This window comes from Pseudomonas sp. JC1203 (assembly GCF_056175065.1).
On sequence record NZ_JBWCAM010000004.1, the window covers coordinates 107404 to 220411 of the forward strand.

The following is a 113008-nucleotide window of genomic DNA, read 5'->3' on the forward strand; positions in this document are numbered from 1 at the left end:
GGATCGACGGATCTACGCTGTTATTCACGGTGAAACACTGGACGACGGCACCGAAATCGATATCCGGGCCAGGATCGCACGCAATGGTGCGACCGAAATGTTCCTGAGTGTCTATGAGGGTGGCGGACGGATGCTGGCCGAGGAAAGCTATGCCGACCTACCTGGTGCTTCTGTCGGCAAAGCACTCGCCATGGGGGCTCAACGTGCACGTGAGATCGCCGTGAACTCAGCGCCACAAACCTGCATTACTGACTTGGAGTAAAAGGCGCCCCATGACAGCAATCGAAATGCTTCAAAAACTGATGGTCGCTCAGGTCAAAGCCCACCATGCCCTTGGAGCAGCAATCGAGGAGCTGGCGATTTGGGCAGAAGCAAACGGCGGTAACGAAGCAGCGTCGAATGTACGTGACGCGCTTGAGGGGCTTGATGAGTCTTCCGCTCTCATCGGATCATGCCTTGAGATCCTCGGAAAAGAACCCCAGAAGTAAACTGGTAGAGCAGGGTACTAAACTGTAGTTGCCCCTTACTTGCAGTAAACCGTCCAGAGCTCATTCAGACGCGTTGTATAGCTCTGGCTCATCATCTCTCGCTTCATTGCCCACGCAGGATCTACAGGGACGCATGCCAGGCGCATTGTGCCCCTGCCCCACCGACCATTCACGGCATCAAGCACGCCCATCAACTTCTCACTTGTCGCAGGTTGTGAGGTGGCAAATAGATCGCCGGTGGTCTCCCCCCTCTGGCTTAGATCAAGCAGCAGCACTTCGGCTTTGCTGTATCTGAAGCCTTCCCGGTATACACGTTCCACGCCTTCCAGTGCTGCTTTCGTTAAGAGGCGAGTGTCGTCTGTAGGATATGGCAGTTTCACCAAAACGCCTTGGGCGTACTTCGCCTCACCCGGATTGAACATGCCCGTTCGAACGCTGACCCGCAGCCTTTTGCAGAGGGAGCTTTGAGCCCGGAGCTTCTCCGCAGCGCGAGCCACGTATGTTGCGACTGCTTCCCTGATCGGAGCAAGCTCGGTGAGACGAGCCCCGAACATCCGACTGCAGCAAATCTCTTTTTTTGGTGATTCAAGCTCATCGAGATCAAGGCAAGCGGTGCCGGCAAGCTCACGAGCAGTTTTCTCCACGACGACGCTGAACTTCTTCCTGAGCATCCAGGCGTCTGCCTGAGAAAGCTCCCAGGCCGTCTTGATACCCATAACATCAAGGTGTGCTGAGAGGCGCCTGCCGATACCCCATACGTCTCCGGCCTCGCATTTTTTCAAAACCCAATCGCGCTTTACTTGATCGCGGAGGTCGACGACCCCACCAGTCTGACTCTGCCATCTCTTGGCGGCATAGTTGCCAAGCTTTGCCAGAGTCTTCGTCGATGCGATCCCCACCCCAACGGGTATGCCTGTCCGGCGATAGACTTCTGCTCGAATCTGCCGGCCAAGTATCTCAAGGTCACCGGGCATCCCGGTGAGATCCACGAACGCCTCATCAATGCTGTACACCTCTGCATCTGGCACCATCGACTCAATGACCGTCATGACGCGCTCGCTCATGTCGCCGTACAACTCGTAATTTGACGAGCATGCAACAATGCCATGTTTACGAAGCTTGTCCTTGATCAGAAAATACGGCTCACCCATTTTGATAAAAGCCTTCGCATCCGCGCTCCTGGCGATGACGCACCCATCATTGTTGCTGAGAACAACCACAGGCTTGTTGCGCAGATCGAGGCGGAAGACTCGTTCGCAGCTCGCGTAAAAGCTATTGCAGTCGATCAGGGCAAATACCCGCTCAGGCTTTGTCATGACTTCGCACGCTGTAGGTAACGACGCCCCAGACCTGTAGCTCTTCCCCTTCCAGCAGATAGCGCGACGGGTACCGAGGATTCTCTGACTTCAAGACGACCTGAGTGCCATCGCGCGCCAAGCGTTTGCATAGTGGCTCGCAATTCACAGCTGCAATCACGATGTGACCAGGTTCCGCTTCTATGGAGCGATCCACGATCACGAGGTCTCCCGGGAAGATGCCGGCGCCAATCATGCTGTCCCCCTCCACACGCACCAGATAGATGTGAGGAGCTCGAACATCGAGCAGTTCGTCCAAGGAGATGCGTTTTTCCATATGGTCTGCGGCGGGCGATGGAAAACCTGCAGGTACTTGAAAGGAAAAAAGGGGTAGCTGAACACCGCCTTGCGCTAGCGGGCCGAGGATCGTAAACATGACGATAACGCCTAATACTGTATATCCAAACAGTTAAGCCTTTTAGTCACCTCAGGTCAACGGCGCTGTATGTGCTCAGGACGACCGGCTCCTGCGATACCTCAACGTACAAAAACTTACTTTGCCGTAATTGTCCCCAAATTAGAATCAGTCATTCCATGATCTGCCAGATTGTCCCACATATCCACCTTCCGTAAAGTAGCCCCCATACCGCAGCCACTCACCACAACGAGCAGGCCGGAAGCGAAATCACACACCCTCATCTCTCGATTCAAACGGACTGAACCATGACTACTTCCTACAAGCGCCTGGACAAGAACGACGCCGTACTGCTGCTGATCGACCACCAGGCCGGCTTGATCTCCCTGGTGCAGGATTTCTCGCCCAACGAGTTCAAGAACAACGTGCTGGCCCTGGCCGACTGCGGCAAGTTCTTCGACCTGCCGACCATCCTCACCACCAGCTTCGAACAAGGCCCCAACGGCCCGCTGGTGCCGGAACTCAAAGAGATGTTCCCCGAGGCCCCGTACATCGCCCGCCCTGGCCAGATCAACGCTTGGGACAACGAAGACTTCGTCAAGGCGATCAAGGCCACCGGCCGCAAGCAACTGATCATCGCCGGCGTGGTCACCGACGTGTGCGTGACTTTCCCGACCCTGAGCGCACTGGCCGAAGGCTTTGATGTGTTCGTGGTAACCGACGCCTCCGGCACCTTCAACACCACCGTGCAGCAAGCCGCCTGGGCGCGCATGAGCGCCGCCGGTGCACAACTGATGAATTGGTTCTCGGTAGCCTGTGAACTGCACCGCGACTGGCGCAACGACATTGAAGGCCTGGGCAACCTGCTGTCCCAGCGCATTCCCAACTACCGCAACCTGATGAACAGCTACGCCGCCGCAGCCAAGTAATCCACGCGTTCGACCTACCCACAGCCGATGCCCCGGGAGGGGCATCGCTACCCCAGACAGAAGAGAGACTCATCATGCAAAAGGTTACCCCCCTGTATATCGCCGAAGCCACGTCCACTGGCGGCCGTGACGGTCGCTCGCGTACCAGCGATGGCAAACTGGAACTTAAACTCAGCACGCCCAAGGAACTGGGCGGCGCAGGCGGAGAAGGTACAAACCCCGAGCAACTGTTCGCGTCGGGCTACTCGGCCTGCTTTATCGGCGCGTTGAAGTTCGTGGCGGGACAGGAGAAGAAGGCGCTGCCAGCCGACACCTCGATAACAGCCAACGTCGGCATTGGCCAAATACCGGGTGGCTTCGGGCTGGACATTGATCTGCACATCAACCTGCCGGGGCTTGGCCAGGCTGAGGCAGAAGCCTTGGTCGAAAAGGCACACCAGGTGTGCCCGTATTCCAACGCGACCCGTGGCAATGTAGACGTTCGACTGCACGTTGCCGTCTAGCTCCAAAGTTACTGCAGTTCTCGGTGACGTTGTGGGCAGTCAAGGCTCCCCTAATCCGAGGCAAGGGCAGAGGGTAGTGAACACAGTGGAGGTCGCTCTGCCCTCGGCAGCTTCGATACTGATTACTGAAATACCAGCCCGGTTGATACACGATCAAGCCATCACGGCTTACCAGTGCCCTTGGCCAGAGCGCTAGGTGGGCACGGCCCACATCACCAGCCCACTCCCACCTGCAGTTAACGAGTGAACCCGAGCTCTGTCTAAGACTACGATCCGTCCGGGGTCTAGATGCTCTGGCTGCAGTGCTTTCCTCTGAGAGAGTCAGAATGCCTTGGCGAATTCGGAGATCAGATTTTTCATTTGGGCAGAGGTTTCAGGCCAACGCCGAAATCGATCCAACCATCCGTCCTATCCTGAGTAGGCCTCACTGGTTCATCCGGCAGCCTGAGATTCTGATCACTCAGCGCTCTTGAAAGCGCTTGGGCGGCAGCATGCACGCCAGGAGGATCATTTGGGGCCACTTCAAGTTGTATCCCCCGAGGCTCAACATCGTATTCGATGAACGCTACGCCTGTGCTTGTGCTGGACTCCACGACTACCCACCCTGCACGTCGGAATACTTCGATGAAGTCGATGGCGTATTCATTCCCTTCTGTGTTGTGAGGCGAGAGAACTCGAATTTTTTGACCGTGGAAGGGCGCTAGGTCTACAGCTAGCTTGGTCTTTTGATCAGATGTGAGACGACGTGGTGAGAGACGCTCCTCAATCAAAAGCCGAGCAGCACGCTCCTCTTCCACTCGGGCCTGCAATTTGAGGTTTTCAGTTTCTATACTCGCCGTCAGCGCCCTAGCGTCTGCAGCATCTGACTTTGCTTTCGCAGTCATCAACTCATTTGCAGAGATCCTTTCGTCAGCGTATCTCTCTCGGACACCTGTCGCCCATATGGCCGTCACGGTCGCCGTTACCGTCATCAGACCACCGAGGACGAGGAACACATTGGCCCAGTTGAGGATGGCGTCGGCAATCGGCAGAGAGATGTGAAACAAGCCTTTCAAAGGTGATGAATCACTCATCACTGCTCCTCGTTTTGTGGGTCGCGTCCGCTATCTGTTCTAGTCGTGTATTCCAGTACCTGCAAGGACGAAGTGGGCTCGGGCCGCGCGTGGTAGCCCACCTGCAGAGGCCCAATGATAGCGACCGAGATATTTGCCTCATTGGCCGACTCCGCAAAGAGCACAAATGTACTCCCATGCAATTTAGCCCTATCCTCAAAACTCCAAAGGGCGTGTCCGCAGCCACAGTCTTTAACGCTTCTACGATGTGATGAGTCAGCTCGACAAAGCCCTACGCGTAATCGAACTCAAACAGTTTCGAGCCCGTGGCCCTCGGATGTCCGCTGTTCCTACAGTCAATGACGCTGCTGCCCCCGGCTGGGTTAAGCCCTTGCGGTTTTCGATATCAGCAAATGCGCTGGAACCATCCTTCGCTGGCACTTCTCTCATCAATACACTCGCCTCGTGAAGGATCGGCTCTATGCGCGCCAAGACCTCTTTCATCTTTGACCTCGATGGCACTTTGACCGACAGCGTTTACCAAAACGTCGCCGCCTGGAAGGAGGCTGTCGATGCCGAGGGTATCCCCCTAGCCATGTGGCGCATTCACCGCAAAATTGGGATGAGCGGCGGCCTAATGCTCCAGGCCTTATGCCGTGAAACTGGTATGAAACTGAGTGAAGAGCAGGCGGACAGACTAAGCAAGCTGCACGGTGAAGCGTACGAAAGATTGCAGGGCCAAATCATTGCATTACCTGGCGCTACAGATCTGCTACGAAAATTGGATGAGGAAAACTTGTCTTGGTGTATCGCTACCAGCGGCGAAATGGCCACAGCTGAAATCAACCTCAAGGTGCTCGGTCTCGATAGCAGTAGGATTAATCTCGTCACGCGAGACGATGTTAAGCAGGGGAAACCCGACCCCAGCCTTTTCCTGGCTGCTGCCGATAAATTAGGGGTACCTATCGAGGAATGCCTGGTCGTCGGTGACGCCATTTGGGACATGCTTGCGGCTCGGCGAGCCAAGGCTACCGGTATCGGCCTGCTCTCCGGGGGATACGATGTCAGTGAGCTCGAGCGTGCCGGCGCACTACGTGTGTATGACGACCCCCTAGATCTTCTAAACCACCTGGATGAGGTAGCAACATTTGGCTAAGCGAGGCAGTAGGTGGCTTGAACACTCAACAGCTTGGAATCGGGCCTCTCGGCTGGGTCGCCAGCGTTATCGATGGCATGGCAATCGCCATTTCACTTTGTCGCAAAACAGGTGAGCACAAGACAGATCAATAATGATTAGAGCGCGCTGCTGCATCTCGGCGCCGTCTACCTAGCCCCGGCACTCCTCGGAGTGAAGCAGTGCCCCCCATTATTATCCAACCACCCGCCACGTCCCATCTGGTTCAGTGCAACGTTTGAGGCTGCAATTGCAGAGCGGCCTCGCTTACGAGCATTGCCTTATCCTTGGAAATATTCGAGTCCGCCTTCCCTAAACTTTGTGCAAGGCGGAGCACGCTCTGCATCAACATCTGCAGCTCGTCATCGGAGATAATATCCAGTGCATCGCGGAGATCGGGGTGCTGCGCAATCAGCAGGCTGCGGTACTCCCTGATCGAGTCATCCATGGCGGCATCCTCCTTTGCATTACGAAGAATTTTAGTCTGCTCTTTTGGAGTAAGTAGTCCGCTCATCGGCAGCATGAGCCAACCTGAGGATGTCATTGCGCCCTCCCCAGCCGTCCGGCTTCGGAGAATCGAGGCTTGCACTCACTGGCTTGAAGACTCACCCCCCCGCAGATGCAAGCGGAGCGCAGACGTGAGGGTGGAAGCCCGTGAGGGCCAAAACGCATCGCGGCTTGGTTCACGACAACCGTCCGCGCAGCGGCACGCATTAGATTAACGCTGCGCAGCGGTACGTACCCTCCTACACCCCCGCCGCTTTCTTCAAAACCTCGAAAGCAAGCTTTGGCCCCATGCTCTTCGCCAAACGAAAAACCTTCACCAACCAGGGCATATCATCCTCGAGATAAGGCAAATGCAGATTCGCGCCCGTCTTAACCTCGAAGTGCTGGTAGAGGTGCGCCAAGAGGCCCATGGAATGATCAGCGTCCTTCCCCAGACTATGGAAAGCGACGTAATCAACGACTGCAGTAGTCGCCATGACAGACCCCAGCACCTCAGTGGCTCTGTTCGGATCACCCTGCCACCAGACGATCAACATCGCATCCTCTGCCTCCCTGTCGTCCTCAGGATGAGGGAGGATCAAAGTCCCGTCCCGAAGCGATCTGGCTGCACGGAAGCCGAGCATTTCCTCGGACTGATAAAGCGGACTGAGACTTGCGATGAAACTAACGATTGGCTGTCCTGGATATGGCATGTGTGTGGCCTCCTTAGGCCTGGCTAAACGGCGAACCAAGCTCGGTGGGACGGGGGATGAGCTACTCCTACCAAAACTTTTGCCGCCTTGAGGGCAACATTTTGGTCTGCCTAGCCGGCTTCTCGTGAGCAAGACCCTCAACCGTGCGGAGCGTCGGCCAACCCATACTTGCACCTGCACAACCCGCTTCTATGATGATTCGGTGTATTGCCTAACAGGACGTCATACACCGCATGAATCTCCGGGCCCTTGGCGACAAGCTTCAACGCTATCGTATTCAGCTTCAGCGCTCCGTTGACGAAGTCGCAGCTTTCACCGCGATCAACGTTGAACGCCTGAGTAGTATTGAGAAAGGCGAGTTGGAGCCTACTGGAGACGAGGTACTCATCCTCGCTGACTACTATCGATGCGATTTCAAGTTTTTCATCTCAAACGAGCAGGTCGCCCCGTTTGAGCAAACCGAGACGCTATACCGGGCGCATGGCCGTGAGTTCTCGAAGGAGGATCGCTCTGCCATTCAAGAATTTCTATACCTCTGCGAGACCGAAGAGTTTTTAACCCAAGAGCTCCGTGGTGCTCCCAGCACCTTTGCATACACTCCGCAAGGCAGCTATTTCATTGGTCACGCAGAAGGCGCGGCAAGGGCGTTTCGCCAGCAGATGGGTCATACAGACAGAGAGGTTCCCCGCGACATCTACTCCGAGTTTCGCTCAGTAGGCGTGCATGTTTTCAGACGAAAGCTGGCAAACTCCAAAATCTCAGGCCTCTTCGTGATGCACCCTGTCGCGGGTAAATGCATTTTGGTCAACTACACCGAGGATGTTTACCGGCAGCGGTTCAGTGCAGCACACGAGATGGCCCACTGTATTTTTGATAGTGACCAAGGGGCTAGCGTGACTATGCCGGGGGACAAGGATATGAGGGAGGTACGGGCAAACAAGTTTGCCTCCTGCTACCTGATGCCTCCCGAAACGATTCGCTTGCTTCCCGCCCCAGCTACCTGGTCTGAAGGAGATGCCCAAGATTGGGCAAACAAGTTCCGAGTGAGTTGTGACGCATTGGGAATCGCTTTGAAGGCTGCAATGCGCGCTGATCTTGAAACCAGTCGGCGTATCCGGGGATACCGGGTAACTCGGCAAGCCAAGATAGACCCTGAACTTCCAGAGAGCCTCACCGCCCAACAGCGATCCAGGAAAGAGGCGTTACTCGAGCGAGGATTGTCCGATCACTACGTGAGGCTGTGCCTGGATGCGCACAGCCAAGGCATCATAAGCCTGGGCAGGCTAGCCGAAGCTCTCCTTTGCAGCTACGGCGAACTGACGGCACTTGCTTTTCTATATGGAAGGACAATACATGGCTATTGATCCATCGAAATTCCACAAGATCAATGTTGCCGACACCTGTTCGGTTTGGAACATTTTGTCTTCGCGCCGACTGTATGCTGCGACTCAGGAGGCAAGCTGTGAGTTTTGCATGACGGGGTTTGTCCTATACGAATGCTTGGTCAAGCCTCGCACCTCCCCTACTGCAGCCGACCTAGAATTGAGGGAGCGTCTCAAGCAAGAGCAATCCAGGGGTAAATTTGCGTCGCACTCCTGCAGCATTGACGATCTTCAGGCCATTGCAAACCTTGAAAGCCGAAAAAAACTGGGTAAAGGCGAGCTGTCGTCAATCGCATTCGCAAGCAGAATTCGTCAAGCATTCATCACCGATGATCGCAAAGCCAGAGCACTCTCAGAAAGCGTTGCTCAAGCGATAACACAGACAACTCCTCACATGCATTCTTGGCTCATTTTCAACAATGTCCTGACAGATGCAGATCACGATGTGGTTCTATCTCAACACATAGAGATGGGCGGTTCGCTCGCTACCCATCTAGTGACAGCCTATGGCATGGCGCTACAGTGTCGGCTGAATCTACATGCCGCCAACAGGATTACTGATGCTGACGCGGGGCATTGAAAAGGCATGTAGGCCGCAGTGATGGACGCACTGCCAACGCTCGTCTTGGACTCGCCCCCATGTCGATATTGACCTCAAGTGCGTCTCGTACGAGCAATACATAACAGGAAAGGCTGCCATCAACTGCCCCATCCTGGACATCCCCGGAGAACGTTTGATGGGGCGATTAGGCCTCTTTAGCCAAGGCATCCCCCAGCTCCATCCAATACTGCTTAAGCGCGCCAACGTATTCACGGATGTGTGCGGCATTAACAAAGATGTCCTCTCCAAGCAAAGGCGTGTAGACACGTCCAGATATAGGCCATCCGTTGGCCCGCCCGCCTATTTCGAACAGATGAGGAGCTATTTGCAATAATTCTTCGCTGCTTTTGCCTTCTCCATGCTTGATCGAGTTCGCCAAGTGCCGGACTCTTCAAGCTTCGGCCAACAGGCAAATTTCCTGATGTCCACATTGACGAGCCCGAGCCGTTTGCGTACTTCATCGTGCGTATAGAGTTTCCTGTTGTCTTTCTCTCGCCATCCCAGCAGCTCTTGGCGCAGAAACAGCATCACCTGCTGTTCATACAAGTGGTACAGGAAGAGCGCGCAACAATTCAAAAGCCCTTGCTCCATGCCCTTGAGCCCCATGTAGTGGGACACAGACGCGTCTCTGACGGCCTCGGCTATGTCACCTTCATCCTGGTAGTCGCTGTCGTACGGCTGGCTCATAGCGTCCTCCCACAGATCGTTCTCAAGCTTTTCGCTTTCCGCCTCGATTGAGAGAAACGTTGGCTGAAGTCTCAGCAGGAACACGTCTTCAACCCTTTGAATCGCTGGGATGAAGTCGTCGCGAAAGCGCTGAAACCAGAGGTGGGAGTTGTGCATAGGTGCCATTTATCCTTCAAAACCAAGGGGTAGGTCGCGGGTATCATTTGGGATATTCAAAATGACCCGCGCCGGCGAAATCGCCACCGTGATAACGAGCGGCAGGCTGATTCATAGCTGGAGCGCTCCTCTTCGAACCAGCCATCTCCATTCGAGTTTGACGATGACATTCACCAGCTCAGCGCCGGATCATCAACGGGCACGAAGCTGCAAAGCGCTGAGAGACTCAAGCGTCTTTACGACCAATTCGACTACACCCACGTCGAAGTCCTCACGGTTGGCTTCCTCGTGAGTCCCCTTGTTCAGATACACCCAAACCAACGACTGCTCTGGTATTCCTAGGATGTGATCGAAAGCTTGGATAATGGGCGCCTTGTCAGCATGCTCGAAATTCGGCGCCCCCCTCAGCTTCGCTCTGATGCCCTCACATAGATGACGGAGCGCTGGTTCAGCTCCAGAGCCTGCGATCTTCAAAGTCAGCAGCCCTTGATCACAACGCCCAAGCCATCCCCAAATTTTTCCGCTCAACATCTCAAGTGCCTGACGTGAGGCACCTAAGGCAGATCTGTCATCCCCCCGCTCAACTGCTGCGCGAGCGTTGAGGAGATAGGATTGAGTCGTCGCATTTCCCAAAACGCGAGGATGGTAGTTTCCACTGTGATGCCGGAATGCATAAGCGGCCCAGTGCTCCGACGCGACGTGGTTCTGGATGTCCTTGATGAATTCGTTGCTGTGGCACGTCACGATGATCTGCGTACCCCCAAAACGGTCGCTTTCAAATATCGCCTCTCGTATGCCTTGCCGGTGTTCATGATCGATAGCGTTAATGGCATCGTCGAAAACGATCACGGGGGCTCTGATACTCAAGCTTTTTGCTAACAGAATAGAAAGCCCTAAGCATCTGACGTGACCCTCACTGAGAATCTGCAGCGCGTCGACGCGGGCAGCAGGTGTGCCACGAAAGCTCAATTCGATACGCCCCTCCCCTGTCACTGGGAGGTACAGGGCTGACAACTTGTCTGCGTCCAAATCTCGAACGTTGAACTCGTTGTAAAGCTCTAGCGTGAGGGCATTTAGGCCGGCCATCAGAGTGCCGGGCAGTTCGGTACGGTAACGACGCAACAGATTCAAAAACTGATCGTAGGCGTTGCGTATGCGTGTATCACGGGCAATTGCTTCCGCCTCCTCGGCAACCTGCTGAATAAGCGGTGCGTTGTCAGCAGCAAACGCCGCGATCCTACCCCTGGCATCAGCGATAGCTTGCAAGGTTTGCTGACGGTTGGAGGCTAGTGTCGTGACACCAATGCGAGCCTGATTAAGCCTGTCGCGTTCGTTGATTAGGCCTTGGCGATCATTAAGGATCACTTGAGATGCGACATCACGCGCCTCGAGTTCAGTTGCCCAATCAACTGCTCTCTGGGCTAACGACTTTCCTGTTTCATCAGGATGAAAACCATCCACCCACCATGCTCGCTGAACATCGACACCAGGATCCGCAAGATAGCGTTGCACAGGTAAAGGGCTTTGAACGGTTGCTCCTACACGTTGTGCGAAGGTAGCCAGAAGCATCCGCAATGCTTCCGACGCAGCGCTCCGCGTAGCAATTGCAGTTCGCTGACGAGCTTGCAGCTCAGCGAGCTCCCTCAAACCTGCTAGGCCGTCGTTGGCCTTTTGATAGGGATTGTGGAGGGCGCGATAGTCGCCGGTAATCGGGGTATCACAGGCAGGACAGTGATCGCCAACGACCTGTTGAAGACCTAGGACAGCTGTATATAGATCCTGAAATGAGATGTCGTTACTGCGCTGTGCCAACTGAACGTCAAGATCATTCAGAGCCCTTTGCGCTGTTTCCGCTGCGCTATAGGCATCAATGAGAGCAGCAGCACTCACTCCGAAAATTGTAGGGGCTGGCTGGTTGATCGCCTGCTCAAGCTCCTGCAACCGTCCTGGAACCTGCGCGCTACCTATAGCAGCCAGAAGCTGAGGGTAACTCATTCCAGGACTATAGGCATTGGCGTAATTTTGCTCTGCCTGAGCATGTCGGATTAACGCAGCGCCCTCGTCCGCAACAGTTGCGCTGTCTTGATTCAACGTAGCTTGCTTGGCCAAAAGCTCTTGGTTTTTGACAGCCACCAACGTTAGTTGGCTCTCCATAGAATCATTGAAGTGCCCAACGAAATCATTGAACTGATCCATACCGAAGAGAGCAGCTATCAGCTCGGTTTTCTGCCCTGCAGGCTTTGCAGCTATGCGAGAGAATGCGTCTATTCGATTCTTCTCGACGAAGCAGAAGCGGTACGCGTCTGCATCCGCCACCACAGGTACCTGCCGGCCATCAAAATCGGTGGCGAGTAATACTGGCCGTGCAAAACGGCCCTCGTGCGAGTTGGAAAGATAACGGTCAGCTGCAATCCGTTTGATGCCTCCCTCATCCACTGCACCGAGCAAGGCAAACTCCAGCGCTTCACACAGGCTGGTTTTCCCACTGCCATTCGGGCCATAAAACATGACAATCCGTTTTTGCAGCTCGAATGGCTCAGGTTGTCTGAACCCTCGAAATGGCCCCACTGTAAGATGATGCAGCTTACGAAAAGCCCATCCTGCTCTGGCCTCGGCGGCCTGGGGCACAGGCTCATCCGGGGACGTTACAGTGAGGGATAAGCGTGCTAATTCGCTCAACACAGAGGATCGTTGGCTGTGCTGCCTAGAGCTAGCTGCGACGACAGGGAAATTCTCGGACACCAAATTGGCGAATCGACGAGCGTCTTCGGAAGCTCCGCTGTCTGGGTGGTGAAGCCAATGAACGAACTGCTGGAAATCCTGCAATGCCGACGTCATCCATTCCTCCCGGCGCTGCACCTGAGCGCGATGGTTCACAGTACATCGAGTCGCGACGGAAACCTATGTTAAGGGAACACATCAGCGTCATATTTTTCAACGACGCATCCAGCAAACTCATCCGCGATCTACAACTGCTGGAATATCGCCGCCCAGTTCGACGGTGATCCAATCATCAATGGGGCTGGCGAGGAAATGTTTGATAGCGTGCTTGGCGACGGAAGCTGCAAAGTCTAAGGTTCGCCTCACCTCATCGATACGCTTTTCCACTAAACGCCCCCTATGAACCGCTTTAGACCCATATTCATAAGCCTTTTTAATCATCCTGTACGTTTCTAACCTACGCTGAATCGACCCTCCCATGATTATAGCGGCGCGAATTGAAAGCCTGTGTGACAACTCCCCACTATCATTATCAAGGAACAAACTTTCCAAGAATGTACGCAGATATACAGCCGAATCTGAAAGATCGCTACAGCTATAATATTCATTCAACTTTTTTATAGGCAAACGAATATGCTCACGGTGTTTTTCACTGAGCCGACCGAGATTCTCCAACTGCTCAAGTAAAACCACAATCGCGGAAGCTGTCAGTTGAATTGACTCCCTGCGAACATGAAAAGAATGATGTATCCATTCAGCTGGCCCAAAGGAAGGAACAGCGTCAGCTGGAATGATCGATGACGCTACTTTCTGCACAGCCAAGAAATTTTCACTGCACAGCATAAGACAGTTTATCACATCATCGAGATCCTTCATGACATCTGAAACAGCTACAGGAAGTTCACCCTGCGAAGGTTGACCAATTAAAACCGGGTGAGACATTGGTATAACTAATGCAGCCGAATACTGTGGAAATAAGGCGTGTTCATCCGTTGAGTCAGTCAATGCCAACTGAAGTTTTTTATTAGGAAGTTGATAGATATTTGTCAGCCGACCGAATCTCCCAAGTTCTATCGGCTCATCCACCTCCAAGCCTGCTAGAAGCACCACCCCGTAGGCTGAAAATCTATCATTTTCGATGTACTCCGCTAGCTCCCGCTCGAAGTCACATCTATCGATACCTTTTTTGTAAATCCATGACGCGAACAGCTCAGGTGTCACCCTGTGACGAGACAGACCGATCACTTGCCATCCCGAGAGAATGGCTGCTAGAGAGGGATCATTTTTGATAAGGGTAATAATCCCTGGCTTTTCTGCACTTTCGCTAAGGGCTGCCCGAGCGAAAAACTCTTCAATATTTGTACCCGTTGTTCTCCAGCCGCTATTCCACTCAATAATATCTACAATTCTCTGATCCACTATAACCTCTACTTGTGCTTGGCGATCAAACTTCAACTCTAGCAATTAGTTCACGGCGGCTCTTACATCGTAAAGATAAGCTTTTTAGCATAGCCAAACCAGAATTTCTGCCTCGCCGCTGCGCAGCCCTTTGCCATATGGGCATTTTTTACTCACCCTACTCGCCTCCCCCAGTGCACTACTATACCTCTTCGGCCATCTCTATCACTATGCAAAGTGAGGACTCGATGGACTCACTGGGAGGGGCCACCATTTTCGTATCCGGCGCTAGGTTTATTCGGAAAAACTAAACGATTTTTTCTTCCCAGTCACAGTATCAACCCAACGCCTAAAATGAGCTACTCTACCCTCACCGGAAGATTCAATAACTCCCCGAAGTCAAGGAGATGTACATGCCACAGGCAGAGCCCTATCTAGATTTCGCTGCATTATCCATCGACAGTAACATTTTTCGTGGCCAGCGCTACAACTTCGACGGAGGCATCCTAAAGCAACTTGAACAATTTCAAGGCAGCCCCGTCCAGATAGTTCAGCCAGATGTTATTCATTCCGAGGGAGTACAACATCTTTCTGCAGAAATTACTGAGGCACTGAAAGCAGCCAGAAGCAATTTGCGGATACTTTCCAAATATAGCGAAGACAGCACGATATCAGAATTCGGGGATTCGCACTTATGTGAAGTAAACCCTAATTTGATGGCAGAAGAAAAGCTAAAGAAATTCTACAAACGGATTAATGGTCGTGTCATTACGAGCTCCCGCGTAAGCATCAGTGACTTAATGCACATGTATTTTTCCACCGAACCCCCATTTGAGACCGCAAATGAAAAGAAGCATGAGTTTCCGGACGCCATCGCCTTGCTCACTATCGAATCCTGGGCAGTAGGAAATGATAAAAGAACGGTATTAGTTAGCAAAGATAAAGGTTGGCACGCGTTTGCGAAAAATTCTTCATACCTACACGTTGTTCAGGATCTGCCGGATGCGCTTGCGTTATTCCAACCTCATACAAAAGTGAAGAGTCTGATTGAAATGCTCCAAGCGGATGGATTACTCGACCGCGATGGCGAGCTATTCCAGGGCATAAGAAATGCAATATCCGAGCGAGTTAGTGAACAAACGCCCGATATCGAAGCGAACTCATTATTCTACTTTGAGAGCGACGACATTCAAATTGAATATCTTGGTCACAAATTCGCACAGGGGGAAGATAACAAGCCGAAAATCAGAATCGTGTTAATTGAGGATAACCTTGTAGTGCTCAGCTTGACAGCGCTAGTTAATACAAAAGTAATGACTACTTTCTCATTTTCCCAGTACGACTCAATTGATAAAGATTATGTACCATTAGGCGGCTCGGTAGAAGAAAGAAACGAAAGCTTCGAGACAGAAGTCCTCATCCACTTCAAGGGTGATTGGAAAGAGCTAGGCAATGCTCTCGTCCCGAATGAGATTGAGGTGGAGGGCGAAATGGATATAGTTCAATTTGGCGATATTGCGCCAGACTATTCTAATGATCGAGATGAGCAACTCCGCTGGGAGTGGGAATGGGAACAAGAGAAAGAAAGGAGGCGTGACGAGGCTTGGGCTTCCAAGCGTTAAACCTTGATGTGAGCTTGATCGGGTGCCGAATGCGGTCATCCATAGTGTCCGCATTTGGCACCTCTCCACCAAGGTTGATCTACCGCTTAGAATAACGCCACACGCTCACTGCAGTACGCGCGGCGACAGATGATGATGACCGCTAGACAACCGCAGAAACTGGCGAAGGCTGGCACGCCCGTTGTCACGCTGAAACGTAGCGAGCACGTACCTAGAATTCTCGGTCGTCATTACCCAGAATCGCCCCTCACGTTCGACCTTCAACACGTCAGAAGTTCTGATCAGGTGGCCGTCGCCAAACCGCCCATACTGGTCTTTTCGCTTGTGGCCAAAAACCACACCGATACCTGCGCGCGCCCTGATGGATACTCCGCAAAGGTACGCAGTGACCGGTATATCGAAGCCCTGCTCCTGAGCTTTTATAATTCGCTTGAGATCAAAATCTGTATGGCGTTTGCCATGAAAATTCACGTCTATCGTGTCCAGCATCGTTGGGCTCCGGTTGCGGTCTGTAGGTAGTTATCAAGAATTGCGCACGTAACCAGGAGCGCTGGTATCGTGGGGGATTACTGATAATTTTCAGGCTGATCGAATCATGCTTGAGAGAAAGACGGGCCTTACGTTCGCAAGCGCTTCGATCTGAAAATCTGGTTGGTGCGAGGTGTGGTAAACCTCGCCCTCACCCACCTCTAGGACGCAAACCTCAGAGCCAACTCTGTCCTCACCTACGCTTAATCTGGTCAACCGCTGCATCTGCCAACTTCCAGTCTTATTCATCCAGGACGGCGTCACAGCCATGATGTCGGCGATACCTAAATCAGAGCCTTGGCTCATCAGAATTTCTTGAAGCTGGCGCGTGTCATCAATCATCACCGCGCACTCGCTGTGCCTTCCATCGTTTTCGACGCTGAGGGTGACGTGATACCACGGCGTCCGGAGCAGCCTTGATACTCCGCGCCAATGGGACACGCCCTCACCGAACAATCCTGGTACGCCTATGAGGTCGCTATTAATGGTTCTGAACATGTGTCGCCTCACCTGCTGGAGCACGTCAATTGGCCAGCAGAACGGTTGGTAATCAGAAAAGGGAAAATATCGCTTCGATGGAGGAAGACTTACGATGGCCCGGCCCGAGCAAGATGTATACCGAGTTACGTGTAGCGAACAGGAACCCCTCCTTGAAGGCGGTACCCATACTGGAGCGCACCCAATGACCAGGCTCGAAACGGCGCTGCTCGTCATGCACAACTTTGTGAGCAAACAGGAACATTGGCTGGCAGCCGGCGGCGATTACTTTGGCGCGCTCGGCGTCGGTGACGATGGCATCAAGGATGATCCACTCCTCCACTACGCAGAGCGGAAGGTACTTGTAGTGCTTCCTGGCTGCGAGGATCACACGCTCAAGGTCTAATTTGGATCCGTCCAGATCAGTCACCTCCCCCAGCAGCCCGCCGTTCAGTGGGCTTCCCATCGCACAACCTCGCATTAATTTCCCATAAATTGCAGGCACAAAGTCCTTACCGCCACATTGAGGAATATATTCGTTTGTTTGGCGATAGGCAAACGCGGCATACATCTTTGTTTTTGGGGACTTGTCATGTCGCTCCGCCAATCCTTTGCGGAAGTGCTCCAAACGCTGCGCCAAAGCAAAGGGAATACGCAGCGTTCCATGGCTTCCAGCCTGGATCAAACGACCATCAGCAAGGTGGAGAGCGGTAAGCACTCGGTGACCTTGGATATGAGCCAAAAATTGGCTTCGGCGCTTGATCTTGAACTGACTGCGCTGATTGCTCTGACCGTTTCTCGCGAGAGCAATCGCACACCTCGAGCAATCCTGCTGGCTGCCCTGGCCGATATCGAAGCCCTCGGCTTGGCTGATATCGATCATCCCTCTGTACCTGAAAACAAGGTTCCGCCCAACGTCACCTCGGCGCGGAGGAAATGGCAGGCCGTACAGGAACTGAAGGGAAAAGGGCTTACGCAAGGTGAAGCTGCCAAACAGCTAAAAATGCCTGAATCTACATTGCGTAGGTTCTGGCATCAGGTGTCGAGAGACTGATCATCAGCGCCGCATCGGACGACACGTTATCGCTGGTATCCAGGACAACATTCAGGTGTGCAGATGCAATTTTTCGAGGAGTTACGAGGAGGCATGAAGGCCATGATTAAAGGCACGTAGGCCTGTCTTGCCTCAATGATTTGCTCAGTCTCCCGGGCTCCAATGGCAGCCATTGCTGAGAGGATGATACGCACCGGACATGCTACGCTTCACCAGCATCGGTGGCTGTCCATTTCCACCTACAAAAATCCAGACAGCTCCATTTTCACCCTAAGTCCGGTTTTACTGGGCTGAATGCTGTCCATATTCCTAAAAGCTCACTATTAATCGGGTTCGACAAGACCATCGTCAGCATCCCCACCTGGCGCCTGATGTCCGAGTCGTTCAAGAACTGGCGCGGCATGCAGCAGTCCGGCGGCCGACGCATCAAGCGCAGCCTCAACATCGACGCCAGCGGCGTGCGTTTCCTCACTGACGCAGAACAGCAGCACCTGGCCCGGGTGCACCTGCTGACCGACTACGTGGGCCGCAAGCAGGCCGAAGTCGCCAGCTGGAACCAGGCCCAGGGCGAAGTCGCCGACCTGCCCGCCAACCGCCGCCGCCTGACCAACCTGGGCACCTTCCGCGCCTTCGCCCTGGCCTACCTGAAAAGCCACCCCGACATCCAGCCGAACATGACCTGCATGGTGCGCCAGATGCAGACCGACGCCCAGGGCGTGCCACTGGAAATCTACTGCTTCACCCGCACCACGGTGTGGGCCGAGTACGAGCGTATCCAGGGGGATGTGTTTGATTATCTGTTGGCGGTGTTGCCGGAGTTTGGCTTGAGCTTGTATCAGCAGCCTAGCGGGGCGGATATGCGGGTGGGCCTGGCGGGCAATGTGAAGTCTTTGGCCAACGGGGCGCTTTAGTAAATTTCACTACGCAAATGTTTTTTTTCAAACTGCCCAGCGCCCGCCTCCACTTATAGCATTCACCTCCCTGTTGCCTGGCAGCGCCGTCCTGCTCCGCAGGCGCTGCCTGCACAGCGCGCCGCCAGCGCGGCCAAGTAGGAGGCCTGCACTCATGAGCCATATCGTCATCGTCGACCCGTTTTCCACCGGTAAGCTTTATGCCCCGCTGTTCAACGCCCTCGGCCTGAGCTGCATCGCCGTCATTTCCCGGCCCGACCTGCCGGCTCACTTCACCCAGGACCTGACGCCCGAGCATTTCACCCACCTGCTGGACTGCAACCCCGACATAGCGGACACCCTCGACACCCTGGGCGTGCTGGCGGTGATCGCGGGCTGCGAGACCGCCATCCACCTCACCGACCGCCTCGCCAAGCACCTGGGCCTGAGGGGCAACAGCCCCGTCACCAGTGGTGCGCGGCGCAACAAATACATCATGCAGCAGGCGCTGGAACAACGCGGCGTGGCCCACATTCCAACCCGCCTGGTAACCCGCCCGCGACAGATCGCGCAGGTGCTTGAAGGCGTGGATGAGGGGCGCCAGTACGTGGTCAAGCCGATCAATTCCGCCGCTGACCAGGAAGTGGTATTTGCCACCGGCCGCCAAGCGGTCGCGCAGGCCTTGAACAGTGCCGGGTGGGCGCAGAAGAACGACCTGGGGGAAACCAACCTTGGTTTCGTGCTGCAGCCCTTCATCAGTGGCCCGGAGTACGCGGTCGACCTGGTGGCATTCGACGGCCACTACCACATTGCCTCGGTGTGCAGGTACACCAAGATCCAGCGTAATGGCAGCCCCTTCGTCTATGACCGCCTCGACACCCTGAACCCGGCGGACGAGGCGCTGGCGCCGCTACTCGCCTACGCGCGCAGGGCCGCCGCCGCACTGCACGTGAAGGTTGGTCCGCTGCACATGGAAATCATCTGGTCAACCACGGGGCCGGTGATGATCGAGGCCGGCGCGCGCCTGCCCGGCGGCATCACGCCACTGCTGTTCCAGCAGGTTTACCAGCCCGACCTGTTGTCGCTGGCCGTCGACAGCTACCTGGGCCGCCCTGCGCCCGCTGGGCCCGGCTGCTCGCGGCAGGCCCGGCATGGCCGCATCGGCTTCTTCTGGACCGACCAGCCGGGCACCTTCCAAGGCCCCGGCAACGAACGCGCGGCGGCCGCGCTGCCCGGCTACGGCGGCCACCGCTACTTCGTCAGCCCAGGCAGCGCGCTGCCCGCCACCCTCGACTTCGCCACCTGCCCGGGGCTGTTCTGGCTGAGCCACGACGACCCGGACCAACTGGACCGCAGCGCCGAACAGCTGCGCGCCTTGCTATGGGGCCACTGAGGCCTCAGCGCCAGGCGGTGAGTACCGGGTTGATGACCACTTCCCGCACCTGCTCCAGGGCCAGGATCTGGTTCTTCAACACCATCAGTTCTTCGAAGGTGTGGTAGCTCACCTGCAGCAGCATATCGGTGTCACCGAACAGCGAGTAGGCATGGATGATCTGCGCGTGCGCCTGGAGCTGCGGGTACACCAGGTGGCAGGTATTGCCCTCCAGTTGCAGCATCAGGAAGGCGGCCTGATCACCCTTGTCGTCTTCGGCGACGTTGATGGTGAAGCCGAGGATGACGCCGCTGTCGACCAGCTTCTGTACCCTTGCCTCAACCGCCGTGCGCGACTTGTGCACCTGCCGCGCCAGCTGCGCCAGGCTGACCCTGGCGTCTTCCTTCAACGCAGCGATGATCTGCTTGTCGACCTTGTCCATTGTCACGTTCCTGCAGGCTCACCCGCGCCGCGCCGGCTGATCCACAGCGACGCCAGTATCACCACTCCGCCCAGCGCCAGGCGCCCCAACGGCTCGTTCTGGTTCCAGATCAGCAGGTTCATCAGCAGCCCCGTGGGAATGTGCAGGTTGTTCATCACCGCCAGGGTGCCGGCGCTGACCTGGCTGGCGCCCTTGTTCCAGGCGTACATGCCCAGCGCCGTGGCCACCAGCCCGAGGAATACCAGCACGCCCCATTGAACGGGCGTTTCAGGCAGGTGCTGGGGATTGCCGAACGCCAGGAACGCCGGCAAGGCCACCAGCAACGCACCGACGAAGAAGTAGCCGAAGCGGCGGTACTGCGGCTCGTCGCTGTGGTAGCGCGCCACCAGGCGCTTGTACAGCACCTGGCCGGCGGCGTAGGTGAAGTTGGCCAGTTGCAGCAGCAGGAAGCCGATGAAGAAGTCCGGGGCGATGCTGTCGAAGCGAATGATCGCCGCGCCAGCCACTGCCACCAGTGCCGCCAGCAGCGCCCAGGCGTTGAAACGGCGGTTGAGCGCATCTTCGATCAGCGTCACGTGCAGCGGCGTCAGAATGGTGAACAGCAGCACTTCAGGCACCGTCAGCACACGGAAGCTCAGGTACAGGCACACGTAGGTGACGCCGAATTGCAATGCGCCAATCAGCAGCATCGAGCGCACGAACCCCGGCGCCATGCCGCGCCAGCGGCTCAACGGGATGAACACCAGGCCGGCGATGATGACGCGAGCCAGCACGGCGAAATAACTGTCGACGTGGCCGGCCAGGTAAACGCCGATGAGGTTGAAGGAAAATGCCTGAATCAGTGTGACGAGAAGTAGATAGCCCATGGGTGCCCCTTGCGTGAGGCGGCGACCTTAGCCAATTGGCCGGGTGCGGGCAATAAAAAAACCCGGCACGCGTGGGGGACGCGGCCGGGTTGAAGCACCAAGGAGCGGGAAGTGCAGAAAAAGGAGCGTTGATGCGATGAATCAAGCCACCTGGGCCACCAGCGCCTTGGCCTGGTTCAGGCCCTTCTCGCTGAAGTCGCCACCCAGGTTCATGCCCTCGGCATGAATGAATTGCACGTCGTGGATGCCGATGAAGGCCAGCACCTGGCGCAGGTACGGTTCCTGATGGTCGGCGCTGCTGCCGGCGTAGATGCCGCCGCGGGCCGTCAGCACAATGGCGCGCTTGCCGGTGAGCAGGCCCTGGGGGCCGGTCTCGGTGTACTTGAACGTGACGCCGGCGCGCAGCACATGGTCAAGCCAGGCCTTCAGCGTGCTGGGAATGGCAAAGTTGTACATGGGCGCGGCCAGTACCAGCACGTCGGCGGCCAGCACTTCCTCGGTCAGTTCGTTGGAACGGGCCAGGGCCTGCAGTTCAGCCGCGCTGCGCTGGGCTTCGGGTTTCATCCAGCCGCCCAGCAGGTCGGCGTCCAGGTGCGGCACCGGGTTCACGGCCAGGTCGCGGACGCTGATGAGGTCAGCTGGGTGGGCTGCCCGCCACTGATCAATGAACTGCGCAGTGAGCTGGCGCGAGATTGAACCTTCTGTGCGGGCGCTGCTTTCGATGATCTGTACGCGGGACATGGCCATGGCCTCCATCAGTGTGTTGAGTTGATGGAGGCCATGGTAGAGAGTGAATAGTTGATAAAAAAGCGCAAAAAACCGCTACAACCTATCAATTAAGTTGATTTACCAAGCCGTTCCTCTACTCTATTTCCAAAGCGCTCAAGCTGGCTTGCAAGTGACCGTCAGGCGCAATTTGAGAATATCGCGGTTGAAGCGCTGCAAGGCGCTCGCGGTCTGCCCCGGCTCCACCCGCACCTTGCGCGTGCGCGGGGCTTCGGGGCCGTTGCGAAACACCACGGTGCACTCTGCCGCCTCCGACCCATCGTTGCGCAGGTCGATCGAACCCATGTCGCCAGCGGTGTCATAAGTGGTGTAGGAGATTTCGGTACCGGCCAGATGCTTTTCCACCTCGATGGGATAGGCAAAGGCAGTCAATGGCAACAGCGTCAGCACGAGCGCACAGCAACTTTTCATTCGGCAGTCTCCAGAAGGGTATTGCCAGCTTAGGACATCAGGAGCCGTTGATGAAAGCGCCCCGCGTTACCCTGGATCAGTGGCGAACCCTGCAGGCGGTGGTCGACCATGGCGGTTTCGCCCAGGCCGCCGAAGCCCTGCACCGTTCCCAGTCGTCGGTCAGCTACACCGTGGCGCGCATGCAGGACCAACTGGGCGTGCCGCTGCTGCGCATCGATGGCCGCAAGGCGGTGCTCACCGAGGCCGGCGGCGTGCTGCTGCGGCGCTCGCGCCAGCTGGTGAAGAACGCCAGCCAACTGGAAGACCTGGCCCACCACATGGAACAGGGCTGGGAAGCCGAGGTGCGCCTGGTAGTGGACGCCGCCTACCCCAGCGCCCGCCTGGTGCGCGCACTCACCGCCTTCATGCCGCAGAGCCGCGGCTGCCGGGTACGCCTGCGCGAAGAGGTGCTGTCGGGCGTGGACGAGGTGCTGACCGAAGGCGTGGCCGACCTGGCCATCAGCAGCTATAGCATCCCCGGTTACCTGGGCACGGAACTGAGCGCCGTGGAATTCGTCGCCGTCGCCCACCCCGACCACGCGTTGCACCGGCTGAACCGCGAACTCAGCTTCCAGGACCTGGAAAGCCAGCTGCAAGTGGTGATTCGCGACAGCGGCCGGCACCAACCGCGCGATGTCGGCTGGCTGGGCGCCGAGCAGCGCTGGACCGTGGGCAGCCTGGGCACCGCCGCCACCTTCGTCGGCAGTGGCCTGGGCTTTGCCTGGCTACCGCGCCACCTGATCGAGCGCGAGCTGCGCGAAGGCCTGCTCAAGCCGCTGAAAATGGAACAGGGCGGTAGCCGCCACCCCACTTTCTATCTTTACTCCAACAAGGACAAACCCCTGGGCCCGGCCACGCAGATCCTGGTGGAGCTGTTGCGCCAGTTCGACACCGCGCCCCTGGATGCGCCTTTCGCCGCCCCCCAACAAGCCTGACAGGAGTCGCCCATGGCCTTTTTCGAACACGACGGTTGCGCACTGCACTACGAAGAATACGGCCAGGGCGACCCCCTGCTGCTGGTCCATGGCCTGGGCTCCAGCGCCCCGGACTGGGAATACCAGGTACCGGACCTGGCCCCTCACTACCGCGTCATCGTCGTGGACCTGCGCGGCCACGGCCGCTCCGACAAGCCCCGCGAGCGCTACAGCATCGAAGGCTTTGCCGCCGACCTGGCGGCGCTGCTGGAGCGCCTGGGCACAGGCCCCGTGCATTACGTGGGCCTGTCCATGGGCGGCATGACCGGCTTCCAGATGGCCGTCGACTACCCCGGCCTGCTCAAGAGCCTGACCATCGTCAACGCCGCACCCGAGGTCAAGCTGCGCAAACCCGATGACTACTGGCAATGGTTCAAGCGCTGGGGGCTGATGCACCTGGTCAGCATGGGCGCCATCGGCAAGGGCTTGGGTGGAAAACTGTTTCCGCTCCCCGAACAGGCCGAGCTGCGGCGCAAAATCAGCGAACGCTGGGCACGCAATGACAAGCACGCCTACATCGCCAGCTTCAACGCCATCGTCGGCTGGGGCGTGCAGGAACGCATCGGGCAGATCCGCTGTCCCACCTTGATCATCAGCGCCGACCGCGACTACACCCCGGTGGCCCTCAAGGAGCAGTACATCAAGCTGATGCCCAACGCAAAACTGGCAGTCATCGCCAATTCGCGGCACGCTACGCCCCTGGACCAACCCGAACTCTTCAACCGGACACTCAAGGACTTCCTCGCCACAGTGTCCTCCACCCCCAAGGATCAACGAGTCCCATGCTGAAAAAAATCGCCCTCGCCGCCTGCTCCCTGATGTTCGCCAGCCAGCTGATGGCCGCCGACGCCCAGCACCCCCATGTGCTGATGGACACCAGCTTCGGCAAGGTGGAAATCGAACTGGACATGGTCAAGGCCCCCATCAGCAGCAAGAACTTCCTGGCCTACGTGGACAGCGGCTTCTACAACAACACCATCTTCCACCGCGTGATCCCCGGCTTCATGGTCCAGGGCGGCGGCTTTACCGCACAGATGAACGAGAAAGAAACCCGTGACCCGATCAAGAACGAAGCGGACAACGGCCTGAAGAACGTGCGCGGCACCCTGTCGATGGCACGTACCAGCAACGTCAACTCGGCCACCAGCCAGTTCTTCATCAACGTCAACGACAACGAGATTCTCGACCACGGCAACCGCGACTTCGGCTACGCCGTGTTCGGCAAGGTCGTCAGCGGCATGGACGTGGTCGACCAGATCGTCCACTCCCCTACCACCACCAAGGGCGGCATGCAGGACGTGCCTTCCGACCCGGTCTTCATCAAGTCGGCCAAGCGCGTCGACTGACGGCCTGAAGGCCAGGCCCAACACAGGAGTTTTCGCCCCCATGCTTTACCGCCGTTTTGAAAAGTGGATCGATATCTTCCGTGAGGCGCCCACCGAGTCGCCGCCCACCCGGGTGCTGGCCTTCTATGTGTACTACCTGCGCCAGGTCTGGCCCAGCTTCGCCACCCTGTTGGTGGTGGGGCTGGTAGGCGCGCTAATCGAGGTGGCGCTGTTCAGCTACCTCAGCCGCATCATCGACCTGGCCCAGGGCACGCCCAACGTGCATTTCTTCAGCGAACACGCCTGGGAGCTGGCCTGGATGGCAGTGGTGGCGCTGGTGCTGCGGCCGATCTTCGTGGGCCTGCACGACCTGCTGGTGCACCAGACCATCAGCCCCGGCATGACCAGCATGATCCGCTGGCAGAACCACAACTACGTACTCAAGCAGAGCCTGAATTTTTTCCAGAACGATTTCGCCGGGCGCATCGCCCAGCGCATCATGCAGACCGGCAACGCCCTGCGTGACTCGGCCGTGCAGGCGGTGGACGCGCTCTGGCACGTGCTGATCTACGCGATCAGCTCGCTGATCCTGTTCGCCGAGGCAGACTGGCGGCTGATGATTCCGCTGATCAGCTGGATCTTCGCCTACATCATCGCCCTGTACTACTTCGTGCCCCGGGTGAAGGAACGCTCGGTGATTTCCTCCGACGCCGGCTCCAAGCTGATGGGCCGCATCGTCGACGGCTACACCAACATCGCCACCCTGAAGCTGTTCGCCCACACCAACATGGAACAGCGCTACGCCCGCGAGGCCATCAGCGAGCAGACAGAGAAGTCGCAGCTGGCCAGCCGCGTCATCACCAGCATGGACATCGCCATCACCACCCTCAATGGCCTGCTGATCGTAGGCACCACGGGCCTGGCCCTGTGGCTGTGGACCCAGTCACTGATTTCGGTCGGCGCCATCGCCCTGGCCACGGGCCTGGTGATTCGCATCGTCAACATGTCCGGCTGGATCATGTGGGTAGTCAACGGCATCTTCGAGAACATCGGCATGGTCCAGGATGGCCTGCAGACCATCGCCCAGCCGGTCAGCGTCACCGACGCCAAGAACGCTCCCAAACTGAAGGTGGACCGCGGCGCGGTGCGCTTCGACAACGTCGACTTCCACTACGGCAAGGGCAGCAAGATCATCGAAAGCCTGACCCTGGACATCCGTCCCGGCGAGAAGATCGGCTTGATCGGCCCCTCCGGCGCCGGTAAGTCGACCCTGGTCAACCTGCTGCTGCGCCTCTACGACCTGCCCGGCGGGCGCATCCTCATCGACGGTCAGGACATCGCCCACGTCAGCCAGGAAAGCCTGCGCGCACAGATCGGCATGATCACCCAGGACACCTCGTTGCTGCACCGCTCCATTCGCGACAACCTGCTGTACGGTCGCCCCGGCGCCAGCGAGGCGCAACTGTGGGATGCCGTGGTCAAGGCGCGCGCCGACGAGTTTATCCCGCACCTGTCCGACGCCCAGGGCCGCACTGGCCTGGACGCCCACGTGGGCGAGCGCGGCGTGAAACTGTCCGGCGGCCAGCGCCAGCGCATCGCCATTGCCCGCGTGCTACTGAAGAACGCACCGATTCTGATCATGGACGAAGCCACCTCGGCGCTGGACTCGGAGGTTGAAGCGGCGATCCAGGAAAGCCTGGAAACCCTGATGCAGGGCAAGACCGTGATCGCCATCGCCCACCGCCTGTCCACGATCGCCAAGATGGACCGGCTGGTGGTGCTGGAAAAAGGCCGTATTGTCGAGCTGGGCAGCCACAAGGAACTGCTGGCGCACCAGGGGTTGTATGCGCGCTTGTGGCACCACCAGACGGGTGGGTTCGTGGGGATTGATTGAGGCGGGACGCCGCCTCCGGCAGCTGCTACGGGGTGTCTGCCTGGCGATAAGGCAGCGCCGCCCTCGCCTCCTCGGCATAGGCCCGCACCCCCGCACGCTCCTCGTGCAGGAATTCGGCCACCGCGTTCTTCAAGCCAGGGTGACTGAGGTAATGCCACGACCGGGTGATCACCGGCTCGAACCCGCGAATCAATTTGTGTTCCCCCTGCGCCCCGGCATCAAAACGCTGGAAACCCTGGGCGATGGCGTAGTCCATGCCTTGGTAGAAGCAGGTCTCGAAGTGCAGGCGGTCGAACTCTGCCAGGCAGCCCCAGTAGCGGCCGTAAAGGGTGTCGCCGCCCACCAGACTGAAGGCCATGGCCACCGCCCGGCCGCCCTGCCTGGCGAAGACCACGCGTATGGCCTCGGGCATGCGTTCGGCCAGCAGGCTGAAGAAGTTGCGGGTCAGGTAGGGTGCCTGACGGCGCACCGCGTAGGTGTTGGCGTAGCAGGCGTAGACGAAGTCCCACTCGGCTTCGCTCAAACTGTGGCCCTCGCGCCAGTCGAACTCGAAGCCCTGCCCCACCACCTGCTCACGCTCCTTGCGCATTTGTTTGCGCTTGCGCGAGGCCAGGCCGTCGAGGAAATCCTGGAAGTCGCGGTAACCGCGGTTGTGCCAGTGGTACTGGCAGCCCAGGCGCTCCAGCCAGCCGGGCTGTTCGGCGATCAGCGCATCCAGCGCCGGGTCGGTGAAGTTGATGTGCGCCCCAGACAGTTCCTCGACTTCCACGTAGCCCGGCAGCGCCTGCAGCAACGCCTGGCCGCTGCCCAGCAGCCGTGGCCCGGCCACCGGGCTGAAGGGCACGGCGCACAGCAGCTTGGGGTAGTAGTCGATACCGGCGCGGCGGCAAGCGTCGGCCCAGCCGTGGTCAAACACGTATTCACCGTAGGAGTGCCACTTGCGGTAAGCGGGCATGGCCGCGATCAGCGTGCCGTCCTCGATGTGCAGCAGGTGCTCGGGACGCCAGCCGGACTGCTTGCCCAGGCTGCCGCTGTCCTCCAGGGCGCTGAGGAAGGCGTGGCGCAGGAATGGCTGGTCGATGGGCAGCAGGGCGTCCCAGTCGCTGGCGGCGACTTCGCCCAGGCTGTGCGCGACGTGCAATGGCATGGCAATCCCCTCATTGGAAGGACCAAGGATGCCATATCCGCCATCTAACCTGTAGCAGCGGCCGCAGGCCGCGTCGATGACCGCGGTGCCTGGGCGTGGGCAAAAAAAAAGCCCCGCACGAGGCGGGGCAAGAGAGAGCTTTAACGGATGAGGAAAAAGCGGTTTACAGCAGTGGCAGCGTGTAGCTGACGATTACACGGTTTTCGTCCTGGTCGCGCTGGCCTGGAATGTCGTTGCGCCACATGGCGTTTTTCCAGGTGAAGCCCAGGCCCTTGAGCTTGCCGTCCGGCACCACGTAGGCCAGGGTCAGGTCGCGTTCCCATTCCGAGCGGCCGGAACCGGCAACGCTGCCGTTGGTGGCCACGGTGTCGATGTTGTCGCCACGCAGGTAGACCAGGCCAACGGTTGCGCCTGGCAGGCCCAGTGCGGCGAAGTCATACGAGTAGCGTGCTTGCCAGGTGCGCTCGCCGGCACGGCCGAACTTCTGGATCTGCATGTCGGTGATGGTGTAGTTCGACGAACCGTCGCCCTGGTTCAGCCACGGGAAGTCCGAGCTGCCGTTGCTGACCTGGTAGCCGCCGCCGAAGGTGTGGCCAGCCACGGTGTACAGGAACAGGCCGCTGTAAAGGTTGTTGTCGACCGGGCCCTTGCCGCTGGCAACACCGCTGTAGTTGCCGGTGGTGTAGTAGGCCGCGTCGTTGCCGTTGGCGCCGTCGTCGGTGCTGTGGAACGCACGCAGGTCAGACTTCAACACGCCCGGGCCGATAGCCCAGTTGTGTACCAGGCCCAGGAAGTGCTGCTTGTAGAACTCGTTCAGCTCACCGTAGTAGTACTGGACCAGCAGGTCCTTGGTGATCTTGTAGTCCACGCCGCCGTAGTAGAACTTGTTGCTGCGCTCGCCGATGTTGCTGTTGCCGCTGCCGTTGGCGCCGCTGATCGACAGGTTTTCGTAGTTGCTGGAGTTACGGCCTTTGGCCTGGTCGATCTGACCGGCGATCAGGGTCACGTCCTTGATGTCGTTCGAGGTGATCTGGCCACCTTCAAAGGTCTGCGGCAGCAGGCGACCGTCGTTGTACTGGATGACCGGCAGCTTGGGCATCAGGGTGCCCAGCTTCAATTCGGTCTTGGAGATCTTGGCCTTGGCGGTCAGGCCCAGGCTGCTCATGGAGTCGGCGGCCTCATTGCCATCGCTCGGGAACACGGTACCGCCGTCCAGGGTACCGGTAGGGTTGCCGTGCTTGCCCTGGCTGGAATCGAGCTTCACGCCCAGCAGGCCGATGGCATCCAGGCCGAAGCCAACGGTGCCGGCGGTGTAGCCCGACTGGAATTCCAGCTGGAAGCCTTGGCCCCACTCAGCGGTGTAGTTGGCGTTCTTGGCGGTGCCAGAGTCGCGGTTGTCGGTGTTGATGTAGTAGTTGCGCAGCTTCAGGGTCGCCTTGCTGTCTTCAAGAAAGCCTTCGGCCATAGCCTGCTGCGCCATGATACCCAGAGCCATGGTCAGGGCCACGGTGGACTTGTTCATTGATTTACTCCTTTGAGTACTGCTTTTTTAAGTTTTTCAGCGACGCTGCCTGGTATGCGAACGCAAGTCCGGCAAGCTTTATGGGAGGGCATCTTGACCAGCGGATATTTCAGCGAGGTGGCTCGAATATTAAGATTTGATGACAGCGGAACTTTTTGAAATGAAGATTAGTTAATGTTGAGACGTAAACCCGGGGCTTCCACGCGACGCATGTGTCTCTAAATATGAAAACCCTTTCATGATCTGTGGGAGCGGGCTTGCCAGCGAGAATATGAAAACCCTTTCATGATCTGTGGGAGCTGGCTTGCCAGCGAGTTTTTGATTTGCCCAAAAAACTCGCTGGCAAGCCAGCTCCCACAGAAATGAAAACGCCACCGTTGCGGTGGCGTTTGGGGCAACTGGCAGGGCTTACAGCTTGCGCAGGATCACGCTGCCAATGGAATAGCCGGCGCCGAACGAGCTGAGTACCGCCAGCGCGCCCTTGCCCAGGTCGTCCTGGTACGTGTGGAAGGCGATCACCGAGCCCGCCGAGCTGGTGTTGGCGTAGGTGTCCAGAATCACCGGCGCCTCTTCCACCGCAGCCTCGCGGCCCAGCAGTTTCTTGACGATCAGGTGGTTCATGCTCAGGTTGGCCTGGTGCAGCCAGAAACGCTTCACGTCGTTGACGTCGATGCGGTTCTCGCCCAAGTGCTGGCCGATCAGCTCGGCCACCATCGGGCACACCTCGCGGAACACCTTGCGGCCTTCCTGCACGAACAGCTTGTCCGGGGCACCGATGCCCTCTTCCGCCGCGCGGTTGAGGAAGCCGAAGTTGTTGCGGATGTTGTTGGAGAACTGAGTCAGCAGCTTGGTGCTGACCACCTCGAACTGGTGCGGCGAGGTTGCCAGGTCTGCACGCTCGACCACCACTGCGGTGGCGGCGTCACCAAAGATGAAGTGGCTGTCGCGGTCACGGAAGTTCAGGTGCCCGGTGCAGATCTCGGGGCTGACCACCAGCACCGCGCGGGCCTGGCCCAGGGCGACGCTGTTGTAGGCGGCCTGAATGCCGAACGTGGCCGACGAGCAGGCCACATTCATGTCGAAGCCGAAGCCCTGTACACCCAGCGCCTGCTGCACTTCGATGGCCACGGCCGGGTAGGCGCGCTGCAGGTTGGAGCAGGCGACGATCACCGCATCGATGTCGGCGGCCGTCTTGCCGGCCCGTTGCAACGCCTGTTCGGCGGCGGCAACGCCCATCTGGCAGAGAATCGACTGTTCCTCGTTGGAGCGCTCCGGCAGGCGCGGCTTCATGCGCTGCGGGTCGAGGATGCCGGCCTTGTCCATGACGAAGCGGCTCTTGATGCCCGAGGCTTTCTCGATGAAGGCAGCGCTGGATTCGGTCTGCGCGGCCAACTCGCCACGCTCGATGGCAGCGGCGTTGTCGGCGTTGAACTGGTGCGCCCAGGCGTTGAAGGACTGCACCAGTTCTTCGTTGGAGATGCTCTCGGCCGGGGTGTACAGGCCGGTGCCGCTGATGACGACGTTATGCACGCTCGTTCCTCTATTATTGGTGGCCGGTGCGGGGCAGCGGCAGAGTGAGTCGCAGCAAAATGGCACTAACGTACCATTTTGCGAAAAGCACTGTCACGGGCGCGATGCGGGCCCAGGCAACCCCGGCGTCGCGGTGAATCGGTGGCCAATTGTGCCAGATTTGCCGAAAAAGTGCCCTTTTCACGATAAAGGGCACACGGCAGTTCACGCCTCTACCTGGCTCCATTGCTTGCTCAGGCGCTTGTCCGAGATCGGCACCTTGGTGCCCAGCTGCTGGGCGAACAGCGACACCCGGTATTCCTCGATCAGCCAGCGGTACAGCTCCAATTCCGGGTCACGCTTGCCTTCCTGGGCATGCTTGGCCTGCCGTGCCTGGTACTGGGCCCAGACATTGCCCAGCTCGCCGCTCCACACCCGGTCCTTCTGCACCTGGCTGCCCAGTTTCTCCAGGCGCATTTCGATGGCCTTGAGGTAGCGTGGCAGCTCCTTGAGCCAGGCCGACGGGGTCTGGCGCACGAAACCTGGGTACACCAGCTGGCCCAGTTGCTGCTTGATGTCGTTGAGGGCCACGGCCTGGGCCAGGTCGATCTTGCCCTTGAAGCGCTTCTGCAGGCCGTGCCACAGCTTGAGGATATCCAGCGTCTGGCGCGCCAGGCGCTCGGCGTGCTCGGCCCAGGCCCCGCGCTTGCGCTCGGCCAGCGCCGCCAGCCCGGCGCCATCGCGCGGCAGGCTGGCTTCGCCTTCGAGAATGCAGGTGTCGAGGCTGGCCAGCAGAATGTCTTCCACCAACGCCTCGATGCGCCCCAGTTCGCGGTACAGCAGGCCCAGCTCGGTCTGCCCGGGCAACTTGCCGCGCAGGAACTTCGCCGGTTCCGCCAGTTGCTGCAAAAGCAGGCGCTGCAGCGCGCGGCGGTGCTGGAACTCGGCTTCGGCGGCGGTGGAGAAACGCCCTTCCTTGACGGTGCCGTTCTCTTCCACCAGCGCCGGGTACACGGTCATCGACAGCCCGGCGATCTTCTGCTGGGTGGTCTCGGCCACGGCGGCGAAGGCCTTGGCCTCCACTGGCTGCTGGCTCTTGGCCGACTGCGGCGCCGCCAGGGCGGCCTGGCTGGCCTGCACGAAGCGCGCGGTCAGCTCGGCCAGGTCGCGGCCTTCGCCGAGGAACTTGCCGTCACCGTCCAGCACCTCGATGTTCATGCGCAGGTGGCTGTCCACCTGCTGCTCGGCCTCGGCCCAGGCCTCGTCGCTGACCCGCGCACCAGTCATGCGCAGCAGCTCACGGCCCAGCGCCTGGGGCAGCGAGCCGTCGCCGAAGGTGATGCGCGCCAGGGCGGCGCGGACAAAGTCCGGCACCGGCACGAAGTTCTTGCGGATGGCCTTGGGCAGGTTGCGCACCAGGGCGATGCACTTGGCCTCCAGCAGGCCCGGCACCAGCCACTCCAGGCGCTCGTTGGGCAGCGCCGGCAACAACGGCGCCGGCACGCTGACGGTCACGCCATCGCGTGGGTGGTTCGGCTCGAAGTGGTAGCTCAGGGCCAGGGTCAGGTCGCCCAGGCGCAGGGTGTCCGGGTACTGGCCGGCGGTGACTTCGCTGGCTTCGCGGGCCAGCACGTCCTCCTCGCGCATGATCAGCAGCTTGGGGTTCTTCTGGCTTTCAGTCTTGTACCAGTGGTCGAAGGTCGCCGTCTGGTGGATCTCGGCCGGCACGCCAGCGTCGTAGAACGCGTACAGGGTTTCTTCGTCAGCGAGAATGTCACGGCGGCGCGCCTTGGCTTCCAGCGCGTCCAGCTGCTCCAGCAGTTCGCGGTTGGCGGTCAGGCACTTGGCCCGCGACTGTATCTCGCCGCGCACCAGCGCCTCGCGGATGAACAGCTCGCGCGACACCACCGGGTCCACCGGGCCGTAGTGCACGGGGCGGCGGCCAACCACGATGAGGCCGAACAGGGTGATTTGTTCGTAGGCCACCACCTGGCCGCGCTTCTTCTCCCAATGGGGCTCGAAGTGGTTTTTCTTGATCAGGTGGCCGGCCAGCGGCTCGATCCAGTCGGCGTCGATCTTGGCCACCATGCGCGCGTACAGCTTGGTGGTTTCCATCAGCTCGGCAGTCATCAGCCACTGCGGGCGCTTCTTGCCGATGCCCGACGAGGGGTGAATCCAGAAACGCCGCTGGCGGGCGCCCAGGTAGTCGCCTTCCTCGGTCTTCTGGCCGATCTGGCTGAGCAGGCCGGACAGAATCGCCTTGTGGAATTTCGGGTAGTCGGCCGGTTCCTTGTTAATGGTCAACTGCAGGTCGCGGCAGATCAGACTCAACTGCCGGTGCGCATCGCGCCACTCGCGCAGGCGCAGGTAGTTGAGGAAGTTCTTGCGGCACCAATTGCGCAGCGGGCTGGCGGTCAGGGCCTGGCGCTGCTCTTCGAAGCCGCGCCACAGGTTTACCAGCGCGGCGAAGTCGGAATCGGCGTCTTTCCACTGGGCGTGCGCCTGGTCGGCGGCCTGCTGGCGCTCGGGCGGGCGCTCGCGCACATCCTGCACCGACAGCGCACTGGCAATGATCAGCACTTCCTGCAGGCTGCCCTGCTTCGCGGCCTCCAGCAGCATGCGGCCCATGCGCGGGTCCACCGGCAGGCGCGCCAGCTGGCGGCCTATTGGCGTGAGCTGGTTCTCGCGGTTGACCGCCGACAGTTCCTGCAACAGGTTGAAGCCGTCGGTGATGGCCTTGCCATCCGGCGGCTCGATAAACGGGAACTGGTCGATCTCACCCAGGCGCAGGTGCAGCATCTGCAGGATAACCGCGGCAAGGTTGGTGCGCAGGATCTCGGGGTCGGTGAATTCCGGCCGGCCAAGGAAGTCCTCTTCGCTGTACAAGCGAATGCAAATGCCCGGCTCTACCCGGCCGCAACGGCCCTTGCGCTGGTTGGCGCTGGCCTGGGATACGGCCTCGATGGGCAGGCGCTGGACCTTGGCGCGGTAGCTGTAGCGGCTGATGCGCGCGGTGCCGCTGTCGATCACGTAGCGAATGCCCGGCACCGTCAGCGAGGTCTCGGCGACGTTGGTCGCCAGTACCACGCGGCGGCCGGGGTGGCTCTGGAAAATCTTCTGCTGCTCGGCTGGCGACAGGCGCGCGTACAGCGGCAGAATCTCGGTGTGCTTGAGCTGGGCCTTGCGCAGCATTTCGGCGGCGTCGCGAATCTCGCGCTCGCCAGGCAGGAACACCAGCACGTCGCCTGGGCGCTTGCCTTCGCTGCGCTCGAACGCGGCAATTTCATCCAGGGTGGCAATGATCGCCTGGTCGACGGTGAGGTCGTCCTCGACGCTGTTGCCCTCCTCGTCCTGCTCGCTGGTGAGCGGGCGGTACCAGGTGTCCACCGGGTAAGTACGACCCGACACCTCGATGATCGGCGCGTCGTCGAAGTGTTTGGAAAAACGCTCCAGGTCGATGGTCGCCGAGGTGATGATCACCTTCAGGTCCGGGCGGCGCGGCAGCAGGGTCTTCAGGTAGCCCAGCAGGAAGTCGATGTTCAGGCTGCGTTCGTGGGCTTCGTCGACGATGATGGTGTCGTAGCGTTCCAGGAAGCGGTCGTGCTGGGTCTCGGCCAGCAGGATGCCGTCGGTCATCAATTTGACCAGGGTGTTGGCGTCGCTCTGGTCCTCGAACCGCACCTGGTAACCCACCAGCGCGCCCAGCGGCGTCGCCAGTTCTTCGGCAACGCGGGTGGCCACGCTGCGCGCGGCGATACGCCGGGGCTGGGTGTGGGCGATCAGGCCGTGCTGGCCGCGCCCCAATTCCAGGCAGATCTTGGGCAGCTGGGTGGTTTTGCCCGAGCCGGTTTCGCCGGCGATGATCAGCACCTGGTGCTCGGCGAGGATCTTCTTGATCTCGTCGCGCTTGGCCGCAATCGGCAGGCTGTCGTCGTAGCGAATGGCCGGCACGCTCTGCTTGCGCGCGGTGACCTGCGCCATGGACGCCTGCGCCCGTTCGACCCACTGCCCCAGCTTGACCTCGTCGGGCTTCTTGCGCAGCTCGTGCAATTGCCGACGCAGGCGATGGCGATCGCCGATCATGGCCTGGTCGAGGTTCTTGAACAGTGTGTCGATAACGGGATTGTGGTCGGTCATCAGGTACGCAAATGGCTACGCGGCAAAAAGAATGGGCGGGATTGTCGCAGATTTGCGGGGGTTTATCATATTGGCCATGTGCAGGGGGCTTCTGTAGCAGCTGCCGAAGGCGGCGTCGCAGGCGGCGCAGTGGATCAGACGGTGCGCGGCGCCTGTGACGCGACCTGACGGCCGCTGCTACAGAGGGGCAGAATGTTTAGCCGAAGGTAGACTGAAGGTACGACAATCCCGATTTAACCACCCCCGAGTGCCATGCAACCATCCAGGCACCATGAACGCCACCCCGCTTCCCCCCGCCAGCACCGAACCGCGCGCCCCGCGCCGTAGCGTGTGCCTGCGCCCCGGGGAGAACCCGCTGTTCAATGTGATCCTGGCCTTCTGGGCGCTGTGGCACTGCCGCCACGCGCGCCCGCCGGACACCGCCCTCGCTGCCTGACCAACCTTGTACTCCCGTCATGACGACGGGCCGTTCACGTGTGCGCAAGCGAGAGCCACCCCATGCATTTTGCCCCCCTGCATCAGGCCCAGGCGTTCCTGGACCAACACCCGCATATTGAAATGTTCGAACTGTTCATCCTCGACGCCAACGGCGTGCCACGCGGCAAGCTGCTGCACCGCGATGAACTGCTGGCCGTGTACCAGAGCGGCCGGCCACTGCCCAGCACCATCCTGGGCCTGACCCTGAACGGCGACGACGTGGAAAACTCCGGCTTGGTGTGGGACGTCGGTGACATCGACTGCCGCGCCTACCCGCTGGAAGGCAGCCTGGTGCCGCTGCCGTGGCGCAAGATCCCCACCGCGGCGGTGCAAGTCAGCATGCACCCCACCGAGGGCCTGCCCGCCACGGTAGCCGACCCGCGGCATGTGTTGGTCAAGGTAATCGATGCCTTGAAGGCCGACGGTTTCCACCCGGTGATGGCCTGCGAGCTGGAGTTCTACCTGCTTGATGCCAAACGCGACGCCAACGGCCGCCCGCAACCGGCGCTGGACGCCGACGGCACCCGCCCGCGCAGCACCCAGGTGTACGGCCTGCGCGAACTGGAGCAGATAGAGCCGTTCCTCGCCGACCTGTATGCCGCCTGCAAGCAACAGGGCATTCCCGCACGCACGGCGATTTCCGAATACGCCCCCGGCCAGGTGGAAATCACCCTGGAGCACGGCGATGCGCTATTGGCCATGGACCAGGCGGTGCGCTACAAACGCATCGTCAAGGGCGTGGCGCACCAGCACGGCATGCAGGCCTGCTTCATGGCCAAGCCTTTCGATGACCTGGCCGGCACCGGCATGCACATGCACGTTAGCCTGGCCGACGCCGAGGGCCAAAACCTGTACGCCAGCGAGGACAAGGCCGGCACGCCACTGCTGCGCCAGTCGGTGGGCGGCATGCTTGCCCACCTGCTGGACAGCCTGCTGCTGTTCTGCCCCAACGCCAACTCCTACCGGCGCTTCCAGGCCAACAGCTACGCGCCGCTGGCGCCCACCTGGGGCGTCGACAACCGCACCGTCAGCCTGCGCGTGCCGGGCGGGCCGGCCAATACCCGCCATATCGAGCACCGTATCTGCGGCGCCGATGCCAACCCGTATTTGGCCGCAGCAGCCATCCTGGCGGCCATCCACGACGGCATCCGCCAGCAGCGCGACCCTGGCGCGCCGGTGCAGGGCAACGGCTATGCCCAGGCTACGCACTTCCTGCCCACTGACTGGCTGACGTCGCTGACCGCGCTGGAGCGCTCCGAATGGGCCCGCGAGGCCCTGGGCGAAGGGTTTCTGAAGGTGTACCTGGCGGTAAAGCGTGCCGAGTACCGGCAGTTCATGGCCGAGGTAGGCGAACAGGATTGGCGCTGGTACCTGACCAACGCGTAACCCCCACCTTATTCCAGGAACCGCCATGAGCACTCGCATCAACTCCTATTACACCGCCACCCTCAACCAGGAAACCGACTTCCCGGTGCTGCAGGGCACCCACAGCGTCGACGTGGCCATTATCGGCGGCGGCTTCACCGGCGTTGCCACCGCTGTGGAGCTGGCCGAAAAAGGCCTGAAAGTGGCCCTGCTCGACACCCACAAGATCGGCTGGGGCGCCAGCGGCCGCAACGGTGGCCAGGTGACCGGCAGCCTTTCGGGCGACGCCGCCATGCGCAAGCAGATGCGCCGCAAGCTGGGCGCCGAGGTGGACGATTTCATCTGGCACCTGCGCTGGCGTGGGCACGAGATCATCCAGCAGCGGGTGGCGAAATACGGCATTCAATGCGACCTCAAGCATGGCCACCTGCACGCGGCCATGAAGCCGTCGCACCTCACTGAACTGCGCGCCTCGCTGGAAGAAGCCCAGGCCCGTGGCATGGGCGACCAGGTCACGCTGCTGGACCAGGCAGGCGTGCGCCAGCACCTGGACAGCCCGTTGTACCTGGGCGCGCTGAAGAACACCCGCAACATGCACCTGCACCCACTCAACCTGTGCCTGGGCGAGGCGCGCGCGGCGCAGTCGCTGGGGGCCCTGCTGTTCGAGCACAGCGAGGTGCTGGACATCGTCCATGGCCCGCGCCCCGCCGTGGTTACCGCCAACGGCCGCATCGAGGCGAAACAGGTGCTGTTGGCCGGTGACGTCTACCACAAGCTGGAACCGGGCCAGCTCAAGGGCAAGATCTTCCCGGCCATGGGCGGCATCGTCACCACCCGCCCGTTGGGCGAACTGGCGCGCCAGCTCAACCCCCAGGACCTGGCGGTGTACGACTGCCGCTTCGTGCTGGACTACTACCGCATGACCGCCGACGGCCGCCTGCTGTTCGGTGGCGGCGCCAACTATTCCGGCAAGGACTCGCGCGACATTGCCGCCGAGCTGCGGCCGTGCATCGAGCGCACCTTCCCGCGCCTGCAGGGCGTGGACATCGAATTCGAGTGGAGTTGCGCCATGGGCATCGTGGTCAACCGCATCCCGCAACTGGGCAAGCTGTCGGACAACGTCTGGTACTGCCAGGGCTATTCGGGGCACGGCATCGCCACCAGCCACATCATGGGCGAGATCATGGCCAACGCCATGACCGGCACCCTGGGGCAGTTCGACACCTTCGCCAGCTGCAGCCACATCAAGGTGCCCATGGGCGATGTGCTGGGCAACCCGTTGCTGGCGGTGGGGATGTGGTATTACGGCATGCTGGAAAAACTGCGCTGAAGCGCTGTTTCATGTGGGAGCTGGGGTTGCCACCAGCATATTGGGGCCCCAAAACCAAGCAGGGAAGCCCCCACCCCGAACACCGGCGCTGAGGCGCTGTTTCCGGGGGGTGCGGGGTGGCCCGCGAGCTTCTGGGGCCCAGAACAGCTCGCTGGCAAGCCAGCTCCCACACGATCAGGCTATCTTCTTCAGGCCCAGCTTCTTCAGTTCCTCGTCACGCAGTTCACGGCGCAGGATCTTGCCGACGTTGGTGGTCGGCAGCCCGTCGCGGAATTCCACCGAACGCGGCACCTTGTACCCGGTGACGTTGGCGCGCATGTGCTCCATCACCTGGTCCTTGGTCAGCGTCACACCCGGCTTGGCGACGATGAACATCTTGATGGCCTCGCCGGACTTCTCGTCCGGCACGCCGATGGCCGCGCACTGCAACACGCCCGGCAGGGTCACCAGCACGTCTTCCAGTTCGTTGGGGTAGACGTTGAAGCCGGACACCAGAATCATGTCCTTCTTGCGGTCGACGATGCGCATGTAGCCGTCGTCCTGAATCACGGCGATATCGCCGGTCTTCAGCCAGCCGTCGGCGTCGAGGATCTCGTCGGTGGCGTCCTGGCGCTGCCAGTAGCCCTTCATCACTTGCGGGCCCTTCACGCACAGCTCGCCCACTTCGCCCAGGGCCAGTTCGCGGCCGCTGTCATCGGTGACCTTGCAGCGGGTGGACGGCACCGGAATGCCGATGGTGCCCACCTGGATGTTCTGGATCGGGTTCACCGACGCCACCGGGCTGGTCTCGGTCATGCCGTAGCCTTCGCAGATGGCGCAACCGGTCACGCTTTTCCAGCGGTCGGCGGCAGCCAGTTGCAATGCCATGCCGCCCGACAGGGTGACTTTCAGCGCCGAGAAGTCGAGGTTGCGGAAATCGGCGTTATTGCACAGCGCCACGAACAGCGTGTTCAGGCCGACGAAGCCGCTGAACTTCCACTTCGACAGCTCCTTGACCATCGCCGGCAGGTCGCGCGGGTTGCTGATCAGAATGTTGTGGTTGCCGATCAGCATCATCGCCATGCAGTGAAAGGTGAAGGCGTAGATGTGGTAGAGCGGCAGCGGGGTGATGAGGATCTCGCACCCTTCATTGAGGTTGGAGGCCATCAGCGCCTTGCACTGCATCATGTTGGCGATCAGGTTGCGGTGGGTGAGCATCGCGCCCTTGGCAACGCCGGTAGTGCCACCGGTGTACTGCAGCACGGCGACTTCTTCGGCGCTGGGGTTGGCCTCGCGCACGGGCTGGCCGTGGCCCTTGGCGAGCACGTCGTTGAACTTGACGGCGGTGGGCAGGTGATAGGCCGGCACCATCTTCTTCACGTACTTGATCACGCTGTTGACCAGCAGGCGCTTCACCGGTGGCAGCAAGTCGCCGACCTGGGTCACGATGACATGCTTGACCGAGGTCTTGGGCACCACGTTCTGCGCCAGGTGCGCCATGTTGGCCAGGCACACCAGGGCCTTGGCGCCGGAGTCGTTGAACTGGTGTTCCATTTCCCGTGCGGTGTACAGCGGGTTGGTGTTGACCACGATCAGGCCGGCGCGGATGGCACCGAAGACCACCACCGGGTATTGCAGTACGTTGGGCAGTTGCACGGCAATTCGATCACCGGGCTGCAAATCGGTATGCTGTTGCAGGTACGCCGCGAAGGCGCCAGACAGTTCGTACAGTTGACCGTAGGTGAGCGTCCTGCCCAGGTTGCTGAACGCCGGCTTGTCGGCGAAGCGCTGGCAGGACTGTTTCAATACAGCCTGAATGTTCGGGTACTCATCAGGATTGATGTCCGCAGCAATACCTGCTGGGTACTTATCCTTCCAGAAATTTTCGATCATGGAAGCCCACTCCTCCAGCACAGCGAATTCATCACCGCTTCGTATGCGATTATTATTGATAGGTGATCACGGTACGTGAAGCACCGATCGATCGAAAGCGCGCCGAGAGTAGCAGCTTTGGAAAAGGTCGCATAGAGGCCGAATTGGCCCGACCGGTCACAGAAATGACTCTATGAATACCAGTAGTCATTTTTAGAGTAAAAATACTATTGTCTTGGGACGCGGCCTGTGGCCGCTGCTACAAAACCCCTGTAGCAGCGGCCGCAGGCCGCGTCATGCCTCAGGCAATATCACGCAACTCGCGCCGCAGAATCTTGCCCACCGCCGTCATCGGCAGCGACTCGCGCAGCACGATATGCTTGGGCACCTTGTAGCCGGTGAAGTTGGCCTTGCAGTAGGCCTTCAGCTCCTCAAGGCTCACGCCACTTTCACGCGGCACCACGAACAGCTTCACCGCCTCCCCCGAACGCTCGTCCGGTATGCCGATGCAGGCGCAGTTGGCGACCTTGGGGTGGGCCATCACCACGTCTTCGATTTCGTTGGGGTACACGTTGAAGCCGGAGACGATGATCATGTCCTTCTTGCGGTCGACGATGCGCACGAAGCCGTCGGGGTCGATCACGCCGATGTCGCCGGTGCGCAGCCAGCCCTCGGCGTCCAGCGCCTCGGCGGTGGCCTCGGGGCGCTGCCAGTAGCCCTTCATCACCTGCGGGCCCTTCACGCACAGCTCGCCGCGCTCGCCGCCCGCCAGCTCGTTGCCCTGGTCATCGACGATCTTTAACTGCGTGCCCACCACCGGCAGGCCCACGGTGCCCAGGCGCGCGGCGGCGCCGTAAGGGTTGGTGCTGACCACCGGCGACGTCTCGGTTAGCCCGTAGCCCTCGACGATGCGGCAGCCGGTAAGCTTTTCCCAACGGTCGGCGGTAGCCTTGACCAGCGCGGTGCCGCCGGAGTTGGTGACCTTCAGGCGGGAAAAGTCGAGGTCCTTGAACTCGGGGTGCTCCATCAGCGCCACGAACAGCGTGTTGAGGCCCAGCAGCGCGGTGAACTGCCACTGCTTGAGTTCCTTGATGAACGCCGGAATGTCACGCGGGTTGCTGATCAGCACGTTGTGGTTGCCGGTGACCATCATGCCCATGCAGTTCGCCGTGAACGCGTAGATATGGTACAGCGGCAGCGGCGCGATCATGACCTCCTGGCCTTCACGCATGATCTTCACGCCGTGCTCGTCGGTCTGCTCGAAGCAGCACAGCACCTGCTGCATGTTCGCCACCAGGTTGCCGTGGGTGAGCATGGCGCCCTTGGACAGGCCGGTGGTGCCGCCGGTGTATTGCAGCACGGCAATGTGCTCCAGGGTCAGCGGCACCGGCGTTGGCGTGTGCCCGCGGCCCAGGCTGAGGGCGCGCTTGAGCGGGATGGCCTGGGGCAGGTCGAACGCCGGCACCTTCTTCTTCACCTTGTCGACCAGGGTGTTCACCAGCCAGCCCTTGGCGGCGGGCATCAGGTCGCCCATGCGCGCCTCGATCAGGTAGCTGATCTCGGTGTCGGGCAGCACTTCCTGCACCAGCTTGCCGAACATGTTCAGGTACACCAGCGCGCGGGCACCGGAGTCCTTGAACTGGTGGCGCATTTCCCGGGCGGTGTACAGCGGGTTGGTGTTGACCACGATCAGCCCGGCGCGCAGGGCACCGAACACCACGATGGGGTATTGCAGCACGTTGGGTAGCTGCACCGCGATGCGGTCGCCGGGCACCAGGTCGGTTTCGTTCTGCAGGTAGGCGGCAAAATCCGCGCTATGGCGCTCAAGCTCCGCGTAGGTCAGGGTCACGCCCAGGTTGCTGAAGGCCGGGCGGTCGGCGAACTTCCTGCAGGAACGCTCGAACACCTCGACCACCGACTTGTACGCCCCCAGGTCCAGCGTGGTGGGTACCCCGGCGGGGCGTTTATCGTTCCAGAATTCAGCTTGCATTATTATTGTCCTCTTGCCTGAGCCGATTCGAGCCGCCCATTCCGTACGCAGCGGCCGGTGCTTTGCCGACGTTAGCAGTTAAGCAAGCACTGGCAAACACGCCAGGGGCCGTCATTAACATCGTGAATCTAAATGCTGCGCCGCGCTGGATTCCTGCCATGGGCTATACAATGAGCTCGACCCCACCGCACCGCGCAAGGAACCGCCATGCCCGCCGAGGCGTTCTGGCTTGACGCCAGTGATGATTGCCGCATGTATGTCCACGCCTGGCTGCCCGAAGCGCCGCCGCAGGCCGTGGTGCTGCTGGTGCATGGCATGGCCGACCACGGCGGCCGCTACCAGCGCCTGGGCCAGGCGCTGGTAGCGGCCGGGCTGGCGCTGTATGCGCCGGACCTGCGCGGCCACGGCCATACCGCCGAGGGCGGGGTGCTGGGCCATTACGCCGACGCCAACGGCTGGAATCGCGTGCTGGACGACCTGGCCCTGCTGGCCCGGCATATTCGCCAGGCCCACCCGGGCGCACCGTTGTTCCTGTTGGGCCACAGCATGGGCAGCTACCTGGTACAGGGTTACCTGCTGCACCACAGCGCCAGCGTGCAAGGCGCCATTCTGAGCGGCTCCAACTACCAGCCAGCGCTGTTCTACCGCGCCGCCCGGCAAGTTGCCCGGCTGGAACGCCTGCGCCAGGGCCCGCGGGGGCGCAGCGCAGTGATCGAGTGGCTGTCGTTCGGCTCGTTCAACAACGCCTTCAAGCCCACCCGCACTGCCTTCGACTGGCTGAGCCGCGACCCGGCCGAGGTCGACCGCTACATCGCCGACCCGCTGTGCGGCTTCCGCTGCACCAATCAATTATGGCTGGACTTGCTGGCCGGCCTTGCGCAAATCAGCCAGCCGGGCAACCTGGCGCAGATCGATCGCAGCCTGCCGCTGCTGATCATTGGCGGAACATGTGATCCGGTAAGCCAGGGCAAGCGTCTCACTGATCTGGCCCGTGCACTGCGGCGCAACGGCAACCGCCAGGTGGCGCTCACGCTCTACCCCGAGGCCCGCCACGAAGTGCTCAACGAAATCAACCGCGCGCAGGTCACCGCCGACCTGCTCGCCTGGCTGCACCAGGCCCTGGCCATAGCGCGCCCGGCCCGCAGCGAGTAACCGACATTTACTGACGAACAGAAGGAACAGTCACCCATGACCCAGGTTACCAACACCCCGTACGAAGCCCTCGAAGTCGGCCAGAAAGCCACTTTCAGCAAGACCGTCGAAGAGCGTGACATCCAGCTGTTCGCCGCCATGTCCGGCGACCACAACCCGGTGCACCTGGACGCCGAGTTCGCCGCCGCCACCATGTTCAAGGAGCGTATCGCCCACGGCATGTTCAGCGGCGCACTGATCAGCGCCGCCGTGGCTTGCGAGCTGCCTGGGCCGGGTACCATCTACCTCGGCCAGAAGATGAGTTTCCAGAAGCCGGTAAAAATCGGCGACACCCTGACCGTGCGCCTGGAAATCCTCGAAAAACTGCCTAAATTCCGCGTGCGCATCGCCACGCAGGTGTACAACCAGCGTGACGAGATGGTAGTGGACGGCGAAGCCGAGATCCTCGCCCCGCGCAAAGAGCAGACCGTGAACCTGGTGAGCCCGCCGGCCATCACCATCGGCTGATTTTCTGTAGCCGCTGCCCGCCGGCAGCGGCTACAGCATTCACTTCAAGACCGTTCCTACGCTTCGCTGCGAAACATCTGATTTTCTCCCTCCCGACTTCTGCCATAGCGTGACCGTCCCTGCACAAAAACAAGGACACGTCACCCATGCAGCGTTACCACATCACCGTGGGTGCCACCACCACCGCTGGCGGCACCGTGACCTCGGGCTGCAGCCGCAGCACCATCAATGACCAGCCGATGGCCCGCGAGGGCGACGAGGTGCATTGCCCGGCCTGCGCCAGCACCGGGCGAATTGTCTGCGACGGCCTGCACCTTTCGGAAACCATCGACGGGCACGAGGCGGCGCTCGATGGCGACTTGTGCCGATGCCTGTGCAGCCCCGCGCCAAGGCTTATCGCCAACCAGACCCTGCGTTCCCAGACCATTGCCGATAGTGCTGTGTCGTCGACGGCCCGCGCTGCCACCACGCCACCGCCTGCTGCCCCTCCCCCACGCCCCGCAAACCCTGTGCGTGCCGCAAGCAGTGGCGCAGCGAACTTCAGTAGCCCGCAAGGAACGTCCTGCGAAAATCTGTGGCGCCATTACCAACTTCAGGCCGAAGCCATCGTCGCGCCGGGCGGCACCCTGATAGCAGACGCCAAGGCCCGCAACCGCGCCATCAACGCCGCCTACGCACAGCTATGGCTAGACGACCCGCGTTTCCAGTGGGCCGGCCTGGCGGCCTTCGCTTCCAAGCAGGTGGGCTGCGGCCTGCTGCACGCAGCCGAGTCCATCGACAAAGTCCAGGCCGAACATGACACCCGGCAGCACCTGCAGCAGAGCGCCCGGCGCGGCTTCTTCGGGCTGTTCAGCAGCCGCAGCGAGCGGGAGCGGCAGGAGAAAGTCGACACGTTCAAGCGGAGCCGGCACGAGCATCAAGTCGCCCGTGACAACAACCCGGTGCCCAACATCGACCTGCGGCGCGCGGGCGAGCCGTTATCGCTGGTGCAGCAGCAGTTGCAGCATGTGTACGACATGCTGGCGATGGGGAATACCACGCTGTTTCTGGATGTTTATCCGCTGCATCTTTTTTATCGGGAGCGGGGGTTGGGGGCGTTGGAGGGGTGTTTGCCGGTTCGTGTTGAACTGTACAAGAAGCATCCGGTGCTGTGGCTGGTTCAGCGGGAGACATTGGAGTTTGGCAGAGTTCGCACGGAGGTTTTGGAAACGTTTCGTGCAATGGAGTCAGGGAAAATCGCGAACAGCGTCGAATCTCTCGCTAAACATGAACAGGTCAATATCCTTCAACCAGTCATGTATAGCAACTCACAATTTGTGCGCCTGTTAAGAAGCAACCATCTCTCGTTCGTAATTGGATTCCCGTCCGGCGCCGCGCAAGCGATTGAGCTAACGCTAGCCAGCCAGTGCCAACGAATCGACGACGGACGCACCATAAGCTTTGGCAGCAACCCGTTTGCCGACCTGTCGGATATCAACCAGCGCATGCCGTTCGTGCTTAACGCGGCTACCAGGTTCGATCATCTGCTCAATAGCAGCAGCCGCAATCAGATAGAACAATCCCTGCGCACTATCGCTTCGGTAGGGGTGGAACCATGATCCGCATAACCCAATTTGGCTGGCGGCATACATTGATTGCTTTGGCAGTACCTTTTCTGATCACGGTGGACGTACTTTCGGATGACCCGGAAATAGCGTTGGTCATTGGCGAGCCTTTTGAGGATATGCGCCGACGTTCCAGCGCATCCATCGCACCCGCGTTTGCGGGCCATAGCTGGTTCAGCATTCCCAAGTCCGACGCCCGCTTGAACTTCATGGATCCCCACTATGGGTTTGTGACGCCATTGGCCCGTTTCTTTGTTGTCATGTATGACGAGGGGCGGATCGGCAGTGTGCGAATGTCTCCTCAAACAGAGCCGCTCCTACTCGACGAAACCCTCAAAATTGCTTTGGACTTACAGGACCAATGGCGTCGAACCGGGTGGACACTCACCCGGCCGGGGGATTTTCCAGCCATCGCCGACACGCTTGCCTGGCGAGAGCGCCTCAGACAAAGACGCACAGGTATCACGACTTACTGGCAGGCAGAAGATCGGTACCAGGTGGTCATGGATATCGGCAGATTTACCGACCGCAGGCGCCCGGATGAAGAGCGCTATCTCATCTCGCTGGCGGTATCAAAGCCTTTCGTGAAACCTTGGGAAGCGTATTCGACGCCGGTCGTGCCGTAGCAGCTGCCGCCAGGCTGCGTCGCGCCGCGCGGGCGGCGCTCGGTCTCAAGAGCGGCAAACCAGACTCGGCTGGCGCCTGTTAGCTGTGAGGCGCGACGCAGCCTTCGGCAGCTGCTACATCCTGTGTGTGTGGGGGGGATTTCCAAGCACTTCTTGAAGGGCAAAAAAAATGGGCGACCGAAGTCGCCCTAAATGCCTTGCGTGCTCTGTTGAAGCGCAAACCGCGTTTGCGTTCGATGGAGCAAAGATTAACCAAACCCCCGCCAGCGGAAACTGACCCAGGTCAAGGTTTCAACGCTTCTTGGGTTTCTTCTTCGGTTTTTTCTTCCCGGCAGTCAGCGGCATGGCCTGCTCGAACTGCTGGCGCATGTCGTTCAGGCGCTTGTCGTTGAGGTCGTGGACGCGCTTGGCGCGCTCCGCGGAGAAGTCGATCAGCTTGTCGTCCTGGCTCATGGTCACTACGTCAGGTGGGGCGAAATAGGCCTTCATAATGGCGGCAGACGCGCGCCGGATCAAACCTCAATGTCCACCCAGAGGCCTTGGCGCGGTTCGTCGTCGATCAGCGGCGCCACCGGTACGGTGTTGTCGGCATTGAGCTCATGGCCGGGCACCGGCAGGTGCGCATCGGGGTCGTGCTCGGCCTCTTCGCGCTGGCGCTGGCGGCGGCGCTGGCGCTCGGCTTCCTCGCGCAGCAGCAGGGCGGCGGTTTCCTGGTCGCGCTGGCGCAGGTCGATCTCGCTTTCGTCCGACGTCGGCTGCGTGGGTGCCACCGGCGCGATCACCGTGGGCGCTGGTCTGACCGGGTCCAACTGCGACGTCACCGGGACTACGCTGAGGGGAAGGATGGGTGGCAACATGTTCGGGATCTCCTGTTGCCGGGGTAACGGCGGCAGGTGGTTGGGCTTGAAAGGTTTCTCCTTGAAGTATCGACTCCGTCACAAACAGTTTAGTGCAATCGACGCGATCAGCTTCCCGACGAGACTCTTTGGCCCTGAGCCCCATCATCCGGTACCATAGTCGGCTTTTTCATGGCGGGAGTCAGGCAGCATGGCGCAGCAGTATCAACCGGGGCAACGCTGGATTAGCGACAGCGAAGCAGAGCTAGGTCTAGGCACCGTTCTGGCACAGGACGGTCGCTTGTTGACCGTGCTCTACCCGGCCACTGGCGACACCCGCCAATATGCCCTGCGCAACGCGCCGCTGACCCGGGTGCGGTTCTCTCCAGGTGACCAGATCACCCATTTCGAAGGCTGGAAACTGACTGTCCAGGAAGTCGAGGACGTCGATGGCCTGCTGGTGTACCACGGCCTGGACGCGCAGAACCAACCCTGCACCCTGCCCGAGACCCAGCTGTCGAACTTCATCCAGTTCCGCCTGGCCAGCGACCGCCTGTTCGCCGGCCAGATCGACCCGCTGGCCTGGTTCTCGCTGCGCTACAACACCCTGGAGCACACCAGCAAGCAACTGACCTCGTCGCTGTGGGGCCTGGGCGGCGTGCGTGCGCAACCCATCGCCCACCAGCTGCACATCGCCCGCGAAGTGGCCGACCGCATCGCCCCGCGCGTACTGCTGGCCGACGAAGTGGGCCTGGGCAAGACCATCGAGGCCGGCCTGATCATCCACCGCCAGTTGCTGTCGGGCCGTGCGGGCCGCGTGCTGATCCTGGTGCCGGAGAACCTGCAGCACCAGTGGCTGGTGGAGATGCGCCGCCGCTTCAACCTGGAAGTCGCGCTGTTCGACCGCGAGCGCTTCATCGAAAGCGACGCCGCCAACCCCTTCGAGGACGCGCAACTGGCGCTGGTCTCGCTGGAGTGGCTGACCGAGGACGAGAAGGCCCAGGACGCGCTGTTCGCCGCCGGCTGGGACCTGATGGTGGTCGACGAGGCTCACCACCTGGTGTGGCACGAGACCAAGGCCAGCCCACAGTACTCGCTGGTGGAGCAACTGGCCGAAGTCATCCCCGGCGTGCTGCTGCTCACCGCTACCCCGGAACAGCTGGGCCAGGACAGCCACTTCGCGCGCCTGCGCCTGCTGGACCCGAACCGTTTCCATGACCTGGCCGCCTTCCGCGCCGAGAGCGAACACTATCGCCCGGTGGCCGAAGCCGTACAGGAGCTGCTGGACAAGGGGCGCCTGTCGCCCAAGGCCCACGCCACCATTCACAACTTCCTCGGTGCCGAGGGCGAAGCCCTGCTGACCGCCGTCAACGACGGCGACGCCGAGGCCAGCGCGCGGCTGATCCGCGAACTGCTGGACCGCCACGGCACCGGCCGCGTGCTGTTCCGCAACACCCGCGCCGCCGTGCAGGGCTTCCCCGAGCGCAAGCTGCACCCGTACCCGCTGGCCAACCCGGACGAGTACATGGAGCTGCCGCTGGGCGAACACGCCGAGCTGTACCCGGAAGTGGCCTTCCAGGCCCAGGCCGAGACCGACGAGGAAAACCGCTGGTGGCGTTTCGACCCGCGCGTCGAGTGGCTGATCGACCAGCTGAAAATGCTCAAGCGCACCAAGGTGCTGGTCATCTGCGCCCACGCAGAAACCGCCATGGACCTGGAAGACGCCCTGCGCGTGCGCTCCGGCATCCCGGCCACGGTGTTCCACGAAGGCATGAACATCCTTGAGCGTGACCGCGCCGCCGCCTACTTCGCCGACGAAGAGTTTGGCGCCCAGGTGCTGATCTGCTCGGAAATCGGCAGTGAAGGCCGCAACTTCCAGTTCGCCCACCACCTGGTGATGTTCGACCTGCCGGCCCACCCGGACCTGCTGGAACAGCGTATCGGCCGCCTGGACCGTATCGGCCAGAAGCACGTCATCGAGCTGCACGTGCCGTACCTGCAGGACAGCCCGCAAGAACGCCTGTTCCAGTGGTACCACGAGGCGCTAAACGCCTTCCTCAACACCTGCCCTACCGGCAACGCCCTGCAGCACCAGTTCGGCCCGCGCCTGCTGCCGCTGCTCGAAGGCGGTGACGACGACAACTGGGACACCCTGGTGGCCGAGGCCCGCGGCGAGCGCGAGCGCCTGGAAAGCGAGCTGCACACCGGCCGCGACCGCCTGCTGGAGCTGAACTCCGGCGGTGGCGGCGAAGGCAAGGCGCTCGTCGAGGCCATCGAAGAGCAGGACGACCAGTTCGCCCTGCCGATCTACATGGAAACCCTGTTCGACGCCTTCGGCATCGACAGCGAAGACCACTCCGACAACGCCCTGATCCTCAAGCCGAGCGAAAAAATGCTCGACGCCAGCTTCCCGCTGGGCGACGACGAAGGCGTGACCATCACCTACGACCGCCACCAGGCGCTGTCGCGTGAAGACATGCAGTTCATCACCTGGGAACACCCCATGGTGCAGGGCGGCATGGACCTGGTGCTGTCCGGCTCCATGGGCAACACCGCCGTCGCGCTGATCAAGAACAAGGCGCTCAAGCCTGGCACCGTGCTGCTGGAACTGCTGTACGTGAGCGAAGTGGTAGCCCCGCGCGCCCTGCAACTGGGCCGCTACCTGCCGCCGCAAGCGCTGCGCTGCCTGCTGGACGCCAACGGCAACGACCTGTCTTCGCGCGTGTCGTTCGAAACCCTGAATGACCAGTTGGAAAGCGTGCCGAAGGCCAGCGCCAACAAGTTCATCCAGGCCCAGCGCGACGTCCTCACCCCGCGCATCAATGCCGGCGAGACCAAAGTGCTGCCACGCCACCTGGAGCGCGTGGCCGAAGCCAAGCGCCGCCTGGCGGCCGAAACCGAAGAAGAACTGGCACGCCTCACCGCCCTGCAGGCAGTGAACCCCACCGTGCGCGCCAGCGAACTGGATGCACTGCGCAAGCAGCGTGAACAGGGCCTGGCGATGTTCGAGAAGGCGGCGCTGCGGTTGGAAGCGATTCGGGTGCTGGTGGCGGGTTGACCGCTTGGCTTGATCCGGAAAAGAAGCCCGCGCGATGCGGGCTTTTTTTTGGCGCTGTCCCGATCTAGAGCAGATAACCAAGGCGGGCGACGCCTATCCATCAGGCCATGGTACGTTGCAAAAAATGTAGGAGCCGGGCTCGCCCGCGATGCGCCGCGCGGGCGGCGCTCGATCTCCAGAGCGCCCCAGAAACCAAGGCATGCACCTTTAAGCCATGATGCGGTTTCACCACAGCCATCCCCAAACCCCTTCAAAGGTTACTGCTAGAGATTGCGTCACGGCACTCAGGGGCAGGCCGATATTGTCTTGTCGTTTTCCAGATCGAGCGCCGCCCGCGCGGCGCATCGCGGGCAAGCCCGGCTCCTACATCTGTTGCAACGTGCCATGGCCTATGAGATCAGCGTCGCCAGCCTTGTCTGCCCGCTTTCGATACTTGCAGTACCCGCCTACACCCCAACCACCACCCCACTCTCCGCCCGAACCACCACCATCCCATCCTTCATCCGCTGCGCATCTCGCGTGAAACTCCTCGCAGCCAACCCCAAAAACACCAACGTCAACACCAACGCCACCGGTATCGACAACATCGCGTCATGCAAGCCTTCGGCCTTGAACACCTCGCTCATTTCGCTGGCCCCGGCGGCTGCCATGGCCTGGTGGGCGAAGCGGTCGCTGAGCAGCCCTGCCACCACCGGCCCCATGGAGCCGCCCAGCAGGTACAGGCCGGCGAAGAACAGCGCCATGGCGGTGGCGCGCATGCGCGGGTGCACCACTTCGAGGATGGCGGTGTAGGCGCAGGTGTAGAAGGCATAGCTGAAGAACCAGCCCAGGCCGAACACCGTGACGAACAGGCCGATGTCGATGCGCCCGGCCATCAGCGCCCAGGCGGTGGCGCTGGCGGCGACTACCATGCAGCTGGCGGCCAGCACCAGGCGGCCGTTGGCCAGGCGTTGCTGGACTTTGTCGGCCACCCAGCCGCCCAGGGTCAGGCCCACAAGGCCGGTTACGCCGACGATGACGCCGGTGGACACCGCGGCCTGGTGCAGCGGCAGGTGGAAGTAGCGTTGCAGCAGCGGCACCATGAAGCTGTTGCAGGCGTAGGTGGCGAAGTTGAACGCCAGCCCGGCCAGCACCAGCCAGCAGAAGGTGGGGATGGCCAGCAGCCGGCGCAGGGGATTGTCCAACGGTTGCTGGGACACCGGCTCGGCCTCGGCGGCGCCGCGTGCCGGTTCGCGGATGGTGAACATGAATACTGCCAGCAGCAGGCCCGGTACCGCGGCGACGAAGAACGGCGCGCGCCAGTTGCCGAAGAATTCGACCATGGCGCCGATGGTGAAGAACGCCAGCAGCAGCCCCAGCGGCAGGCCGAGCATGAAGATGCCCATGGCCCGGCCACGGCGCTGGGGTGGGAACAGGTCGCCAATCAGCGAGTTGGCGGCCGGCGCGTAGCTGGCCTCGCCAATGCCGATGCCCATGCGCACCAGCAGGAAGGTCCAGAAGCCGCCGACAAAACCGTTCACTGCGGTCAGCGCGCTCCACACCGCCAGCCCCCAGCCCATCATCTTGCGCCGCGAGCCGCGGTCGGCCATGCGCCCCAGCGGGATGCCGGCCACGGCATATACCAGGGTGAACGCGGTGCCGGCGATGCCCAGCTGAAAGTCACTGAGGTGCCATTCCATGCGCAGCGGTTCGATGATGATCGCCGGGATGGTACGGTCGAAGAAATTGAACAGGTTGGCCAGGAACAGCAGGAACAGGATGCGCCACGCATGGGGCGCCTGGGCGGGTATCGGCATGGGTGGGCACTCGCTTTTATTGTTATTGGGCCTGATGAAATCTAGAAGGTGAATTCGCGCATGTCCGCTGGATCAGCTAGCGTGATAGTGAGGCATTGACAGTGGGGGCATCGGTTATTGCGGAAAGCTATTGTATTGATTCCGAAATGATTGGAAGCACTTTGCCAGCAGGTAAAGGCCACCTTCTATACTGGTCCTGAATAGCCACCTCTGGGTGGTGTGGGGGCGTTTGTCCAGAGGCACGCTATGGATTGGCTTGGCTTACATTTCATCGGGGACTTGCCCGAATCGGGGCAGATCCTGCTCAACTGCAGCCACAACCCGTTCCTGGTGCTGCTGGCCTACCTGGTGGCCTGTGCGGGCAGCTTCGCGACGTTGGACATGGCGGAACGTATCAGCCATGTCGAGCGCCCCGGCGCCCGTCACCAATGGCGCTGGATAGGCGCGCTGTGCCTGGCTGGCGGTATATGGGCCATGCACTTCATCAGCATGCTGGCCTTCGAAACCCCCATCGAGATGCACTTCGACCTGCCTATTACGGTGGTATCGCTGCTGATTGCGCTGGTGGCCGGGCTACTGGCCATGAACACCCTGAGCCGGGAAGTGATTACCCTGCCCGACTACATCAAGTCGTCCATCGGCATCGGCCTGGGCATTGCCGGCATGCACTACGTGGGCATGGTCGCCATGCGCTCCAATGCCACCCAGTACTTCGAACCCACGCTGTTCGTGCTGTCCATCGTGGTGGCGATTGGCGCCAGCTTCGCCGCATTGATGCTGGCGCGGCATTTCCGCAATGGCAGCGGCACCTTCCACCAACTGCTCAAGTACAGCGCCAGCCTGCTGATGGGCGCCGGCATTGTCGCCACCCACTTCCTGGGCATGTGGTCGCTGGTGATGGCCGTGCCGCAGGGCAGTTCGCTGCACGCCCCCATGGTCGACAACAGCCTGGAGCTGGGGCTGACCGTGGCGTTCATCACCTTGCTGATCATTGCCAGCAGCCTCAGCGCCGCGCTGGCCGACAAGAAGCTGCAAAGCAAGGAGCATGACCTGCGCCGGGTCAACGCCTTGCTCAGCCAACTGGACCAGGCGCGCGTATCGCTGCAGCAGGTGGCCCATTACGACGCCCTGACCAACCTCATCAACCGCCGCGGCTTCAACCAATTGTTCGGCGAAAAGCTGATCGAGCAGAAGCTCAACGGCGGCATGCTGGCGGTGATGTTCCTCGACATCGACCATTTCAAACGCATCAACGACAGCCTCGGCCACGACGCCGGCGACGACCTGCTTAAGGTGATAGCCGGGCACATCAAGGGGGCCACCCGCAGCCACGCCGACGTGGTGGCGCGCTTCGGCGGCGACGAATTCTGCATCCTGATTGCCATGAACAACCGCGACGAAGCGCGGCACATGGCCCAGCGCATCATGCAGAAGATGAAAGAGCCCATCGACCTGGCCGGACGGCGCATGGTGATGACCACCAGCATCGGCATCAGCGTGTTCCCCGACGATGGCGACACCTGCGAAGAGCTGCTCAAGCACGCCGACCTGGCGCTGTACCAGTCCAAGGGCGCCGGGCGCAACGCGCTGCACTTCTTCAGCGCCAACCTGCGCACCAAGGCCACGCTTGAGCTACAGCTGGAAGAAGAGTTGCGCTATGCCCTGCGCTCGGGCGACGAGCTGGAGCTGTTCTACCAGCCGATATTCGACCTGCACAGCGGCCAGGTGTCGAAGCTGGAAGCGCTGATTCGCTGGCGTCACCCGCAGCATGGGCTGCTGAGCCCCGACCGTTTCATCACCATTGCCGAAGCCAACGGCCTGATCGCCGAACTGGACAACTGGGTATTGCAACGGGCCTGCCGCGACCTGTCGCACCTGGCCCACAACGGCCGCGAACAACTGAAAATCACCATCAACTGCTCGGCCCTGAACCTGGCCCGCGAAGAGCTGGTGGGCGAGATTCGCGACGCCCTGGCTGAAGCCGGCGTGCCGCCGCAACGCCTGGAACTGGAGGTGACCGAGAACGCGCTGATGGGCAACATCAACACCACCATCAGCCTGCTCTCGCAGATACGCGCGCTGGGCGTGTCGCTGTCCATCGACGACTTCGGCACCGGTTATTCCTCGCTGGCCTACCTCAAGCGCCTGCCGCTGGACACGCTGAAAATAGACCGTTCCTTCATCCAGGACATCCCGCGCTCGGCGGCGGACATGGAAATTGTCCAGGCCATTATCGTCATGGCCCATACCCTGCATTTGCAGGTGGTGACCGAAGGCGTGGAAACCGTGCAACAGTACGAATTCCTCAGCCGTTATGGCTGTGATTACGTGCAGGGCTACCTGCTGAGCAGGCCGGTGCCGCTGTCAGAGCTGCGGCCGATTCTGGACCAGCTCAACCAGTACCCTGGCAACAGCAACAGCTACCCGGTGCCCGCCCGCGCCAACGACGAACGCGCGGTGCGCGACCTGTTCGCCGAAACGCCCCCCACCCAACCCATGGCCCGCCCGGCCAGGTAAACCCCTACGCGCCGCCAGGGGCACCCCCTATCGCTGGGAACCAGGGTGCGCGGTAAAGTCGCGGCTTCTTTTTCCGTGATGGCGCGTTGATATCGATTGTACGCGCCGCCTGCAAGGCGACTCGTACCATGAATTCCAAGAATAACGCTGCCCCAGCGACCACCGAGGCGCTGTTTGCTGCCGCGCCGGAACCGGCCCTGACCCACGCCGGCAGCTACCTGCCCCGCCCCACGAACCCGCAGCAATACCTGTACTTCACCGAAACAGACACCCAGCGCATCCTCGACAACCTCGACGGCCTGCGCGACCTGGTGTTCCCCCACGCGGTGCCGCAGGACGAGGATGGGCAGCTGCGCCGCGACCAGGAATTCCCTTCGGTGTGCCTGATCGGCCTGGGCCGCTGCGGCTCCAACATTGCCTTGGACGTGGCAGAGCTGGTGTACAACGCGCGCAAGTTCTACCTGAACCAGTTCAACACCGACGACCGCGCCGTGGAAAAATCCTACAGCCCGGCCCGCTGGCTGCAGCACAACCTGCGCCTGGGCGGCAGCAAGGCCAGCAAGCCGGTGTTCCTGGTGGAACCGTTGGTGATGCTGGGCGACCTGGACAAGGACATCGCCGGGCGCATCCGTTTTTCGCGCAAGGGCGAGAAGAGCGGCTTCATCCGCGACTACAGCAAGATGAAGATCATGGACCTCTCGGAGGTGCATGCCGGAGGCGCCGGCAACGCGCCGATACTGGGCCAGTACCTGGCCAGGATCATCCTCAACAAGGACACCCAGCGCTTCTCCAGCGCCGACTGGAAGCTGATCCACTCGTACCTGATCGACTCCTGCGGCATCAAGGCCAACCAGTCGCGGCTGTATTTCTACATCTTCAGCGCCGGCGGCGGTACCGGCTCGGGCATGGCTTCGGAGTTCGGCCTGGCCCAGCAGTACTCGTACATGAACAAGACCTTCGACACCAAGCCCGCCGACGAGAACGACGGCAAGAGCGGCCATTCGTTCGTGTTCGAACCGATCTTCACCAGCGGCATCTGCGTGCTGCCGAATATTTCCGATCACCGCAGCGAAATGTCCGAGGCCCTGCACATCAATGCCGGGCGACTGCTGTGCAAATACCTGTCGGAAGAATGGGACTTCTCCTACAACTTCGACGAAGAAGACAGTAGCGAAGCCAGCGTGATGGGGCGTATTCGGCCGTGGAACTCCATGATGCTGATCTCCAACGACATCATGCGTTACGCCGAAGAAAGCGATGACGGCACTATCCAGAACATCGACGTCAACGCGATGGAGAAGCACGCCAACCAGTACATCTCCCAGCAGATCTTCAACATCCTGACCGCCCAGGCGGTGACCACCGACTACGACCAGAACTACTTCCGCCGCGCCGGCATCGACATCGGCGAAACCATCCGCCTGGACGCCAATGACCTGTTCATGAGCCTGGCCGGGCCGGTGGCCATCGCCTACGCCGAGTCCGTGGTGCCCGAAACGGCGGCGCCCACCGGTGACAAGTTCAAGGTGTTCGAGAAAGACCAGCCGCGCCTGGACATCGACGACCTGTTCTTCCGCTCCATCGACCTGCCGCATTTCAACCGCGTCACCCAGGCCATCGAGGGCATCAGCCTGCTGCCCATCGAGGCCCGCCGCTACCGCGCCGCCCTGGAGCAATACCAGGCCTCGGGCTACGACGCCGCGGCGCTGCACGACCTGCACTTCTTCAAGAACTGCTCGTCGGTGGTGTCGATCGTCTCGCTGCCCAAGGACTACAAGCTGTCCTACATGGACCTGAACCGACTCAAGACCCACCTCAACAGCCTGTTCCCCAACACCACGCTCAAACGCTACGCGCTGGTGATCGGCGCCTCGGCGAACCTGTCGCTGACCACCCTGATTGCCAAGAGCCCGTGCCTGTCGGACGACTTCCTGACGCTGATCGTGGCGTTCATCAAGCGCTGCTTTGCGCGCAACGACTACCGCTTTGATGACACGCTGGACAACGCCATCCTCGACTATATCGTCAGCGACAGCTTCGACGAGGCGCACCTGGATGAATTGCTGAACGAATTCGAGAACCCGGCGAAGATCCTCGATACCAACTGGTACGCGATCAAACCGATGTATGAGAAGAAGTACCGGGAGTTGATCAACGACAAGAGCAAGTTCGTGTCGATCAATGACATTCGCCTGTCGCGCGAATGCGTTAAGAAGGCGGTGAAGTACTTGCGGGAAATCTACCGTCACCGCATTGGCAAGACGCGGGTTATCTCGCTCAACAACCACACCGGAAAAACCGATTACACCGAATAAAACCTATTTCGTGAACGCGCCTGTGGGAGCTGGCTTGCCAGCGAGCTTTTCCGCCTTTGAAAGCTCGCGGGCAAGCCAGCTCCCACAGGTCATGGGTTGGCGCTATTTTGGTGCAGGAATTACTCCGCTGCCCTTTCCTGGATCAGCACCCACGGCGACACCACCACCGCCCACAGGGTTGGATTTCGTTCTACACAGTCCAGCGCCTGCGACTCAGACACCTTGTCGAGCAAACCCTCGCTCATCCACTGCGCCACTTTCGGGCCATCATCCGTGGCCACGGCCTCGGCGGCAGCGACCAAATCCAGCGCAGGCTCGACCCACAACAGGGCACCGCGGGCAAAAAACGGTTGCAGCTCCTGCCATCCGATAACGGCGGTCTCGCCGAGCAGCTTGGCATAGAGGGTGCTAGGTTGTTCAGTCATGGGTTTCACCAAAAAGAAAATCTGGCGCAATGATAACGCCCGGATTGCCTTGGAAAAACCCGGTTTCAATTAAGTGATTGATTGGCAAGTTCGGAAAAGCCAAGGATGACGACCTGCTGCATCGGTTGCGCCGCCGTAATTCTGTAACTTCCTGTCGATAAAGCGACACCCTGGCCATTTGCCCCCAGGCGCCAGCTTTTCAATGGATCAAGCGGCGCTCTACACTGTACCGGTACAGTTACCGGGGGCTGATCGGGGTGTCTGCCGTTCGCTCGGGCAGTCGTGGAAACACACGACACCCGTCTCGACATGACCCGGTCCTGCAGCTTTCGCCGCAAGACTATAAAAAATACAACAGTTAGAGTGGAGCATTATGACTAAGCAGATTTCCAAGCTGTTCGCCGCCATGGTCCTGGCGGGGGTTGCCAGCCATTCGTTCGCTGCCGACACCATCAAGATCGGTATCGCCGGCCCGAAAACCGGCGCGGTAGCCCAGTACGGCGACATGCAGTTCGCCGGTGCGAAAATGGCCATCGAACAACTGAACGCCAAGGGCGGCGTCGATGGCAAGAAGCTTGAAGCCGTTGAATACGACGACGCCTGCGACCCTAAACAGGCCGTGGCAGTTGCCAACAAAGTGGTCAACGACGGCGTCAAGTTCGTGGTCGGCCACCTGTGCTCCAGCTCCACCCAACCGGCTTCGGACATCTACGAAGACGAAGGCGTGATCATGATCACCCCGGCCGCCACCAGCCCGGACATCACCACCCGTGGCTACAAGATGGTGTTCCGCACCATCGGCCTGGACAGCGCCCAGGGCCCTGCAGCCGGCAACTACATTGCCGACCACGTGAAGCCGAAAATCGTCGCCGTCATTCACGACAAGCAGCAGTACGGTGAAGGCATCGCCACCGCGGTCAAGAAGACCCTGGAAGGCAAGAACGTGAAAGTGGCCGTGTTCGAAGGCATCAACGCCGGCGACAAGGACTTCTCGTCGCTGATCGCCAAGCTGAAACAGGCCAACGTCGACTTCGTCTACTACGGCGGCTACCACCCCGAGCTGGGCCTGATCCTGCGCCAGGCGAAGGAAAAAGGCCTGAACGCCAAGTTCATGGGCCCTGAGGGCGTGGGCAACGACTCCATCTCGCAGATCGCCCAGGACGCCTCCGAAGGCCTGCTGGTAACCCTGCCGAAATCGTTCGACCAGGACCCTGCCAACGTCGCGCTGGTGAAGGCGTTCAAGGACAAGAAGCAGGACCCTAGCGGCCCGTTCGTGTTCCCGTCCTACTCCGCCGTGCAGGTCATCGCCGACGGCATCGTTGCCGCCAAGAGCGAAGACCCGGCCAAGGTGGCCGCGGCCATCCACGCCGGCACCTTCAAGACCCCTACTGGCGAGCTGAGCTTCGACGCCAAGGGCGACCTGAAAGACTTCAAGTTCGTGGTCTACGAATGGCACTTCGGCAAGCCGAAGACCGAAGTCAGCCCTCAGTAAACGCTGCCTGACACGCCATGAAGCCCACTGCGCAAGCAGTGGGCTTTGTTTTACGAGGTATCGGGCCGACTTTCCGTGATCCGGAAGGCGGTTCGCCTGAAAATCTTAAAACCGTCACCAGCGGTTCGCTGGCAAAAAGCTTCGCACCCGGGCCTGGCCCTGCGTGCAAGCGGGAAAATGACTCCACCAGTGAAATGCGTATCAGGTTTTTAGGAGCGCGCGGTAATGCCTGACATCTATCACTTCTTCCAACAGCTGGTTAACGGCCTGACCGTTGGCAGCACGTATGCCCTCATCGCCATCGGCTACACGATGGTCTACGGCATCATTGGAATGATCAACTTCGCCCACGGCGAGGTCTACATGATCGGCTCGTACGTGGCGTTCATCGCCATCGCCGGCCTGGCCATGCTGGGCCTGGACAACGTGCCATTGCTGATGACCGCGGCGTTCTGCGCCAGCATCGTCGTCACCAGTGCCTATGGCTACAGCATCGAACGGATCGCCTACCGCCCCCTGCGCGGCAGCAACCGTCTGATCCCGCTGATTTCCGCCATCGGCATGTCGATCTTCCTGCAGAACACGGTTCTGCTTTCGCAAGACTCCAAGGACAAGTCAATTCCCAACCTGATCCCGGGCAACCTCAGCTTCGGGCCAGGGGGGGCACAGGAAGTGCTGATCTCCTACATGCAGATCGTGGTGTTCGTGGTGACCCTGGTCGCCATGCTCGGGCTGACCCTGTTCATCTCCCGTTCCCGCCTGGGCCGCGCCTGCCGTGCCTGCGCCGAGGACATGAAGATGGCCAACCTGCTGGGCATCAACACCAACAACATCATCGCCCTGACCTTCGTCATCGGCGCGGCGCTGGCCGCGATCGCCGCGGTGCTGTTGAGCATGCAATACGGGGTAATCAACCCCAACGCCGGCTTCCTGGTGGGCCTGAAGGCTTTCACCGCGGCCGTGCTGGGCGGTATCGGCAGCATTCCGGGCGCCATGCTCGGTGGGCTGGTATTGGGTGTGGCCGAAGCCTTCGGCGCCGACGTGTTCGGCGACCAGTACAAGGACGTGGTGGCGTTCGGCCTTTTGGTTCTGGTGCTGTTGTTCCGGCCGACCGGCATTCTGGGCCGTCCGGAGGTTGAAAAAGTATGAACAAGACTCTTAACTCGGCGTTCTTCAGCGCCCTGCTGGTGTGGGCCGTGGCCTACCCGGTGCTGGGGCTGAAACTGACCATCGAAGGCATCAACCTGGTGGTCCAGGGTGCCAGCACCACGACCCTGCTGGTGATTGCCGCCTGCTCGGTGCTGATGTTCGTGCGCGTGCTGTTCAACGCGCAGATCAGCTCGGCCTGGCGTTCGGCACCACGGCCATCGCTGGTACCGGCGGGCGCCGGTGACTTCCTCACCCGCCCCAAGACCCAGCGCTGGATCATGCTGGGGCTGATCGTGCTGGCCTTCATCTGGCCGTTCTACGGTTCGCGCGGCGCGGTGGACATCGCCACCCTGATCCTCATCTACGTGATGCTGGGCCTGGGCCTGAACATCGTGGTGGGCCTGGCCGGCCTGTTGGACCTGGGCTACGTAGGCTTCTATGCCGTGGGTGCCTACACCTACGCGCTGCTGTCGCACTACTACGGTTTCAGCTTCTGGATCTGTCTGCCCCTGGCGGGCCTGGCGGCGGCCACTTTCGGCTTCCTGCTCGGCTTCCCGGTGCTGCGCCTGCGCGGTGACTACCTGGCCATCGTGACCCTGGGCTTCGGCGAGATCATCCGGCTGTTCCTGCGCAACCTCACCGACCTCACCGGTGGCCCCAACGGCATCAGCAACATCCCCAAGCCAACCCTGTTCGGGCTGTCGTTCGACCGTTCCGCCGCCGACGGCGCGCAGACGTTCTACGAGTATTTCGGCCTGACCTACAACCCGGTCGGCAAGGTGATCTTCCTGTACCTGGTGGCACTGCTGCTGGCGCTGGCCGCGCTGTTCATCATCAACCGCCTGCTGCGCATGCCCATCGGCCGTGCCTGGGAAGCGCTGCGTGAAGACGAGATCGCCTGCCGCGCGCTAGGCCTGAACCCCACCATCATCAAGCTTTCGGCGTTCACCTTGGGTGCCAGCTTCGCCGGTTTCGCCGGCAGCTTCTTCGCCGCCCGCCAGGGCCTGGTGACCCCCGAGTCGTTCACCTTCATCGAGTCGGCCATCATCCTGGCCATCGTCGTGCTGGGTGGCATGGGCTCGCAGCTGGGCGTGATCCTGGCGGCCATCGTGATGATCCTGCTGCCCGAAATGATGCGTGAGTTCAGTGATTACCGCATGTTGATGTTCGGCGCCATGATGGTGCTGATGATGATCTGGCGTCCCCAAGGTCTGTTGCCCATGCAGCGCCCCCACATGGAGCTGCGAAAATGACGCAGAACATTCTCGAAGTAAGTGGCCTGAGCATGCGTTTCGGCGGCCTGCTGGCCGTCAATGGCGTGGGCCTGAGCGTCAAGGAAAAGCAGGTAGTGGCGCTGATCGGCCCCAACGGTGCCGGCAAGACCACCGTGTTCAACTGCCTGACCGGCTTCTACAAGCCCACCGGCGGCACCATCCTGCTGGACGGGGCGCCTATCCAGGGCATGGCCGGCCACCAGATCGCCCGCAAGGGCGTGGTGCGGACCTTCCAGAACGTGCGGCTGTTCAAGGACATGACCGCCGTGGAAAACCTGCTGATCGCCCAGCACCGGCACCTGAACACCAACTTCCTCTCGGGCCTGTTCAAGACCCCGGCGTTCCGCAAGAGCGAGCGCGAGGCCATGGACTACGCCGAGTTCTGGCTGGAAAAGGTCAACCTCAAGGAATTCGCCAACCGCCCCGCCGGCACCCTCGCCTACGGCCAGCAACGGCGCCTGGAAATTGCCCGCTGCATGATGACGCGCCCGCGCATCCTCATGCTCGACGAGCCGGCCGCCGGCCTCAACCCGCGCGAGACCGACGACCTCAAGGCGCTGATCGCCACCCTGCGCCAGGAGCACAATGCCACGGTGCTGCTGATCGAGCACGACATGAAACTGGTCATGAGCATTTCCGACCATATCGTGGTGATCAACCAGGGCACGCCCCTGGCCGACGGCACGCCGGAACAGATCCGCGACAATCCTGAAGTGATCAAAGCCTACCTGGGGGAAGCGTAAATGCTGCAGTTCGAAAACGTTTCCACGTTCTACGGCAAGATCCAGGCGCTGCACAGCGTCAACGTCGAGGTAAAGCAGGGCGAGATCGTTACCCTGATCGGCGCCAACGGCGCCGGCAAGTCGACCCTGCTGATGACCCTGTGCGGCTCGCCCCGCGCCCACTCCGGCAGCATTCGCTACCTGGGTGAGGAACTGGTGGGCCAGGATTCCTCCGACATCATGCGCAAGAGCATTGCCGTGGTGCCCGAGGGGCGCCGGGTGTTCGCGCGCCTGACGGTGGAAGAAAACCTGGCCATGGGCGGCTTCTTCACCGACAAGGGCGACTACCAGGCGCAGATGGACAAGGTGCTGGAGCTGTTCCCGCGGCTCAAGGAGCGCTTCAACCAGCGCGGCGGCACCATGTCGGGCGGTGAACAGCAGATGCTGGCCATCGGCCGGGCACTGATGAGCAAGCCCAAGCTGCTGCTGTTGGACGAGCCTTCATTGGGATTGGCGCCGATCATCATCCAGCAGATCTTCGACATCATCGAGCAGTTGCGCAGGGATGGCGTGACGGTGTTCCTGGTAGAGCAGAACGCCAACCAGGCGCTGAAGATTGCCGACCGTGCGTACGTGCTGGAAAACGGCCGGGTGGTGATGCAAGGCACCGGTGAAGCGCTGCTCACCGACCCGAAGGTACGCGAGGCGTACCTGGGCGGTTAACCGCCCTTTTTGACCACAGACCTGTGGGAGCTGGCGTGCCAGCGAGCTGTTGAGGCCCTCAAAAGCTCGCTGGCAAGCCAGCTCCCACAAAGACAGCGGTGCTACGCGCTTCTGGTTACATCTCGACCTGGGTTCCCAGTTCGATCACCCGGTTCACCGGCAGCTTGAAGAAACGCAGGTTGCCGTTGGCATTCTTCAACATGAACGCAAACAACCCTTCGCGCCAACGCGCCATGCCTACCAGCTTGGACGGGATCACCGTCTCGCGGCTGAGGAAATAGGTGGTGCGCATGGGGCTGAAGTCCAGGTCTTCCAAATGGCACAGCTTCAGCGCGGCCGGCACGTCCGGTTCGTCCATGAAGCCGTAGTGCAGGATCACCCGGAAGAAGCCCTCGCCGTATGATTCCACCTCGAAACGACGGTTGGCCGGCACCCGCGGGTCATCTTCGTTGACCACGGTCAGCAGCACCACCTGCTCGTGCAGCACCTGGTTGTGCAACATGTTGTGCAACAACGCGTGAGGCACGGCGTCGGAACGCGCGGTGAGGAACACTGCGGTGCCCTGCACCCGGTGCGGTGGCTGCACGCGAATGCTGCTGATGAAGATCGGCAAGGGCAGCGCGCCTTCGTCGATGCGGTCCACCAGCAGTTGCTTGCCGCGTTTCCAGGTGGTCATGAGGATGAACAGCGCGCTGCCGGCCAGCACCGGGAAAGCGCCCCCCTGGACGATCTTCGGTACGTTGGCGGCGAAGAACATGCCGTCCACCAGCAGGCACACACTCATGACGGGGACGGCAAAGAACGGCGGCCATTTCCACATCAGCAACATCACCGCCGACACCAGGAAGGTGGTCATCAGCATGGTCCCGGTCACGGCCACGCCGTAGGCCGAGGCCAGGGCGCCGGAGGACTCGAAGCCCAGCACCAGCAAAATCACCCCGCACATCAGCGTCCAGTTCACCGCGCCGATGTAGATCTGGCCCTGCTCGTCATGCGAGGTGTGCTGAATATGCATACGCGGAATGTAGCCCAGCTGGATGGCCTGCTGGGTCAGCGAGAACGCACCGGAAATCACCGCCTGGGAGGCGATCACCGTGGCCACGGTGGACAGCCCGATCAACGGCAGCAACGCCCAGTTGGGCGCCAGCAGGTAGAACGGGTTGCGCGCAGCCTCGGGGTCGGCAAGGATCAGTGCGCCCTGGCCGAAGTAGTTGAGCACCAGCGCCGGCAGCACCAGGATGAACCAGGCGCGGGCAATGGGCTTGCGGCCAAAGTGGCCCATGTCGGCGTACAGCGCCTCGGCACCGGTCAGCGCCAGCACCACGGCGCCCAGCACGGCCACGGAGATGCCGAAGTGGCTGACGAAGAAACGCACGCCCCACATGGGGTTGATGGCCTTGATCACTTCCGGCTGCTGGGAAATGCCGTACACGCCGAGCACGCCCAGCACCACGAACCAGGTCACCATCACCGGCCCGAACAGCTTGCCGATACGCGCCGTGCCGTGGCGCTGGATCAGGAACAGGCCAATCAGCACTACCAGTGCCACCGGCACCACCCAGTGGCTGATGCCATCGAAGGCCAGCTCCAGGCCTTCTACCGCCGACAGTACCGACACCGCCGGGGTGATCATGCTGTCGCCGTAAAACAACGCCGCACCAATCAACCCGCACACCACCAGCATGCCGCTCAGGCGCGGGTAACCAGCGGAAGCCCGCCGCGCCAGGGCGGTCAGCGCCATGATGCCGCCCTCCCCCTGGTTGTCGGCACGCAACACGAACAGCATGTACTTGATCGACACAACCCAGATCAGCGACCAGAAGATCAGCGACAGAATGCCCAAAACGCCATCATGATTGCTGGGAATACCATAGCCACCGGAGAACACCTCCTTGAGGGTATACAACGGGCTGGTACCGATATCGCCGTAGACTACCCCGACGGCCGCCACCAGCATTGCGATCGGTTTTGCCGACGAATGCCCCGTGCCTGCCTGACTACTTGCCTGAACCATCAACCACTCCTACAACCTTGGACTTTGGGTGTTTCAAAATACTTCGAGACTCAACGCGGCGAAGCATAGCGCAGCACTCGTCGCATTTCCCTGCATAAAGCTGGTCAAGTGGCTTTCTCATCGCTAGAATTGCGCACTTTTTGATCAGAGGCGCGTAAAGCGTCCGTCAGGGCTGCCACTGGCAGCTCTAATTAATACCGAGGTTAGTCATGTCCACCACTCCCGCGCCGTCCGCCCCAAAGGTTGGCTTCGTCTCCCTGGGCTGCCCCAAGGCCCTGGTCGACTCCGAACGCATCCTGACCCAGCTGCGCATGGAAGGCTATGAAGTCGTACCGACCTACCAGGACGCCGACGTCGTGGTGGTCAACACCTGCGGTTTCATCGACAGCGCCAAGGCCGAGTCCCTGGAAGTGATCGGTGAAGCCCTGGCCGAAAACGGCAAGGTCATCGTCACCGGTTGCATGGGCGTGGAAGAAGGCGCCATCCGCAACGTGCACCCAAGCGTGTTGTCGGTCACCGGCCCGCAGCAGTACGAGCAGGTGGTGAACGCGGTGCACGAAGTGGTGCCACCACGCCAGGACCACAACCCGCTGATCGACCTGGTGCCGCCGCAAGGCATCAAGCTGACCCCGCGCCACTACGCCTACCTGAAGATTTCCGAAGGCTGCAACCATAGCTGCAGCTTCTGCATCATCCCGTCGATGCGCGGCAAACTGGTCAGCCGCCCGGTGGGCGACGTGCTCAGCGAAGCCGAGCGCCTGGTCAAGGCCGGCGTCAAGGAGCTGCTGGTGATCTCCCAGGACACCAGCGCCTATGGCGTGGACGTGAAGTACAAGACCGACTTCTGGAACGGCCGCCCGGTGAAGACGCGCATGCTGGAGCTGTGCGAAGCACTGAGCAGCCTGGGCGTGTGGGTACGCCTGCACTACGTGTACCCGTACCCGAACGTCGACGACGTCATCCCGCTGATGGCCGCCGGCAAGCTGCTGCCATACCTGGACATCCCGTTCCAGCACGCAAGCCCGAAAGTGCTGAAGCTGATGAAGCGCCCGGCCTTCGAAGACAAGACCCTGGCGCGTATCAAGAAATGGCGCGAGCAGTGCCCGGACCTGATCATCCGCTCGACCTTCATCGTCGGCTTCCCGGGCGAAACCGAGGAAGACTTCCAGTACCTGCTGGACTGGCTGACCGAAGCGCAGCTGGACCGCGTTGGCTGCTTCCAGTATTCGCCGGTGGAAGGCGCACCCGCCAACGACCTCGACGCCGAAATCGTGCCTGACGACGTCAAGCAGGACCGCTGGGACCGCTTCATGGCCCACCAGCAGGCCATCAGCGCCGCGCGCCTGCAGATGAAGATCGGCCGCGACATCGAAGTGCTGATCGACGAAGTCGACGAACAGGGCGCCGTGGGCCGCTGCTTCTTCGACGCACCGGAAATCGACGGTAGCGTGTTCATCGAAGGCGCCGAAGGCCTGAGCCCGGGCGACAAGGTCATGTGCCGCGTGGTGGATGCCGACGAGTACGACCTGTGGGCCGAGCGCATCTAAGCGCCCCGCTCCCTGAAAAAACCTGCCCCAGCGGCAGGTTTTTTTATGCCCGGGCATAACACCGCGTCGCCTGCTGATGCGGCCTTGCGGCCGCTGCTACAGTTGAGGGAGGTTCAAGGAGAGACCGACATGGGCAAACATCTGGTTGTGCACACCCCCAAGGCCAACGACTACGCCGAGCTGACGCGGGTGTGGGAGGCGTCGGTGCGCGCCACGCATCATTTCCTGCCGGACAGCTACATCACCCTGCTGGGGGAGCTGGTGCAAAAGCATTACCTGGATGCAGTCATGCTGATCTGCTGCCGCGACGAGCGCCAGCGCATCACCGGTTTCGCCGGCGTGGCCGCGGGCAAGGTGGAGATGCTGTTCATCCACCCCGACCATCGCGGCCAGGGCATCGGCAAGCGCCTGCTGCATTTTGCCATCGACCACCTCAACGCCGACCAGCTGGATGTGAACGAACAGAACGAGCAGGCGTTCGGCTTCTACATGAAGCAGGGCTTCGAAGTGGTGGGCCGTTCCGAGGTCGACGGCATGGGCCAACCCTACCCGTTGCTGCACCTGCGCCGCGTGCAGCGACAATCTGCACGGGCTTAACCGCCGCAGGGCGGGTACACTAGCGCCCTTCTCTTGTTACGGCTCCTGTCATGTCTGATCCCATTCGTCTGTCCAAACGCCTCATCGAACTGGTCGGGTGCTCCCGCCGCGAGGCCGAACTGTTTATCGAAGGGGGCTGGGTGACAGTGGACGGCGAAGTCGTCGACGAGCCGCAGTTCAAGGTGGCCGACCAGGTCGTGGCCCTGAGCCCCGACGCCAAGGCCGAACAACCAGACCCTGTGACCCTGCTGCTGCACCAGGAAGCCGGCCAGTCGCTGGACGACGCCCTGGCCAGCCTCACCGCCGCGACCCTGTCGCCGGACCACAGCTTCAGCAAGCGCCCGCTCAAGGGCCACTTCCTGCGCCTGACCTGCGGCGCCGAGCTGCAGGCCAAGGCCAGCGGCCTGCAGGTGTTCACCCAGGACTGGAAAATCCTGCGCAAGCTGACCGCCGATGCGGCCAAGATCGAGCAGGAATACGTGGTGGAGGTCAGCGGGCAGATGTCCGAACACGGCCTCAACCGCCTGACCCACGGCGCCACCTACAAAGGCAAGGCGCTGCCGGCCGTGAAGGCCAGCTGGCAGAACGAGACCCGCCTGCGCATCGCCATGAAGAACCCGCAGCCGGGCATCATCGCCCAACTGTGCGCCAGCGTCGGCCTGACCGTGGTGGGCATGCGCCGCATCCGCGTCGGCGGCGTGTCGCTGGGCAAGGTGCCTGCGGGGCAATGGCGCTACCTGGCCGGCAACGAAAAGTTCTGATTCTTCTTTTTTCGCAACACTCGGGATTTACACCATGATTCACAACGACGTACTGCGCAGCGTTCGCTACATGCTCGACATCAGCGACGCGAAAGTGGTCGACATCATCAAGCTGTCCGGCATGGACGTCGCCAAGGCCGATGTCATCAGCTACCTGAAAAAGGACGAGGAAGAGGGTTTCGTACATTGCCCCGACCTGGTCATGGCCCATTTCCTCGACGGCCTGGTGTACTTCAAGCGCGGCAAGGACGACAGCCGCCCGGCCCAGCCGATTGAAACGCCGGTGACCAACAACATCATCCTGAAGAAACTTCGCGTGGCTTTCGAGCTCAAAGAGGATGACATGCACGCCGTGCTCAAGGCCGCCGAGTTCCCGGTGTCCAAACCTGAGCTGAGCGCGCTGTTCCGCAAGGTCGGCCACAACAACTACCGCCCGTGCGGCGACCAGTTGCTGCGCAACTTCCTCAAGGGCCTGACCCTGAAAGTTCGCGGCTGAGTCATCAACCCCTCTATTGATTGTCGCTGTGGGAGCTGGCTTGCCAGCGAGTTGTTGGGCTTCAAAAGCTCGCTGGCAAGCCAGCTCCCACATTTCCAGGAGTTCGACATGTTCACGCGTCTATTGCTTATCGCTGCAGTGGCGTTTCCGTTGCTTGCCTATGCTGGCCCTGCCCCCTGGTACAAATGGCAGAGCATCACCCAGAACGGCGCCATGGTCTGCTCGCAAACCAACCCCGGCGCTGGCTGGCAACGCATGTCCGGCCCCTATGACAATGCCGGTTGCCGCTGATACCCGCCCATGACCTATAGCGTTTCGCCCATCGGCTTCGTCCGTTCGTGCTTCAAGGAAAAATTCGCCATCCCCCGCCAGCCGCAATTGGCACCCGCCGCCCGGGGGGTGCTGGAGCTGGTCGCGCCGTTTGACCAGGGCGAGGCAGTGCAGGGCCTGGAACAGGTGAGCCATGTGTGGCTGCTGTTCCTGTTCCACCAGGCGCTGGAAGACAAACCACGCTTGAAAGTGCGCCCGCCGCGGCTGGGCGGCAACAAGTCCATGGGCGTATTCGCCACCCGTGCCACCCACCGTCCCAACGGCATCGGCCAATCGGTGGTGCGGCTGGACAAGGTGGAGGCCGGCAAGCTGTGGCTGTCGGGCATCGACCTGCTGGACGGCACCCCGGTGCTGGACATCAAGCCCTACGTGCCCTATGCCGACAGCCTGCCCCACGCCCGCAACGACATGGCTGGCGAAGCGCCAGCGGCCATTGCCGTGACCTGGGCTGATGGTGCCCTGCTGCAGGCACACAACCACGCCACGCGCCTTGCAGAGCCCCTGGTGGCGCTGATTGAGCAGTGCCTGGCCCAGGACCCGCGCCCGGCGTACCAGGTGCCGGCGCCGGAACGCGAGTATGGGGTGCGGTTCTGGGACGTGGAAGTGCGCTGGCATTACCCGACGCTGGATACCATTCGGGTATTGGAAGTAGTTCCCGGCGAATGACGCAGGCATAAAAAAACCGCCCCTCGGGGCGGTTTTTCATTGAGCGAAGGCTTACTTCTCGACGAAGGCGCGCTCGATCAGGTAGTCACCCGGCTCGCGCATGCGCGGCGACACGGTCAGGCCGAAGCTGTTGAGCACTTCACTGGTCTCGTCAAGCATGCTTGGGCTACCGCACAGCATGGCACGGTCGTCCTGCGGGTTGATCGGCGGCAGGCCGATGTCGCTGAACAGTTTGCCGCTGCGCATCAGGTCGGTCAGGCGACCTTCGTTCTCGAACGGCTCGCGGGTCACGGTTGGGTAGTAGATCAGCTTGTCGCGCAGGGCTTCACCGAAGAACTCGTTCTGCGGCAGGTGCTCGGTGATGAATTCGCGGTAGGCGACTTCGTTCACGTAGCGCACGCCGTGGCACAGGATGACCTTTTCGAAACGCTCGTAGGTTTCCGGGTCCTGGATGACGCTCATGAACGGCGCCAGGCCAGTGCCGGTGCTCAGCAGGTACAGGTGCTTGCCAGGCTTGAGGTCGTCCAGCACCAGCGTGCCCGTAGGCTTCTTGCTGATGATGATCTCGTCGCCTTCCTTCAGGTGCTGCAGCTGGGACGTCAGCGGGCCGTCAGGCACCTTGATGCTGAAGAATTCCAGATGCTCTTCCCAGTTCGGGCTGGCGATGGAGTACGCGCGCATCAGCGGGCGGCCGTTGGGCTGCTGCAGGCCGATCATCACGAACTGACCGTTCTCGAAGCGCAGGCCCGGGTCGCGGGTGCACTTGAAGCTGAACAGGGTGTCATTCCAGTGATGGACACTGAGTACACGTTCGTGGTTCATGTTGCTCATGTACGGGGGCTCCTCAGAAAACGCGTGCGCCGAACGAGAGCGCGATTGCGCGATATTCTAACGGCAGCGACAATATCTGTTAATTGAATTATCAAGATATGGGTTATCGGTTATATAGATATGCGATTTACTCTACGCCAGCTCCAGGTTTTCGTCGCTGTGGCCCAGCAGGAAAGTGTTTCCCGCGCCGCCAGCCTGCTGGCGTTGTCGCAATCGGCCGCCAGCACCTCCATCACTGAACTCGAGCGCCAGTCCAGCTGCCAGCTGTTCGACCGCGCCGGCAAGCGCTTGAGCCTCAACGCGCTGGGCCATCAGCTGTTGCCCCAGGCCGTGGCCCTGCTCGACCAGGCCAAGGAAATCGAAGACCTGCTCAACGGCAAGTCCGGTTTCGGCTCACTGGCCGTGGGTGCCACCCTGACCATCGGCAACTACCTGGCCACGCTGCTGATCGGCAGCTTCATGCAGGTGCACCCTGAAAGCCAGGTGAAGCTGCACGTGCAGAACACCGCCAACATTGTGCATCAGGTCGCGCATTACGAAATTGACCTGGGCCTGATTGAAGGCGACTGCAACCACCCCGACATCGAAGTGCAGCCGTGGGTGGCCGACGAACTGGTGGTGTTTTGCGCGCCCCGTCATCCATTGGCGGCACGTGGCACCGCAACCCTGGACGAGCTGACTCGCGAGGCCTGGATTCTGCGTGAGCAAGGTTCGGGCACGCGCCTGACCTTTGACCAGGCCATGCGCCACCACCGCTCCATGCTCAACGTGCGCCTGGAGCTGGAACACACCGAGGCCATCAAGCGCGCGGTGGAATCGGGGCTGGGCATTGGCTGCATCTCGCGCCTGGCCCTGCGCGATGCCTTCCGCCGCGGTAGCCTGGTGGCCCTGGAAACCCCGGACCTGGACCTGACCCGCGAGTTTTTCTTTATCTGGCACAAGCAGAAGTATCAGACCCAGGCGATGCGCGAATTCCTGGAGCTGTGCCGCACCTTTACCGCCGGGGTGCGGCGCAGCGACGAGATCGTGCTACCGACCATCGCCTGATCACAGCAGGATCACGCCCCACACCAGCGCAATCATGCACAGCACCACGAATTGCGCGGCGCTGCCCATGTCCTTGGCGTTCTTGGACAGCGGGTGGCGGTCCAGGGAGATGCGGTCGATGGCCGCCTCCACCGCCGAGTTGAACAATTCGACGATCAGCGCCAGCAGGCACACGGCAATCAGCACCGCGCGTTCCACCCGGCTGACGTGCAGCAGGAACGCCAGCGGAACCAGTACCACGTTGAGCAGCACCAGCTGGCGGAACGCCGCCTCGCCGACGAACGCAGCGCGCAGGCCATCCAGGGAGTAGCCCGTGGCATTGAAGATACGTTTCAGGCCGGTCTGGCCTTTATATGGAGACATTGAAGGTCAACTGTTACAAAGAAAAAGGGAAGCTAATGCAGCATTTGTCAAAAAAGTGTGAAGGCAAAGTGCCTTAAGACGACGAAATTGACTCAAGTTGTTGCAGCAGCAGCGCGGCCTGGGTGCGGGTGCGCACCCCCAGTTTACGGAAGATCGCGGTGACGTGGGCCTTGATGGTGGCTTCCGACACGCTCAACTCATAGGCGATCTGCTTGTTCAGCAGCCCTTCGCACACCATGGTCAGCACGCGGAATTGTTGCGGGGTAAGGCTGGCAAGGCCTTCGCTGGCAGCCTTGGCTTCAGCCGAAACGCTGACGGCTTCGAACGCCTGCGGCGGCCACCAGACGTCACCGTCCAGCACATTGCGCACCGCTTCCTGGATCACTTCCAGAGGGCTGGATTTGGGGATGAAGCCGCTGGCGCCGAATTCCCGCGCGCGCACCACCACCGGCGCTTCTTCCTGCGCAGACACCATTACCACCGGCACCTGCGGGTATTGCCCACGCAGCAGCACCAGGCCCGAGAAGCCATAGGCCCCCGGCATGTTCAGGTCCAGCAGCACCAGGTCCCAGTCGGCCTTGGCAGTCAACTGCACTTCCAGTTCGGCAATGCTCGCCACTTCCACCAGGCGGGTATCAGGCCCCAGGCCCAGGGTCACGGCCTGGCGCAAGGCGCCGCGGAACAAGGGGTGGTCATCGGCTATCAGGATGTCGTATGTGGCCATCGATCTAATGATCCTGTTCTGTGCAGGCACGCAAGGAGTCGGCGCCTGCCAAAGCGACTCAAGCTTTATTTTAACGCCAACTCACGGTCAGGGTTGGCGATTGCGGCAGTTCAGGTGCTTGGGTCGGCGCCAAGGATGCCGACGCCTGACAGGGTGGTCAAGTTCGGTGGTTTGCGGCTAAAGTCGCAGCCCGTTTTTTGCCACCTTCACAACAAGAGATTACCCATGCGTCGCCAAGCCTTGCGTGCTGACCTGCTGATGTTATTGACCGCCATGATCTGGGGCAGCGGCTTCGTTGCCCAGACCGCCGGCATGCAGCACATCGGGCCCTTCCTTTATTCCGGGCTGCGGTTCGCCCTGGGCTCGCTGTGCCTGCTGCCACTGGTGCTAAGCCGCGGCAACCCCAACCAGCCGCCGCGCGAACCGTTCATGACCCGCGGCCTGTGGGTGGGCGGCGCGCTGATGGGCCTGGCCTTGGCGCTGGGCATCAATTTGCAGCAGGTAGGCCTGCTGTTTACCAGCGTTACCAATTCGGGCTTCATTACCGGCCTGTACGTGATTGTAGTGCCGGTGCTGGGCATGCTGATGGGCCACAAGACCGGCACGGGCACCTGGCTGGGCGCGGGGCTGGCGGTGCTGGGCATGTTCCTGCTGAGTGTTGGCGACAACTTCCAGGTGTCATCCGGCGACTGGCTGCAACTGGCGGGCGCCTTCGTCTGGGGTGGGCATGTGGTGCTGGTTGGCGTGTTCGCCAGCCGTCATGACCCCATTCGCCTGGCTTTCCTGCAGTTCGCCACCTGTTCGGTGGTGAGCCTGGTGCTGGCGCTGGTGATGGAGCCAATCGCCCTGGACGCCATCGTGGCGGCCGGCCCTGCGCTGCTGTACGGCGGCATCGTCGCCGTGGGCATCGGCTACACCCTGCAGGTGGTGGCGCAAAAAGACGCCATTGCTTCCCACGCGGCAATCATCCTGTCGCTGGAAGCGGTGTTCGCTGCCATCGCCGGTGCGTGGCTGTTGGGTGAGTCGCTGCAGTTGCGCGGTTACCTGGGCTGCGGGCTGATGCTGGCGGGGATGCTGATTGCGCAGCTGTGGCCGCAGCGCGCGCCCGCGCCGGCAACCGCTTAAGACACCAGGGCCTGCAGGCGAACATGGACCTCGTCCTGTTCGTCCAGCGGCAACTGGAACTTGGCCGCCAGGTAATGGCCAGTGAATACGTCCAGCCAGGCGTCCAGCACGCTGGCCGCCTGCTGGTCGCCGGCCAGCTCCAGGCACAGCGCCGCCACCTCTGCGGTGCAGAAATGATCGTCGCGCTTGGAGCGCCGCAGCTTGTAGCGTGACAGCTGGTCGCTGGCCAGGCTCAACACCGGGAAGCGCTCAAGGTACGGGCTCTTGCGGAACATCTTGCGCGCCTCGGTCCAGGTCGCGTCCAGCAGGATAAACAGCGGGCGCTTGCCTGGGGTGGCAACCACCTCGGTCACCACCCGCTCGGGCGCCACGAACTCCCCCGGAAATACGATGTAGGGCTGCCATTGCGGGTCATCCAGCAGGGCCAACAGCTGCTCGTCCACCTCGGTGCGCGACCAGGTGAAAGCGTGGGTGTCGGGCAGTATGTCGGCGATAAGCCAGCCGGTGTTCGACGGTTTCAGCGGTTCGACATCGTGCATCAACAGGCAGACCGCACCATGGGCCTCGACCGTCGGGCGGAATTTGCACAGGCAATAATCGAAGATCACCCGGCAACCGGGGCAACGCGGCGCGCGCGAACCACGGGCGGTGAACGGCTGGAGGCAACGGGCCAGGCGTTCGGAACGCAGGCGGGAAACGGCGTGGGGCATGGGCTTGCTGGACTCGCGGGCAACGACCGGCAAGGGCCGCCAGCCTGAACGGACGTGAGTTTATCAGAGCTTTGGCTGCCGGACCGTCGGGTTTGCCCCTATAATCGCCGGCTTTATGAACGCACAGTCCGGTTGCTGGTCCAACGGCCAGTCACCGAATCAGGAGAGTTTCATGCTGCGCTTTATCGCCCCCCTTACCCTCTTGCTGGCCCTGCCCCTGGCGTCCCAGGCAGCATCGTTGCAGGAGTTCGAGCTGGGCAAGCTGCTTCAGCAGGTCGCCGAACAAAGCAACGCCGGCACCCCGCGCGAAATCAACGAGAACATCCTGGACCAGGGTTACACCGTTGAAGGCAGCGAGCTGGTCGACCACCTGAGCGTGCAACAAGGCGAGGCGGCGAACATGCGTGCCAACCCTGAAGCGGTGCGCGTGCAGCTGGGCCGCAGCGTATGCAGCAACAAGGGTTTCCGCGACCTGATGAACAAAGGCGCCGCCCTGCGTTACGAGTTCACCGAGAACCACACCAACCTCGCCGTCACCACCCAGCGCTACACCGCCCAGCACTGCGCACTGCTGGACAGCAAGGGCGGCAAGAAGAAGTAATCAGCCGATGCGTTCGCGGCGTTGCGCGTCATCGGCGCGCAGCTCCGCCACCAATGCCTGCATGTAGCGCGAGCGCCGCTGGGCGCCATCCAGCCGCCGCAGGCATTCCTCCTCCAGCGTGACGTTATTGGCCTGAGCCGCCCGGCTCAACAGCCCCAGCAGTTCGTTGTCCACTTCCAGGCTGATCCGCTGCATCCTGCCTCCGTGTTCTTCCTTGCGCGACATTATTTCGCCATCTCTGTTTAACCAGTAAATCAGAGCTTTTGAAATCATTGGATCCGTCCAGACGAGCGGTTGCCTGTCATCAACCGCGGGCGCATTTGCCTGGCAGGAGCTAGATTTACAGCAAAGCCCTGAAGGGTTTACTGCAATGTCCAGGGCATAACCTGGACGGCCAGCGACACAAGCCGTGTCGCGGCCCCGCCGAACTGCTCGGCGCGGGCCGAAGGTTCATATGCAGAAGGAGATGTTTGAATGCCTTACGAACCGAATGATTTCCTGTCCAGCCACTTCAACAGCAACGGCCTGGACCTCACCCGCCAGGTCGAAGCCCAACTGAACCTGATCGCCCCCAACAGCCCCAACCAGACCCTCTACCGCGACATGATGCTGACCGTACTGCGCATGGCGCAGGACGACCGCAACCGCTGGAACGCCAAGATAACCCTGCAGGCCCTGCGCGAACTGGAGCATGCGTTCCGCGTGCTGGAACAGTTCAAGGGCCGGCGCAAGGTGACGGTGTTCGGCTCGGCGCGCACGCCCATGGAGCACCCGCTGTACGCCCTGGCCCGCGAACTGGGTGCGGCGCTGGCGAAAGATGACCTGATGGTGATAACCGGTGCCGGTGGCGGCATCATGGCCGCCGCCCATGAGGGCGCCGGACTGACCCACAGCCTGGGCTTCAACATTACCCTGCCGTTCGAACAGCACGCCAACGCCACCATGGAGGGCAGCGAGCAACTGCTGCCGTTCCACTTCTTCTTCATCCGCAAGCTGTTCTTCGTCAAGGAGGCCGACGCGCTGGTGCTATGCCCTGGCGGCTTCGGTACGCTGGACGAAGCCCTGGAAGTGCTGACGCTGATCCAGACCGGCAAGAGCCCGCTGGTACCGGTGGTGCTGATCGACGCGCCGGGCGGCAGTTTCTGGCAGGACTGCCTGGATTTCATTGCCAAACAGCTGCGCGACAACCATTACATTCTGCCCACCGACCTCAAATTGATGCGCCTGGTGTACAGCGCCGAGGAGGCAGTGGCCGAAATCAACCAGTTCTACGCCAACTTCCATTCAAGCCGCTGGCTGAAGAACCTGTTTGTGATCCGCCTGCAGCACGCCTTGAGCGAAGATGCACTGGCACAGTTGCGCCAGCGCTTCGCCGACCTGTGCCTGAGCGACACCTTCCACCAGCATGCCTATGACGGCGAGACGTTTGATGAACCACAGTTCAGCCACCTGACACGCTTGGCGTTCACCTTCAACGGGCGCGACAACGGCCGCCTGCGCGAATTGGTGGACTACCTCAACCTGGCCGAAAACTGGGCGGTGGCCACCACTGCCAGCTCGCCCGCAACCACCACTGCCCGGCCACGGGAAAACGCCAAGGTGACGTAATCAGTCGTCGAGCCCACGGCCGCTGAGCAGGCGGCCAATCAGGTCCATCGGGTAGCCCCGGTAGGCCAGGTAGCGCGTTTGCTGGGCACGGCTGCGCGGGTCAGTGGGCAGTTGCCCGGCGAACTTGCGCTGCCATACCTCGGTCAGCCGCGCCGCCCAGTCGAACTGGCTTTCGCGCAGCGCCTGCTCCACGTCGGCGCGGTGCAGGCCACGTTGGCCCAGCTCCTCGCGAATACGCACAGGCCCATAGCCCGAGCGGGCACGGTAGCTGATGAAGGCTTCGAGGTAACGGGACTCGGACAGCAGGCCCTCTTCCGTCAGACGGTCAAGTTCCTGGTCAATCAATTCGGAAGGGGCGCCGCGCTGACGCAGCTTGCGCGTCAGCTCGACACGACCGTGCTCGCGTCGCGCGAGCAGGTCCATTGCAGCCCGTCGCACCGCGACGGGGGTATCCAATATGACAGACATGACGTGATTAGAAATCGACGTCGGCGTCTACCATTTCGTCTTCGGCAGGGGCTTCTACCGCAGGTGCCTTTTTGGCATCCACACCGCCAGTCAGCAGCTTGTCGCGGATCTGCTTCTCGAGGGCGGCACCGATTTCCGGGTTGTCTGCCAGGAACTTGGCCGAGTTGGCCTTGCCCTGACCGATCTTGCTGCCCTGGTAGCTGTACCAGGCACCGGCTTTTTCCAGCAGGCCGTGTGCAACGCCCAGGTCGATGATCTCGCCGTTCAGGTAGATACCCTTGCCGTACAGGATCTGGAACTCGGCCTGACGGAACGGTGGGGCCACCTTGTTCTTGACGATCTTGACGCGGGTTTCGCTGCCCACCACTTCGTCGCCTTCCTTCACCGCGCCGGTACGGCGGATGTCCAGTCGCACGGAAGCGTAGAACTTCAGCGCGTTACCACCGGTGGTGGTTTCCGGGCTGCCGAACATCACGCCGATCTTCATGCGGATCTGGTTGATGAAGATGACCAGGCAGTTGGCGTTCTTGATGTTACCGGTGATCTTGCGCAGCGCCTGGGACATCAGGCGAGCCTGCAGGCCCACGTGCATGTCGCCCATCTCGCCTTCGATCTCGGCCTTGGGTACCAGGGCTGCCACGGAGTCGACGATGATTACGTCAACGGCGTTGGAGCGCACCAGCATGTCGGTGATTTCCAGGGCCTGCTCGCCGGTGTCCGGCTGCGAGACCAGCAGGTCGTCGACGTTCACGCCCAGCTTGCCGGCGTATTCAGGGTCCAGTGCGTGCTCGGCGTCGACGAAGGCGCAGGTGGCGCCCATTTTCTGTGCCTGGGCGATCACGGACAGGGTCAGGGTGGTTTTACCCGACGACTCCGGGCCGTAGATTTCGACGATACGGCCTTTCGGCAGGCCGCCGATGCCCAGGGCGATGTCCAGGCCCAGGGAGCCGGTAGAGATAGCCGGGATGGCCTGGCGGTCGTGGTCGCCCATACGCATTACGGCACCCTTGCCGAATTGACGTTCGATCTGACCCAGGGCCGCAGCCAAGGCTTTCTTCTTGTTGTCGTCCATTAAAGTCCTCTCTAAAAATCAATAAGGCCAGAAGGCCGGATAACTGTATAAGTAGCCAGTATTATTCCACAGGGCGCAGTGCACGCCTACCCCTGTATTGAGATTTCTCCTGCTACAAGACGTATCAGCCCCTCTAGCGCGGCCTTTACCGTTTGTCGGCGGACCTCGTCACGGTTGCCGGGGAACACCTGGCGCTCGGCAACCACCCTGCCCTGCACCGCCCAGGCCAGCCATACGGTGCCCACCGGCTTGCCCGGCGTGCCGCCGTCCGGCCCGGCAATACCGCTGACCGCCACGGCAAATTGCGCGCCGCTGCGCGCCTGGGCGCCCAGGGCCATGGCCTCGACCACCTCGCGGCTGACCGCGCCGACGCTGCTGAACAAGTGCGCGGGCACGCCCAGCTGCGCGGTTTTCTGCGCGTTGGAATAAGTGATGTAGCCAGCCTCGAACCAGGCCGAGCTGCCGGGGATGCGAGTGATGGCCTCGCCGATACCGCCGCCGGTGCAGGATTCGGCGGTGGTGACTTGTGCGCAGAGCATTCGCAACTGCTCACCTAGCATCAAGGAGAGGGACGATAGCGTATCCATGGCAGCAGAGTTCCATTGAGACAGAGGTAGCCTTTCAAGTTACCCCAAGGGTCGAACCGGTCTCAATGGTAAGCATCTTGGGAGCCGGTGCAGCACCCGTATCCATCTTGCGGTGGATCCGTGGGATCGGACACAGGCGGATGACCTTTTAAAGGATCACCGTTGATCATTTCAATGGATATCTCTATGTCACTATTATCGCCAGGCACTCCGCCCCCACCCCCGGTTGCGAACCCAGCACCAACACCCCAACTGGATTCCCCACCGCCACTAGGAGAGCCTGCGGGACGAAACAGCCGTAAACGGCCCAAGGAAACGCTGCCCGCAGTTGAATCCCAACGGATAGCAGCAACCATTCCCCCGTGATCTTCGGTAATCACTGGGCGCGGGACGACTTGCAAATCTGGCGAAACCCAATGGTCCGGGTATCCCCCTGCGGGTGCATTTTCGAAATACCCCCTCGACAAGGGCTGCACGAGGGTATCGTGGATAAGGCGGGCCGTATCAGAATTTATCAATCCCGCTGCGGAAGCAGCCACAGCGACCACCGTCAACCCCAAACTCACAGGACCAAAACCTGCAAGGAGTGTAAAGGCTGCAACCCCCCCTGCCACATTCCCCACCAGGCTGATCACATCACCCGCACTAAACTCGCCTGCATCTTTATACTCAGCAGTAATCTTTAAAAAGGTGATCGTTCCTGCCAGAGTATTGGTTGCAACATTCAAGAAAGGGACAAAACCGCCCATTACCCCGACGATGGAAAGCACATTTGCGATAGTGGCACCTGTTTGCGCCTGCTGATTGATCAGCGAAAAACCATTCTTATCTGAATTAAACTGCTCAACGACTGCAGTCGTTCCCGCCGCGCCACCGACGCCATCCCCTACATACCCAACGATTAGCTCTACCTTGTTACCCATGACACCCCGCCCATATAGTAAAATGCTTACCCACCCAGAACCCAATATTCGATCATCACCAATCAAGTCTTCGGCCGAACTGTGAACCAAAAAAACGCTGACAATCCAAAACACACCAATGAGAGAACAAGGAAAAACAAAGCGTACCCAAACACCGCCCTATTGGTAACGCGAGCTACATAATTCGATACACCTTCATCATACAAAACGCAGCCACTAGCGTCCTCCGCGCGCCAGACTTTGTAGCGATCACCGGAACCAACCTTCCCAACCAGCAATTTAACCTCAGAACCAACAGCAAGCACAGTCTCATTACATCTTGCACTGTCGACGTACAGGCGAGCATTTGCTCGGCGAACTTGCTCCGACTCTAAAAGCTGGATTGCGCAAAACAATATTGAACCGCCCCCACTAAAGCGCTCGCACCTAGCCTGAATAACACCGGTCGCGGAGTAATGCGGGGTACTTATCACCTTTCCCCGATCAATGAAGAAAAGCAGAAGAACTGACCAGACCAACGTAAATATGATAGAAGCCAACCCAAAGGCGCAAGCCCTTCCAGCTGGTGTCATCCGGCAAAAAACATCGATCACCGAAGTCGGAATGCTCATATACTCTCGACCTTGAGGCCTCACATCTTGCCTCCGCTGACTGAAACCTCTACAGAATGGTCTTGAAGGCTACAGTCACCCTCAATTGATCACACATAATCGAAGGAGCATGTGCCCCATGAGGCATATGACCATTAAATAAGACAACCCTTCCTGGCTTAGGCAGCACAGCTTTAACCACATCCGCCCTGGAATTATTGTAAAAGACCAGCTCACCGCCCCAACAACTCGCCCAATACCCATTGCAGAACATTATTACAGTTGTACCCACCTCTCCTGGCTTATTATCCCGATGAATCGGTGAGTCCTGCCCGAGCGTCTGCCCGTTGGCATAGACACCAAGCAAGGTGGCCTCAGGTAAAAACGTCCGCTTTACCCGCGCCCAAATTGGCGCCAAAAAGCCCCACTCAGTGCTATCCCGCAATTCTTCCTCGCAGGATTGCCCCTCGGGACGCCGGCTTCCCGCGATGAATATATGCCAACAAGGCCTGGAAAAAACCGCATCATTGCGAGGCCAACCAAAGCGCCAGACTGCAGACTTAAACTGCTCCACAATTTGGCGCTGCTCATTTACATCAATAGCCCCATCAATTATTTGAACATCCCGCTCGGAAAACTCCACAACGCCCCTACCTCATATATTCCTACCACACACCAAAACCATGCACACTCACTATCAAACTCATAAACCAATGGGCGCCGGTAGTCAGCGACTAATCTATGGAAACACTACCACCAGATCAACACCTCAAATGTAAACTCATATATCGAATTACCGCCCAAGCAATAGCACACGAATAGCAAGCCACTCATTTAGTCAGCAGTAATAACTTGCTAGCAACCAACCAGCATCTTTGCGCGCCAATTGCTAAATATATGCGGCGGTTCCAGATTCTAAGAGATAGCGCGTTCAAACCACCGCTTACAACCGCTTGCGCCGCGAACCCGCCCCCAACCCCAGGCGCTTCAGCAACCAGCGCTCATACACGCTGACCGCCGCATCAGCCCCGGCCATGGCCGTCATGCAGCCCAGCGCGGTGGCCGACCACAACGACAAGCCGGCGCCGTACAGCAGCATGGTGCCCGTGAGGCCGCAGACCATGCAGGCACCCGAACGCATCAATACCCGGCGCAGCAGGCGCCAGCCGTGGGTGCCTTCCTTGTCGGCGCGCCACAGCTCGCCGCTGACGCCGCCGAGCAGGGCCAACAGCAGCACCAGCCAGAGTGGCACCTGTTGCAGCAACGCTTGATCCATTTGCATATCCGCCCCTCCTGGTGAAGACCTTCAACAGAAGGTTATGCATTGATGCATATTTAATCAATGCATAAATGCATTTTACTGACGAAAGCGAAACCGCTCTGCGCCCCAAGGTCAGCGAGCGTACATGCCCCACCAGAACACATGGCCGAGGATGGTGATCTGCTCGTCCTGCATCTGCGCGAAGCTGTAGTCCTCGTCGGGATGCTCTTCACGGTTGAAACTGCGCAGGCGGATGCCGGTGGGCAGCCGGTACAGCTGCTTAACCCGCAGCTGGCCGTTGTGGTTGATGGCGTAGAGGTCACCATCGACGATATCGCCGATGCCGCGCTTGCCCGAGTTGACGCCCACGGTGGCGCCGTCGCGCAGCACCGGCAACATGCTGTTGCCGCGCACTGTCACACACTTGGCCTGGTCGAACTGCACGCCGTTATGGCGCAGGCTGCGCTTGCCGAAGCGCAGGCTGGCGCGCTCGCTTTCCTCGATGACGAAGCGCCCGGAGCCGGCGGCCAGCTCCACTTCGCGCAGGAAGGGAATGGACACCTCGTCGTCTTCCACCGGGGTGTCGTCGTCCCACAGGCTGATGTCGCGCAGCTCGGCGTGGCCGCCCGCCGCCGGCAAGCTGGCACGGCCGCGCAGCTGGTCGGTGCTGATGCGGAAATACTCTGCCAGCTTGGCGATGTGCTTGTCGGCGGGGTCGACGATCTTGCCGCCCAGAATGCGCGACAGGGTGGACTGGGGCACGCCCGTGCGGCGGTGCAGCTCCGTGGCGGAGAGACCTTCGCGTGCGAGCAGTTCCTTGAGGACGGTGGCTACGGTACGTGTGTGCATGAAATGCATAGTGCTACCCCCTTGTGCATTTTGCAATGCTGGCGGGCATTTCCTACATATAGAAGCTACGGACAGGCGGCAAGCCAGCAAAAATCCCTGTAGTATTCGCCGCTTGCCTTTTGACACACCCGCCACCGCGAGCCAAGTTTCTGCATGAGTGATCTTTCCAGCCACACCCCCATGATGCAGCAGTACTGGAAGCTGAAGAATCAGCACCCGGACCAGTTGATGTTCTACCGCATGGGCGACTTCTACGAGATCTTCTATGAAGACGCGAAGAAAGCGGCCAAGTTGCTGGATATCACCCTTACGGCGCGCGGCCAGTCGGCGGGGCAGTCGATCCCCATGTGCGGCATTCCCTACCATGCCGCCGAGGGTTACCTGGCCAAGCTGGTAAAGCTGGGCGAGTCGGTGGTCATCTGCGAGCAGGTGGGCGACCCGGCCACCAGCAAAGGCCCGGTGGAGCGCCAGGTGGTGCGCATCATCACCCCCGGCACCGTCAGCGACGAGGCCCTGCTGGACGAGCGCCGCGACAACCTGATCGCCGCCGTACTGGGCGACGAGCGGTTGTTCGGCCTGGCGGTGCTGGACATCACCAGCGGCAACTTCTCGGTGCTGGAAATCAAGGGCTGGGAAAGCCTGCTGGCCGAACTTGAGCGCATCAACCCGGTTGAGCTGCTGATCCCCGACGACTGGCCCCAGGGCCTGCCGGCAGAAAAACGCCGTGGCTCGCGCCGCCGCGCGCCGTGGGACTTCGAGCGCGACACCGCGCACAAGAGCCTGTGCCAGCAGTTCTCCACCCAGGACCTCAAGGGCTTTGGCTGCGAGAACCTGACCCTGGCCATCGGCGCTGCCGGCTGCCTGCTGGGCTACGCCAAGGAAACCCAGCGCACCGCCCTGCCCCACCTGCGCAGCCTGCGCCACGAACGCCTGGACGACACCGTGGTGCTGGACGGCGCCAGCCGTCGCAACCTGGAGCTGGACACCAACCTGGCCGGTGGCCGCGACAACACCCTGCAATCGGTGATCGACCGCTGCCAGACCGCCATGGGCAGCCGCCTGCTGACCCGCTGGCTGAACCGCCCGCTGCGCGACCTGAAAGTGCTGCAGGCGCGCCAGAGCTCGATTCGCAACCTGCTGGAAGGCTACCGCTTCGAAAGCCTGCAGCCACAGCTGAAGGAAATTGGCGATATCGAGCGGATTCTCGCGCGTATCGGCCTGCGCAACGCCCGCCCTCGCGACCTGGCCCGCCTGCGCGACGCCCTGGCGGCACTGCCTGACCTGCAAGTGGCAATGTCGGACCTTGAGGCGCCGCACCTGGCGCTGCTGGCGACCATCGCCGGCACCTACCCGGAATTGGCCGACCTGCTGAGCAAGGCCATCATCGACAACCCGCCGGCGGTAATCCGTGACGGCGGCGTGCTGAAGACCGGCTACGACAGCGAACTGGACGAACTGCTGGCCCTGAGCGAGAACGCCGGCCAGTTCCTGATCGACCTGGAAGCACGCGAAAAAGCCCGCACCGGCCTTGCCAATCTGAAGGTCGGCTACAACCGCGTGCACGGCTACTTCATCGAACTGCCGAGCAAGCAGGCCGAACAGGCGCCGGTGGACTATATCCGCCGCCAGACCCTGAAAGGCGCCGAGCGCTTCATCACGCCCGAGCTGAAAGCATTCGAGGACAAGGCCCTGTCCGCAAAAAGCCGCGCCCTGGCCCGCGAGAAGATGCTGTACGACGCGCTGCTGGAAAACCTGATTGGCCACCTGCCGCCGCTGCAGGACACCGCCGCGGCCCTGGCCGAGCTGGACGTGCTCAGCAACCTGGCCGAACGCGCGCTGAACCTGGACCTCAACTGCCCGGTATTCGTCGACGAGCCATGCCTGCGCATCAACCAGGGCCGCCACCCGGTGGTGGAGCAGGTGTTGACCACGCCGTTCGTGGCCAACGACCTGAGCCTGGACAACGACACACGCATGCTGGTGATCACCGGCCCGAACATGGGCGGTAAGTCCACCTACATGCGCCAGACCGCACTGATCGTGCTGATGGCCCATATCGGCAGCTTCGTGCCCGCCGCCGGCTGCGAGCTGTCGCTGGTGGACCGCATCTTCACCCGTATCGGCTCCAGCGACGACCTGGCCGGCGGCCGTTCGACCTTCATGGTGGAAATGAGCGAGACCGCCAACATCCTTCACAACGCCACGGACAAGAGCCTGGTGCTGATGGACGAAGTGGGCCGCGGCACCAGCACCTTCGACGGCCTGTCGCTGGCCTGGGCCGCCGCCGAGCGCCTGGCGCAGCTCAAGGCCTACACGCTGTTCGCCACTCACTATTTCGAATTGACGGTGCTGCCGGAAAACGAACCGCTGGTCGCCAACGTGCACCTGAGCGCCACCGAGCACAAAGAGCGTATCGTGTTCCTGCACCACGTGCTGCCCGGCCCTGCCAGCCAGAGCTACGGCCTGGCGGTGGCGCAACTGGCCGGCGTGCCGAACCCGGTGATCGCCCGCGCCAAGGAACACCTGGGCCGCCTGGAAACGGCAAGCCTGCCCCACGAACCTGTCGCCAGCGCCCCGGGCCAACCCCAGGTACCGCACCAGAGCGATCTGTTCGCCAGCCTGCCGCATCCGGCGCTGGAGCAACTCAGCAAGACCGACATTGATGGCCTGACGCCACGTCAAGCTATCGAATTGCTCTATACACTAAAGACTCGGATCTAACGCAGCAGCGCACAAGCTGATAGAATCCCGCGCGGTTTGGGAATGCCACGGGCTCCTAGCCTGGTCCGCCGGCTGACCAGCCCAAACCGAGCGGCCCTGGTTCAGGGGCTTCGCTGCCGCCTTGAGGAGATATTTTGAAATGACCTTCGTCGTCACCGACAACTGCATCAAGTGCAAATACACCGACTGCGTCGAAGTCTGTCCGGTGGACTGCTTCTACGAAGGCCCGAACTTCCTGGTAATTCACCCGGATGAGTGCATCGATTGTGCACTGTGCGAGCCTGAATGCCCTGCGGTAGCCATTTTCTCTGAAGACGAGATCCCGGCCGGGATGGAGAACTTCATCGAGTTGAATGCCGAGCTGGCAGAAGTCTGGCCGAACGTTACCGAGCGCAAGGACCCTCTGCCTGATGCAGCGGAGTGGGACGGCAAGACCGGCAAGATCGCGGAGCTGGAACGCTAAGGCGTCGAGACTGCAGAAAAAAGCCCCGAAAGGGGCTTTTTTTTGCGTGCTGCGCACGCCCGGCACCTGCCATCCAAGATGTAGCCTACGGCTGATCGAATGCATGATCTGGCTGTTGATCTTGATCTGGCTGTTGATCTGGCTTGTGATCTTGATTGTATGCCCCGTAAAGCGCCCGGGCCGACTGGAGGCGTCGATCAACGGGCTCAAGATCAACAGCGGTGCGCGGTGGCTGCAGCAACTACGTTAGCGTGCTGCCGCCGATCCGCTTTTCAAAAGGCAAAAAAAAGGGGCGGTATGAACCGCCCACCTTTTCTGTCCCTATTCCCTGTATCCCTGTCATCGTCCTGATGAACCACATCCTGCGGTGTCCTGGCCCCCATCCGTGAGAACCTGTGCCTGCTCCTTGGCACTGGTTCGATCATAGAGAATCCAGATGACGATTCAACTGCACAAGTCTTTCAGAAAAAGTCTTTTCAAAGCCGAAACAACCGAAAAAACATACTGAAAACAGTCACTTGTACACAGCCATGGAAGACGTTTGACAGCCATTTTCCACAATCACTTACAGAACGCGTAAGCGATGGCTGACCCGGACAGCAGAAACAAAAACGCCCCGAACCAGTCGGGGCGCCTGCGCTGCCAAACGATTACTGGAACAGTGATTCGCTGGACAGGCCGTTCTTCTCGAGGATCTCGCGCAGCCGTTTAAGGCCTTCGACCTGGATCTGGCGTACCCGCTCCCGGGTAAGGCCGATCTCCAGGCCTACGTCTTCAAGGGTACTGCTTTCATGACCACGCAAGCCGAAGCGTCGCACCACGACTTCGCGCTGCTTGTCGGTGAGTTCCGAAAGCCACTGGTCAATGCTCTGCGACAGGTCGTCGTCCTGCAGCAGCTCACAGGGGTCGGTCGGACGATCGTCCGTGAGGGTGTCGAGCAGGGTCTTGTCCGAATCAGGCCCCAGGGAGACGTCCACCGAGGACACCCGCTCGTTGAGCCCCAGCATGCGCTTGACCTCGCCCACCGGTTTCTCCAGCAGGCTGGCGATTTCCTCCGGTGAAGGTTCGTGGTCGAGCTTCTGGGTAAGTTCGCGCGCCGCCCGCAGGTAGACGTTGAGTTCCTTCACGACATGAATCGGCAGCCGGATGGTCCGGGTCTGGTTCATGATGGCGCGTTCGATGGTCTGGCGAATCCACCAGGTGGCATAGGTAGAGAAGCGGAAACCGCGCTCGGGGTCGAATTTCTCGACGGCCCGGATAAGCCCCAGGTTGCCTTCCTCGATGAGGTCGAGCAGGGACAGGCCACGGTTCACATAGCGGCGGGCGATTTTCACCACCAGGCGCAGGTTGCTTTCGATCATGCGCTTGCGGCCAGCCGGATCACCCTTTTGCGACAGGCGCGCAAAATGGACTTCTTCTTCCGGGGACAGCAGGGGGGAAAAGCCGATTTCATTCAAATACAGCTGTGTCGCATCCAGCGCACGGGTGTAATCGATGTACTTGTGTTGCTTGAGTGCTGTGGAGTTCTTGGCCTTGGCACGAACCGTGGGTACCACGGGTTCATCGTCCGCCTCAGCGTCCAGGACGATGCCGGCTTCCATAAGGAGCACCTCATCGTCGATGTCAAACTCCGGCGCTTCTTTGTTGAGAGCCATTTGTTATAGTCCCTTGTTGAGTTCGACCTCAAGCTCTAGCGTCGCGCTTGTCCTTGGCTACGCTAAAGCCTGTCCCCACTACATCGAAGGAACAGGCTTGGCAACGATCAACGTCGTGGCAAAAACTGCAAGGGATCTACTGGCTTGCCCTGCCGGCGAATTTCAAAGTGAAGCTTCACCCGGTCGGTACCTGTCGAACCCATCTCCGCAATTGTCTGCCCGGCCTTGACCTGCTGCCCCTCCCGAACCAATAGCCTGCGGTTGTGACCGTAGGCACTGACGTAGGTATCGCTGTGCTTGATGATTACCAACTCGCCGTAGCCCCGCAGCCCACTCCCGGCGTACACCACCGAACCATCAGACGCAGCAAAAACAGGCTGTCCCAATTCCCCGGCGATATCAACGCCTTTATTCAAACTACCGTTTGAAGCAAATTTTCCAATCAGGACACCATTCGCAGGCCAGGTCCAGCCGCCTGTGATCTTCTCTCCCGCAGGCACCGGCACAGGCTCGGGCGCCACCACGACAGGCGCTGGCGCGGCGGTCTTCTGCCCAGGCGCACCTGGCACCGGCGTGAAGATAATGGGCCGACGAGTGACCTTGAACGAGCCCGATGGCGACGCCGATGTATCAGTTTGCGTACTCGCGACAGGTGCAGAGGGAGCACTGCCATCACCGAAGCGAATGACCTGCCCCGGATGAATGGTATAGGGCTCGGGGATGTTGTTGCGGGCCGCCAGCGCCTTGTAGTCCCACGAGTAGCGGAAGGCGATGGAGAACAGCGTGTCGCCGCGCTTGACCCGGTACTGGCCGGTGGTGACCGGCTGGCGCTCTGGCGCGGCGGGTGCCGAGGCGCCGCCACTGCTGCGGTCGACCACGCGTACGCCGCCCGAGGGGTGGCTTGCGCAGCCGGCCAGTGTCGTTGCAAGGGCGAGGCCAATCACCAGAAGCTTGTAGCTCGATAGTCCTGCATGCTGCCGAATGACTGTGGGACTCACCCGCCGCTCCCTTGAAAATGGTGGCTGATAGAAAAATAGACTGTTGTGTCGCAATTATAACCATCCACAAGCACATTACTGACGTATTCGCGTTACAACCTGTGAAGGCTGCGCAGTCAGACCCGTGCCCCGCCAAAGAATTCACCGCCGCCCACTGAAATCGCGCTCAGGCCAGCGGCCCGTTGAGCAAGGGCACAAAGCGCACGGCGCCGAGCACATGCCGGGAGAAGCCCTGCTCTTCACGAACGATCAGCATCAATTGCTGCACTTCCCCCGAACCCACCGGAATGACCAGGCGCCCGCCCGGTGCCAACTGGTCCAGCAACGCCTGGGGTACATCGGTGGCCACGGCGGTGACGATGATGCCGTTGTACGGCGCCAGCGCCGGCCAGCCTTCCCAGCCGTCACCCCAGCGGAACACCACGTTGCGCAGGTTCAGCTCCACCAGGCGTTCCTTGGCCCGGTCCTGCAGCACCTTGATGCGCTCCACCGAGAACACCCGCTCCACCAGCTGCGACAGCACCGCGGTCTGGTAGCCGGAGCCGGTGCCGATCTCCATGACCTTGTCCAGCGGCCCGGCCTCCAGCAGCAGCTCGCTCATGCGCGCCACCATGTAGGGCTGGGAGATGGTCTGGTTATGGCCGATGGGCAGCGCCGTGTCCTCGTAGGCACGGTGCGCCAGCGCTTCGTCGACGAACAGATGACGCGGGGTGCGGCGGATCACGTCCAGCACCCGCTCGTTGCTCACACCCTCTTCGTACAGGCGCTGGATCAGCCGCTCGCGGGTGCGCTGGGAGGTGAAACCGATGCCGCGACGGTTCAGGTCATCTTGTTCGCGCATCAGCGTAAGCCCTCCAGCCAGTTTTCAAGGCTGTCGAAGGCCGGGCTGAACGTGCGGTCCAGCTGCAAGGGGGTGACCGACACGTAGCCCTGCATCACCGCATGGAAGTCAGTGCCCGGGCCGCCGTCCTCGGCGTTGCCGGCCGCGGCTATCCAGTAGCCTTCCTTGCCGCGCGGGTCGACCACCCGCGTGGGCGCCGCCGCACGGGCGCGGTGGCCCAGGCGGGTCAGCTGGATGCCGCGGATGCGCGCAAGCGGCAGGTTGGGGATGTTCACGTTGAGCACCGTGCGCGGTGGCAGGTCCAGTTGCCCGTGGGCCTGGACCAGGTGCCGGGCGTACCAGGCCGCAGTGGCCAGGTTGTCGACCTGGCGCGAGAGGAACGAGAAGGCGAACGAGGTACCACCGAGGAAGCGCCCTTCCAATGCGGCGCCGACAGTGCCCGAGTACAGCACGTCGTCGCCCAGGTTGGCGCCCAGGTTGATGCCCGACACTACCAGGTCCGGCTCCTGCGGCAGCAGGCCATTGAGGCCCAGGTGCACGCAATCGGTGGGGGTGCCGTTAAGGCTGATGAAACCGTTGGCCAGGCGCTGCGGGTGCAGCGGCCGGTCCAGCGTCAGCGAACTGCTGGCGCCGCTGCGGTCGCCGTCGGGGGCAATGACCGTGCACTCGGCAAAGCCGGCCAGCGCATCATGCAGCGCGGCCAGGCCGGGGGCAGCAACACCATCGTCGTTTGAAATCAGAATACGCATGGGCTTTCCATCTGCCCTGCCGGCACCAGATCAACGAGCTCGCGCACCACCACGGTGGCAAAGCATCCGGCCGGAAGGACGAATTCCAATTGCAGAATGTCAGGCTCCGGATAATGCCACGCCAGCCCGCCGATGGGCAGCCGCAGGATGCGGCGTTCGTGCGCCATGCCCGCTTTTGCCAACCATTCACCGAGCGGCGCCAACCGCGCACCGACATTCTGTTCCAGTTCATGGATGGCGCCCGCGGCCGGCGAGTCACCTTCGCCCCACATCGGGCCGGTGGGGTGCAGGTCGAGAATGGCCAGGCGCGGGTCACTGCATTCGGCTTCGCCAGCCGGGAAGAAGCTGCGGCTGTCGGTAAACGCCAGCAGGTCGCCGACCTGCGCCTGGTTCCAGCTGCCATCGGCAACCCGCGCTGCCAGCACCTGGTTGAACAGGTAGCTGCGGGCCGTGGACAGCAGGCGCGAACGCACATTGCGCTGCTCGGGCAGCGCCTGGCGCTCGGCCCACTGGCGAGCGTCATGGACGTTGCCGCCCTGGAAGCCGAAGCGCTGGGTGCCGAAATAGTTCGGCACGCCGGTCTTGACCAGCTGGTTCAAGCGCGCGTCCAGCGCTGCATGGTCAGCCTCGAGCGCGGTCAGGCGCAGGGTGAAACCGTTGGCCGAATGCGCGCCGCGCTGCAGCTTGCGCTTGTGCCGGGCGATCTTGAGGATGCTCAGGGTTTCGTTTTCGGCGGCGCTCAGGTCCGGGTCGGCCTTGCCCGGCAGGTGCAGGCTGAACCATTGCCGGGTCAATGCCTGGCGGTCCTTGAGGCCCGCGTAGCTGACGGTACGCAGCGGCACGCCGGCAGCCTTGGCCAGGCGGCGGGCGGCCTCTTCGGTGTTGAGGTTGCGTTTTTCCACCCACAGCCACAGGTGCTCGCCCTCGCCCGCCAACGGGATGTCCAGCACCTCGTCGACCTGGAAGTCTTCGGCAGTGGCTTTCAGCACGGCGCGGCCCAGGGCCGGCCCGGCGGCGCAGGGGCCCAACAGTTCGAGTTCGGTCATGCTGGCAGCAACAAGGCGACGGCGTGAACCGCGATACCTTCCTCACGGCCGGTGAAGCCCAGCTTTTCGGTGGTGGTGGCCTTGACGTTGACCTGGTCCAGTTCGACCTGCAGGTCGGCGGCGATCAGGCTGCGCATGGTGTCGATGTGCGGGGCCATCTTTGGCGCCTGGGCAACTATGGTGGCGTCGACGTTGCCGACTTTCCAGCCCTTGGCCTGGACGATGCCGACCACGTGACGCATCAGCACGCGGCTGTCGGCGCCCTTGAATTGCGGATCGGTGTCGGGGAAGTGCTTGCCGATATCACCCAGCGCCGCGGCGCCGAGCAAGGCGTCGCTCAAGGCGTGCAGCAGCACGTCGCCATCGGAATGGGCGAGCAGGCCGAATTTATGAGCGATGCGAACGCCGCCCAGGGTAATGAAATCGCCGTCAGCGAAACGGTGCACATCGTAGCCGTGGCCAATACGCATAAAATAGGAAAGCCCTGAATGAGACAGGGCGTGATTCTACCTGCTTTATGTAACAACGGGGCCGCAAAAAGCGGCCCCGAAACGCCCTGAATCAAGGGCAAAACGACATCATTCAGCCAGTGCCGCGGCGTGGTGCCGCAGGTGGTCATCGATGAAGCTGGCGATGAAGTAATAGCTATGGTCGTAACCGGGCTGCATGCGCAGCTGCAGGTCATGGCCACCCACCTTCGCCGCCTGCACCAGCGCTTCGGGCTTGAGCTGGTTGACAAGGAAGTCGTCACGGTCACCCTGGTCCACCAGGAACGCCTGGGGCGCCTTGCTCTCGGCCATCAACACCGAGGCATCCCACTCGCGCCAGCGCGAACGCTCTTCGCCCAGGTAACGGGAAAAGGCTTTCTGCCCCCACGGGCAATCCATGGGGTTGCTGATGGGCGAGAACGCCGACACCGAGCGGTAGCGCCCCGGGTTGCGCAAGGCGCACACCAGCGCGCCGTGGCCACCCATGGAGTGCCCGCTGATGGCGCGACGGCCGGACGCCGGGAAATGCGCCTCCACCAGCGCCGGCAGCTCGTTCACCACATAGTCGTGCATGCGGTAGTGCTGAGCCCACGGCTGCTGGGTGGCATTGAGGTAGAACCCCGCACCCAGGCCGAAGTCCCAGGCGCCGTCCGGGTCACCCGGCACATCGGCGCCGCGCGGGCTGGTGTCCGGCGCAACGATGATCAGCCCAAGCTCGGCAGCCAGCTTGTGCGCGCCGGCCTTCTGCATGAAGTTTTCGTCCGTGCAGGTCAGCCCCGACAGCCAGTACAGCACCGGCAGGGTACCGCCCTGCTCCGCCTGCGGCGGCAGGTACACGGCGAAGGTCATGTCGCAACCCAGCACGTCCGAGCGGTGGCGGTAACGCTTGTGCCAACCGCCGGCGCTTTTCTGGCAGGAGATGTTTTCCAGGCTCATGGGCAACCTCAGAAGTGGATGACAGAACGGATGCTCTTGCCTTCGTGCATCAGGTCGAACGCCTTGTTGATGTCTTCCAGGCCCATGGTATGGGTGATGAAGGTGTCCAGCGGGATCTCGCCCTTCTCGGCCATTTCCACGTAGCTTGGCAGCTCGGTGCGGCCACGCACGCCACCGAACGCCGAACCGCGCCAGACGCGGCCGGTCACCAGCTGGAACGGCCGGGTGGAGATTTCCTGGCCCGCGCCGGCCACGCCGATGATCACCGACTCGCCCCAGCCCTTGTGGGCGCATTCCAAGGCGGCGCGCATCAGGTGCACGTTGCCGATGCACTCGAACGAGAAGTCGACGCCGCCGTCGGTCATGTCGACGATGACTTCCTGGATAGGACGGTCGAAGTCTTTCGGGTTGACGCAGTCGGTGGCGCCCAGCTGGCGAGCGATCTCGAACTTGGCCGGGTTGATGTCGATGGCGATGATGCGGCTGGCCTTGGCCTTGACCGCGCCGATGACCGCCGACAGGCCGATGCCGCCCAGGCCGAAGATAGCCACGGTGTCACCCGGCTTGACCTTGGCGGTGTTGAGCACCGCACCGATGCCGGTGGTCACGCCGCAACCCAGCAGGCAGACCTTCTCCAGCGGCGCTTCCTTCTGGATCTTGGCCACGGAGATTTCCGGCAGCACGGTGTACTCCGAGAAGGTCGAGGTGCCCATGTAGTGGAACAGCGGCTTGCCGTTGTAGGAAAAACGCGAAGTGCCATCAGGCATCAGGCCCTTGCCCTGGGTGGCGCGCACGGCCTGGCAGAGGTTGGTCTTGCCCGACAGGCAGAATTTGCACTGGCGGCATTCGGCGGTGTACAGCGGGATCACGTGGTCGCCCACGGCCACCGAGGTCACGCCTTCGCCGATGGCCTCGACAATGCCGCCGCCTTCGTGGCCCAGGATGGACGGGAAGATGCCTTCAGGGTCGGCGCCCGACAGGGTGTAGGCGTCGGTATGGCAGACACCGGAGGCGACCACACGCACCAGCACTTCGCCAGCCTTGGGCATGGCCACGTCGACTTCGACGATTTCCAGCGGCTTCTTGGCCTCGAATGCTACTGCGGCACGGGACTTGATCATCGCAACCTTCTCCTGAAGTGTTTAGGTAAGGCATTCAGTGTAATTCATGCAGCTTTGAGGAATAATCAAGCCAAAGGCAAAACATTATTGCCGCACAGGGACAATCATGAGCGATAACCGCTGGGACGGCATCGACGAATTCGTCGCCGTGGCCGAATGCAGCCACTTCACCGCTGCCGCGGAGCGCCTAGGCATCTCCTCGTCGCACATCAGCCGGCAGATCGCCCGCCTGGAAGAACGCCTGCAGACCCGCCTGCTGTACCGCAGCACCCGCCGGGTGACCCTGACCGAGGCCGGGCAGACCTTCCTGCAGCACTGCCAACGCCTGCAGGATGGCCGCGAGGAAGCGCTGCGGGCCATGGGCGACCTCAACAGCGAGCCCAAGGGGCTGCTGCGCATGACCTGCGCGGTGGCCTATGGCGAGCGCTTCATCGTGCCGCTGGTAACACGCTTCATGGGGCTGTACCCGCAGCTGCGGGTAGACATCGAGCTGACCAACCGCACCCTCGACCTGGTGCATGAAGGCCTGGACCTGGGCATTCGCCTGGGCCGCCTGCAGGACTCACGGCAGGTGGCCGCGCGCCTGGCGCCGCGGCGCATGTACCTGTGCGCGTCGCCCTCCTACCTTGAGCGCTATGGCCGGCCGCACAGCTTGTCGGAACTGGCGCGGCACAATTGCCTGGTTGGCAGCACCGACATTTGGCAATTGCAGAACGAGGGGCGCGAGATCGCCCAGCGCGTGCAGGGCAACTGGCGCTGCAACAGTGGGCAGGCGGTACTGGATGCGGCGTTGCAAGGAATGGGCTTGTGCCAGTTGCCGGATTATTACGTGCTGGAACATTTGCACACGGGTGCGCTGGTGTCGCTGCTGGAAGCGCACCAGCCGCCGAATACCGCGGTGTGGGCGCTGTACCCGCAGCAGCGGCACTTGTCGCCGAAGGTGAGGAAGTTGGTGGATTATTTGAAGGAGGGGTTGGCGGTGCGCCCCGAATACCAGGGCGGGCCCTGGACGCAGCCTTCGGCAGCTGCTACGCAAACCCTGTAGCAGCGGCCACAGGCCGCGTCCGGGAACACCTCGTTACTGATGCGATCGCTGCGCCCACCGCTGGCGCAACCACTCCAGGTCTTCAGGCCGGGTCACCTTGAGGTTGTCCGAACGCCCCTCGATCAGCCGCGGTGCCTGCCCGGCCCACTCCATGGCGGAGGCTTCATCGGTAATCGCCACGTCGGCCACCAGGCTGTCCGCCAACGCCCGGTGCAGGGCGCCCAGGCGGAACATCTGCGGCGTGTACGCCTGCCAGATGGTGCTACGGTCCACGGTTTCCGCCACGCGGCCATGGGCATCGGCGCGCTTCAGGGTGTCCTTGGCTGGCACCGCCAGCAGGCCACCCACGGGGTCGTGGGCCAATTCGCCCAGCAGCTTGTCGAGGTCGGTGCGCGCAAGGTTGGGGCGGGCCGCGTCGTGCACCAGCACCCAGTCGTCATCGGCAGCGCCTTGGGCGTGCAGATGCAGCAAGGCGTTGAGCACCGAGTCGGCACGCTCGGCACCGCCGGGGGCGCGCTGGATACGGGGGTCGCGGGCACTGGCCAGGTCAGGCCAGTAGGGGTCGTCTTCAGCCAGGCTGACCACCAGGCCCTTGAGGCCGGGGTGGTCGAGGAAGCAGTTCAGGCTGTGTTCGAGAATGGTTCGGCCGCCCAGTTGCAGGTATTGCTTGGGCCGGTCGGCTGCCATGCGGGCGCCAACGCCTGCGGCAGGAATGACTGCCCAGAAGGCAGGGGAGGAATAAGTCATTGAGCCAACTGGTAAAGGGTTTCACCGTCCTTGACCATGCCCAGTTCATGGCGAGCCCGTTCTTCGACGGTCTCCATGCCCTTTTTCAGTTCCGCCACTTCCGCGTCGAGAACGCGGTTACGCTCCAGCAGACGCTCGTTTTCGGCGTGCTGGTCGGCGATCTGCTGCTCGAGGCTGGTCACCTGGGCCAGGCTGCCGTTACCGACCCAAAGCCGGTATTGCAAACCACCCAGCAGCAACAGCAGGACAAGGAACAACCAATAGGGACTGCGCATCAAGGTATCCAGTGGAAATTAACGGCCGTACTGATGGCACGAAGCCTGGCTAGGCCAGGCTTTGTGCTGTACAGCGCTTGCTTTGTACCATCTAAAGCTTAGCCGCGAAACTCGGCACGGCCACGATAGACCGCCTTGGCGCCCAGTTGTTCTTCGATGCGCAGCAGTTGGTTGTACTTGGACACGCGGTCGGAGCGGCACAGCGAGCCAGTCTTGATCTGACCAGCGGCGGTACCCACGGCCAGGTCGGCAATGGTCGAGTCCTCGGTTTCGCCCGAACGGTGCGAAATGACCGCGGTGTAGCCGGCGGCCTTGGCCATCTGGATGGCTTCCAGGGTTTCGGTCAGGGTGCCGATCTGGTTGAACTTGATCAGGATCGAGTTGGCGATCTGCTTGTCGATGCCTTCTTTCAGGATCTTGGTGTTGGTGACGAACAGGTCGTCGCCGACCAGTTGCACCTTGTCACCCAGCTTCTCGGTCAACACTTTCCAGCCAGCCCAGTCGGACTCGTCCAGGCCATCTTCAATGGAGATGATCGGGAAACGCTCGGTCAGGCCTTTCAGGTAGTCGGCGAAACCGGCGGCGTCGAAGCTGTGGCCTTCGCCCGACAGGTTGTACACGCCGTCTTCATAGAATTCGCTGGCCGCGCAGTCCAGGGCCAGGGTCACGTCGGTGCCCAGCTTGTAACCGGCGTTGGCCACGGCTTCGGCGATGGCCGACAGCGCGTCTTCGTTGGAGGTCAGGTTCGGTGCGAAGCCGCCCTCGTCACCCACGGCGGTGTTCAGGCCACGGGCCTTCAGCACAGCCTTGAGGTGGTGGAAAATCTCGGTGCCCATGCGCAGGCCGTCGGAGAAGGACTTGGCGCCAACCGGCTGCACCATGAACTCCTGGATGTCGACGTTGTTGTCGGCGTGCTCGCCGCCGTTGATGATGTTCATCATCGGCACCGGCATGGAGTAGACGCCCGGGGTGCCGTTGAGGTTGGCAATGTGGGCGTACAGCGGGATGTCCTGGTCCTGGGCAGCAGCCTTGGCGGCGGCCAGGGATACGGCCAGGATGGCGTTGGCGCCCAGCGAAGCCTTGTTCTCGGTGCCGTCGAGTTCGATCATGGCGTGGTCCAGGGCCTTCTGGTCGGAAGGGTCCTTGCCCAGCAGCAGCGAACGGATAGGACCGTTGATGTTGCCAACTGCCTTCAGTACGCCCTTGCCCATGTAACGGCTCTTGTCGCCATCACGCAGTTCGAGTGCTTCACGCGAACCGGTGGAAGCACCGGACGGCGCGCAGGCGCTGCCGATGATGCCGTTATCGAGAAGCACGTCGGCTTCCACAGTGGGATTGCCACGGGAGTCGAGAACTTCACGACCTTTGATGTCGACGATTTTTGCCATTGTTATAAGCACTCCAAATTTGACCAAAACGACACTGCTGAGGGAAATCTGTTGTGGCCGAAGGCTCAATACGGCAGGCAGGCCTTCGGTCGACAAGGCTCTGGCCCGAGCGGGCCAGAGTGAATCGAGAGGTACTTTACCGGAAAAAAGCTGTTACGCGGTTTCTACCGTCGGAAAACTTTTAACCAGTTCGTCCAATGCCTTGAGCTGGGTCAGGAACGGCTCCAGCTTGTTCAGGCGCAAGGCACAAGGGCCGTCGCACTTGGCATTGTCCGGATCCGGGTGGGCTTCCAGGAACAGGCCCGCCAAGCCTTGGGACAGGCCGGCCTTGGCCAGGTCGGTGACCTGGGCACGGCGACCACCAGCGGAGTCGGAACGGCCGCCCGGCATTTGCAGGGCGTGGGTGACGTCGAAGAATACCGGGTATTCGAACGACTTCATGATGCCGAAACCGAGCATGTCCACGACCAGGTTGTTGTAGCCGAAGCTCGAACCGCGTTCGCACAGGATCAACTGGTCGTTACCGGCTTCCTCGCACTTGGTCAGGATGTGTTTCATTTCCTGCGGCGCGAGGAATTGCGCCTTCTTGATGTTGATGACCGCACCGGTCTTGGCCATGGCCACCACCAGGTCAGTCTGGCGCGACAGGAAGGCCGGCAGCTGGATGATGTCGCAGACCTCGGCGACCACGGCGGCCTGGGCCGGCTCGTGGACGTCGGTGATCAGCGGCACGCCGAAGGTCTTCTTCACTTCTTCGAAGATGCGCATGCCCTCTTCCAGGCCTGGGCCACGGTAAGAGGTCACGGAGGAACGGTTGGCCTTGTCGAAGCTGGCCTTGAACACGTACGGGATACCGAGCTTCTCGGTAACGCGCACGTATTCTTCGCAGACCTGCATCGCCATGTCCCGCGACTCGAGCACATTCATGCCACCGAACAAGACGAAAGGCTTGTCGTTGGCGATTTCAATGTTGCCTACACGGATGATTTTCTGGGCCATGCTGTATTACTTCCTTGATCAGGCTTTCTTCTGGTGTTGAGCCAGGGCTGCCTTGACGAAACCACTGAACAGCGGGTGGCCGTCACGTGGGGTGGAGGTGAACTCTGGGTGGAACTGGCAGGCCACGAACCATGGGTGGTCCTTGGCTTCGACCACTTCGACCAGGGCGCCGTCGCCAGAGCGACCGGACACCACCAGGCCAGCTTCGATCAGCTGTGGCAGCAGGTTGTTGTTGACCTCGTAACGGTGACGGTGGCGCTCAACGATGACTTCCTTGGCGTAGCAGTCGAACACCTTGGAACCGCTGACCAGCTGGCAGTCCTGGGCGCCCAGGCGCATGGTGCCGCCCAGGTCCGACGCTTCGGTACGGGTCTCGACCGCGCCGGTGGCATCTTCCCACTCGGTGATCAGGCCCACGACCGGGTGGCCGCTGCTGCGGTCGAACTCGGTGGAGTTGGCGTCTTTCCAGCCCATGACGTTACGAGCGAACTCGATGACCGCCACTTGCATGCCCAGGCAGATACCCAGGTACGGCACCTTGTTCTCGCGAGCGTACTGCACCGCGGTGATCTTGCCTTCCACGCCGCGCAGACCGAAGCCGCCCGGAACCAGGATGGCGTCGGCACCTTCCAGCAGGCCGGTACCCTGGTTCTCGATGTCTTCGGAGTCGATGTAGCGCAGGTTGACCTTGGTACGGTTGCTGATACCGGCGTGGCTCATCGCTTCGATCAGCGACTTGTACGCGTCCAGCAGCTCCATGTACTTGCCGACCATGGCGATGGTGACTTCGTGTTCCGGGTTCAGCTTGGCGTCGACGACCTTTTCCCACTCGGACAGGTCGGCACCGCCGCACTGCAGGCCGAAGCGCTCGACGACGAAATCGTCCAGGCCCTGGGAGTGCAGGATGCCCGGGATCTTGTAGATGGTGTCGGCGTCTTCCAGCGAGATCACCGCACGTTCTTCAACGTTGGTGAACTGCGCGATCTTGCGGCGCGAAGACACGTCGATCGGGTGGTCGGAACGGCACACCAGCACGTCTGGCTGCAGGCCGATGGAGCGCAGCTCTTTTACCGAGTGCTGGGTAGGCTTGGTCTTGGTCTCGCCAGCGGTGGCGATGTACGGAACCAGCGTCAGGTGCATCAGCATCGCGCGCTTGTTGCCCACTTCGAAGCGCAGCTGACGAATGGCTTCCAGGAACGGTTGCGACTCGATGTCACCCACGGTGCCGCCGATCTCGACCATGGCCACGTCGGCATCGCCGGCGCCCTTGATGATGCGGCGCTTGATTTCGTCGGTGATGTGCGGGATCACCTGGATGGTGGCGCCCAGGTAGTCACCACGGCGCTCCTTGCGCAGCACGTGCTCGTACACGCGGCCGGTGGTGAAGTTGTTGTTCTGGGTCATGGTCGTGCGGATGAACCGCTCGTAGTGGCCCAGGTCCAGGTCGGTCTCGGCGCCATCGTGGGTCACGAAGACTTCACCGTGCTGGAACGGGCTCATGGTGCCCGGGTCGACGTTGATGTACGGGTCCAGCTTCAGCATGGTGACCTTAAGTCCCCGCGCCTCCAGGATGGCCGCCAAAGATGCCGAAGCAATGCCTTTCCCCAATGAAGAAACAACACCGCCCGTGACGAAGATGTAGCGCGTCATGAAAAACCCTAGAAGTCTGCGTTAAAGCGGTCAGAGCCGCCGGGGAAAGCGAAGGAAGGCCGAAGCCCCCGATGGCCAAAAACGGTTTGGCAATCGGCAACTGCCGTGTTTGCTGAGCAAGCACAGAAGTTGTATCAAGAAGGGAGCGTAGTCTACCGGAAACAGCCTTTCATCTCAAACGTTGTGCGTTCGTCGGTGGCAGCCAGTGCAAATCCGTACCCTCGCCACCCTTGGCAGGCACGTTGGCCACCGCGCGCAGTTGACCGTCGACGAACAGCAACGGCAAGCGCCCGCGCACGAAGGGCGGCAGCCCGCTTTCGTTGAGCAGGCGCTTCAGGTCGCGGTGCCCGCGCCCCTCTATTTCCAGCACTTCGCCGCCCTCGCGGTAACGAACCTGCAACCGCCCCTGCGGCGCCAGGCCGCACAGCCGCACGTGGCCATTGCCCGGCAACGGCAGTGGCTCGGCCGGGGCAACCCAGTCGATCGCACCCTGGGGCGCCCGCAACCAGTCGTCGGCCAGCCACCATATGCGGCCACCGGCGCGCTGCAATTGGCCGTCGGCCAGCGCCCATATTGGGGTGGCGGAAGGAGCGGCATCACGCAAATCCTCCCAGCCGGCCCAGTGCTGCGTGTCCGGCAGGCGAGTCAGCGGTGCCAGCCAATGCTGCAGGGCATTGCGCTGACGGGCGTCGGACAGCGCCTGCAAGGCGTGCAGCTCCAGCGACGGCAACGTCAGCCAAGGGAATGGCGAGGGGCTGCCCGCTGCCTGCAGATCCTGCGCCGCCAACTCGGCCAGCAACACCTGGGCTTCCGCCAGGTGGCCGGCAGTGCGGGCGAAGGTCTGGGCGAACTGCGGCCAGCGCCGGGCGATCACCGGCAGCACGTCGTTGCGCAGGTAGTTGCGCGAGAACCGGGTATCGGTGTTCGACGGGTCTTCCACCCAGGCCAGCTGATGGGCGCTGGCGTACCGCTCAAGCTGCGCGCGGGAAACGTCGAGCAGCGGGCGCAGCAACCACCCCTGCCCCAACGCACGCTCTGCCGCCATGCCGGCCAGGCCGCGCACGCCGGCACCGCGCAGCAGGCGGAACAGCAGGGTCTCGGCCTGATCGTCACGGTGCTGGCCAGCGAGCAGCACCTCGCCTTTTCCCAGCACCTGCTCGAACGCCTGGTAACGCGCCTCGCGGGCCGCCGCTTCCAGGCTGGCGCCCGGCACCACCTGCACGCGCACCACGGTCAAGGGCACCCCCAGGCTGTCACACAGCTGCTGGCAATGCTGCGGCCACGCGTCAGCCGCGGCCTGAAGGCCGTGATGAACATGGATGGCGTGCAAGGGAGGAATAGATTCAGTGCGGGCCAGGGTGGCCAGCTGGTGCAGCAGGACGGTGGAGTCGAGGCCGCCGGAAAGGGCGATGTGCCAGCGTGGGGCGGTGCGCCATGGCGCAAGGCTTCGCAGCAAACTCTTCATCCCCTTCCCCATACGACATCAGCCTTGAAATGCATGTGGGAGCTGGCTTGCCAGCGAGCTTTTCGGGCGTCCCAAAAAACTCGCTGGCAAGCCAGCTCCCACAGGGCCTCCCCCACCGGGGAGGCTTTGCAGCGATGCTTACAGGCCGTAGCTCATCAGGCGGTCATAGCGGCGCTTGAGCAGCGCGTCCATGTCCAGGCCCTTGAGCATGGCCAGCTGCGAGCTCAGCTCCTTGCGGATGAGTGCCGAGGCGGCAGCCGGGTCGCGGTGGGCGCCACCCAGTGGCTCCGGGATGACCTTGTCGACGATACCCAGGCCTTTCAGGCGCTCGGCAGTGATGCCCATGGCCTCGGCGGCGTCCGGGGCCTTCTCGGCAGTCTTCCACAGGATGGAAGCGCAGCCTTCGGGCGAGATCACCGCGTAGGTGGAGTATTGCAGCATGTTCAACTGGTCGCACACACCGATGGCCAGTGCACCGCCCGAACCACCTTCGCCGATAACGGTGGCGATGATCGGGGTTTTCAGGCGCGCCATGACACGCAGGTTCCAGGCGATGGCTTCGCTCTGGTTGCGCTCTTCGGCGTCGATGCCCGGGTAGGCACCCGGGGTGTCGATGAAGGTCAGGATCGGCATCTTGAAGCGCTCGGCCATTTCCATCAGGCGGCAGGCCTTGCGGTAGCCTTCAGGGCGCGGCATGCCGAAGTTGCGGCGAACCTTCTCGCGCACTTCACGGCCTTTCTGGTGGCCGATGACCATCACTGGCTGGTCGTCCAGGCGGGCGATACCGCCGACAATGGCAGCGTCGTCGGAGAAGTGACGGTCGCCGTGCAGCTCATCGAACTCGGTGAAGATGTGCTGGATGTAGTCCAGGGTGTACGGACGGCGCGGGTGACGCGCCATGCGTGCGATCTGCCAGCTGGTCAGGTTGCCGAAAATGCTTTCGGTCAGGGTGCTGCTCTTGTCTTGCAGGCGCGAGATTTCATCGCTGATGTTCAGCGAATTGTCATTGCCGACCAGGCGCAGCTCTTCAATCTTGGCTTGCAGGTCAGCGATCGGCTGTTCGAAATCAAGAAAATTCGGGTTCATAGGCATCCGTCTTGGGTCGACGGCCAAGCGGCCGGCCGGTTGATCCGTTAAGCGCCCCACCATACGGGAAAGGGCGCATTGAGGTCGAGTTTAACGATCTGGGTCGAGTCTAGTCACCTTTGACAGGCTCAACGATATTGCAGGAAGACGTTCTCACGCCCGAACTGGTCACGCAGCGCTTGTATCAAACCATCACCTGGATCAATTCGGTAGTCCTCGCCGAACTGCAACAGCGCCTTGGCGTCGGGCCCGGTGTACTCCATGGTGATCGGGCAGGCGCCACGATGGCGCTTGCACAGCTCGCCCAGCCAACCCAGGCGGTCGCCCTTCAGGGCGTCGGCGTGCACCTTCAGGCGCAGGCTCTCGGCAAGGTTGGTGCGCGCGTCTTCCATGGTCATCACGCGGTTGACCCGCAGGCGCAGGCCGCCGGAGAAGTCGTCGTTGCTGACCTCGCCTTCCACCACCACCATGGCGTCGGTCTGCAGCAGCGACTGGGCGGCCATGAAGGCGTCGGCGAACAGCGACGCTTCAATGCGCGCCGAGCGGTCGTCGAGGGTGATGAACCCCATCTTGTCGCCCTTCTTGTTCTTCATCACCCGCAAGTTGATGACCATGCCCGCCACCGTCTGGGTACCGCGGGCCGGTTTCAGGTCGATGATGCGCTGGCGCGCGAAGCGGCGGATCTCGCCTTCGTATTCATCAATCGGGTGACCGGTGAGGTACAACCCCAGGGTCTCCTTCTCGCCACGCAGGCGCTCCTTGAGGGTCAGCTCCTTGGCCTTGCGGTGGCTGGCATAGACGTCGGCGTCCTCTTCCACGAACAGGCCGCCGAACAGGTCGATGTGGCCGCTGTCATGGCTGCGCGCCGTCTGCTCGGCCGCCTTGATCGCCTCTTCCATGGCCGCCAGCAGCACGGCACGGTTGCGGTCGATGTTGGCCAGGTACGCCTTGCTCTCGTCGTGGAAATACGGGCCCAGGCGGTCCAGCGCGCCGCTGCGGATCAGGCCGTCCAGGGTGCGCTTGTTCACGCGCTTGAGGTCGATGCGCTCGCAGAAGTCGAACAGGTCCTTGAACGGCCCCGCCTGACGCGCCTCGGTGATGGCTTCCACCGGGCCTTCGCCCACGCCCTTGATGGCGCCCAGGCCGTAGATGATGCGGCCTTCGTCGTTCACCGTGAACTTGAACTCCGAGGCGTTCACGTCCGGCGCGTCGAGGCGCAGCTTCATGGTGCGCACTTCCTCGATCAAGGTCACGACCTTGTCGGTGTTGTGCATGTCCGCCGACAGCACCGCGGCCATGAACGGCGCCGGGTAGTGGGCCTTCAGCCAGGCAGTCTGGTACGACACCAGGCCGTACGCGGCGGAGTGGGATTTGTTGAAGCCGTAACCGGCGAACTTCTCCACCAGGTCGAAAATGTTACCGGCCAGGTCCGCGTCAATGTTGTTGGTGGCGCAACCTTCAATGAAGCCACCGCGCTGCTTGGCCATCTCCTCGGGCTTTTTCTTGCCCATGGCCCGGCGGAGCATGTCGGCGCCGCCGAGGGTGTAGCCGGCCATGACCTGGGCGATCTGCATCACCTGTTCCTGGTACAGGATGATGCCGTAGGTCGGAGCCAGCACCGGCTTCAGGCCTTCGTACTGGTAGTCGGAATGCGGGTACGCCAGCTCGGCACGGCCGTGCTTGCGGTTGATGAAGTCGTCCACCATGCCCGATTGCAGCGGGCCCGGACGGAACAGGGCCACCAGTGCGATAAGGTCTTCCAGGCAGTCGGGCTTGAGCTTTTTGATCAGCTCTTTCATGCCGCGCGACTCAAGCTGGAACACGGCCGTGGTCTCGGCCTTCTGCAGCAGGGTGTAGGTCGGCTTGTCATCCAGCGGGATGAAGGCGATGTCCAGCGGCTCCTCGCCCACCTTGGCACGGTCGCGGTTGATGGTCTTCAGCGCCCAGTCAATGATGGTCAGGGTACGCAGGCCGAGGAAGTCGAACTTCACCAGGCCGGCCGCCTCCACGTCATCCTTGTCGAACTGGGTCACCAGGCCATCACCGGCCTCGTCACAGTAGATGGGCGAGAAGTCGGTAAGCTTGGTGGGGGCGATAACCACGCCACCGGCGTGCTTGCCGACGTTACGCACCACGCCTTCGAGCTTGCGCGCCATCTCCCAGATTTCAGCCGCCTCTTCATCCACCTTGATGAAGTCGCGCAGGATCTCTTCCTGCTCGTAGGCTTTTTCCAGGGTCATGCCCACTTCGAACGGGATCATCTTCGACAGGCGGTCGGCCAGGCCGTAGGACTTGCCCTGCACCCGCGCCACGTCGCGGACCACCGCCTTGGCGGCCATGGAACCGAAGGTGATGATCTGGCTTACGGCGTTGCGGCCGTATTTCTCGGCCACGTAATCGATTACCCGGTCGCGGCCGTCCATGCAGAAGTCGACGTCGAAGTCGGGCATGGAGACCCGTTCCGGGTTGAGGAAACGTTCGAACAGCAGGTCATATTCCAGCGGGTCGAGGTCGGTGATCTTCTGCACATAGGCCACCAGCGAGCCGGCACCCGACCCCCGGCCAGGCCCTACCGGCACGCCGTTGCTCTTGGCCCACTGGATGAAGTCCATAACGATCAGGAAGTAACCGGGGAAGCCCATCTGGATAATGATATCCAGCTCGAAATTCAGCCGGTCCACGTAGACCTGGCGGCGGGCTTCGTAGTCTTCGGTGGTGTCGCGCGGCAGCAGCACGGCCAGGCGTTCTTCCAGGCCGTCGAAGGACACCTTGCGGAAGTACTCGTCGATGGTCATGCCATCGGGAATCGGGTAGTCGGGCAGGAAGTGCTTGCCCAGCTTGACGTCGATGTTGCAACGCTTGGCAATCTCGACGGTGTTTTCCAGGGCCTCGGGCAGGTCGCTGAACAGCGCGTGCATTTCCTCGGCGCTTTTCAGGTACTGCTGGTCGCTGTAGTTCTTGTTGCGGCGCGGGTCGTCCAGCGCCCGGCCTTCACCGATGCACACACGCGTCTCGTGGGCCTCGAAGTCTTCCTGGCGGATGAAGCGCACGTCGTTGGTGGCCACCAGCGGCGCGCCGAACTTGTCGGCCAGGGCCACGGCGGCATGCAGGTATTCTTCATCGTTGGTGCGGTTGGTGCGCTGCACTTCCACGTAGAAGCGCTCGGGGAACACCGCCATCCACTCCTGCAGCAGCGCTTCGGCGTCCAGCGGGTTGCCGCCCAGCAGCGCCATGCCGATCTCACCTTCCTTGGCCGCGGACAGGCAGATGACGCCCTCGCTGGCTTCGGCCACCCACTGACGGTCGATGATCACCTGGCCATTGCGCTGGCCATCGATAAAGCCGCGGGAAATCAGCTCGGTGATGTTGCGGTAGCCCACGGCGTTCATCGCCAACAGGCTAATGCGGCTCAGCGGGCCATCGGGATCCTTGTTCGCCAGCCACAGGTCGGCGCCGCAGATCGGCTTGATGCCGCCGCCCATGGCCGTCTTGTAGAACTTGACCAGCGAACACATGTTGTTCTGGTCGGTCACCGCCACGGCGGGCATGTTCAGCCCGGTCAGGGCCTTGACCAGCGGCTTGATACGCACCAGGCCGTCGACCAGGGAATATTCGGTGTGCAGGCGAAGATGAACGAAAGAAACCGACATGGTGATCCTATAGGTGCACAAAACAACAAAGCCCGGATTGTACCGGGCCTTGATCAAAACATCAGCCAGCTCAGCTCAGCGACATGTCCGGGTCCAGCAGCGCCCGCGCCTCATACGCCTGTCGCACAGGTGCAAACGAACGGCGGTGGATAGGCGTAGGCCCCAGGCGCGCCAGGGCTTCCAGGTGCACAGGCGTGGGGTAGCCCTTGTGGCCGCCGATGCCGTAGCCAGGGTAGATCAACTCGAACGCTGCCATCTCGCGGTCACGGCTGACCTTGGCCAGGATGGAGGCCGCGGCAATCGCCGGCACCTTGGCATCGCCCTGCACCACCGGGGCGCTGGGCACCGCCAGTTTCGGGCAGCGGTTGCCATCGATCAACGCCAGCTTGGGGGTGATGTGCAAGCCTTCCACTGCGCGCTGCATGGCCAGCATGGTGGCGTGCAGGATGTTCAGCTCGTCGATTTCCTCGACCTCGGCGCGGGCGATATGCCAGCTGAGGGCCTTTTCACAGATTTCGTCGAACAGCTTCTCGCGCTTGGCCTCGGTCAGCTTCTTGGAGTCGTTGAGCCCCAGGATTGGCCGGTTCGGGTCGAGAATCACCGCCGCGGTGACCACGGCGCCACACAGCGGGCCACGGCCCACTTCGTCGACGCCGGCCACCAGGTCTTCGACCAGGGTGTAGTCCAGGCCCATTTGCATTTGTGAGGTCATTGTTTCGCCAGCAGTGCCAGCACGCCTTCCGCAGCCTGGTTGGAGGCATCGCGGCGCAGGGTGCGGTGAATGTCGTCAAAGCCCAGGGTCTGTTCCTGGCCGTTGTCCAGCAAGGGTAGCAGCGTTTGCACCAGGGCTTCGGGGGTGGCGGCGTCCTGCAGCAACTCGGGCACCAGCATGCGCTGGGCCAGCAGGTTGGGCAGCGACACGTACGGGCTTTTCACCATACGCTTGAGAATCCAGTAGCTGAGCCCCGCCAGGCGGTAGGCGACGACCATGGGGCGCTTGTACAGCAAGGCCTCAAGGGTTGCCGTGCCAGAGGCGATCAACACCGCGTCGCAGGCTGCCAGGGCGCGATGGGACTGGCCGTCGAGCAGGGTCAGCGGCAGGTCACGCCCCACCAGCATGGCCTCGATCTGCGCCCGGCGTGCGGCGTTGGCGCACGGCAGCACGAAGCGCAGGCCCGGGCGCAATGCCAGCAGACGCTGGGCGGTATCAAGGAACAGCTCGCCCAGGCGCCCTACTTCGCCACCGCGGCTGCCCGGCATCAGCGCCACCACCTGGCCGTCCAGCGGCAGGCCAATCTCGGCGCGCGCCTGGGCACGGTCGGCCTGCAGCGGGATGGTGTCCGCCAGCGAGTGGCCGACAAAGCGCACCGGCACGCCCTTTTCTTCGTAGAATTTCGCTTCGAAGGGGAACAGGGTCAGCATCAGGTCGCAGCCCTCGCGAATCTTCAGCACGCGCTTCTGCCGCCACGCCCACACGGACGGGCTGACGTAATGCACGGTCTTGATTCCGGCCTGGCGCAATTTGAGTTCGATGTTGAGGGTGAAATCAGGGGCGTCGATGCCGATGAACACGTCGGGCTTGCGCTCGATCAGCGTCTGCACCAGCAGCTTGCGCCGGGCCAGCAGCTCACGCAGGCGGCCCAGCACTTCCACCAGGCCCATCACGGCCAGGCGCTCCATGGGGAACTCGGACACCAGGCCCTGAGCTTCCATGAGCGGGCCACCCACACCCATGAACTCGATGTCCGGGTGGCGCGCCTTGAGGGCGTGCATGAGCCCGGCGCCGAGGATATCGCCACTGGCCTCGCCCGCCACCAGGGCGACGCGCAGCTTGCCTGGCAATGCCATCAGCGGGTAATGCCGCGGGTCGAGTTCTGGATGGAGCGCAGGAACACGTCCACTTCAGGGTGCTGGGCAGCCGGCTCGGCCAGCTCGGCAATAGCCTGCTCGACGGTCAGGCCCTGACGGTAGACCACCTTGTAGGCGCGGCGCAGGGCATGAATGACCTCGTCGCTGAAACCACGACGGCGCATGCCTTCGAAGTTCATGCTGCGCGCTTCGGCGGGGTTGCCGAACACGGTCACGTACGCAGGCACGTCCTTGCCGATGGCCGTGCCCATGCCGGAGAAGCTGTGGGCGCCAATGTGGCAATACTGGTGGACCAGGGTGAAGCCGGACAGGATAGCCCAGTCATCCAGGTGCACGTGGCCGGCCAGCGCCGTGTTGTTGACCAGGATGCAGTGGTTGCCGATCACGCAATCATGGCCGATGTGGGCATAGGCCATGATCAGGTTGTGATCGCCCAGGGTGGTTTCCGCGCGGTCCTGGACAGTGCCGCGGTGGATGGTCACGCCTTCGCGGATCACGTTGTGGTCACCAATGACCAGGCGCGTGTCTTCACCCTTGTACTTGAGGTCAGGGGTGTCTTCGCCTACCGAGGAAAACTGGTAGATGCGGTTGTGCTTACCGATTTTGGTCGGCCCCTTGAGAATCACGTGGGGGCCGATGACGGTCCCCTCGCCGATTTCAACGCCAGCGCCGATGATCGACCAAGGGCCGACCTCGACGCCGTCAGCCAGAATGGCAGACGGGTCGATGATGGCGCGAGGGTCAATCAAACTCATAGCTTGCGTTCCGCACAAATGATTTCAGCCGAGCACACCGGCTTGCCGTCAACGGAAGCCGAGCACTCGAATTTCCAGATCTGACGCTTGCAGCTGATGAACTTGGCTTCCAGGATCAGTTGGTCGCCCGGCAGCACCGGCTGGCGGAAACGCAGTTTGTCGGAACCCACGAAGTAGTACAGGGTACCGTCGGCCGGTTTCACGTCCAGCATCTTGAAACCAAGAATACCAGCTGCCTGGGCCATTGCCTCGATGATCAGCACGCCCGGCATGATCGGGTGCGCAGGAAAGTGGCCGTTGAAGAATGGCTCGTTGATGCTGACATTCTTGTAGGCGCGAATGCGCTGTGCCTCGACGTCCAGCTCCACTACACGGTCCACCAGCAGGAACGGGTAACGGTGAGGCAGGTATTCGCGAATCTCGTTGATGTCCATCATTTCGGGGGGAAGCCTGTATAAAAGATAGGGAGCGCGCGACTGACGCGCAGCACTCCTATTGCAAATCAAGGAGGCAGTTTAGCGGCTGTGCACACTTGATATGGAATTGGTATCAGCCATCAGATGACGCTTTGTCGCCCGGGGTCACGGCTTCGACACGCTTTTCTACCTGTTTGAGACGACGGAACATGTCATCGATCTGTCGCAGGCGTGCCGCGCTCTTGCGCCACTCGCCCGCTGGCTGCATCGCCGTGCCCGAGGAATAGGCCCCTGGCTCGGTAATGGAATGGGTGACCATGGTCATGCCGGTGATGAAGACACCGTCACAAATATCAATATGGCCCACCAGGCCCACGCCGCCGGCCAGCATGCAGTTCTTGCCGATTTTGGTGCTGCCGGAGATGCCGACACACGCCGCCATGGCGGTGTTGTCGCCGATCTGCACGTTGTGGGCGATCTGAATCTGGTTGTCGAGCTTGACGCCGTTGCCAATGACCGTGTCAGCCAGCGCGCCGCGGTCTACCGCAGTGTTCACGCCGATTTCCACGTCATTACCGATGCTGACGCCACCGATCTGGGCGATCTTGTTCCACACGCCCTTCTGGTTGGCAAAGCCGAAGCCCTCACCGCCCAGCACCGCGCCCGACTGAATGACCACGCGGTCGCCGATGCGCACGTCGTGGTACAGGGTAACGCGCGGGGCCAGCCAGCCGCCTTCGCCGATCACGCAGCGCGCGCCGATGAAGCAGTGGGCACCCACGGTGGTGTCGGCGCCAATCTGTGCGCCGCTTTCAATCACCGCGAATGCACCGATGCTGGCACTGGGGTGCACCACCGCGTCGGCCGCCACCACGGCGCTGGCATGAATGCCGGCAGCTGCCTTGGGCTTGGGGTCGAACAGGTGGGAAACACGTGCATAGGCCAGGTACGGGTCGTCGACCAGCAACGCGGCACCCGCATAGCCTTCCGCGTCGGCAGGCTTGAGCAGCACGGCTGCGGCGGTGCAGTCAGGCAGGAACTTGCGGTACTGGGGGTTTGCCAGGAAGCTCAACTGACCAGGGCCGGCCTCTTGCAAAGTGGCCAGCCCGGTAATTTCGGTATCCTCGCTGCCCCGCAGGGTCGCACCGAGGAACTCGGCCAATTGGCCGAGCTTCAGGGTTACAGTCATGATCAGCGCGCTTTGTTCATGCGCTCGATGACTTGGCGAGTGATGTCATATTGCGGTTTGACATCGATCACAGCGCCACGCTCGAGTACCAGGTCAAAGCCGCCATTCTTGATGACTTCTTCAACAGCGCCATCCAGCTTCGGCTTCAGCTGCTTGAGCATGTCGCGGTCGGCGTTGGCCTTGGCTTCGTTCAGCTCCTTGGACTGGAACTGGAAGTCACGGGCTTTCTGCTTGAAGTCCAGCTCCAGCTTCTCGCGGTCAGGCTGTGGCAGCTTGTCGCCACCGTTCACCAGGCGATCCTGGATACCCTTGGCGCTGCTTTCCAGGGCCTTGAGCTTGGTCAGTTGCGGACCGAATTTCTTCTCGGCGTCCACGGCGTATTGCTTGGCCGCATCAGATTCCAGCAGGGCCATCTGATAGTTCAGCACGGCAATTTTCATGTCGGCAAACGCTGGGGTAGCGGTAGCGGCCAGGGTGGCTGCCAGAAGAACCATTTGTGTCAACTTGCGCACGGTGCACTCCTACGGAAACTGTGGTCGGGCAGACCTTAGAAGGTCTGGCCCAGGGAGAATTGGAAGATCTGGGTTTCAGAGTAATCAGGCTTCTTGATCGGCGTCGCCAGGCTGAAGCTCAGAGGACCCAGTGCGGTGACCCAGGTCACGCCCAGACCGACGGAGGCAGCCATCTGCGAGAAGTCCACGCTTTCGCAGTACTTGGAGCTCGCCGAGCAGTTGGTGTCGAAGGTGCTACCCATGTCCAGGAACAGCGAAGTACGCAGCGAACGCTGGTCTTTCACGAACGGCATGGGGAACAGGATTTCGGCACCACCGGTGATCAGCACGTTACCACCGAAGGCTTCGGGGTCCTGGTCCGGGTCAGCCACGGTACCTGGAAACTTGCCCGAGCTTGGCGTGCTGCGTGGGCCCAGGGTGCTGTCCTTGAAGCCACGTACCGAGTTGAAACCACCCGCGTAGTAGTTCTCGTAGAACGGCAGCCCGTGGGTGTCACCGAAGCCGTCGCCATAGCCCAGTTCCGAGTGCAGGCGCAGGGTGTAGGTGTCAGTGATCGGTGCGAACAGCTGGCCGCGGTAGTCGATCTTGTAGAACGACAGGTCGCTGCCAGGCGTGGTGGTTTCGAACGTCAGGCTCTGCGAGTGACCACGGGTCGGCAGGGTGCCCTTGTTCAGGGTCGAATCGGACCAGCCCACGGACGCCTTCAGGTTGGTGAAGCTGCTGCCTTCCTTGTCGATGAAATCGAAGATCTCGTCAACGGTGTAGGTGCCGGTGCTGATGCTGTCGTGTTGCAGCGTCAGGCCGTAGGTCATGCGCGACGTTTCGCTGATCGGGTAGCCGAACGTCATGCCCACGCCGTAGCTGTCAACCGAGTAGCTGGCGATATCGACGTCGAGGTCGCTGTAGTCGGTCTTGCGGTAGAAGGCGTTGTAACCCAGGCTGACGCCGTCCGGCGTGAAGTACGGGTCGACGTAGCTGAAGTTGTAACGGGTCTGGTATTCGGACTTGGTCAGGCCGATGGAGACCTTGTTACCGGTACCCAGGAAGTTGCTCTGGCTGATGGAACCACCCAGAATCAGACCGGCGCTCTGGGCGAAACCGACGCTGGCGGTAATCGAACCGGAGGCTTGTTCTTCCACGCTGTAGTTCACGTCAACCTGGTCGTCCACGCCCGGTACGGCCGGGGTCTCGACGTTGACTTCCTTGAAGTAGCCAAGGCGCTCCAGACGGGTCTTGGACTGGTCGATCAGGTAGGTCGACGCCCAGCCACCTTCCATCTGGCGCATTTCGCGACGCAGCACCTTGTCATCGGTCTTGGTGTTGCCGCGGTAGTTGATGCGGTTCACGTAGGCACGCTTGCCCGGGTCGACCACGAAGGTGATGTCGACGGTGTGGTCGTCATCATGCGGGGTCGGCACGCCGTTGACGTTGGCGAAGGTGTAGCCATCGTTACCCAGGCGGCGGGTGATCAGCTCGCTGGTGGTGGTCATCAGCTTGCGCGAGAACACCTGCTCCTTCTGCACCAGCAGCAGCGCCTTCACCTGGTCTTCAGGCACTTTCAGGTCGCCGGACAGCTTCACGTCACGAACGGTGTACTTCTGCCCTTCGTTGATGTTGACGGTGATGTAGACGCTCTTCTTGTCCGGGGTGATCGACACCTGGGTAGAAGCGATGTCCATGTTGATGTAGCCCCGGTCCAGGTAGTAGGAACGCAGGCGCTCAAGGTCACCGGAGAGTTTTTCCCGGGCGTACTTGTCGTCGTTCTTGAAGAACGACAGCCAGTTGGTGGTCTTGAGCTGGAACTGATCGGTCAGCTCCTCTTCGGAGAACACCGTGTTGCCCACCACGTTGATGTGCTGGATGGCAGCGACGGTGCCTTCGTTGATCTTGATCTTCAGGCTGACGCGGTTGCGCGGCTGCGGCACCACCTCGGCGTCGACGGTGGCCGTGTAGCGGCCCTGGGCGACGTACTGGCGTTGCAGCTCGTTGCGCACGCCCTCGAGGGTGGCACGCTGGAAGATCTCGCCCTCGGCAAGACCGGACTGTTTCAGGCCTTTCATCAGGTCTTCAGTGGAAATAGCCTTGTTGCCCTCGATCTCGATACTGGAGACCGACGGGCGTTCGACTACACTGATGACCAGGACGTTGCCGTCGCGGCCCAGCTGGATATCCTGAAAGAAACCGGTCTTGAACAGCGCGCGAGTGGAATCCACGAGGCGTCGATCATCCGCTTCGTCGCCAACGTTCAATGGCAAGGCACCAAACACGCTGCCGGCGGATACCCGCTGCAAGCCGTTGACACGAATATCAGTGATTTTGAAGGACTCGGCGTGAACTTCGGTGACCATCAATGCGGCAAGAACCGCAGTAAGCAGCAGACGTTTCATGAAGTCCTTTCTTATTCCAACTGGCAATAAGCAAACTGCCGCAAAGGCGGCAGGTTCGCAATTGAGCGAAGCTTTACAGTCGACCCAAATCGTTGATCAGGGCAAGCAACATCACCCCGACTACCAAACTGATACCGATCTGGATCCCCCAACCCTGTACCCGATCCGACACTGGGCGACCACGCACCCATTCGATCAGGTAGAACAGCAAGTGCCCCCCATCCAACACGGGGATGGGCAGCAAATTCAGAACCCCCAGGCTAATGCTCAGATAGGCGAGGAAATTCAGGAAATCCCCAACGCCCGACTGGGCTGAAGCGCCCGCCACTTTAGCAATGGTTATCGGTCCACTCAAGTTTTTTACCGAGAGCTCGCCGAACAACATTTTCTTCAGTGAATCAAGGGTCAGCACACTCATGGTCCAGGTGCGCCGGGCACCCTCGCCAATGGCGGCCAGCGGCCCGTAGCTGACCTCGCGGGTCATTTCCGGCGGCCATTCAACCGCCTTCACCCCTGCCCCCATGTAACCTGCAGCAGCCTTGCCTTCGCCCCGGGACGCCAGGGTTACCGGCACGTCCAGCTGTTGGCCGTCACGCTGCACGCGCAGGGTGATCTTGCCGTCCGGGCGCTGGCGCACCAGGTCCACCACCTGCTGCCAATCGGTCAGCGCGGCGCCGTCCAGGGCCAGCAGGCGGTCGCCGGTTTTCAGACCAGCGGCCTGCGCCGGGCCTTTCGGGTCCAGCTCGGCCAACACTGGCTCCAGCGCCGGGCGCCATGGGCGAATACCCAGCGAACGGATAGGGTCCGGCTCGTCGGTGCCCTGCAGCCACCGGTCCAGCGCCAGGGTGTGCGGCTCATCGGCCGTGGAGCCCTGGGGCCGTACGTTGATCTGCAGCGAACCGGTCTCGCCCAGGCGACGTACCAATTGCAGGTTGACTTGCGACCAGCCGCTGGTGGCTTCGCCATCTACCGAAACAATTTCGCTGCCGGCACTCAGGCCGGCGACTGCGGCAATACTGCCTGGCTCGACGTTGCCAATGACCGGCTTGACCTGCTGGCTGCCCAGCATGGCCAGCACCCAGAAGAAAAACAGCGCCAGGAGGAAGTTGGCAATCGGGCCGGCGGCAACGATAGCGATGCGCTGGCCAACCTTCTTGCGGTTGAACGCCTGGTCCAGCTGCGC

General features: G+C 61.4%; 104 protein-coding genes and 1 pseudogene (2 of these 105 running past the window's edge). 43 read left to right on the forward strand and 62 right to left on the reverse strand.

All coding sequences use genetic code 11. The features are described from left to right. Positions 1 to 262, forward strand: the 3' portion of a protein-coding gene (locus AC0SZ7_RS07945) for a hypothetical protein (RefSeq protein ID WP_475503876.1). 35 nt of this gene lie to the left of the window's left edge; only the last 262 of its 297 coding nucleotides appear in the window; the start codon falls outside the window, past its left edge; the stop codon is at positions 260 to 262. A 10-nt stretch (positions 263 to 272) separates the two neighbouring features. Further along, the gene (locus tag AC0SZ7_RS07950) at positions 273 to 488 is read left to right on the forward strand and encodes a hypothetical protein (protein WP_475503877.1); all 216 of its coding nucleotides are present in this window, start codon (positions 273 to 275) and stop codon (positions 486 to 488) included. Between the two features lie 35 nt (positions 489 to 523). Here AC0SZ7_RS07950 and umuC read toward each other — a convergent pair whose 3' ends face one another. Together umuC and AC0SZ7_RS07960 are read right to left on the reverse strand one after the other, a co-directional pair. Continuing rightward, positions 524 to 1804, reverse strand: coding sequence for a translesion error-prone DNA polymerase V subunit UmuC (umuC, locus tag AC0SZ7_RS07955; RefSeq protein WP_475503878.1), 1281 nt, complete (start codon positions 1802 to 1804; stop codon positions 524 to 526). Beyond that, positions 1791 to 2219 (reverse strand): LexA family protein, encoded by a 429-nt coding sequence (locus AC0SZ7_RS07960; RefSeq protein ID WP_475503879.1) that lies wholly within the window; start codon positions 2217 to 2219, stop codon positions 1791 to 1793. The genes umuC and AC0SZ7_RS07960 overlap by 14 nt, the downstream gene beginning before the upstream one ends. A 287-nt stretch (positions 2220 to 2506) precedes the next feature. Here AC0SZ7_RS07960 and ycaC point away from each other — a divergent pair, with 287 nt between their 5' ends. Continuing rightward, positions 2507 to 3127: an isochorismate family cysteine hydrolase YcaC gene (gene ycaC, locus AC0SZ7_RS07965; protein ID WP_475503880.1), complete on the forward strand. Its 621-nt coding sequence runs from the start codon at positions 2507 to 2509 to the stop codon at positions 3125 to 3127. Between the two features lie 74 nt (positions 3128 to 3201). Further along, the gene (locus AC0SZ7_RS07970; protein ID WP_475503881.1) at positions 3202 to 3630 is read left to right on the forward strand and encodes an organic hydroperoxide resistance protein; all 429 of its coding nucleotides are present in this window, start codon (positions 3202 to 3204) and stop codon (positions 3628 to 3630) included. Between the two features lie 356 nt (positions 3631 to 3986). Here the strand turns inward: AC0SZ7_RS07970 and AC0SZ7_RS07975 are convergent, their stop codons facing one another. Then, complete coding sequence (locus tag AC0SZ7_RS07975; protein ID WP_475503882.1) at positions 3987 to 4703, reverse strand: hypothetical protein; 717 nt, start codon at positions 4701 to 4703, stop codon at positions 3987 to 3989. Positions 4704 to 5163: 460 nt separating this feature from the next. Here AC0SZ7_RS07975 and AC0SZ7_RS07980 point away from each other — a divergent pair, with 460 nt between their 5' ends. Beyond that, entirely contained in the window at positions 5164 to 5838 is a 675-nt protein-coding gene (locus AC0SZ7_RS07980; protein WP_475503883.1) for an HAD family hydrolase, read from the forward strand. Between the two features lie 244 nt (positions 5839 to 6082). On the opposite strand, the gene AC0SZ7_RS07985 is transcribed toward AC0SZ7_RS07980, so the two are convergent. Together AC0SZ7_RS07985 and AC0SZ7_RS07990 are read right to left on the reverse strand one after the other, a co-directional pair. Beyond that, positions 6083 to 6400 (reverse strand): hypothetical protein, encoded by a 318-nt coding sequence (locus AC0SZ7_RS07985; RefSeq protein WP_475503884.1) that lies wholly within the window; start codon positions 6398 to 6400, stop codon positions 6083 to 6085. Between the two features lie 202 nt (positions 6401 to 6602). After that, positions 6603 to 7055, reverse strand: coding sequence for a hypothetical protein (locus AC0SZ7_RS07990; protein ID WP_475503885.1), 453 nt, complete (start codon positions 7053 to 7055; stop codon positions 6603 to 6605). Positions 7056 to 7288: 233 nt separating this feature from the next. Here AC0SZ7_RS07990 and AC0SZ7_RS07995 point away from each other — a divergent pair, with 233 nt between their 5' ends. Then, positions 7289 to 8419, forward strand: coding sequence for a helix-turn-helix domain-containing protein (locus AC0SZ7_RS07995; RefSeq protein WP_475503886.1), 1131 nt, complete (start codon positions 7289 to 7291; stop codon positions 8417 to 8419). Then, positions 8409 to 9017, forward strand: coding sequence for a hypothetical protein (locus AC0SZ7_RS08000; RefSeq protein WP_475503887.1), 609 nt, complete (start codon positions 8409 to 8411; stop codon positions 9015 to 9017). Before AC0SZ7_RS07995 ends, AC0SZ7_RS08000 begins: the two co-directional genes overlap by 11 nt. A gap of 342 nt (positions 9018 to 9359) precedes the next feature. On the opposite strand, the gene AC0SZ7_RS08005 is transcribed toward AC0SZ7_RS08000, so the two are convergent. From AC0SZ7_RS08005 to AC0SZ7_RS08015, 3 genes are all read right to left on the reverse strand, one after another. Then, positions 9360 to 9881 carry a hypothetical protein gene (locus AC0SZ7_RS08005; RefSeq protein ID WP_475503888.1) on the reverse strand — a complete coding sequence of 174 codons (522 nt, stop codon included), beginning with the start codon at positions 9879 to 9881 and terminating at the stop codon, positions 9360 to 9362. A gap of 192 nt (positions 9882 to 10073) precedes the next feature. Next, positions 10074 to 12719, reverse strand: a complete 2646-nt coding sequence (locus AC0SZ7_RS08010; protein WP_475503889.1) for an AAA family ATPase — start codon at positions 12717 to 12719, stop codon at positions 10074 to 10076. Between the two features lie 117 nt (positions 12720 to 12836). After that, positions 12837 to 14021, reverse strand: a complete 1185-nt coding sequence (locus AC0SZ7_RS08015) for a hypothetical protein (protein ID WP_475503890.1) — start codon at positions 14019 to 14021, stop codon at positions 12837 to 12839. A 392-nt stretch (positions 14022 to 14413) separates the two neighbouring features. On the opposite strand from AC0SZ7_RS08015, the gene AC0SZ7_RS08020 reads away from it, so the two are divergent. Further along, positions 14414 to 15622: a PIN domain-containing protein gene (locus tag AC0SZ7_RS08020; RefSeq protein ID WP_475503891.1), complete on the forward strand. Its 1209-nt coding sequence runs from the start codon at positions 14414 to 14416 to the stop codon at positions 15620 to 15622. A gap of 105 nt (positions 15623 to 15727) precedes the next feature. Here AC0SZ7_RS08020 and AC0SZ7_RS08025 read toward each other — a convergent pair whose 3' ends face one another. The 3 genes from AC0SZ7_RS08025 to AC0SZ7_RS08035 all read right to left on the reverse strand — a co-directional run bounded on the left by AC0SZ7_RS08025 (position 15728) and on the right by AC0SZ7_RS08035 (position 17312). Further along, positions 15728 to 16111 (reverse strand): hypothetical protein, encoded by a 384-nt coding sequence (locus AC0SZ7_RS08025; protein ID WP_475503892.1) that lies wholly within the window; start codon positions 16109 to 16111, stop codon positions 15728 to 15730. 90 nt (positions 16112 to 16201) lie between these two features. Continuing rightward, positions 16202 to 16648 carry a hypothetical protein gene (locus tag AC0SZ7_RS08030; protein WP_475503893.1) on the reverse strand — a complete coding sequence of 149 codons (447 nt, stop codon included), beginning with the start codon at positions 16646 to 16648 and terminating at the stop codon, positions 16202 to 16204. A gap of 52 nt (positions 16649 to 16700) precedes the next feature. Further along, a complete protein-coding gene (locus AC0SZ7_RS08035) occupies positions 16701 to 17312 on the reverse strand; it encodes a DUF6957 family protein (protein WP_475503894.1) in 612 nt (203 codons plus the stop codon). On the opposite strand from AC0SZ7_RS08035, the gene AC0SZ7_RS08040 reads away from it, so the two are divergent. The 3 genes and pseudogenes from AC0SZ7_RS08040 to AC0SZ7_RS08050 all read left to right on the forward strand — a co-directional run bounded on the left by AC0SZ7_RS08040 (position 17292) and on the right by AC0SZ7_RS08050 (position 19964). Beyond that, the gene (locus tag AC0SZ7_RS08040) at positions 17292 to 17681 is read left to right on the forward strand and encodes a helix-turn-helix domain-containing protein (RefSeq protein WP_475503895.1); all 390 of its coding nucleotides are present in this window, start codon (positions 17292 to 17294) and stop codon (positions 17679 to 17681) included. The genes AC0SZ7_RS08035 and AC0SZ7_RS08040 overlap by 21 nt on opposite strands. 332 nt (positions 17682 to 18013) lie before the next feature. Beyond that, positions 18014 to 18592: pseudogene (locus tag AC0SZ7_RS08045) on the forward strand (mechanosensitive ion channel family protein); the annotation flags it as partial. Positions 18593 to 18746: 154 nt separating this feature from the next. Further along, positions 18747 to 19964: an ATP-grasp domain-containing protein gene (locus AC0SZ7_RS08050; protein ID WP_475503896.1), complete on the forward strand. Its 1218-nt coding sequence runs from the start codon at positions 18747 to 18749 to the stop codon at positions 19962 to 19964. A gap of 4 nt (positions 19965 to 19968) precedes the next feature. On the opposite strand, the gene AC0SZ7_RS08055 is transcribed toward AC0SZ7_RS08050, so the two are convergent. The 4 genes from AC0SZ7_RS08055 to AC0SZ7_RS08070 form a co-directional block, all read right to left on the reverse strand. Then, positions 19969 to 20385: an Lrp/AsnC family transcriptional regulator gene (locus AC0SZ7_RS08055; RefSeq protein WP_475503897.1), complete on the reverse strand. Its 417-nt coding sequence runs from the start codon at positions 20383 to 20385 to the stop codon at positions 19969 to 19971. Between the two features lie 2 nt (positions 20386 to 20387). Continuing rightward, on the reverse strand, positions 20388 to 21251 hold the full coding sequence (locus AC0SZ7_RS08060) for a carboxylate/amino acid/amine transporter (RefSeq protein WP_475503898.1): 864 nt from the start codon (positions 21249 to 21251) through the stop codon (positions 20388 to 20390). A 141-nt stretch (positions 21252 to 21392) separates the two neighbouring features. Next, complete coding sequence (locus AC0SZ7_RS08065; protein ID WP_475503899.1) at positions 21393 to 21992, reverse strand: FMN-dependent NADH-azoreductase; 600 nt, start codon at positions 21990 to 21992, stop codon at positions 21393 to 21395. A gap of 141 nt (positions 21993 to 22133) precedes the next feature. Beyond that, positions 22134 to 22448, reverse strand: a complete 315-nt coding sequence (locus AC0SZ7_RS08070) for a 3-phosphoglycerate kinase (protein WP_475503900.1) — start codon at positions 22446 to 22448, stop codon at positions 22134 to 22136. Between the two features lie 50 nt (positions 22449 to 22498). On the opposite strand from AC0SZ7_RS08070, the gene AC0SZ7_RS08075 reads away from it, so the two are divergent. From AC0SZ7_RS08075 to AC0SZ7_RS08090, 4 genes are read left to right on the forward strand one after another with little or no spacing between them, the layout of a single operon-like run. Further along, positions 22499 to 23422, forward strand: coding sequence for a PA3225 family LysR-type transcriptional regulator (locus AC0SZ7_RS08075; protein ID WP_475503901.1), 924 nt, complete (start codon positions 22499 to 22501; stop codon positions 23420 to 23422). Positions 23423 to 23434: 12 nt separating this feature from the next. Next, positions 23435 to 24250, forward strand: coding sequence for an alpha/beta fold hydrolase (locus AC0SZ7_RS08080; protein ID WP_475503902.1), 816 nt, complete (start codon positions 23435 to 23437; stop codon positions 24248 to 24250). After that, a complete protein-coding gene (locus tag AC0SZ7_RS08085) occupies positions 24244 to 24807 on the forward strand; it encodes a peptidylprolyl isomerase (RefSeq protein WP_455921363.1) in 564 nt (187 codons plus the stop codon). The genes AC0SZ7_RS08080 and AC0SZ7_RS08085 overlap by 7 nt, the downstream gene beginning before the upstream one ends. Positions 24808 to 24847: 40 nt before the next feature. Further along, positions 24848 to 26680 carry an ABC transporter ATP-binding protein gene (locus AC0SZ7_RS08090; protein WP_475503903.1) on the forward strand — a complete coding sequence of 611 codons (1833 nt, stop codon included), beginning with the start codon at positions 24848 to 24850 and terminating at the stop codon, positions 26678 to 26680. A 25-nt stretch (positions 26681 to 26705) separates the two neighbouring features. On the opposite strand, the gene AC0SZ7_RS08095 is transcribed toward AC0SZ7_RS08090, so the two are convergent. The 4 genes from AC0SZ7_RS08095 to hrpA form a co-directional block, all read right to left on the reverse strand. Next, complete coding sequence (locus tag AC0SZ7_RS08095; protein WP_475503904.1) at positions 26706 to 27827, reverse strand: GNAT family N-acetyltransferase; 1122 nt, start codon at positions 27825 to 27827, stop codon at positions 26706 to 26708. 163 nt (positions 27828 to 27990) lie between these two features. Further along, positions 27991 to 29349, reverse strand: coding sequence for an OprD family porin (locus AC0SZ7_RS08100; RefSeq protein WP_475503905.1), 1359 nt, complete (start codon positions 29347 to 29349; stop codon positions 27991 to 27993). A gap of 408 nt (positions 29350 to 29757) precedes the next feature. After that, the gene (locus AC0SZ7_RS08105) at positions 29758 to 30879 is read right to left on the reverse strand and encodes a beta-ketoacyl-ACP synthase III (RefSeq protein WP_475503906.1); all 1122 of its coding nucleotides are present in this window, start codon (positions 30877 to 30879) and stop codon (positions 29758 to 29760) included. A gap of 204 nt (positions 30880 to 31083) precedes the next feature. Continuing rightward, a complete protein-coding gene (gene hrpA / locus AC0SZ7_RS08110) occupies positions 31084 to 34995 on the reverse strand; it encodes an ATP-dependent RNA helicase HrpA (protein WP_475503907.1) in 3912 nt (1303 codons plus the stop codon). Positions 34996 to 35266: 271 nt separating this feature from the next. On the opposite strand from hrpA, the gene AC0SZ7_RS08115 reads away from it, so the two are divergent. The 3 genes from AC0SZ7_RS08115 to AC0SZ7_RS08125 all read left to right on the forward strand — a co-directional run bounded on the left by AC0SZ7_RS08115 (position 35267) and on the right by AC0SZ7_RS08125 (position 38167). After that, on the forward strand, positions 35267 to 35431 hold the full coding sequence (locus AC0SZ7_RS08115) for a hypothetical protein (protein WP_475503908.1): 165 nt from the start codon (positions 35267 to 35269) through the stop codon (positions 35429 to 35431). 62 nt (positions 35432 to 35493) lie between these two features. Next, entirely contained in the window at positions 35494 to 36858 is a 1365-nt protein-coding gene (locus AC0SZ7_RS08120; protein WP_475503909.1) for a glutamine synthetase family protein, read from the forward strand. A gap of 25 nt (positions 36859 to 36883) precedes the next feature. Next, the gene (locus tag AC0SZ7_RS08125; RefSeq protein WP_475503910.1) at positions 36884 to 38167 is read left to right on the forward strand and encodes an NAD(P)/FAD-dependent oxidoreductase; all 1284 of its coding nucleotides are present in this window, start codon (positions 36884 to 36886) and stop codon (positions 38165 to 38167) included. Between the two features lie 174 nt (positions 38168 to 38341). Here AC0SZ7_RS08125 and fadD1 read toward each other — a convergent pair whose 3' ends face one another. Then, positions 38342 to 40039 (reverse strand): long-chain-fatty-acid--CoA ligase FadD1, encoded by a 1698-nt coding sequence (gene fadD1, locus AC0SZ7_RS08130; protein WP_475503911.1) that lies wholly within the window; start codon positions 40037 to 40039, stop codon positions 38342 to 38344. Positions 40040 to 40319: 280 nt separating this feature from the next. After that, the gene (gene fadD2, locus AC0SZ7_RS08135; RefSeq protein ID WP_475503912.1) at positions 40320 to 42008 is read right to left on the reverse strand and encodes a long-chain-fatty-acid--CoA ligase FadD2; all 1689 of its coding nucleotides are present in this window, start codon (positions 42006 to 42008) and stop codon (positions 40320 to 40322) included. A gap of 207 nt (positions 42009 to 42215) precedes the next feature. Here fadD2 and AC0SZ7_RS08140 point away from each other — a divergent pair, with 207 nt between their 5' ends. The 4 genes from AC0SZ7_RS08140 to AC0SZ7_RS08155 all read left to right on the forward strand — a co-directional run bounded on the left by AC0SZ7_RS08140 (position 42216) and on the right by AC0SZ7_RS08155 (position 45897). After that, positions 42216 to 43160: a lysophospholipase gene (locus AC0SZ7_RS08140; RefSeq protein ID WP_475503913.1), complete on the forward strand. Its 945-nt coding sequence runs from the start codon at positions 42216 to 42218 to the stop codon at positions 43158 to 43160. A gap of 36 nt (positions 43161 to 43196) precedes the next feature. Next, positions 43197 to 43667 (forward strand): MaoC family dehydratase, encoded by a 471-nt coding sequence (locus AC0SZ7_RS08145; protein ID WP_416422909.1) that lies wholly within the window; start codon positions 43197 to 43199, stop codon positions 43665 to 43667. A 146-nt stretch (positions 43668 to 43813) separates the two neighbouring features. Further along, on the forward strand, positions 43814 to 45265 hold the full coding sequence (locus tag AC0SZ7_RS08150; RefSeq protein ID WP_475503914.1) for a PAAR domain-containing protein: 1452 nt from the start codon (positions 43814 to 43816) through the stop codon (positions 45263 to 45265). Further along, positions 45262 to 45897 (forward strand): hypothetical protein, encoded by a 636-nt coding sequence (locus tag AC0SZ7_RS08155; RefSeq protein ID WP_475503915.1) that lies wholly within the window; start codon positions 45262 to 45264, stop codon positions 45895 to 45897. The genes AC0SZ7_RS08150 and AC0SZ7_RS08155 overlap by 4 nt, the downstream gene beginning before the upstream one ends. Before the next feature lie 291 nt (positions 45898 to 46188). On the opposite strand, the gene AC0SZ7_RS08160 is transcribed toward AC0SZ7_RS08155, so the two are convergent. Further along, positions 46189 to 46350, reverse strand: a complete 162-nt coding sequence (locus tag AC0SZ7_RS08160; protein ID WP_475503916.1) for a hypothetical protein — start codon at positions 46348 to 46350, stop codon at positions 46189 to 46191. Positions 46351 to 46409: 59 nt separating this feature from the next. After that, positions 46410 to 46754, reverse strand: a complete 345-nt coding sequence (locus AC0SZ7_RS08165) for an aspartate-semialdehyde dehydrogenase (RefSeq protein ID WP_475503917.1) — start codon at positions 46752 to 46754, stop codon at positions 46410 to 46412. 190 nt (positions 46755 to 46944) lie between these two features. Between AC0SZ7_RS08165 and rapA the strand changes: the two genes are divergently transcribed. After that, positions 46945 to 49791, forward strand: a complete 2847-nt coding sequence (gene rapA / locus AC0SZ7_RS08170; RefSeq protein ID WP_475503918.1) for an RNA polymerase-associated protein RapA — start codon at positions 46945 to 46947, stop codon at positions 49789 to 49791. A gap of 446 nt (positions 49792 to 50237) precedes the next feature. Here rapA and AC0SZ7_RS08175 read toward each other — a convergent pair whose 3' ends face one another. Continuing rightward, positions 50238 to 51587: a spinster family MFS transporter gene (locus AC0SZ7_RS08175; RefSeq protein WP_475503919.1), complete on the reverse strand. Its 1350-nt coding sequence runs from the start codon at positions 51585 to 51587 to the stop codon at positions 50238 to 50240. Between the two features lie 246 nt (positions 51588 to 51833). Here AC0SZ7_RS08175 and AC0SZ7_RS08180 point away from each other — a divergent pair, with 246 nt between their 5' ends. Both AC0SZ7_RS08180 and AC0SZ7_RS08185 read left to right on the forward strand, forming a co-directional pair. Beyond that, a complete protein-coding gene (locus tag AC0SZ7_RS08180) occupies positions 51834 to 54104 on the forward strand; it encodes a putative bifunctional diguanylate cyclase/phosphodiesterase (protein ID WP_475503920.1) in 2271 nt (756 codons plus the stop codon). Between the two features lie 128 nt (positions 54105 to 54232). Continuing rightward, entirely contained in the window at positions 54233 to 56419 is a 2187-nt protein-coding gene (locus tag AC0SZ7_RS08185) for a hypothetical protein (protein WP_475503921.1), read from the forward strand. A gap of 119 nt (positions 56420 to 56538) precedes the next feature. On the opposite strand, the gene AC0SZ7_RS08190 is transcribed toward AC0SZ7_RS08185, so the two are convergent. Beyond that, positions 56539 to 56844 carry a DUF2288 domain-containing protein gene (locus AC0SZ7_RS08190; RefSeq protein WP_475503922.1) on the reverse strand — a complete coding sequence of 102 codons (306 nt, stop codon included), beginning with the start codon at positions 56842 to 56844 and terminating at the stop codon, positions 56539 to 56541. Between the two features lie 373 nt (positions 56845 to 57217). On the opposite strand from AC0SZ7_RS08190, the gene AC0SZ7_RS08195 reads away from it, so the two are divergent. The 5 genes from AC0SZ7_RS08195 to AC0SZ7_RS08215 all read left to right on the forward strand — a co-directional run bounded on the left by AC0SZ7_RS08195 (position 57218) and on the right by AC0SZ7_RS08215 (position 62204). Further along, positions 57218 to 58336, forward strand: coding sequence for a branched-chain amino acid ABC transporter substrate-binding protein (locus tag AC0SZ7_RS08195; protein WP_475503923.1), 1119 nt, complete (start codon positions 57218 to 57220; stop codon positions 58334 to 58336). A 225-nt stretch (positions 58337 to 58561) separates the two neighbouring features. Continuing rightward, a complete protein-coding gene (gene livH, locus AC0SZ7_RS08200; RefSeq protein WP_455921385.1) occupies positions 58562 to 59485 on the forward strand; it encodes a high-affinity branched-chain amino acid ABC transporter permease LivH in 924 nt (307 codons plus the stop codon). Next, positions 59482 to 60738, forward strand: coding sequence for a high-affinity branched-chain amino acid ABC transporter permease LivM (locus tag AC0SZ7_RS08205; RefSeq protein ID WP_475503924.1), 1257 nt, complete (start codon positions 59482 to 59484; stop codon positions 60736 to 60738). Before livH ends, AC0SZ7_RS08205 begins: the two co-directional genes overlap by 4 nt. Further along, positions 60735 to 61502, forward strand: coding sequence for a high-affinity branched-chain amino acid ABC transporter ATP-binding protein LivG (gene livG / locus AC0SZ7_RS08210; protein WP_475503925.1), 768 nt, complete (start codon positions 60735 to 60737; stop codon positions 61500 to 61502). Before AC0SZ7_RS08205 ends, livG begins: the two co-directional genes overlap by 4 nt. After that, positions 61503 to 62204, forward strand: coding sequence for an ABC transporter ATP-binding protein (locus tag AC0SZ7_RS08215; protein WP_475503926.1), 702 nt, complete (start codon positions 61503 to 61505; stop codon positions 62202 to 62204). It abuts the gene before it with no gap. Between the two features lie 115 nt (positions 62205 to 62319). Here the strand turns inward: AC0SZ7_RS08215 and AC0SZ7_RS08220 are convergent, their stop codons facing one another. Beyond that, positions 62320 to 64218 (reverse strand): potassium transporter Kup, encoded by a 1899-nt coding sequence (locus AC0SZ7_RS08220; RefSeq protein ID WP_475503927.1) that lies wholly within the window; start codon positions 64216 to 64218, stop codon positions 62320 to 62322. Positions 64219 to 64427: 209 nt separating this feature from the next. Here AC0SZ7_RS08220 and rimO point away from each other — a divergent pair, with 209 nt between their 5' ends. The 6 genes from rimO to tsaA all read left to right on the forward strand — a co-directional run bounded on the left by rimO (position 64428) and on the right by tsaA (position 68615). Then, positions 64428 to 65765 carry a 30S ribosomal protein S12 methylthiotransferase RimO gene (gene rimO / locus AC0SZ7_RS08225; RefSeq protein ID WP_475503928.1) on the forward strand — a complete coding sequence of 446 codons (1338 nt, stop codon included), beginning with the start codon at positions 64428 to 64430 and terminating at the stop codon, positions 65763 to 65765. 129 nt (positions 65766 to 65894) lie between these two features. After that, a complete protein-coding gene (locus AC0SZ7_RS08230; protein WP_475503929.1) occupies positions 65895 to 66362 on the forward strand; it encodes a GNAT family N-acetyltransferase in 468 nt (155 codons plus the stop codon). A 50-nt stretch (positions 66363 to 66412) separates the two neighbouring features. Continuing rightward, positions 66413 to 67123 carry an rRNA pseudouridine synthase gene (locus AC0SZ7_RS08235; protein WP_475503930.1) on the forward strand — a complete coding sequence of 237 codons (711 nt, stop codon included), beginning with the start codon at positions 66413 to 66415 and terminating at the stop codon, positions 67121 to 67123. 34 nt (positions 67124 to 67157) lie between these two features. Next, positions 67158 to 67619 carry a YehS family protein gene (locus tag AC0SZ7_RS08240; RefSeq protein WP_475503931.1) on the forward strand — a complete coding sequence of 154 codons (462 nt, stop codon included), beginning with the start codon at positions 67158 to 67160 and terminating at the stop codon, positions 67617 to 67619. Between the two features lie 108 nt (positions 67620 to 67727). Then, the gene (locus AC0SZ7_RS08245; protein ID WP_475503932.1) at positions 67728 to 67910 is read left to right on the forward strand and encodes a hypothetical protein; all 183 of its coding nucleotides are present in this window, start codon (positions 67728 to 67730) and stop codon (positions 67908 to 67910) included. A 9-nt stretch (positions 67911 to 67919) separates the two neighbouring features. Continuing rightward, on the forward strand, positions 67920 to 68615 hold the full coding sequence (gene tsaA, locus AC0SZ7_RS08250; RefSeq protein WP_475503933.1) for a tRNA (N6-threonylcarbamoyladenosine(37)-N6)-methyltransferase TrmO: 696 nt from the start codon (positions 67920 to 67922) through the stop codon (positions 68613 to 68615). Positions 68616 to 68666: 51 nt separating this feature from the next. On the opposite strand, the gene fpr is transcribed toward tsaA, so the two are convergent. Further along, complete coding sequence (fpr, locus tag AC0SZ7_RS08255; protein WP_002554680.1) at positions 68667 to 69446, reverse strand: ferredoxin-NADP reductase; 780 nt, start codon at positions 69444 to 69446, stop codon at positions 68667 to 68669. A 120-nt stretch (positions 69447 to 69566) separates the two neighbouring features. Here fpr and AC0SZ7_RS08260 point away from each other — a divergent pair, with 120 nt between their 5' ends. Continuing rightward, the gene (locus tag AC0SZ7_RS08260) at positions 69567 to 70493 is read left to right on the forward strand and encodes a LysR family transcriptional regulator (RefSeq protein ID WP_475503934.1); all 927 of its coding nucleotides are present in this window, start codon (positions 69567 to 69569) and stop codon (positions 70491 to 70493) included. Here AC0SZ7_RS08260 and AC0SZ7_RS08265 read toward each other — a convergent pair whose 3' ends face one another. Both AC0SZ7_RS08265 and erdR read right to left on the reverse strand, forming a co-directional pair. After that, positions 70494 to 70856: a diacylglycerol kinase gene (locus AC0SZ7_RS08265; RefSeq protein WP_475503935.1), complete on the reverse strand. Its 363-nt coding sequence runs from the start codon at positions 70854 to 70856 to the stop codon at positions 70494 to 70496. 73 nt (positions 70857 to 70929) lie between these two features. Further along, positions 70930 to 71580, reverse strand: coding sequence for a response regulator transcription factor ErdR (erdR, locus tag AC0SZ7_RS08270; RefSeq protein WP_475503936.1), 651 nt, complete (start codon positions 71578 to 71580; stop codon positions 70930 to 70932). A gap of 225 nt (positions 71581 to 71805) precedes the next feature. Between erdR and AC0SZ7_RS08275 the strand changes: the two genes are divergently transcribed. Continuing rightward, a complete protein-coding gene (locus AC0SZ7_RS08275; protein WP_475503937.1) occupies positions 71806 to 72705 on the forward strand; it encodes a DMT family transporter in 900 nt (299 codons plus the stop codon). Here the strand turns inward: AC0SZ7_RS08275 and AC0SZ7_RS08280 are convergent. Beyond that, positions 72702 to 73415 carry a tRNA-uridine aminocarboxypropyltransferase gene (locus AC0SZ7_RS08280; RefSeq protein ID WP_475504103.1) on the reverse strand — a complete coding sequence of 238 codons (714 nt, stop codon included), beginning with the start codon at positions 73413 to 73415 and terminating at the stop codon, positions 72702 to 72704. The genes AC0SZ7_RS08275 and AC0SZ7_RS08280 overlap by 4 nt on opposite strands. A 172-nt stretch (positions 73416 to 73587) precedes the next feature. On the opposite strand from AC0SZ7_RS08280, the gene AC0SZ7_RS08285 reads away from it, so the two are divergent. Further along, entirely contained in the window at positions 73588 to 74016 is a 429-nt protein-coding gene (locus AC0SZ7_RS08285) for a PA3611 family quorum-sensing-regulated virulence factor (RefSeq protein ID WP_475503938.1), read from the forward strand. Here AC0SZ7_RS08285 and AC0SZ7_RS08290 read toward each other — a convergent pair whose 3' ends face one another. Continuing rightward, positions 74017 to 74211: a hypothetical protein gene (locus tag AC0SZ7_RS08290; protein WP_475503939.1), complete on the reverse strand. Its 195-nt coding sequence runs from the start codon at positions 74209 to 74211 to the stop codon at positions 74017 to 74019. It abuts the gene before it with no gap. 279 nt (positions 74212 to 74490) lie between these two features. Between AC0SZ7_RS08290 and AC0SZ7_RS08295 the strand changes: the two genes are divergently transcribed. Further along, complete coding sequence (locus tag AC0SZ7_RS08295; protein ID WP_475503940.1) at positions 74491 to 75624, forward strand: LOG family protein; 1134 nt, start codon at positions 74491 to 74493, stop codon at positions 75622 to 75624. Here the strand turns inward: AC0SZ7_RS08295 and recX are convergent, their stop codons facing one another. The 7 genes from recX to AC0SZ7_RS08330 all read right to left on the reverse strand — a co-directional run bounded on the left by recX (position 75625) and on the right by AC0SZ7_RS08330 (position 81374). Further along, positions 75625 to 76092, reverse strand: a complete 468-nt coding sequence (gene recX / locus AC0SZ7_RS08300) for a recombination regulator RecX (protein ID WP_475503941.1) — start codon at positions 76090 to 76092, stop codon at positions 75625 to 75627. Between the two features lie 7 nt (positions 76093 to 76099). Continuing rightward, positions 76100 to 77164 (reverse strand): recombinase RecA, encoded by a 1065-nt coding sequence (gene recA, locus AC0SZ7_RS08305; protein ID WP_475503942.1) that lies wholly within the window; start codon positions 77162 to 77164, stop codon positions 76100 to 76102. A gap of 86 nt (positions 77165 to 77250) precedes the next feature. Beyond that, positions 77251 to 77751, reverse strand: coding sequence for a CinA family protein (locus AC0SZ7_RS08310; RefSeq protein ID WP_475503943.1), 501 nt, complete (start codon positions 77749 to 77751; stop codon positions 77251 to 77253). Positions 77752 to 77813: 62 nt separating this feature from the next. Next, positions 77814 to 78674, reverse strand: coding sequence for a hypothetical protein (locus AC0SZ7_RS08315; protein ID WP_475503944.1), 861 nt, complete (start codon positions 78672 to 78674; stop codon positions 77814 to 77816). Positions 78675 to 79334: 660 nt separating this feature from the next. Then, positions 79335 to 79907: a 2OG-Fe(II) oxygenase gene (locus AC0SZ7_RS08320; protein ID WP_475503945.1), complete on the reverse strand. Its 573-nt coding sequence runs from the start codon at positions 79905 to 79907 to the stop codon at positions 79335 to 79337. A gap of 300 nt (positions 79908 to 80207) precedes the next feature. Then, positions 80208 to 80546 (reverse strand): phage holin family protein, encoded by a 339-nt coding sequence (locus AC0SZ7_RS08325; RefSeq protein WP_475503946.1) that lies wholly within the window; start codon positions 80544 to 80546, stop codon positions 80208 to 80210. A gap of 111 nt (positions 80547 to 80657) precedes the next feature. Next, the gene (locus AC0SZ7_RS08330) at positions 80658 to 81374 is read right to left on the reverse strand and encodes a LexA family transcriptional regulator (protein WP_475503947.1); all 717 of its coding nucleotides are present in this window, start codon (positions 81372 to 81374) and stop codon (positions 80658 to 80660) included. 153 nt (positions 81375 to 81527) lie between these two features. On the opposite strand from AC0SZ7_RS08330, the gene mutS reads away from it, so the two are divergent. Both mutS and fdxA read left to right on the forward strand, forming a co-directional pair. Further along, positions 81528 to 84095, forward strand: coding sequence for a DNA mismatch repair protein MutS (gene mutS / locus AC0SZ7_RS08335; RefSeq protein WP_475503948.1), 2568 nt, complete (start codon positions 81528 to 81530; stop codon positions 84093 to 84095). 139 nt (positions 84096 to 84234) lie between these two features. After that, the gene (gene fdxA / locus AC0SZ7_RS08340; RefSeq protein WP_475503949.1) at positions 84235 to 84558 is read left to right on the forward strand and encodes a ferredoxin FdxA; all 324 of its coding nucleotides are present in this window, start codon (positions 84235 to 84237) and stop codon (positions 84556 to 84558) included. A 650-nt stretch (positions 84559 to 85208) separates the two neighbouring features. On the opposite strand, the gene rpoS is transcribed toward fdxA, so the two are convergent. The 8 genes from rpoS to AC0SZ7_RS08380 form a co-directional block, all read right to left on the reverse strand. Beyond that, on the reverse strand, positions 85209 to 86213 hold the full coding sequence (gene rpoS, locus AC0SZ7_RS08345) for an RNA polymerase sigma factor RpoS (RefSeq protein WP_475503950.1): 1005 nt from the start codon (positions 86211 to 86213) through the stop codon (positions 85209 to 85211). A 107-nt stretch (positions 86214 to 86320) separates the two neighbouring features. After that, positions 86321 to 87211, reverse strand: a complete 891-nt coding sequence (locus AC0SZ7_RS08350; protein ID WP_475503951.1) for a peptidoglycan DD-metalloendopeptidase family protein — start codon at positions 87209 to 87211, stop codon at positions 86321 to 86323. 166 nt (positions 87212 to 87377) lie between these two features. Next, positions 87378 to 88052, reverse strand: coding sequence for a protein-L-isoaspartate(D-aspartate) O-methyltransferase (locus AC0SZ7_RS08355; protein WP_475503952.1), 675 nt, complete (start codon positions 88050 to 88052; stop codon positions 87378 to 87380). Then, positions 88052 to 88801: a 5'/3'-nucleotidase SurE gene (surE, locus tag AC0SZ7_RS08360; RefSeq protein ID WP_475503953.1), complete on the reverse strand. Its 750-nt coding sequence runs from the start codon at positions 88799 to 88801 to the stop codon at positions 88052 to 88054. Before surE ends, AC0SZ7_RS08355 begins: the two co-directional genes overlap by 1 nt. Next, on the reverse strand, positions 88789 to 89847 hold the full coding sequence (gene truD / locus AC0SZ7_RS08365; protein WP_475503954.1) for a tRNA pseudouridine(13) synthase TruD: 1059 nt from the start codon (positions 89845 to 89847) through the stop codon (positions 88789 to 88791). The genes surE and truD overlap by 13 nt, the downstream gene beginning before the upstream one ends. Beyond that, positions 89844 to 90317, reverse strand: a complete 474-nt coding sequence (gene ispF, locus AC0SZ7_RS08370) for a 2-C-methyl-D-erythritol 2,4-cyclodiphosphate synthase (RefSeq protein WP_475503955.1) — start codon at positions 90315 to 90317, stop codon at positions 89844 to 89846. Before ispF ends, truD begins: the two co-directional genes overlap by 4 nt. Positions 90318 to 90425: 108 nt before the next feature. After that, on the reverse strand, positions 90426 to 91271 hold the full coding sequence (fghA, locus tag AC0SZ7_RS08375; protein WP_475503956.1) for an S-formylglutathione hydrolase: 846 nt from the start codon (positions 91269 to 91271) through the stop codon (positions 90426 to 90428). A gap of 8 nt (positions 91272 to 91279) precedes the next feature. Then, positions 91280 to 92392 carry an S-(hydroxymethyl)glutathione dehydrogenase/class III alcohol dehydrogenase gene (locus AC0SZ7_RS08380; protein ID WP_416422861.1) on the reverse strand — a complete coding sequence of 371 codons (1113 nt, stop codon included), beginning with the start codon at positions 92390 to 92392 and terminating at the stop codon, positions 91280 to 91282. Between the two features lie 106 nt (positions 92393 to 92498). Between AC0SZ7_RS08380 and AC0SZ7_RS08385 the strand changes: the two genes are divergently transcribed. Then, complete coding sequence (locus AC0SZ7_RS08385) at positions 92499 to 93437, forward strand: LysR substrate-binding domain-containing protein (protein WP_475503957.1); 939 nt, start codon at positions 92499 to 92501, stop codon at positions 93435 to 93437. A 33-nt stretch (positions 93438 to 93470) separates the two neighbouring features. Here AC0SZ7_RS08385 and ispD read toward each other — a convergent pair whose 3' ends face one another. From ispD to rseP, 16 genes are all read right to left on the reverse strand, one after another. Then, positions 93471 to 94184 carry a 2-C-methyl-D-erythritol 4-phosphate cytidylyltransferase gene (gene ispD / locus AC0SZ7_RS08390; protein WP_475503958.1) on the reverse strand — a complete coding sequence of 238 codons (714 nt, stop codon included), beginning with the start codon at positions 94182 to 94184 and terminating at the stop codon, positions 93471 to 93473. Continuing rightward, positions 94181 to 94459, reverse strand: coding sequence for a cell division protein FtsB (ftsB, locus tag AC0SZ7_RS08395; protein ID WP_158153563.1), 279 nt, complete (start codon positions 94457 to 94459; stop codon positions 94181 to 94183). The genes ispD and ftsB overlap by 4 nt, the downstream gene beginning before the upstream one ends. Positions 94460 to 94557: 98 nt before the next feature. After that, on the reverse strand, positions 94558 to 95847 hold the full coding sequence (gene eno, locus AC0SZ7_RS08400; protein WP_475503959.1) for a phosphopyruvate hydratase: 1290 nt from the start codon (positions 95845 to 95847) through the stop codon (positions 94558 to 94560). 153 nt (positions 95848 to 96000) lie between these two features. After that, positions 96001 to 96846, reverse strand: coding sequence for a 3-deoxy-8-phosphooctulonate synthase (gene kdsA / locus AC0SZ7_RS08405; protein WP_475503960.1), 846 nt, complete (start codon positions 96844 to 96846; stop codon positions 96001 to 96003). Positions 96847 to 96864: 18 nt separating this feature from the next. After that, entirely contained in the window at positions 96865 to 98496 is a 1632-nt protein-coding gene (locus tag AC0SZ7_RS08410) for a CTP synthase (protein ID WP_475503961.1), read from the reverse strand. 169 nt (positions 98497 to 98665) lie between these two features. Further along, positions 98666 to 99961 carry a tRNA lysidine(34) synthetase TilS gene (gene tilS, locus AC0SZ7_RS08415; protein ID WP_475503962.1) on the reverse strand — a complete coding sequence of 432 codons (1296 nt, stop codon included), beginning with the start codon at positions 99959 to 99961 and terminating at the stop codon, positions 98666 to 98668. 138 nt (positions 99962 to 100099) lie between these two features. After that, on the reverse strand, positions 100100 to 101047 hold the full coding sequence (locus AC0SZ7_RS08420) for an acetyl-CoA carboxylase carboxyltransferase subunit alpha (RefSeq protein WP_475503963.1): 948 nt from the start codon (positions 101045 to 101047) through the stop codon (positions 100100 to 100102). 128 nt (positions 101048 to 101175) lie between these two features. Next, positions 101176 to 104697 carry a DNA polymerase III subunit alpha gene (gene dnaE, locus AC0SZ7_RS08425; protein WP_475503964.1) on the reverse strand — a complete coding sequence of 1174 codons (3522 nt, stop codon included), beginning with the start codon at positions 104695 to 104697 and terminating at the stop codon, positions 101176 to 101178. 70 nt (positions 104698 to 104767) lie between these two features. After that, positions 104768 to 105397, reverse strand: a complete 630-nt coding sequence (gene rnhB / locus AC0SZ7_RS08430) for a ribonuclease HII (RefSeq protein ID WP_473006818.1) — start codon at positions 105395 to 105397, stop codon at positions 104768 to 104770. 8 nt (positions 105398 to 105405) lie between these two features. Next, positions 105406 to 106539: a lipid-A-disaccharide synthase gene (gene lpxB / locus AC0SZ7_RS08435; protein WP_475504104.1), complete on the reverse strand. Its 1134-nt coding sequence runs from the start codon at positions 106537 to 106539 to the stop codon at positions 105406 to 105408. Between the two features lie 5 nt (positions 106540 to 106544). Next, positions 106545 to 107321: an acyl-ACP--UDP-N-acetylglucosamine O-acyltransferase gene (gene lpxA / locus AC0SZ7_RS08440; protein WP_475503965.1), complete on the reverse strand. Its 777-nt coding sequence runs from the start codon at positions 107319 to 107321 to the stop codon at positions 106545 to 106547. After that, complete coding sequence (gene fabZ, locus AC0SZ7_RS08445) at positions 107318 to 107758, reverse strand: 3-hydroxyacyl-ACP dehydratase FabZ (RefSeq protein WP_475503966.1); 441 nt, start codon at positions 107756 to 107758, stop codon at positions 107318 to 107320. Before fabZ ends, lpxA begins: the two co-directional genes overlap by 4 nt. A 112-nt stretch (positions 107759 to 107870) precedes the next feature. After that, positions 107871 to 108926, reverse strand: a complete 1056-nt coding sequence (gene lpxD / locus AC0SZ7_RS08450) for a UDP-3-O-(3-hydroxymyristoyl)glucosamine N-acyltransferase (protein ID WP_475503967.1) — start codon at positions 108924 to 108926, stop codon at positions 107871 to 107873. A gap of 2 nt (positions 108927 to 108928) precedes the next feature. Then, positions 108929 to 109438, reverse strand: a complete 510-nt coding sequence (locus tag AC0SZ7_RS08455) for an OmpH family outer membrane protein (protein WP_475503968.1) — start codon at positions 109436 to 109438, stop codon at positions 108929 to 108931. Positions 109439 to 109473: 35 nt separating this feature from the next. Then, positions 109474 to 111825 (reverse strand): outer membrane protein assembly factor BamA, encoded by a 2352-nt coding sequence (gene bamA, locus AC0SZ7_RS08460; protein ID WP_475503969.1) that lies wholly within the window; start codon positions 111823 to 111825, stop codon positions 109474 to 109476. A gap of 73 nt (positions 111826 to 111898) precedes the next feature. Beyond that, positions 111899 to 113008, reverse strand: partial view of a sigma E protease regulator RseP gene (gene rseP, locus AC0SZ7_RS08465; RefSeq protein ID WP_475503970.1) — the 3' portion only. 243 nt of this gene lie beyond the right edge of the window; 1110 of the gene's 1353 nt are visible here — the last part of the coding sequence; its start codon lies off the right edge, out of view; the stop codon is at positions 111899 to 111901.

Excerpts from the sequence above, each read along its gene's own strand:
- AC0SZ7_RS07975 (WP_475503882.1), bottom strand. The coding sequence starts at position 4,703 with ATGAGTGATTCATCACCTTTGAAAGGCTTGTTTCACATCTCTCTGCCG.
- ispF (WP_475503955.1), bottom strand. The coding sequence starts at position 90,317 with ATGCGTATTGGCCACGGCTACGATGTGCACCGTTTCGCTGACGGCGAT.
- AC0SZ7_RS08240 (WP_475503931.1), top strand. The coding sequence starts at position 67,158 with ATGATTCACAACGACGTACTGCGCAGCGTTCGCTACATGCTCGACATC.
- mutS (WP_475503948.1), top strand. The coding sequence starts at position 81,528 with ATGAGTGATCTTTCCAGCCACACCCCCATGATGCAGCAGTACTGGAAG.
- rapA (WP_475503918.1), top strand. The coding sequence starts at position 46,945 with ATGGCGCAGCAGTATCAACCGGGGCAACGCTGGATTAGCGACAGCGAA.
- AC0SZ7_RS08115 (WP_475503908.1), top strand. The coding sequence starts at position 35,267 with ATGAACGCCACCCCGCTTCCCCCCGCCAGCACCGAACCGCGCGCCCCG.
- hrpA (WP_475503907.1), bottom strand. The coding sequence starts at position 34,995 with ATGACCGACCACAATCCCGTTATCGACACACTGTTCAAGAACCTCGAC.
- AC0SZ7_RS07950 (WP_475503877.1), top strand. The coding sequence starts at position 273 with ATGACAGCAATCGAAATGCTTCAAAAACTGATGGTCGCTCAGGTCAAA.
- AC0SZ7_RS07995 (WP_475503886.1), top strand. The coding sequence starts at position 7,289 with ATGAATCTCCGGGCCCTTGGCGACAAGCTTCAACGCTATCGTATTCAG.
- surE (WP_475503953.1), bottom strand. The coding sequence starts at position 88,801 with ATGCGTATTCTGATTTCAAACGACGATGGTGTTGCTGCCCCCGGCCTG.
- AC0SZ7_RS08290 (WP_475503939.1), bottom strand. The coding sequence starts at position 74,211 with ATGCAGCGGATCAGCCTGGAAGTGGACAACGAACTGCTGGGGCTGTTG.
- AC0SZ7_RS08275 (WP_475503937.1), top strand. The coding sequence starts at position 71,806 with ATGCGTCGCCAAGCCTTGCGTGCTGACCTGCTGATGTTATTGACCGCC.
- AC0SZ7_RS08025 (WP_475503892.1), bottom strand. The coding sequence starts at position 16,111 with ATGCTGGACACGATAGACGTGAATTTTCATGGCAAACGCCATACAGAT.
- AC0SZ7_RS08265 (WP_475503935.1), bottom strand. The coding sequence starts at position 70,856 with ATGTCTCCATATAAAGGCCAGACCGGCCTGAAACGTATCTTCAATGCC.
- AC0SZ7_RS08070 (WP_475503900.1), bottom strand. The coding sequence starts at position 22,448 with ATGAAAAGTTGCTGTGCGCTCGTGCTGACGCTGTTGCCATTGACTGCC.
- rpoS (WP_475503950.1), bottom strand. The coding sequence starts at position 86,213 with ATGGCTCTCAACAAAGAAGCGCCGGAGTTTGACATCGACGATGAGGTG.
- AC0SZ7_RS08235 (WP_475503930.1), top strand. The coding sequence starts at position 66,413 with ATGTCTGATCCCATTCGTCTGTCCAAACGCCTCATCGAACTGGTCGGG.
- AC0SZ7_RS08075 (WP_475503901.1), top strand. The coding sequence starts at position 22,499 with ATGAAAGCGCCCCGCGTTACCCTGGATCAGTGGCGAACCCTGCAGGCG.
- AC0SZ7_RS08155 (WP_475503915.1), top strand. The coding sequence starts at position 45,262 with ATGATCCGCATAACCCAATTTGGCTGGCGGCATACATTGATTGCTTTG.
- kdsA (WP_475503960.1), bottom strand. The coding sequence starts at position 96,846 with ATGGCCCAGAAAATCATCCGTGTAGGCAACATTGAAATCGCCAACGAC.
- rnhB (WP_473006818.1), bottom strand. The coding sequence starts at position 105,397 with ATGCAAATGGGCCTGGACTACACCCTGGTCGAAGACCTGGTGGCCGGC.
- erdR (WP_475503936.1), bottom strand. The coding sequence starts at position 71,580 with ATGGCCACATACGACATCCTGATAGCCGATGACCACCCCTTGTTCCGC.
- AC0SZ7_RS08205 (WP_475503924.1), top strand. The coding sequence starts at position 59,482 with ATGAACAAGACTCTTAACTCGGCGTTCTTCAGCGCCCTGCTGGTGTGG.
- AC0SZ7_RS08125 (WP_475503910.1), top strand. The coding sequence starts at position 36,884 with ATGAGCACTCGCATCAACTCCTATTACACCGCCACCCTCAACCAGGAA.
- livH (WP_455921385.1), top strand. The coding sequence starts at position 58,562 with ATGCCTGACATCTATCACTTCTTCCAACAGCTGGTTAACGGCCTGACC.
- fpr (WP_002554680.1), bottom strand. The coding sequence starts at position 69,446 with ATGAGCAACATGAACCACGAACGTGTACTCAGTGTCCATCACTGGAAT.
- bamA (WP_475503969.1), bottom strand. The coding sequence starts at position 111,825 with ATGAAACGTCTGCTGCTTACTGCGGTTCTTGCCGCATTGATGGTCACC.
- AC0SZ7_RS08310 (WP_475503943.1), bottom strand. The coding sequence starts at position 77,751 with ATGGATACGCTATCGTCCCTCTCCTTGATGCTAGGTGAGCAGTTGCGA.
- AC0SZ7_RS08005 (WP_475503888.1), bottom strand. The coding sequence starts at position 9,881 with ATGCACAACTCCCACCTCTGGTTTCAGCGCTTTCGCGACGACTTCATC.
- AC0SZ7_RS08295 (WP_475503940.1), top strand. The coding sequence starts at position 74,491 with ATGCCTTACGAACCGAATGATTTCCTGTCCAGCCACTTCAACAGCAAC.
- AC0SZ7_RS08000 (WP_475503887.1), top strand. The coding sequence starts at position 8,409 with ATGGCTATTGATCCATCGAAATTCCACAAGATCAATGTTGCCGACACC.
- AC0SZ7_RS08010 (WP_475503889.1), bottom strand. The coding sequence starts at position 12,719 with ATGACGTCGGCATTGCAGGATTTCCAGCAGTTCGTTCATTGGCTTCAC.
- AC0SZ7_RS08355 (WP_475503952.1), bottom strand. The coding sequence starts at position 88,052 with ATGCGCGAACAAGATGACCTGAACCGTCGCGGCATCGGTTTCACCTCC.
- fghA (WP_475503956.1), bottom strand. The coding sequence starts at position 91,271 with ATGAGCCTGGAAAACATCTCCTGCCAGAAAAGCGCCGGCGGTTGGCAC.
- AC0SZ7_RS08145 (WP_416422909.1), top strand. The coding sequence starts at position 43,197 with ATGACCCAGGTTACCAACACCCCGTACGAAGCCCTCGAAGTCGGCCAG.
- rimO (WP_475503928.1), top strand. The coding sequence starts at position 64,428 with ATGTCCACCACTCCCGCGCCGTCCGCCCCAAAGGTTGGCTTCGTCTCC.
- AC0SZ7_RS08330 (WP_475503947.1), bottom strand. The coding sequence starts at position 81,374 with ATGCACACACGTACCGTAGCCACCGTCCTCAAGGAACTGCTCGCACGC.
- AC0SZ7_RS08080 (WP_475503902.1), top strand. The coding sequence starts at position 23,435 with ATGGCCTTTTTCGAACACGACGGTTGCGCACTGCACTACGAAGAATAC.
- fdxA (WP_475503949.1), top strand. The coding sequence starts at position 84,235 with ATGACCTTCGTCGTCACCGACAACTGCATCAAGTGCAAATACACCGAC.
- AC0SZ7_RS08060 (WP_475503898.1), bottom strand. The coding sequence starts at position 21,251 with ATGGGCTATCTACTTCTCGTCACACTGATTCAGGCATTTTCCTTCAAC.
- AC0SZ7_RS08285 (WP_475503938.1), top strand. The coding sequence starts at position 73,588 with ATGCTGCGCTTTATCGCCCCCCTTACCCTCTTGCTGGCCCTGCCCCTG.
- AC0SZ7_RS08180 (WP_475503920.1), top strand. The coding sequence starts at position 51,834 with ATGGATTGGCTTGGCTTACATTTCATCGGGGACTTGCCCGAATCGGGG.
- fabZ (WP_475503966.1), bottom strand. The coding sequence starts at position 107,758 with ATGATGGACATCAACGAGATTCGCGAATACCTGCCTCACCGTTACCCG.
- eno (WP_475503959.1), bottom strand. The coding sequence starts at position 95,847 with ATGGCAAAAATCGTCGACATCAAAGGTCGTGAAGTTCTCGACTCCCGT.
- AC0SZ7_RS08030 (WP_475503893.1), bottom strand. The coding sequence starts at position 16,648 with ATGTTCAGAACCATTAATAGCGACCTCATAGGCGTACCAGGATTGTTC.
- AC0SZ7_RS08100 (WP_475503905.1), bottom strand. The coding sequence starts at position 29,349 with ATGAACAAGTCCACCGTGGCCCTGACCATGGCTCTGGGTATCATGGCG.
- AC0SZ7_RS08065 (WP_475503899.1), bottom strand. The coding sequence starts at position 21,992 with ATGTCCCGCGTACAGATCATCGAAAGCAGCGCCCGCACAGAAGGTTCA.
- AC0SZ7_RS08050 (WP_475503896.1), top strand. The coding sequence starts at position 18,747 with ATGAGCCATATCGTCATCGTCGACCCGTTTTCCACCGGTAAGCTTTAT.
- AC0SZ7_RS08165 (WP_475503917.1), bottom strand. The coding sequence starts at position 46,754 with ATGTTGCCACCCATCCTTCCCCTCAGCGTAGTCCCGGTGACGTCGCAG.
- AC0SZ7_RS08120 (WP_475503909.1), top strand. The coding sequence starts at position 35,494 with ATGCATTTTGCCCCCCTGCATCAGGCCCAGGCGTTCCTGGACCAACAC.
- tsaA (WP_475503933.1), top strand. The coding sequence starts at position 67,920 with ATGACCTATAGCGTTTCGCCCATCGGCTTCGTCCGTTCGTGCTTCAAG.
- ispD (WP_475503958.1), bottom strand. The coding sequence starts at position 94,184 with ATGACTTATTCCTCCCCTGCCTTCTGGGCAGTCATTCCTGCCGCAGGC.
- recX (WP_475503941.1), bottom strand. The coding sequence starts at position 76,092 with ATGTCTGTCATATTGGATACCCCCGTCGCGGTGCGACGGGCTGCAATG.
- AC0SZ7_RS08380 (WP_416422861.1), bottom strand. The coding sequence starts at position 92,392 with ATGATCAAGTCCCGTGCCGCAGTAGCATTCGAGGCCAAGAAGCCGCTG.
- lpxD (WP_475503967.1), bottom strand. The coding sequence starts at position 108,926 with ATGACTGTAACCCTGAAGCTCGGCCAATTGGCCGAGTTCCTCGGTGCG.
- tilS (WP_475503962.1), bottom strand. The coding sequence starts at position 99,961 with ATGAAGAGTTTGCTGCGAAGCCTTGCGCCATGGCGCACCGCCCCACGC.
- AC0SZ7_RS07980 (WP_475503883.1), top strand. The coding sequence starts at position 5,164 with ATGCGCGCCAAGACCTCTTTCATCTTTGACCTCGATGGCACTTTGACC.
- recA (WP_475503942.1), bottom strand. The coding sequence starts at position 77,164 with ATGGACGACAACAAGAAGAAAGCCTTGGCTGCGGCCCTGGGTCAGATC.
- livG (WP_475503925.1), top strand. The coding sequence starts at position 60,735 with ATGACGCAGAACATTCTCGAAGTAAGTGGCCTGAGCATGCGTTTCGGC.
- fadD1 (WP_475503911.1), bottom strand. The coding sequence starts at position 40,039 with ATGATCGAAAATTTCTGGAAGGATAAGTACCCAGCAGGTATTGCTGCG.
- AC0SZ7_RS08385 (WP_475503957.1), top strand. The coding sequence starts at position 92,499 with ATGAGCGATAACCGCTGGGACGGCATCGACGAATTCGTCGCCGTGGCC.
- AC0SZ7_RS07985 (WP_475503884.1), bottom strand. The coding sequence starts at position 6,400 with ATGACATCCTCAGGTTGGCTCATGCTGCCGATGAGCGGACTACTTACT.
- AC0SZ7_RS08020 (WP_475503891.1), top strand. The coding sequence starts at position 14,414 with ATGCCACAGGCAGAGCCCTATCTAGATTTCGCTGCATTATCCATCGAC.
- AC0SZ7_RS08420 (WP_475503963.1), bottom strand. The coding sequence starts at position 101,047 with ATGAACCCGAATTTTCTTGATTTCGAACAGCCGATCGCTGACCTGCAA.
- dnaE (WP_475503964.1), bottom strand. The coding sequence starts at position 104,697 with ATGTCGGTTTCTTTCGTTCATCTTCGCCTGCACACCGAATATTCCCTG.
- AC0SZ7_RS08245 (WP_475503932.1), top strand. The coding sequence starts at position 67,728 with ATGTTCACGCGTCTATTGCTTATCGCTGCAGTGGCGTTTCCGTTGCTT.
- AC0SZ7_RS08150 (WP_475503914.1), top strand. The coding sequence starts at position 43,814 with ATGCAGCGTTACCACATCACCGTGGGTGCCACCACCACCGCTGGCGGC.
- truD (WP_475503954.1), bottom strand. The coding sequence starts at position 89,847 with ATGACCGAACTCGAACTGTTGGGCCCCTGCGCCGCCGGGCCGGCCCTG.
- AC0SZ7_RS08230 (WP_475503929.1), top strand. The coding sequence starts at position 65,895 with ATGGGCAAACATCTGGTTGTGCACACCCCCAAGGCCAACGACTACGCC.
- AC0SZ7_RS08325 (WP_475503946.1), bottom strand. The coding sequence starts at position 80,546 with ATGCAAATGGATCAAGCGTTGCTGCAACAGGTGCCACTCTGGCTGGTG.
- AC0SZ7_RS08185 (WP_475503921.1), top strand. The coding sequence starts at position 54,233 with ATGAATTCCAAGAATAACGCTGCCCCAGCGACCACCGAGGCGCTGTTT.
- AC0SZ7_RS07990 (WP_475503885.1), bottom strand. The coding sequence starts at position 7,055 with ATGCCATATCCAGGACAGCCAATCGTTAGTTTCATCGCAAGTCTCAGT.
- AC0SZ7_RS07970 (WP_475503881.1), top strand. The coding sequence starts at position 3,202 with ATGCAAAAGGTTACCCCCCTGTATATCGCCGAAGCCACGTCCACTGGC.
- AC0SZ7_RS08090 (WP_475503903.1), top strand. The coding sequence starts at position 24,848 with ATGCTTTACCGCCGTTTTGAAAAGTGGATCGATATCTTCCGTGAGGCG.
- AC0SZ7_RS08055 (WP_475503897.1), bottom strand. The coding sequence starts at position 20,385 with ATGGACAAGGTCGACAAGCAGATCATCGCTGCGTTGAAGGAAGACGCC.
- ycaC (WP_475503880.1), top strand. The coding sequence starts at position 2,507 with ATGACTACTTCCTACAAGCGCCTGGACAAGAACGACGCCGTACTGCTG.
- AC0SZ7_RS08190 (WP_475503922.1), bottom strand. The coding sequence starts at position 56,844 with ATGACTGAACAACCTAGCACCCTCTATGCCAAGCTGCTCGGCGAGACC.
- fadD2 (WP_475503912.1), bottom strand. The coding sequence starts at position 42,008 with ATGCAAGCTGAATTCTGGAACGATAAACGCCCCGCCGGGGTACCCACC.
- AC0SZ7_RS08315 (WP_475503944.1), bottom strand. The coding sequence starts at position 78,674 with ATGGGTAACAAGGTAGAGCTAATCGTTGGGTATGTAGGGGATGGCGTC.
- AC0SZ7_RS07960 (WP_475503879.1), bottom strand. The coding sequence starts at position 2,219 with ATGTTTACGATCCTCGGCCCGCTAGCGCAAGGCGGTGTTCAGCTACCC.
- umuC (WP_475503878.1), bottom strand. The coding sequence starts at position 1,804 with ATGACAAAGCCTGAGCGGGTATTTGCCCTGATCGACTGCAATAGCTTT.
- AC0SZ7_RS08280 (WP_475504103.1), bottom strand. The coding sequence starts at position 73,415 with ATGCCCCACGCCGTTTCCCGCCTGCGTTCCGAACGCCTGGCCCGTTGC.
- AC0SZ7_RS08220 (WP_475503927.1), bottom strand. The coding sequence starts at position 64,218 with ATGGTTCAGGCAAGTAGTCAGGCAGGCACGGGGCATTCGTCGGCAAAA.
- AC0SZ7_RS08195 (WP_475503923.1), top strand. The coding sequence starts at position 57,218 with ATGACTAAGCAGATTTCCAAGCTGTTCGCCGCCATGGTCCTGGCGGGG.
- ftsB (WP_158153563.1), bottom strand. The coding sequence starts at position 94,459 with ATGCGCAGTCCCTATTGGTTGTTCCTTGTCCTGCTGTTGCTGCTGGGT.
- AC0SZ7_RS08085 (WP_455921363.1), top strand. The coding sequence starts at position 24,244 with ATGCTGAAAAAAATCGCCCTCGCCGCCTGCTCCCTGATGTTCGCCAGC.
- AC0SZ7_RS08095 (WP_475503904.1), bottom strand. The coding sequence starts at position 27,827 with ATGCCATTGCACGTCGCGCACAGCCTGGGCGAAGTCGCCGCCAGCGAC.
- AC0SZ7_RS08175 (WP_475503919.1), bottom strand. The coding sequence starts at position 51,587 with ATGCCGATACCCGCCCAGGCGCCCCATGCGTGGCGCATCCTGTTCCTG.
- AC0SZ7_RS08260 (WP_475503934.1), top strand. The coding sequence starts at position 69,567 with ATGCGATTTACTCTACGCCAGCTCCAGGTTTTCGTCGCTGTGGCCCAG.
- AC0SZ7_RS08140 (WP_475503913.1), top strand. The coding sequence starts at position 42,216 with ATGCCCGCCGAGGCGTTCTGGCTTGACGCCAGTGATGATTGCCGCATG.
- AC0SZ7_RS08410 (WP_475503961.1), bottom strand. The coding sequence starts at position 98,496 with ATGACGCGCTACATCTTCGTCACGGGCGGTGTTGTTTCTTCATTGGGG.
- AC0SZ7_RS08215 (WP_475503926.1), top strand. The coding sequence starts at position 61,503 with ATGCTGCAGTTCGAAAACGTTTCCACGTTCTACGGCAAGATCCAGGCG.
- AC0SZ7_RS08040 (WP_475503895.1), top strand. The coding sequence starts at position 17,292 with ATGGCTTCCAGCCTGGATCAAACGACCATCAGCAAGGTGGAGAGCGGT.
- AC0SZ7_RS08160 (WP_475503916.1), bottom strand. The coding sequence starts at position 46,350 with ATGAGCCAGGACGACAAGCTGATCGACTTCTCCGCGGAGCGCGCCAAG.
- lpxA (WP_475503965.1), bottom strand. The coding sequence starts at position 107,321 with ATGAGTTTGATTGACCCTCGCGCCATCATCGACCCGTCTGCCATTCTG.